The organism is Micromonospora sp. WMMA1976, assembly GCF_027497335.1.
Classification (GTDB): Bacteria; Actinomycetota; Actinomycetes; order Mycobacteriales; family Micromonosporaceae; genus Micromonospora; species Micromonospora aurantiaca.
Window position 1 is genome coordinate 6,056,854 of sequence record NZ_CP114912.1, and the last position, 112,805, is coordinate 6,169,658.

Annotated in this window: 109 protein-coding genes, 3 tRNA genes and 2 pseudogenes (2 of these 114 only partly in view); 70 read left to right on the top strand and 44 right to left on the bottom strand. The window is 72.3% G+C overall.

The genetic code is table 11. The features are described 5' to 3' along the window. The 6 genes from O7546_RS27965 to fxsT all read left to right on the top strand — a co-directional run. On the top strand, window positions 1–705 hold the 3' end of the coding sequence (locus O7546_RS27965) for a hypothetical protein (protein WP_281600222.1). Its footprint begins 1,557 nt before the window's first position; only the last 705 of its 2,262 coding nucleotides appear in the window; the start codon falls outside the window, past its left edge; the stop codon is at window positions 703–705. A gap of 273 nt (window positions 706–978) precedes the next feature. After that, window positions 979–1,152, top strand: a complete 174-nt coding sequence (locus tag O7546_RS27970; protein ID WP_194800416.1) for a hypothetical protein — start codon at window positions 979–981, stop codon at window positions 1,150–1,152. Window positions 1,153–1,158: 6 nt separating this feature from the next. Next, entirely contained in the window at window positions 1,159–3,465 is a 2,307-nt protein-coding gene (locus tag O7546_RS27975; protein ID WP_281600223.1) for an FxsB family cyclophane-forming radical SAM/SPASM peptide maturase, read from the top strand. Next, window positions 3,462–4,268, top strand: coding sequence for an AAC(3) family N-acetyltransferase (locus O7546_RS27980; RefSeq protein WP_194800414.1), 807 nt, complete (start codon window positions 3,462–3,464; stop codon window positions 4,266–4,268). Before O7546_RS27975 ends, O7546_RS27980 begins: the two co-directional genes overlap by 4 nt. A 129-nt stretch (window positions 4,269–4,397) precedes the next feature. Next, on the top strand, window positions 4,398–5,588 hold the full coding sequence (locus tag O7546_RS27985) for a TIR-like protein FxsC (protein ID WP_194800413.1): 1,191 nt from the start codon (window positions 4,398–4,400) through the stop codon (window positions 5,586–5,588). Further along, window positions 5,585–9,520 (top strand): FxSxx-COOH system tetratricopeptide repeat protein, encoded by a 3,936-nt coding sequence (fxsT, locus tag O7546_RS27990; protein ID WP_194800412.1) that lies wholly within the window; start codon window positions 5,585–5,587, stop codon window positions 9,518–9,520. Before O7546_RS27985 ends, fxsT begins: the two co-directional genes overlap by 4 nt. Here the strand turns inward: fxsT and O7546_RS27995 are convergent. Continuing rightward, window positions 9,498–10,418, bottom strand: a complete 921-nt coding sequence (locus O7546_RS27995) for an alpha/beta hydrolase (protein WP_194800411.1) — start codon at window positions 10,416–10,418, stop codon at window positions 9,498–9,500. The genes fxsT and O7546_RS27995 overlap by 23 nt on opposite strands. 34 nt (window positions 10,419–10,452) lie before the next feature. Beyond that, complete coding sequence (locus tag O7546_RS28000; protein WP_281600225.1) at window positions 10,453–13,866, bottom strand: AAA family ATPase; 3,414 nt, start codon at window positions 13,864–13,866, stop codon at window positions 10,453–10,455. 165 nt (window positions 13,867–14,031) lie between these two features. On the opposite strand from O7546_RS28000, the gene O7546_RS28005 reads away from it, so the two are divergent. The 5 genes from O7546_RS28005 to O7546_RS28025 all read left to right on the top strand — a co-directional run bounded on the left by O7546_RS28005 (window position 14,032) and on the right by O7546_RS28025 (window position 17,532). Then, a complete protein-coding gene (locus O7546_RS28005; RefSeq protein WP_281600226.1) occupies window positions 14,032–14,640 on the top strand; it encodes a class I SAM-dependent methyltransferase in 609 nt (202 codons plus the stop codon). Between the two features lie 72 nt (window positions 14,641–14,712). Beyond that, complete coding sequence (locus tag O7546_RS28010; protein WP_194800408.1) at window positions 14,713–15,243, top strand: hypothetical protein; 531 nt, start codon at window positions 14,713–14,715, stop codon at window positions 15,241–15,243. A gap of 48 nt (window positions 15,244–15,291) precedes the next feature. Next, entirely contained in the window at window positions 15,292–15,633 is a 342-nt protein-coding gene (locus O7546_RS28015; RefSeq protein ID WP_194800407.1) for a DUF1330 domain-containing protein, read from the top strand. 80 nt (window positions 15,634–15,713) lie between these two features. Then, on the top strand, window positions 15,714–16,673 hold the full coding sequence (locus O7546_RS28020; RefSeq protein WP_281600227.1) for a P1 family peptidase: 960 nt from the start codon (window positions 15,714–15,716) through the stop codon (window positions 16,671–16,673). A gap of 175 nt (window positions 16,674–16,848) precedes the next feature. Continuing rightward, the gene (locus O7546_RS28025; RefSeq protein ID WP_281600228.1) at window positions 16,849–17,532 is read left to right on the top strand and encodes an excalibur calcium-binding domain-containing protein; all 684 of its coding nucleotides are present in this window, start codon (window positions 16,849–16,851) and stop codon (window positions 17,530–17,532) included. A gap of 41 nt (window positions 17,533–17,573) precedes the next feature. Here the strand turns inward: O7546_RS28025 and O7546_RS28030 are convergent, their stop codons facing one another. Beyond that, window positions 17,574–17,951: a helix-turn-helix domain-containing protein gene (locus O7546_RS28030; protein WP_281600229.1), complete on the bottom strand. Its 378-nt coding sequence runs from the start codon at window positions 17,949–17,951 to the stop codon at window positions 17,574–17,576. 78 nt (window positions 17,952–18,029) lie between these two features. Here O7546_RS28030 and O7546_RS28035 point away from each other — a divergent pair, with 78 nt between their 5' ends. The 3 genes from O7546_RS28035 to O7546_RS28045 all read left to right on the top strand — a co-directional run bounded on the left by O7546_RS28035 (window position 18,030) and on the right by O7546_RS28045 (window position 20,490). Further along, a complete protein-coding gene (locus O7546_RS28035; protein WP_194800405.1) occupies window positions 18,030–18,440 on the top strand; it encodes a RidA family protein in 411 nt (136 codons plus the stop codon). A gap of 388 nt (window positions 18,441–18,828) precedes the next feature. Next, window positions 18,829–19,365, top strand: a complete 537-nt coding sequence (locus tag O7546_RS28040; protein WP_281600230.1) for a hypothetical protein — start codon at window positions 18,829–18,831, stop codon at window positions 19,363–19,365. Between the two features lie 96 nt (window positions 19,366–19,461). Next, window positions 19,462–20,490, top strand: a complete 1,029-nt coding sequence (locus O7546_RS28045; protein ID WP_194800403.1) for a WD40 repeat domain-containing protein — start codon at window positions 19,462–19,464, stop codon at window positions 20,488–20,490. Between the two features lie 168 nt (window positions 20,491–20,658). Here the strand turns inward: O7546_RS28045 and O7546_RS28050 are convergent, their stop codons facing one another. The 4 genes from O7546_RS28050 to O7546_RS28065 all read right to left on the bottom strand — a co-directional run bounded on the left by O7546_RS28050 (window position 20,659) and on the right by O7546_RS28065 (window position 23,984). Further along, window positions 20,659–21,729 carry a polysaccharide deacetylase family protein gene (locus tag O7546_RS28050; RefSeq protein ID WP_194800402.1) on the bottom strand — a complete coding sequence of 357 codons (1,071 nt, stop codon included), beginning with the start codon at window positions 21,727–21,729 and terminating at the stop codon, window positions 20,659–20,661. A gap of 449 nt (window positions 21,730–22,178) precedes the next feature. Further along, on the bottom strand, window positions 22,179–22,613 hold the full coding sequence (locus tag O7546_RS28055; RefSeq protein ID WP_194800401.1) for a DUF6228 family protein: 435 nt from the start codon (window positions 22,611–22,613) through the stop codon (window positions 22,179–22,181). Between the two features lie 164 nt (window positions 22,614–22,777). Next, window positions 22,778–23,002: a hypothetical protein gene (locus O7546_RS28060; RefSeq protein WP_194800400.1), complete on the bottom strand. Its 225-nt coding sequence runs from the start codon at window positions 23,000–23,002 to the stop codon at window positions 22,778–22,780. Window positions 23,003–23,426: 424 nt separating this feature from the next. Continuing rightward, entirely contained in the window at window positions 23,427–23,984 is a 558-nt protein-coding gene (locus O7546_RS28065) for a MarR family transcriptional regulator (protein ID WP_281600231.1), read from the bottom strand. Window positions 23,985–24,117: 133 nt separating this feature from the next. Here O7546_RS28065 and O7546_RS28070 point away from each other — a divergent pair, with 133 nt between their 5' ends. Both O7546_RS28070 and O7546_RS28075 read left to right on the top strand, forming a co-directional pair. Further along, window positions 24,118–25,050, top strand: a complete 933-nt coding sequence (locus O7546_RS28070; RefSeq protein ID WP_281600232.1) for an NADP-dependent oxidoreductase — start codon at window positions 24,118–24,120, stop codon at window positions 25,048–25,050. A gap of 63 nt (window positions 25,051–25,113) precedes the next feature. After that, a complete protein-coding gene (locus tag O7546_RS28075) occupies window positions 25,114–26,202 on the top strand; it encodes an alkene reductase (protein ID WP_281600233.1) in 1,089 nt (362 codons plus the stop codon). Window positions 26,203–26,272: 70 nt separating this feature from the next. On the opposite strand, the gene O7546_RS28080 is transcribed toward O7546_RS28075, so the two are convergent. The 4 genes and pseudogenes from O7546_RS28080 to O7546_RS28095 all read right to left on the bottom strand — a co-directional run bounded on the left by O7546_RS28080 (window position 26,273) and on the right by O7546_RS28095 (window position 27,992). Then, entirely contained in the window at window positions 26,273–27,109 is an 837-nt protein-coding gene (locus O7546_RS28080; protein ID WP_269697827.1) for an LLM class flavin-dependent oxidoreductase, read from the bottom strand. A gap of 63 nt (window positions 27,110–27,172) precedes the next feature. Beyond that, a pseudogene (locus tag O7546_RS28085) lies at window positions 27,173–27,564 on the bottom strand (response regulator transcription factor); the annotation flags it as partial. 228 nt (window positions 27,565–27,792) lie between these two features. After that, window positions 27,793–27,865, bottom strand: a tRNA-Arg gene (locus O7546_RS28090). Between the two features lie 36 nt (window positions 27,866–27,901). Beyond that, window positions 27,902–27,992 (bottom strand) — tRNA-Ser (locus O7546_RS28095). Window positions 27,993–28,637: 645 nt separating this feature from the next. Here O7546_RS28095 and O7546_RS28100 point away from each other — a divergent pair. After that, on the top strand, window positions 28,638–29,459 hold the full coding sequence (locus tag O7546_RS28100) for a hypothetical protein (RefSeq protein ID WP_269697828.1): 822 nt from the start codon (window positions 28,638–28,640) through the stop codon (window positions 29,457–29,459). A gap of 100 nt (window positions 29,460–29,559) precedes the next feature. Here the strand turns inward: O7546_RS28100 and O7546_RS28105 are convergent, their stop codons facing one another. Beyond that, window positions 29,560–30,333 carry a CPBP family intramembrane glutamic endopeptidase gene (locus tag O7546_RS28105; protein ID WP_281600234.1) on the bottom strand — a complete coding sequence of 258 codons (774 nt, stop codon included), beginning with the start codon at window positions 30,331–30,333 and terminating at the stop codon, window positions 29,560–29,562. A gap of 122 nt (window positions 30,334–30,455) precedes the next feature. On the opposite strand from O7546_RS28105, the gene O7546_RS28110 reads away from it, so the two are divergent. Beyond that, the gene (locus O7546_RS28110) at window positions 30,456–31,577 is read left to right on the top strand and encodes a globin domain-containing protein (protein WP_281600235.1); all 1,122 of its coding nucleotides are present in this window, start codon (window positions 30,456–30,458) and stop codon (window positions 31,575–31,577) included. 68 nt (window positions 31,578–31,645) lie between these two features. On the opposite strand, the gene O7546_RS28115 is transcribed toward O7546_RS28110, so the two are convergent. Beyond that, window positions 31,646–33,178, bottom strand: a complete 1,533-nt coding sequence (locus O7546_RS28115) for a peptide deformylase (RefSeq protein ID WP_194800393.1) — start codon at window positions 33,176–33,178, stop codon at window positions 31,646–31,648. 321 nt (window positions 33,179–33,499) lie between these two features. On the opposite strand from O7546_RS28115, the gene O7546_RS28120 reads away from it, so the two are divergent. Then, window positions 33,500–34,282, top strand: coding sequence for a hypothetical protein (locus O7546_RS28120; protein WP_281601191.1), 783 nt, complete (start codon window positions 33,500–33,502; stop codon window positions 34,280–34,282). A gap of 4 nt (window positions 34,283–34,286) precedes the next feature. On the opposite strand, the gene O7546_RS28125 is transcribed toward O7546_RS28120, so the two are convergent. Beyond that, window positions 34,287–36,065, bottom strand: coding sequence for a hypothetical protein (locus tag O7546_RS28125; protein WP_281600236.1), 1,779 nt, complete (start codon window positions 36,063–36,065; stop codon window positions 34,287–34,289). A 208-nt stretch (window positions 36,066–36,273) separates the two neighbouring features. Between O7546_RS28125 and O7546_RS28130 the strand changes: the two genes are divergently transcribed. After that, the gene (locus O7546_RS28130; RefSeq protein WP_194800391.1) at window positions 36,274–36,984 is read left to right on the top strand and encodes a class I SAM-dependent methyltransferase; all 711 of its coding nucleotides are present in this window, start codon (window positions 36,274–36,276) and stop codon (window positions 36,982–36,984) included. Window positions 36,985–37,016: 32 nt separating this feature from the next. Here the strand turns inward: O7546_RS28130 and O7546_RS28135 are convergent, their stop codons facing one another. The 3 genes from O7546_RS28135 to O7546_RS28145 all read right to left on the bottom strand — a co-directional run bounded on the left by O7546_RS28135 (window position 37,017) and on the right by O7546_RS28145 (window position 38,807). After that, a complete protein-coding gene (locus tag O7546_RS28135) occupies window positions 37,017–37,550 on the bottom strand; it encodes a YbhB/YbcL family Raf kinase inhibitor-like protein (RefSeq protein WP_194800390.1) in 534 nt (177 codons plus the stop codon). Window positions 37,551–37,590: 40 nt separating this feature from the next. Next, entirely contained in the window at window positions 37,591–38,280 is a 690-nt protein-coding gene (locus tag O7546_RS28140; protein WP_194800389.1) for a DNA alkylation repair protein, read from the bottom strand. 437 nt (window positions 38,281–38,717) lie between these two features. Further along, a tRNA-Ser gene (locus O7546_RS28145) sits at window positions 38,718–38,807 on the bottom strand. A 183-nt stretch (window positions 38,808–38,990) separates the two neighbouring features. Here O7546_RS28145 and O7546_RS28150 point away from each other — a divergent pair. Beyond that, complete coding sequence (locus O7546_RS28150) at window positions 38,991–39,965, top strand: NAD(P)H-quinone oxidoreductase (RefSeq protein WP_194800388.1); 975 nt, start codon at window positions 38,991–38,993, stop codon at window positions 39,963–39,965. Window positions 39,966–39,967: 2 nt separating this feature from the next. Here O7546_RS28150 and soxR read toward each other — a convergent pair whose 3' ends face one another. Further along, complete coding sequence (gene soxR / locus O7546_RS28155; RefSeq protein ID WP_194800387.1) at window positions 39,968–40,420, bottom strand: redox-sensitive transcriptional activator SoxR; 453 nt, start codon at window positions 40,418–40,420, stop codon at window positions 39,968–39,970. Between the two features lie 46 nt (window positions 40,421–40,466). Here soxR and O7546_RS28160 point away from each other — a divergent pair, with 46 nt between their 5' ends. Continuing rightward, window positions 40,467–41,150, top strand: coding sequence for a transketolase (locus O7546_RS28160; protein WP_194800386.1), 684 nt, complete (start codon window positions 40,467–40,469; stop codon window positions 41,148–41,150). Between the two features lie 14 nt (window positions 41,151–41,164). Further along, window positions 41,165–42,040 carry a transketolase gene (locus O7546_RS28165; RefSeq protein WP_281601192.1) on the top strand — a complete coding sequence of 292 codons (876 nt, stop codon included), beginning with the start codon at window positions 41,165–41,167 and terminating at the stop codon, window positions 42,038–42,040. Window positions 42,041–42,107: 67 nt separating this feature from the next. Here the strand turns inward: O7546_RS28165 and O7546_RS28170 are convergent, their stop codons facing one another. The 6 genes from O7546_RS28170 to O7546_RS28195 form a co-directional block, all read right to left on the bottom strand. Continuing rightward, complete coding sequence (locus O7546_RS28170) at window positions 42,108–42,818, bottom strand: glycosyltransferase family 2 protein (protein WP_135242490.1); 711 nt, start codon at window positions 42,816–42,818, stop codon at window positions 42,108–42,110. A 79-nt stretch (window positions 42,819–42,897) separates the two neighbouring features. Then, a complete protein-coding gene (locus O7546_RS28175; protein WP_269697831.1) occupies window positions 42,898–43,485 on the bottom strand; it encodes a hypothetical protein in 588 nt (195 codons plus the stop codon). A 57-nt stretch (window positions 43,486–43,542) separates the two neighbouring features. Next, window positions 43,543–44,925, bottom strand: coding sequence for a HAMP domain-containing sensor histidine kinase (locus O7546_RS28180; RefSeq protein WP_348651247.1), 1,383 nt, complete (start codon window positions 44,923–44,925; stop codon window positions 43,543–43,545). Between the two features lie 16 nt (window positions 44,926–44,941). Further along, window positions 44,942–45,625 (bottom strand): response regulator transcription factor, encoded by a 684-nt coding sequence (locus tag O7546_RS28185; RefSeq protein WP_194800383.1) that lies wholly within the window; start codon window positions 45,623–45,625, stop codon window positions 44,942–44,944. 68 nt (window positions 45,626–45,693) lie between these two features. Next, on the bottom strand, window positions 45,694–46,206 hold the full coding sequence (locus tag O7546_RS28190; RefSeq protein WP_281600237.1) for a hypothetical protein: 513 nt from the start codon (window positions 46,204–46,206) through the stop codon (window positions 45,694–45,696). A gap of 108 nt (window positions 46,207–46,314) precedes the next feature. Continuing rightward, complete coding sequence (locus tag O7546_RS28195; RefSeq protein WP_013289257.1) at window positions 46,315–47,487, bottom strand: acetyl-CoA C-acyltransferase; 1,173 nt, start codon at window positions 47,485–47,487, stop codon at window positions 46,315–46,317. Window positions 47,488–47,586: 99 nt separating this feature from the next. Here O7546_RS28195 and O7546_RS28200 point away from each other — a divergent pair, with 99 nt between their 5' ends. Beyond that, window positions 47,587–48,018 (top strand): PH domain-containing protein, encoded by a 432-nt coding sequence (locus tag O7546_RS28200; RefSeq protein WP_194800380.1) that lies wholly within the window; start codon window positions 47,587–47,589, stop codon window positions 48,016–48,018. A gap of 3 nt (window positions 48,019–48,021) precedes the next feature. Here the strand turns inward: O7546_RS28200 and O7546_RS28205 are convergent, their stop codons facing one another. Further along, window positions 48,022–48,963 carry a rhomboid family intramembrane serine protease gene (locus O7546_RS28205; RefSeq protein ID WP_181726503.1) on the bottom strand — a complete coding sequence of 314 codons (942 nt, stop codon included), beginning with the start codon at window positions 48,961–48,963 and terminating at the stop codon, window positions 48,022–48,024. A gap of 25 nt (window positions 48,964–48,988) precedes the next feature. Then, window positions 48,989–49,519 (bottom strand): peptidylprolyl isomerase, encoded by a 531-nt coding sequence (locus O7546_RS28210; RefSeq protein ID WP_194800379.1) that lies wholly within the window; start codon window positions 49,517–49,519, stop codon window positions 48,989–48,991. A gap of 84 nt (window positions 49,520–49,603) precedes the next feature. On the opposite strand from O7546_RS28210, the gene O7546_RS28215 reads away from it, so the two are divergent. Beyond that, window positions 49,604–50,425, top strand: coding sequence for a hypothetical protein (locus O7546_RS28215; protein ID WP_269697832.1), 822 nt, complete (start codon window positions 49,604–49,606; stop codon window positions 50,423–50,425). A 97-nt stretch (window positions 50,426–50,522) separates the two neighbouring features. Here O7546_RS28215 and corA read toward each other — a convergent pair whose 3' ends face one another. Next, entirely contained in the window at window positions 50,523–51,671 is a 1,149-nt protein-coding gene (corA, locus tag O7546_RS28220; protein ID WP_281600238.1) for a magnesium/cobalt transporter CorA, read from the bottom strand. A 344-nt stretch (window positions 51,672–52,015) separates the two neighbouring features. Further along, complete coding sequence (locus tag O7546_RS28225; RefSeq protein WP_194800376.1) at window positions 52,016–53,110, bottom strand: PLP-dependent aminotransferase family protein; 1,095 nt, start codon at window positions 53,108–53,110, stop codon at window positions 52,016–52,018. Between the two features lie 198 nt (window positions 53,111–53,308). Here O7546_RS28225 and O7546_RS28230 point away from each other — a divergent pair, with 198 nt between their 5' ends. Both O7546_RS28230 and O7546_RS28235 read left to right on the top strand, forming a co-directional pair. Then, complete coding sequence (locus tag O7546_RS28230; RefSeq protein WP_194800375.1) at window positions 53,309–54,187, top strand: 3'(2'),5'-bisphosphate nucleotidase CysQ; 879 nt, start codon at window positions 53,309–53,311, stop codon at window positions 54,185–54,187. A 101-nt stretch (window positions 54,188–54,288) separates the two neighbouring features. Continuing rightward, window positions 54,289–55,845 (top strand): hypothetical protein, encoded by a 1,557-nt coding sequence (locus tag O7546_RS28235; protein WP_194800374.1) that lies wholly within the window; start codon window positions 54,289–54,291, stop codon window positions 55,843–55,845. Between the two features lie 58 nt (window positions 55,846–55,903). Here the strand turns inward: O7546_RS28235 and O7546_RS28240 are convergent, their stop codons facing one another. From O7546_RS28240 to O7546_RS28255, 4 genes are read right to left on the bottom strand one after another with little or no spacing between them, the layout of a single operon-like run. Next, window positions 55,904–56,818, bottom strand: coding sequence for a glycosyltransferase family 2 protein (locus O7546_RS28240; RefSeq protein WP_013289266.1), 915 nt, complete (start codon window positions 56,816–56,818; stop codon window positions 55,904–55,906). After that, window positions 56,815–57,816: a sulfotransferase gene (locus O7546_RS28245; RefSeq protein ID WP_194800373.1), complete on the bottom strand. Its 1,002-nt coding sequence runs from the start codon at window positions 57,814–57,816 to the stop codon at window positions 56,815–56,817. The genes O7546_RS28240 and O7546_RS28245 overlap by 4 nt, the downstream gene beginning before the upstream one ends. After that, the gene (locus O7546_RS28250) at window positions 57,813–58,388 is read right to left on the bottom strand and encodes a glycosyltransferase (protein WP_194800372.1); all 576 of its coding nucleotides are present in this window, start codon (window positions 58,386–58,388) and stop codon (window positions 57,813–57,815) included. Before O7546_RS28250 ends, O7546_RS28245 begins: the two co-directional genes overlap by 4 nt. Then, window positions 58,385–58,861, bottom strand: a complete 477-nt coding sequence (locus O7546_RS28255; RefSeq protein WP_013289269.1) for a polysaccharide biosynthesis protein — start codon at window positions 58,859–58,861, stop codon at window positions 58,385–58,387. Before O7546_RS28255 ends, O7546_RS28250 begins: the two co-directional genes overlap by 4 nt. Before the next feature lie 499 nt (window positions 58,862–59,360). Between O7546_RS28255 and O7546_RS28260 the strand changes: the two genes are divergently transcribed. The 9 genes from O7546_RS28260 (at window position 59,361) to O7546_RS28300 (ending at window position 72,764) form a co-directional block, all read left to right on the top strand. After that, window positions 59,361–61,193, top strand: coding sequence for a Wzz/FepE/Etk N-terminal domain-containing protein (locus O7546_RS28260; RefSeq protein ID WP_269697833.1), 1,833 nt, complete (start codon window positions 59,361–59,363; stop codon window positions 61,191–61,193). Further along, window positions 61,190–62,197, top strand: coding sequence for a DUF3048 domain-containing protein (locus O7546_RS28265; RefSeq protein ID WP_194800370.1), 1,008 nt, complete (start codon window positions 61,190–61,192; stop codon window positions 62,195–62,197). The genes O7546_RS28260 and O7546_RS28265 overlap by 4 nt, the downstream gene beginning before the upstream one ends. Next, a complete protein-coding gene (locus O7546_RS28270) occupies window positions 62,194–63,678 on the top strand; it encodes an O-antigen ligase family protein (protein WP_194800369.1) in 1,485 nt (494 codons plus the stop codon). The genes O7546_RS28265 and O7546_RS28270 overlap by 4 nt, the downstream gene beginning before the upstream one ends. Then, window positions 63,678–64,883 (top strand): hypothetical protein, encoded by a 1,206-nt coding sequence (locus O7546_RS28275; protein WP_194800368.1) that lies wholly within the window; start codon window positions 63,678–63,680, stop codon window positions 64,881–64,883. Before O7546_RS28270 ends, O7546_RS28275 begins: the two co-directional genes overlap by 1 nt. Before the next feature lie 16 nt (window positions 64,884–64,899). Then, the gene (locus O7546_RS28280; protein ID WP_013477472.1) at window positions 64,900–65,763 is read left to right on the top strand and encodes a sulfotransferase; all 864 of its coding nucleotides are present in this window, start codon (window positions 64,900–64,902) and stop codon (window positions 65,761–65,763) included. Further along, the gene (locus O7546_RS28285) at window positions 65,730–67,343 is read left to right on the top strand and encodes an oligosaccharide flippase family protein (RefSeq protein WP_194800366.1); all 1,614 of its coding nucleotides are present in this window, start codon (window positions 65,730–65,732) and stop codon (window positions 67,341–67,343) included. Before O7546_RS28280 ends, O7546_RS28285 begins: the two co-directional genes overlap by 34 nt. A 28-nt stretch (window positions 67,344–67,371) precedes the next feature. Continuing rightward, on the top strand, window positions 67,372–68,301 hold the full coding sequence (locus O7546_RS28290; protein WP_194800365.1) for a sulfotransferase: 930 nt from the start codon (window positions 67,372–67,374) through the stop codon (window positions 68,299–68,301). Window positions 68,302–68,445: 144 nt separating this feature from the next. Then, a complete protein-coding gene (locus O7546_RS28295; RefSeq protein WP_194800364.1) occupies window positions 68,446–69,489 on the top strand; it encodes a glycosyl hydrolase in 1,044 nt (347 codons plus the stop codon). A 218-nt stretch (window positions 69,490–69,707) separates the two neighbouring features. Next, window positions 69,708–72,764, top strand: coding sequence for a malectin domain-containing carbohydrate-binding protein (locus tag O7546_RS28300; protein WP_281600239.1), 3,057 nt, complete (start codon window positions 69,708–69,710; stop codon window positions 72,762–72,764). 98 nt (window positions 72,765–72,862) lie between these two features. On the opposite strand, the gene O7546_RS28305 is transcribed toward O7546_RS28300, so the two are convergent. Next, window positions 72,863–73,255: a CBS domain-containing protein gene (locus O7546_RS28305; protein WP_135242510.1), complete on the bottom strand. Its 393-nt coding sequence runs from the start codon at window positions 73,253–73,255 to the stop codon at window positions 72,863–72,865. A 112-nt stretch (window positions 73,256–73,367) separates the two neighbouring features. Here O7546_RS28305 and O7546_RS28310 point away from each other — a divergent pair, with 112 nt between their 5' ends. The 4 genes from O7546_RS28310 to O7546_RS28325 all read left to right on the top strand — a co-directional run bounded on the left by O7546_RS28310 (window position 73,368) and on the right by O7546_RS28325 (window position 76,377). Then, entirely contained in the window at window positions 73,368–73,823 is a 456-nt protein-coding gene (locus O7546_RS28310) for an NUDIX domain-containing protein (RefSeq protein WP_281600240.1), read from the top strand. 70 nt (window positions 73,824–73,893) lie between these two features. Further along, on the top strand, window positions 73,894–74,625 hold the full coding sequence (locus O7546_RS28315; protein ID WP_269698176.1) for a phosphocholine cytidylyltransferase family protein: 732 nt from the start codon (window positions 73,894–73,896) through the stop codon (window positions 74,623–74,625). Continuing rightward, window positions 74,613–75,680, top strand: coding sequence for an iron-containing alcohol dehydrogenase family protein (locus tag O7546_RS28320; protein WP_281600241.1), 1,068 nt, complete (start codon window positions 74,613–74,615; stop codon window positions 75,678–75,680). Before O7546_RS28315 ends, O7546_RS28320 begins: the two co-directional genes overlap by 13 nt. Further along, the gene (locus O7546_RS28325; RefSeq protein WP_194800360.1) at window positions 75,655–76,377 is read left to right on the top strand and encodes a CDP-alcohol phosphatidyltransferase family protein; all 723 of its coding nucleotides are present in this window, start codon (window positions 75,655–75,657) and stop codon (window positions 76,375–76,377) included. The genes O7546_RS28320 and O7546_RS28325 overlap by 26 nt, the downstream gene beginning before the upstream one ends. A gap of 12 nt (window positions 76,378–76,389) precedes the next feature. On the opposite strand, the gene O7546_RS28330 is transcribed toward O7546_RS28325, so the two are convergent. From O7546_RS28330 to O7546_RS28340, 3 genes are all read right to left on the bottom strand, one after another. Next, complete coding sequence (locus O7546_RS28330; protein WP_281600242.1) at window positions 76,390–76,782, bottom strand: type II toxin-antitoxin system VapC family toxin; 393 nt, start codon at window positions 76,780–76,782, stop codon at window positions 76,390–76,392. Beyond that, window positions 76,779–77,063 (bottom strand): type II toxin-antitoxin system Phd/YefM family antitoxin, encoded by a 285-nt coding sequence (locus O7546_RS28335; RefSeq protein WP_194800358.1) that lies wholly within the window; start codon window positions 77,061–77,063, stop codon window positions 76,779–76,781. The genes O7546_RS28330 and O7546_RS28335 overlap by 4 nt, the downstream gene beginning before the upstream one ends. A gap of 65 nt (window positions 77,064–77,128) precedes the next feature. Continuing rightward, complete coding sequence (locus O7546_RS28340) at window positions 77,129–78,379, bottom strand: glycosyltransferase family 4 protein (RefSeq protein WP_194800357.1); 1,251 nt, start codon at window positions 78,377–78,379, stop codon at window positions 77,129–77,131. A gap of 24 nt (window positions 78,380–78,403) precedes the next feature. Here O7546_RS28340 and O7546_RS28345 point away from each other — a divergent pair, with 24 nt between their 5' ends. From O7546_RS28345 to O7546_RS28375, 7 genes are all read left to right on the top strand, one after another. Further along, window positions 78,404–79,264 (top strand): DNA-formamidopyrimidine glycosylase family protein, encoded by an 861-nt coding sequence (locus tag O7546_RS28345; protein ID WP_281600243.1) that lies wholly within the window; start codon window positions 78,404–78,406, stop codon window positions 79,262–79,264. 324 nt (window positions 79,265–79,588) lie between these two features. After that, window positions 79,589–81,097, top strand: a complete 1,509-nt coding sequence (locus tag O7546_RS28350; RefSeq protein ID WP_194800355.1) for a sugar transferase — start codon at window positions 79,589–79,591, stop codon at window positions 81,095–81,097. Between the two features lie 33 nt (window positions 81,098–81,130). Continuing rightward, window positions 81,131–82,354 carry a histidine kinase gene (locus O7546_RS28355; RefSeq protein WP_194800354.1) on the top strand — a complete coding sequence of 408 codons (1,224 nt, stop codon included), beginning with the start codon at window positions 81,131–81,133 and terminating at the stop codon, window positions 82,352–82,354. Beyond that, on the top strand, window positions 82,351–83,118 hold the full coding sequence (locus O7546_RS28360) for a LytTR family DNA-binding domain-containing protein (RefSeq protein WP_013289288.1): 768 nt from the start codon (window positions 82,351–82,353) through the stop codon (window positions 83,116–83,118). Before O7546_RS28355 ends, O7546_RS28360 begins: the two co-directional genes overlap by 4 nt. Before the next feature lie 95 nt (window positions 83,119–83,213). Then, window positions 83,214–83,876, top strand: coding sequence for a DUF5701 family protein (locus O7546_RS28365; protein WP_281600244.1), 663 nt, complete (start codon window positions 83,214–83,216; stop codon window positions 83,874–83,876). A gap of 262 nt (window positions 83,877–84,138) precedes the next feature. After that, window positions 84,139–84,489, top strand: coding sequence for a DUF485 domain-containing protein (locus O7546_RS28370; RefSeq protein ID WP_194800436.1), 351 nt, complete (start codon window positions 84,139–84,141; stop codon window positions 84,487–84,489). Further along, entirely contained in the window at window positions 84,489–86,129 is a 1,641-nt protein-coding gene (locus tag O7546_RS28375) for a cation acetate symporter (RefSeq protein WP_281600245.1), read from the top strand. Before O7546_RS28370 ends, O7546_RS28375 begins: the two co-directional genes overlap by 1 nt. Before the next feature lie 44 nt (window positions 86,130–86,173). Here O7546_RS28375 and O7546_RS28380 read toward each other — a convergent pair whose 3' ends face one another. Beyond that, complete coding sequence (locus O7546_RS28380) at window positions 86,174–87,028, bottom strand: hypothetical protein (protein ID WP_281600246.1); 855 nt, start codon at window positions 87,026–87,028, stop codon at window positions 86,174–86,176. After that, the gene (locus O7546_RS28385; protein WP_269697842.1) at window positions 87,021–87,521 is read right to left on the bottom strand and encodes a SigE family RNA polymerase sigma factor; all 501 of its coding nucleotides are present in this window, start codon (window positions 87,519–87,521) and stop codon (window positions 87,021–87,023) included. Before O7546_RS28385 ends, O7546_RS28380 begins: the two co-directional genes overlap by 8 nt. Window positions 87,522–87,672: 151 nt before the next feature. Here O7546_RS28385 and O7546_RS28390 point away from each other — a divergent pair, with 151 nt between their 5' ends. From O7546_RS28390 to O7546_RS28400, 3 genes are read left to right on the top strand one after another with little or no spacing between them, the layout of a single operon-like run. Continuing rightward, window positions 87,673–88,437 carry an ABC transporter ATP-binding protein gene (locus O7546_RS28390; RefSeq protein ID WP_135242523.1) on the top strand — a complete coding sequence of 255 codons (765 nt, stop codon included), beginning with the start codon at window positions 87,673–87,675 and terminating at the stop codon, window positions 88,435–88,437. After that, complete coding sequence (locus O7546_RS28395; protein WP_281600247.1) at window positions 88,422–90,116, top strand: ABC transporter permease; 1,695 nt, start codon at window positions 88,422–88,424, stop codon at window positions 90,114–90,116. Before O7546_RS28390 ends, O7546_RS28395 begins: the two co-directional genes overlap by 16 nt. Then, entirely contained in the window at window positions 90,116–90,607 is a 492-nt protein-coding gene (locus O7546_RS28400) for an SRPBCC family protein (protein ID WP_194800349.1), read from the top strand. The genes O7546_RS28395 and O7546_RS28400 overlap by 1 nt, the downstream gene beginning before the upstream one ends. 21 nt (window positions 90,608–90,628) lie before the next feature. On the opposite strand, the gene O7546_RS28405 is transcribed toward O7546_RS28400, so the two are convergent. Then, on the bottom strand, window positions 90,629–90,886 hold the full coding sequence (locus O7546_RS28405; RefSeq protein WP_194800348.1) for a hypothetical protein: 258 nt from the start codon (window positions 90,884–90,886) through the stop codon (window positions 90,629–90,631). Window positions 90,887–90,932: 46 nt separating this feature from the next. Between O7546_RS28405 and O7546_RS28410 the strand changes: the two are divergent. The 12 genes and pseudogenes from O7546_RS28410 to O7546_RS28465 form a co-directional block, all read left to right on the top strand. Next, window positions 90,933–91,472, top strand: a pseudogene (locus O7546_RS28410) (flavin reductase family protein); the annotation flags it as partial. 240 nt (window positions 91,473–91,712) lie between these two features. Beyond that, on the top strand, window positions 91,713–92,081 hold the full coding sequence (locus O7546_RS28415; RefSeq protein ID WP_194800346.1) for a DUF485 domain-containing protein: 369 nt from the start codon (window positions 91,713–91,715) through the stop codon (window positions 92,079–92,081). Further along, the gene (locus tag O7546_RS28420) at window positions 92,059–93,732 is read left to right on the top strand and encodes a cation acetate symporter (RefSeq protein WP_120572582.1); all 1,674 of its coding nucleotides are present in this window, start codon (window positions 92,059–92,061) and stop codon (window positions 93,730–93,732) included. Before O7546_RS28415 ends, O7546_RS28420 begins: the two co-directional genes overlap by 23 nt. A gap of 67 nt (window positions 93,733–93,799) precedes the next feature. Beyond that, on the top strand, window positions 93,800–94,777 hold the full coding sequence (locus O7546_RS28425) for an NAD-dependent epimerase/dehydratase family protein (RefSeq protein WP_194800345.1): 978 nt from the start codon (window positions 93,800–93,802) through the stop codon (window positions 94,775–94,777). 74 nt (window positions 94,778–94,851) lie between these two features. Then, window positions 94,852–96,099 carry an LCP family protein gene (locus tag O7546_RS28430; RefSeq protein WP_281600249.1) on the top strand — a complete coding sequence of 416 codons (1,248 nt, stop codon included), beginning with the start codon at window positions 94,852–94,854 and terminating at the stop codon, window positions 96,097–96,099. Between the two features lie 203 nt (window positions 96,100–96,302). Further along, window positions 96,303–97,517, top strand: coding sequence for an LCP family protein (locus O7546_RS28435; RefSeq protein WP_194800343.1), 1,215 nt, complete (start codon window positions 96,303–96,305; stop codon window positions 97,515–97,517). Window positions 97,518–97,696: 179 nt separating this feature from the next. Beyond that, window positions 97,697–98,632, top strand: coding sequence for an LCP family protein (locus tag O7546_RS28440; protein ID WP_194800434.1), 936 nt, complete (start codon window positions 97,697–97,699; stop codon window positions 98,630–98,632). 28 nt (window positions 98,633–98,660) lie between these two features. Next, complete coding sequence (locus O7546_RS28445) at window positions 98,661–98,996, top strand: rhodanese-like domain-containing protein (protein WP_013289303.1); 336 nt, start codon at window positions 98,661–98,663, stop codon at window positions 98,994–98,996. A gap of 15 nt (window positions 98,997–99,011) precedes the next feature. Then, entirely contained in the window at window positions 99,012–99,803 is a 792-nt protein-coding gene (locus O7546_RS28450) for a glycerophosphodiester phosphodiesterase family protein (RefSeq protein WP_194800342.1), read from the top strand. Window positions 99,804–99,879: 76 nt separating this feature from the next. Continuing rightward, the gene (locus O7546_RS28455; protein WP_194800341.1) at window positions 99,880–101,334 is read left to right on the top strand and encodes an ATP-binding protein; all 1,455 of its coding nucleotides are present in this window, start codon (window positions 99,880–99,882) and stop codon (window positions 101,332–101,334) included. A 31-nt stretch (window positions 101,335–101,365) separates the two neighbouring features. After that, window positions 101,366–101,815, top strand: coding sequence for an ATP-binding protein (locus O7546_RS28460; protein ID WP_194800340.1), 450 nt, complete (start codon window positions 101,366–101,368; stop codon window positions 101,813–101,815). 86 nt (window positions 101,816–101,901) lie between these two features. Beyond that, on the top strand, window positions 101,902–102,786 hold the full coding sequence (locus O7546_RS28465) for a DUF5926 family protein (RefSeq protein WP_194800339.1): 885 nt from the start codon (window positions 101,902–101,904) through the stop codon (window positions 102,784–102,786). 10 nt (window positions 102,787–102,796) lie between these two features. On the opposite strand, the gene O7546_RS28470 is transcribed toward O7546_RS28465, so the two are convergent. Further along, a complete protein-coding gene (locus tag O7546_RS28470; RefSeq protein WP_194800338.1) occupies window positions 102,797–104,011 on the bottom strand; it encodes an arginine deiminase in 1,215 nt (404 codons plus the stop codon). Window positions 104,012–104,173: 162 nt separating this feature from the next. On the opposite strand from O7546_RS28470, the gene O7546_RS28475 reads away from it, so the two are divergent. The 4 genes from O7546_RS28475 to pheA all read left to right on the top strand — a co-directional run bounded on the left by O7546_RS28475 (window position 104,174) and on the right by pheA (window position 107,097). Continuing rightward, entirely contained in the window at window positions 104,174–104,911 is a 738-nt protein-coding gene (locus tag O7546_RS28475) for a hypothetical protein (RefSeq protein ID WP_194800337.1), read from the top strand. A gap of 144 nt (window positions 104,912–105,055) precedes the next feature. After that, a complete protein-coding gene (locus tag O7546_RS28480) occupies window positions 105,056–105,505 on the top strand; it encodes a hypothetical protein (protein WP_194800336.1) in 450 nt (149 codons plus the stop codon). A gap of 49 nt (window positions 105,506–105,554) precedes the next feature. Beyond that, window positions 105,555–106,130, top strand: coding sequence for a hypothetical protein (locus O7546_RS28485; protein WP_194800335.1), 576 nt, complete (start codon window positions 105,555–105,557; stop codon window positions 106,128–106,130). Between the two features lie 10 nt (window positions 106,131–106,140). Further along, complete coding sequence (gene pheA, locus O7546_RS28490) at window positions 106,141–107,097, top strand: prephenate dehydratase (protein WP_194800334.1); 957 nt, start codon at window positions 106,141–106,143, stop codon at window positions 107,095–107,097. 43 nt (window positions 107,098–107,140) lie between these two features. Here the strand turns inward: pheA and O7546_RS28495 are convergent, their stop codons facing one another. The 3 genes from O7546_RS28495 to O7546_RS28505 all read right to left on the bottom strand — a co-directional run bounded on the left by O7546_RS28495 (window position 107,141) and on the right by O7546_RS28505 (window position 108,818). Further along, on the bottom strand, window positions 107,141–107,860 hold the full coding sequence (locus O7546_RS28495; protein ID WP_064448083.1) for an AIM24 family protein: 720 nt from the start codon (window positions 107,858–107,860) through the stop codon (window positions 107,141–107,143). Between the two features lie 95 nt (window positions 107,861–107,955). Continuing rightward, complete coding sequence (locus O7546_RS28500) at window positions 107,956–108,300, bottom strand: metallopeptidase family protein (protein WP_194800433.1); 345 nt, start codon at window positions 108,298–108,300, stop codon at window positions 107,956–107,958. A gap of 89 nt (window positions 108,301–108,389) precedes the next feature. Then, the gene (locus tag O7546_RS28505) at window positions 108,390–108,818 is read right to left on the bottom strand and encodes an OsmC family protein (RefSeq protein WP_013289315.1); all 429 of its coding nucleotides are present in this window, start codon (window positions 108,816–108,818) and stop codon (window positions 108,390–108,392) included. A gap of 163 nt (window positions 108,819–108,981) precedes the next feature. On the opposite strand from O7546_RS28505, the gene O7546_RS28510 reads away from it, so the two are divergent. The 3 genes from O7546_RS28510 to O7546_RS28520 all read left to right on the top strand — a co-directional run bounded on the left by O7546_RS28510 (window position 108,982) and on the right by O7546_RS28520 (window position 111,472). After that, the gene (locus O7546_RS28510) at window positions 108,982–109,671 is read left to right on the top strand and encodes a hypothetical protein (RefSeq protein WP_228531856.1); all 690 of its coding nucleotides are present in this window, start codon (window positions 108,982–108,984) and stop codon (window positions 109,669–109,671) included. Between the two features lie 167 nt (window positions 109,672–109,838). Continuing rightward, window positions 109,839–110,660 (top strand): HAD family hydrolase, encoded by an 822-nt coding sequence (locus O7546_RS28515; protein WP_269697849.1) that lies wholly within the window; start codon window positions 109,839–109,841, stop codon window positions 110,658–110,660. After that, window positions 110,660–111,472, top strand: a complete 813-nt coding sequence (locus O7546_RS28520) for an HAD family hydrolase (protein ID WP_194800331.1) — start codon at window positions 110,660–110,662, stop codon at window positions 111,470–111,472. Before O7546_RS28515 ends, O7546_RS28520 begins: the two co-directional genes overlap by 1 nt. A gap of 36 nt (window positions 111,473–111,508) precedes the next feature. On the opposite strand, the gene O7546_RS28525 is transcribed toward O7546_RS28520, so the two are convergent. Beyond that, the gene (locus tag O7546_RS28525; protein ID WP_135242545.1) at window positions 111,509–112,099 is read right to left on the bottom strand and encodes a bacterial proteasome activator family protein; all 591 of its coding nucleotides are present in this window, start codon (window positions 112,097–112,099) and stop codon (window positions 111,509–111,511) included. A gap of 57 nt (window positions 112,100–112,156) precedes the next feature. Between O7546_RS28525 and O7546_RS28530 the strand changes: the two genes are divergently transcribed. Further along, a protein-coding gene (locus tag O7546_RS28530; RefSeq protein WP_281600250.1) for an alpha/beta hydrolase crosses the window boundary here: on the top strand, window positions 112,157–112,805 show its 5' portion. The gene runs 179 nt beyond the window's last position; the window shows 649 of its 828 coding nt (coding positions 1–649); the start codon lies at window positions 112,157–112,159; its stop codon lies off the right edge, out of view.

Consider the following 112,805-nt stretch of genomic DNA (forward strand, 5'->3'; position numbering starts at 1 on the left):
GCCGGGGACGAGTTCGAGGCGCGGCTGCGGGCCGGTTTCTCGCCGGTGAACGAGATGGTCTCGCAGATCGTGGAGACGCACTTCCCGGCCAGCGTGCGGGACGAGGCGTGGGAGATCGACTTCTGGCACCGCGTCTTCGACTGGGAGCGCGCGTCGTTCGTGGCGTACCCCGGCTGGTGGTCCGGCGGCGACGCCCGCGCCCCGGAGCGCGACCCCGGCGACTTCGTCAACGCCAGCTGGGCGAAGCTCTACCTGCCGGTACGGGCCGGGATGGAGCTGACCGCGCTGCGGTGGATCTTCGGCAAGGTGGTGGCGACGCGCCTGGCACCGGCGGTGGAGCGGGAGCTGGAGGCGTTCGTGGACGAGCTGACGACGTACCGGACCGGCCACCTCGGCTCCGGCGACGAGATGCCCGAGCTGACCACCGAGTGCCAGGACGTGCCCGAGCGGGTGTACTGCCTGGCGAAGTGGACCGAGCTGATGCCCACCGACGGCACCCACCTGGAGGTGGTGCAGGGCGTCACGACAGCGGCCGACGCGGTGACCGCCAAGGAGATCAGCGACGCGGAGGCGCTGCGGGCGGCGCTGCTCGACGGCGAGGTGCAGACCAACCGGCTCCGGACCAAGGCGTACGACCAGATGACCGAGCCGGCCGACGTCGACATCCGCCTCGGCACGCCGTCCGGGAGCGGCCCGGCCGTCTGAGCCGCTCGTCCACCCCGGTCCCTCGGCTGACCAGGGGATCGGGGTGGACGATTTCTGCAAAAGTCTGGACTTTTGATTCGTAGCCTAGATCGGTAAAAAGGCGCATAATTGATCCCTTACGGTCGCTCCCCCGGGCGACGACGACGCCGGCCGGCGAACCGTCCAGAGATTCACCTTCGCGCCGATGGGTCCATTGTGCTGGATCCCCCGGAGCTAATAGTGTGCCGTCGCTGCTGTGCTCGACGGGCGCATACACGAACCTAAGGAAAAGTCATGACAACCGTCCCCATGCGCCAGGAAGAGCCCCCGGTGTCGCTGGGCAGGGTCCGCGCGGAGCCCCTCGACCGGCTCTCCGCAGCGGACATATCCCCGATAGTGCGCCGGGTGATGGCGGCTCATCTCGACAAGACCCGGGTCCCCGCGGCGAAGTTCGGCTCGTTCATCTGATCTGCGATGTCCCCCGGGCCGGCCCGCGCGGCGCTCACCGAGTTCGTCCTGAAGGTGCACGCCAGGTGTGACCTGGCGTGCGACCACTGCTACGTCTACGAACACGCCGACCAGAGCTGGCGCCGCCGCCCGGTGCGGATGACGCCGGACGTGCTCCGGGCCGCGGCCGGACGGATCGCCGAGCATGCCGCCGCCCACCGGCTGCCGGACGTCACTGTCGTCCTGCACGGCGGTGAGCCGCTGCTCCTCGGCCCCGAACGACTGGGTCAGGTGCTCGCCGACCTGCGGCGTGTCATCGGCCCGGTCACCCGGCTGCGGATCGGCATGCAGACGAACGGCGTACTGCTCTCCGAACGGTTCTGCGACCTGCTCGCCGACCACGACGTCGCGGTCGGCGTGTCGCTCGACGGCGACCGGGCCGCCAACGACCGGCACCGGCGCTTCCGGTCCGGCGCCGGCAGCTACGACCAGGTGCTGCGCGCGCTCGCGCTGCTGCGCCGCCCGGCGTACCGGGGGATCTACGCCGGCCTGCTGTGCACGGTGGACGTGCGCAACGACCCGATAGCGGTCTACGAATCGTTGCTCGCCCAGGAACCACCACGAATCGACTTCCTGCTCCCGCACGCCACCTGGGACGACCCACCGTGGCGGCCGGCCGGCGGCGGCACCGCGTACGCGGGGTGGTTGCGCACCGTCTACGACCGCTGGCGGGCGGACGGCCGGCCGGTCGCCGTCCGCCTCTTCGACTCGCTGCTGTCCACCGCCGTGGGCGGACCCAGCGGCACCGAGTGGCTCGGTCTCGATCCGGTCGACCTGGCGGTGATCGAGACGGACGGCGAGTGGGAGCAGGCGGACTCGCTCAAGACCGCGTACGACGGCGCGCCGGCCACCGGTATGACCGTCTTCTCGCACGCGGCCGACGACGTGGCGGCCAGCCCGCTCCTGGCCCGCCGCCGCTCCGGCCGGGCCGGTCTCAGCGACGAGTGCCGGCGGTGTCCGGTGGTCGACCAGTGCGGCGGCGGACTGTTCGCCCACCGGTACGGCGCCGGGCACTTCGACCATCCGAGTGTCTACTGCGCCGATCTGAAAGAGCTGATCGTGCACGTGAACGAGAACCCACCGGCACCCGTCCGGCTCGACGCCGGCCTGCCCGACGACTTCCTCGACCGCCTCGCGGCGCCGACCGGCGACCGGGTCGCCATCGCCTGGCTCGTGGAGGCACAGATCGCCATCGTCCGCGCGCTGCTCGCCGAGGTGGCCGACCGGCTGCCGGCCGGCGGGGCCGGAGCCGACGGCTGGGCGGCGCTGGCCGCGCTCGACCGTGGTGCGCCGGATTCCGTGGCCCGGATCGCGGCCCACCCGTACGTGCGGGCGTGGGCTGTCGACTGCCTCGCCGGCACCGGCACCGGCGCCCGGCAGGGGCCGGACTACCTGAGCGCGCTCGCGGCCGCCGCCGCGCTCGACGCCGGCACCCCGGTACGTCTCGACGTGCCGGTGCGGCACGGCCGCCTGCACCTGCCGACGGTGGGCACCGTCCTGCTGCCCGAGGTGGGCGACGGCACCGCGCGGGTCGAGACCGGCCCGGGCTCGCTGCGGGTGACCGCCGGAGACGTGAACGTGGCGATCCGCACCGGTACGCCCGGGGACGCGCCCCGGTGGTGGCCCACCCGCGTGCTCGCCGCCGCGGACGTGAGCGTCCTGCTGGAGGACGGCGATCCGCACCGCGACTGCCACCGGCTGCCCGCCGGCGACCGGCTCGACGACGCGGGCGCCGCGCGCTGGGCCGAGACGTTCGCGGCGGCGTGGCAGGTGATCCGGGACGAGGTGCCGGGCCACGCCGAGGAGCTACGTACCGGGCTGCGGGCCGTGGTCCCGTTGCGGCGCAGCGGCGCGGGTGTCAGCGAGGCGTCGACCGCGCGGCAGGCGTTCGGCGGCGTCGCGGCCACGGAGACCGACGCGGGCTCGCTCGCGGTGCTGCTCGTGCACGAGTTCCAGCACAGCAAGATGAACGCGCTGCTGGACGTCTGCGACCTGGTCGACGGCACCCGCCCGATCGACATCACAGTGGGCTGGCGGCCCGACCCGCGGCCCGCCGAGGCCGTCCTGCACGGCATCTACGCGCACGTGGCGGTGGCCGACATCTGGCGGATCCGGGCCGACCGTCAGGTCGACGGCGCGCAGGCGGTCTACCGCCGGTACCGCGACTGGACGGCCGAGGCGATCGGCGCGCTGCAACGGGCGGACGCGCTCACCCCGGCCGGTTCGCGGCTGGTCCGGCAGGTCGCCCGCTCGATGTCCGGGTGGCCGTCGTGACCACCGCCGTCCCGCCCGCGTACCGGGTCGACACGCTCACCGCCGACCTGCGCGCGCTCGGGCTCGGCCCCGGCGACGTGGTGCTCGTGCACTGCTCCCTGCGCGCGCTCGGACCGGTCGACGGCGGGCCGGCCACGCTGGCCGGCGCCCTGCGGGCCGCCGTCGGCCCGTCCGGCACCGTCGTGGTCCCGGCGCAGACCCCTGACAACTCGGTGAGCAGCCCGGCGTACCACGCCGCGACCGCCGGGCTCACCGACGAGGAACGTCTGGCGTACGAGGAACGGATGCCCGGCTTCGACCCGGCCGTCACGCCGTCGTTCGGGGTCGGCGCGTTCGCCGAGCACGTACGCCGGCTGCCCGGCGCGGTCCGCAGCCGGCACCCGCAGACGTCGTTCAGCGCGTGGGGGCCGCGGGCGGCGGAGCTGATGCGCGTCCACGACCTCGACTCCCATCTCGGGGAGCGGTCCCCGCTCGCCGCCCTGGAGGCGGCCGGCGCCCGGACGCTGCTGCTCGGTGTCGGTTATGCGACATGCACCGCGCTGCACCTCGCCGAGTACCGGCTGCGGCGCCCGCCGCCGCGTCGTCCGTACCGCTGCTACGTGCTGCGCGACGGCCGCCGGGAACGGCTCGACTTCGAGGCTCCGCACCTGGATGCGGCCCCTTTTCCGGCGATCGGCGCGGAACTCGACCGGGCGGCGTTCACCCGGCGCGGGACGGTCGGTGACGCACCGGCCCGGCTGCTGCCGATATCCGACGCGGTCGGCGCCGCCGTCACGTGGATGGACGCCCACATCGGACGGTGAGGGCCTGGTAACCCGGGCGCAACCTCTCTACCCTGATCGATAGACGCCGCATCGTGTCGACTGGGGAGCAGCGCGTGATCATTACCGGTTGGGGGTCAGACACTCGTCCCGTGGAACGGTCGTGTCGTCGTGACCTCTGAGCGGCCCACGCTGCCGGGCCCGCCCTATTTCTTCCTCAGCTATGTCCCCCCGCCGACACACAACGACCGCACCCCGGGCGACCACTGGGTCCGCCGCTTCTACCACGATCTCAACCTGGCGATCGACGGCCGGCCCGGCGACCGGGTACGCCGGCAGGGCTTCGCCGACTTCATGGTGCGGCCGCCGGAGGCCCGGACGGAACGAAAACGCACCGCGCTGGCCGAGGCGGAGGTGTTCGTCCCGCTGTACTCGCCGGACTACCTCAACCGGGACGACTCGCGCCGGGAACGGGAGTGGTTCCGGCAACGGCTGATCCGGGCCGGTCGCCCGCCGGACGGCGACAACATCCTGCCGGTCCTGTGGATCCCGTCGCCCGCCGCGCTCCACGCGCCGGACCAGGCCCGGGCCGTGGCGATGGCCGCCGACGTGGACGTGTACGCCGCGAACGGCATGAGCGCGCTCTGCCGGCTCCAGAAGTTCCAGGACGCCTACAAGGAGGTGCTGGGCCGCCTGGCGCAGCACATCGTCGACACCGCCGAGCAGACGCCGCTGCAACCGGCCGAGCCGCCGACCGGTCCGACCGACCTGCCGTCGTCCCCGACCAGCGAGGTGCCGTTCCGGGCGGTGGTGATCGCACCCGACCAGCCGGCCGACCCGGGGCGGCTCAACGGCCGGTCCGACACCCACGCCGGCCGGTGGCGCCCGTTCCGCGGCCGGCCACCGGTGATCGAGGACGTGACCGACGCGGTGCAGCGACTGCGGATGCCGATCGACGTCCGCGACTTCGTCCCCGACGCCGGACTGTTCCGGTCCTGTCCGGGCGTACTCATGATCGATCCTCTGGTGGTCGAGACGCCGGACGGCGCGGAGGCCGTCCAGGCGGCCGTCGACTGCCTGCACGGCTGGGTGGGGGTCGTGCTGATCAGCGAGGACGCCCACCACGCCCACCGCTCGCACGCGGCCGGGTTGCTCGACCGGGCGGTGAGCATGCTCTCCGCCACCACACGCCCGCTGAAGATAACCACGTGGGACGACTGGCGGACCGAGATCCACGATCTGGTCCGCCGGATGCGACGCCGCTACCTGGAGGCGGGACCGACCTACCCGCCACCGGGACCGCCCATCAACAAGCCCCGGCTCTGGGAGAACCCGCCGTCCGACGAGGGAGTGGACACATGACCCGACGTGAGGGACAGGTCGTCACCTTCTACTCCTACAAGGGCGGCACCGGCCGGACGATGGCGCTGGCGAACGTCGCCTGGATCCTCGCCGCCAACGGCAAGCGGGTGCTCGCCGTCGACTGGGACCTGGAGTCCCCCGGCCTGTCGCGCTTCTTCGCGCCGTTCATCGACCGGGACGCGCTGGAGAGCACCGGCGGGGTGATCGACCTGATCCGGGAGTACGAGTGGGCGACCACCACCAAGCAGGACAAGGGCGACGACCGCTGGCACGAGCAGTACGCCCGGGTGCACAAGTACTCGTTCTCGCTGAACTGGTCCAACTTCCCCGGTGACGGGACGCTTGACTTCCTCGGCGCGGGCCAGCAGAACAACGACTACGCGGGCGCGCTCGCCGGGATGAACTGGGACGAGTTCTACGAGCGGCAGGGCGGCGGCTACTTCTTCGACGCGCTGCGCGCCGACATGAAGCGCAACTACGACTACGTGCTGATCGACAGCCGCACCGGGTTCTCCGACGTCGCCGACATCTGCACCATCCAGTTGCCGGACGTGCTTGTCACCTGCTTCACCCTCAGCGAGCAGGGCATCACCGGCGCGGCGAAGGTCGCGCGGCTGGTCGAGCACCGGTACGGGTCGCGGCGGATCCGGGTGCTGCCGGTGCCGATGCGCATCGACCCGGCGGAGAAGGTGAAGGCGGACACCGGGCGGGCGGTGGCGCGGCAGCGCTTCAGCGGTCTGCCCAGCGCCATGAGCGAGGCCGAACGGGACCGGTACTGGGCCCGAATGCAGGTGCCCTACCAGGCGTTCTACGCGTACGAGGAACTGCTCGCCACGTTCGCCGACCAACCAGGCGTCAACGGGTCGCTGCTGTCCGCGTACGAGCTGCTGGCCCGGGAGATCACCCGGGGTGAGGTGGAGTCGCTGCCGCCGATGAGCAGCGCGATCCGCGAGCGGGTCAACGCGCGGTTCACCCGTACCTCCAACTCGGTGGAGAACGAGATCATGCTCCGGCACGCCCCGTACGACCGGGTGTGGGCGGAGTGGATCGGGCACCTGCTGGTCTCGGCGGACGTCCGGGTGACCGACCCGTGGTTCACCGACGACGAGGCGCCCCGGACGGCCCGGGAGCTGATCATCGTCTCCGAGGCGAACGCCAACGAGGAGGCGGTGCTCGCCGCGCCGGACCGTTCGCCCGACCAGGTGCCGCTCGTCGTCTACGTGGCGGACGTGCGGCGCCTGGCGAACGTGCCGGCCGCGCACACCGTCTCGGTCGCCGGGTTGGAGGCGCGGACCGCCGCCGCGCGGATCCTGCGCCTGGTCGGCCGCGAGGGTGTGCCCGCGGACCTGGAACTGCCTACCGGTCCCCGGTTCCCCGGCCGGGACAACACGGTGTTCGAGGTGCCGGGCCGCAACAAGCGCTTCACCGGCCGCGAGGCGGACCTGCGCGAGCTGAGGACGCTGCTGCGCAGCAGCCCGAAGGTGGTGCTCTCCGGCACCGGGCCGGTGGCGTTGCAGGGCATGGGCGGCATCGGCAAGAGCCAGCTCGCGCTGGAGTACGCCCACCGCTACCGGGCCGCGTACGACATGGTGTGGTGGATCGACGCCGACCAGGTGCCGTTCATCGAGTCCGCCATCGGTGACCTCGCACCCTACCTGGGCGTGCCGTCGTCGGAATCGAACCGGGAGAACGCCCGGCTGGTGCTCCAGGCGCTGCGCCGCACCGACCTCCGGTGGCTGCTGATCATGGACAACGCCGACGAGGTCGACGGCGTCCTGCCGTACGTGCCGGACGGCAAGGGCCACGTCGTCATCACGTCCCGGAACCTGCAGTGGGTCGAGCGGGCCACCACGATCCCGGTCGACGTGTTCAAGCGCGCGGAGAGCATCCAGCACCTCACCGAGCGGGTGCCGACGATGCGCGTCGACCAGGCCGACCGGATCGCCGCCCTGCTGGGCGACCTGCCCATCGCGGTGACCGCCGCCGCGGCGTGGCTGGCCGACACCGGCCACTCGGTCGACAGCTACCTCACCGAGATCGCCAAGTTCGGGCCGGGCGCGGTGATGGAACCGAACAGCAACGTCTCGGTGGAGGCCACCTGGGAGCTGTCGCTCAACCACCTGCGGACCCGGAACCCGGCGGCCTACCGGGTGCTGCAACTGTGCTCGGTGTTCGCGCCGGAGATCTCCGCCGACCTGGTCTACAGCGACGAGTTCGCCGAGGCGCTGGTGCCGTTCCACCCGCAGGCGAAGGAACGGCTGGTCCGCCAGCAACTGGTGCAGCAGGCCAACCGGCTCGCCCTGGTCCGGGTCGACCTGCGGGCCGAGAGCCCGTCCGGCGGCGAGCGGGGCCGGGGCGGCCTGGTGCTCATGCACCGCCTGCTCCAGCACGCCGTCCGGTCCCGGATGACCGAGGAGGAACTCGACGAGGCGCGCCGCCAGGTCCACCTCGTGCTCGCCGCCGCCCGTCCCGAGGGCGAGGTGGACGACCCCGACGGCTGGCCCCGGTTCCGGGTCATCTGGCCGCACCTGGAGGCGTCGAAGGCGCCGCTTAGCCACCGGGTGGAGGTGCGGGCGCTGATGATCGACCGGGTCCGCTACCTCCAGTTGCGCGGCGACCTGGAGACCGGCCGGCGGCTCGGTGAGGAGGTCGCGCAGACCTGGGAGCAGATGCTCGCCGAGGAGACCGACGCACGGGCGCGCGACGACCTGCGCCGGCAGTTGCTGCACCTGCAGTTCAACCTCGCCAACATCCTCGCCTTCCTCGGGCAGTTCACCGAGTCCCGGGCGCTGGACGAGGAGGTCCTCGCGGCCCAGCGGGAACTGCTCGGCGAGGACCACCCGCACACCCTGATGACCGCCGGCGGGCTCGCACGCGACCTGCGCGGCATGGGCAAGTACAACGAGGCGCTGCGCCTGGACGAGATCACGTTCAACGCGTGGAAGCGGAACTTCACCGAGGAGCACCCGCGCACCCTCGTCGCGCTGAACAACCTCGCCACCACCCAGCGCCTGATGGGCGACTTCCGGGAGGCCCGCAAGAACGACGAGATGGTGCTGGCCGGGCGCCGCGCGATCCTCGGCGAGGACCACCCGGACACGCTCGCCTCGTCCGCGTACGTGGGCATCGACATGCGCGACGCCGGCGACTACGAGCAGTCCATCGCCCGGCTCCGCGGCGTCCACCGGGACCTGCTGCGCACGGCCGGTGCCGAGCACCTGATGACCCTGCGCGCGCAGACCAACCTGGCGGTGTCGCTGCGCTCGGCGGGGCACGCGGTCGAGGCGGGCAAGCTCCTCGAAGCGGCGTACGAGCTGCTGAACGAGCGGTTCGGGCCGGACAACCCGGAGACGCTGACCTGTCGGCTGAGCCTGTCCGTCAACCTGCTCACCGTCGACCTGTTCCAGCGGGCCAGCCGGGAACTGACCGAAGTGCACCGCGTCTACCAGAACAACCTCGGCCCGGGGCACCCGCTGACGCTCGTCTGCTTGGTCAACCTCGCCATGGTGGCCCGCCGCGCCCGGGACTTCGCCGAGGCCCGGCAGCTCGCCGGCCAGTCCGCCGACGCGCTCGCCGACGTGCTGGGCGACGAACACCCGTACCCCCTCTCGGGGTGGATGAACCAGGCCATCTGCATCGCCGAGCAGCCCGACCCGCCGGAAGGCCGGGAGGCGGCGGACCTGGAGGCGCTGGCGCTGTTGCGACGTGCCCACGACGGCCTGGACCGGATGCTCGGCCGCGACCACCCGAACACACTGCGCTGCCGGGCGAACCTCCTGGTGATGCAGGAGCGGGTGGAGGGCGGTCGGCGGGCGGAGCTGGAGGCGGTCACCCGCGAACTGACCTACCGGCTGGGCGAGAGCCACCCGGCGGTCGAAACCCTCCGGGAGAACCGGTTGCAGCGGCGCATCATCGACCCGCATCCGATCTGACGGTGGCCCGCTCCACCGGATCGGCCAGCCAGGCGAGGATCTCCGGCAGCACCTCCACCGCGCCGAAGTGCGCGCTGCGCGGCTGCACGTGCAACTGCGCGCCGGGGATCTGTTCGGCCAGCCAGCGGGTGTGGCTGGCCGGGGCGAAGTTGTCGTCCGCGCCGTGCCAGAGACGTACCGGCATCCGGATGTCCGGGAGCGTGACGCCCCAGTCGGCGCGCAATGCCAGCACGTCGTCGATCCAGCCGTGCGGCCCCTGGCGCAGCGCCTCGGCATAGGCGTCGGTGAGCTGCCGGCGGATCGGCACCCCGGCCACCACCCGGCGGTCGGCCTCGGTCATCTGCCCGACCAGCAGCGCCAGCAGCGAGCCCGGGTCGTCCATCGTGCGCTCGGCCCGCAGCCGCAACTGCTCGGCGAGCATCGGCACGTCGTGCTCGGCGGCGCCGTAGTCGCGCACGTTGGCGTCGGTCATGCCGCCGAACCAGTCCAGCCCGGTCGCGCCGGCCGGGGCGAGGCCGACCAGGACCGCGGTCCGCCGTACCCGGTCCGGCAGCAGCGCGGCGCAGGCCAGGGCGTGCGGACCGCCGCCGGAGCGCCCCACCACCGAGAACCCGTCCAGGCCCAGGTCGTCGGCGATGGCCGCGACGTCCGCCGCGGCGTCCGCGACGCGGCGGCCGGGCAGCCGGCTGGAGCCGCCGTAACCCGGCCGGTCGTACGAGATGAGCCGTACACCGAGCCGGTACAGCACGATGGACCGTGGTCGTGGACCGTTGCGGCTGCCGGGTGTGCCGTGCATGAGGAACACGGGCCAGCCGCGTTCCGCCCCGGCGATGTCGACCGCCAGGTTCCTCCTTCCCGTCCGGACGATGTGCTCTCGGTGCCTGGGCGAGTGTGCCAATCGGGGCCTCCGGACGGGTGGTGGCGGTACGGGGTCACACCGCGGCGCGCAGCGTGTCGAGGGCTGACGCCAGCGAGACCTCGGCGGGCACCCGGTCGTGGGCCCGCAGGTAGTCCACGAGCAGCCGGCACAGGCTCGCCTCGTCGAGGAACTCGTCCGGCAGCCGGTGCGCGAGCAGGGCGTGCATCGTCTTCGGCGGGATCTTCGGCCAGGCCAGGTCGGCGTACTCGTCCAACGCCATCAGCAGCCACAGCGCGGTGCGGTTGTCGACCCGCGCGGCGGCGAACTGCTCGGCCATCTCGGCCGACACCACGCCGTCCTCCAGCGGCAGCTCCGCGAGCCGGTCCTCGATGTCGGCGAGCACCCGCCGGACCCGGGGCACGTACCGCTGCGGCAGCCGGTGCAGCCCGTGCCGCAGGATGAGGGCGTGCAGCACCGCGTGGTCGTCGGTCGTGCCGAGCGAGTCGACCAGCTCCGGGAACTCGTCGATCAGGTACGGGCACGAGATGATCAGCTCGGGTGGCGCGGTGGGCGAGTCGGGCAGCCGGCTCAGCGCCACCCGGGTCAGTCCGCACACCACCTCGCGGGGCAACTGCGCGCCGTCCTCGGCGAGGCATTCCAGCAGGACCGTGGCGCTCGTGCTGGACACCGCCTCCGGTGACTCGACGGCACGCGCCCACAGCCGCCGGTAGCTGCGCTCGTCGTACAGGATGAGCTGGTGCAGCGACGGCACCGGCCAGCGGCGGGTGGCGAGCGACACCAGGTCGGCGTGGAACCGGCCGGCCTCGAAACTGTCCGGCTGCTGGCCGCGCCACGTCCGCGCGCCCGCCTGCAACTGGCCGTAGGTGGTGATGTCGCCGAGCAGCCGCGCCTCCTCGGCGGCCACGTTCACCGTCTCCCCCCGGCGTTCGCGCCGCCGCTCGGCGATGATCCGGCCGTCGGCGTCCCGGTTCAGCCAACTGATCATCGCGAGCTGGCCCTTCTCGTCCAGCCCCGCCCGCCACAGCCGGACCGTGGACACCCAGGTCGCCTCGTCCATCAGGTCGGTGTGGCGTACGCCGTCGGGTGACACCAGCGCGGCGAGCGCGACCAGGTTCGCGGTGTACGCGGCGAGCAGCCGCACCGGGTCGTACGGCGCCGGCCGGTAGCCGTCCACGCCGGCCAGGTCGGTCCGCTGCCGGGCCTCGGCCAGCAGGCCGGCGATGGTCTCCACGATCGCGTCCCGCTCCTGCGGATGGCGGGAGCTGAGATCCCGCGCGAACTCGACCAGCGCCTCCCGCTTGACCAGCGGCTGGTGGGAGAGCAGCGCCCGGAACTGACCGGTGTCCAGCTGATAGCCGAAGCCGGCCGGGCTGCGGGTGTGCCGGCGCAGCTCGGCCAGGCTCCGCAGCGCCCCTACGACGTACTCGGCGATCAGGAAGTCCCCGATCGTGGTGTGCAGGAACTCGTACGTGCGCCGGGCGTCCTCACCCTGCACGTCGTCCGGGCCGTACACCACGAAGAACGCGGCGGTGACAAGCTGCTCCGGGCCGAGCACGTCGCCGAGTTCGAACCGGGAGCCGTCACCGCTGCGGGAGCCGAAGCAGTCCAGGTCGAGGCGGAGCGCGGCCCGGTTCACCAGTTCCCGGTTGCGGTTGAACATGGCGAACGCGGTGATCGCCAGGTCGCGCCGGAGCTGGTGCTCGCGGGCCTCCCGCTCGTGGTGCGCGAGCGCGGTCGGCGCCTTCTCGCTGACCTGCCGCCTGATGAACGCGGTCAGCAGGCCGGTGAACAGGTCGGACCGGGAGATGGCGGCGCCGGGACGACGGTCGGCCCAGTGCTCGTTGTAGTAGATCGCGAGCAGCGTGAGCAGCAGCGGCTGGCGGGCCAGCTCGCCGTGCGACAGCAGTTCCCGGGCGGACAGCCGGCGGTAGCCGGGCCGGTCCTCGTTCGCCGCGTTGACGGCGGCCAGCCAGGCGGTCACCTGGGCGTCGGTCAGGTCTTCCAGCCGGACCAGCACGGTGCCCTGCGGCACGCTGGCGCGGTCCATCACCAGGATCCGGGACGTGATGATCGGAATGATCGAGTAGCCCAGGTCCCACTGGGCCTCCTGGAACTCGGCCACCCGGTCGATGTACTGCGAGTGGGCGGTGCCGGTGACCTGGACGAGTTCGTCGAACCCGTCGAAGATCACCACGACGGTGGTGTGCTGGGTGGCCCGGCGCAGGTCCGCCCAGCGGATGCGCTCGTCCATCACCTGCTCGATCGCGGCCTCGATCTGCTCGGTCGGCGACGTGTCCCCGGACATCCGGCGCAGCGGCACCACTATCGCGGTGAACCGGCTCGCCGGCAGCCGGGCCGCGATCACCCGGGTCAGCAGCGTCTTGCCGGCGCCCGGCTGGCCTAGGAGCAGCAGCGGACGGTGCAGGCTCGCCGGGTCGGTCAGGTACCGGGAGAGGAACCCGACGAGGTCACCCCGGCGCGGCTGGTCGTCCCACCATGCCTCCCGCTCGGGTGACGTGTGCTTGCCGTACTCGGCGGCCCGGAAGTCGGGGCTGATGAAGCCGCTGTCGACGTTCGGCAGCCGCAGGTGGAAGTCGACGTCCTTGATCCGCAGCAGCGGCTGCCGGAACACCGCCGCGAGCGAGCCGGTGAGCCGGTCGAGGGTCTCGCGGAGCAGGTCGGGCCGGTCGGCGGCGACCGGCCCGGACAGCTCGGCGAGGTTGCGGTAGAGCTCCGCCAGTGCGTCCAGCCGGGCCGAGACCTCGGTGGTAAGCGTGCGGTTGTCGATCAGGTTGTGCTCGATCGCCTGGCGCATCATGCGGAACCCGAACTCGGGGAGGTCCGTGGCGAGCCGGTCGAAGCGGTCCTGGTAGTGCGACATGGCCCGGGTCACCACGCGGGAACGCAGCGACGTGAGGTCGAGCCCGCGCCGCACCGACGGCCAGGCGGCCAGGCCCTCGCAGAACGCGATGGTGGCGTCGTAGAGCCGGACGTACGCGACCTCGACGTCCCGGCGGGTGTCGTCCATGCCGTACACCGAGGAGGGCAACGGGAAGTAGCCGCCGTCGATCTCCTGCGGAAGCGTGTGGTGCCGCCGCTCGGCCGACACCATGCCGACCTTTTCCTCGTCGGTCAGTTCCAGCCTGTCGAAACCCGGCCCGACCTCGTCCCGGAAACCGTCGAAGAACGCGGAGAGCGCCAGCACGGTGTGGCTGGCCTCCAGCAGCTCGTAATACGATTTTCCGCCGGTTGTCCGGATGCGGCCGGCCTGGTTTCCGGTGGCGTCCCGGACGAGCTGCACGAGTGCGTTCTTCGGGCCGAGCAACGCGAGCGCCGTACCGTGGGAGAGGGCCCCAGCGCCCAGGATCCCCGCGCTGACGACCTTGTCGGTCTCGGTGATGCGCGTGCTGCCCGGGGCCAGCAGTCGTAACGCATCTCGATAGCTGAGGCTCGAACGGCGCGGCATGCCGCCCCTTCCGCTGCTGGCGATCGGATTCTTCAAGGATAGAAACTTCAGTGACGGAAAGCTATCGATTCCTCACCGGGCGGCGGCTTTACGACGACTTTTCCATTCATTCATCTCATTCATCCGGTAAATGCGGCGAAGGCGTCCGACCTCTATGGTCGACGGGTGGACCACGCACGGGTGCGGCAGGCGTACGGGGCGGTCGCGACGCTCTACATCGAACTGTTCGGCACCACCGGCAAGGTGCACGCGGACGACCTCGCCCTCATCGGCCGGCACCTGACCGTCCGGACCGGTCCGGTGTTCGACCTCGGATGCGGACCCGGTCACCTCACCGACCATCTCCGTTCGCTCGGCGTCGACGCCACCGGGATCGACATGGTTCCCGAGTTCGTCGCGCACGCGCGGGCGACACATCCGGACGGCGCGTACCGGCTCGGGTCGCTGGACGACCTCGCCGTCCCCGACCACTCCGTCGCCGGCATCCTCGCCTGGTACTCGCTGATCCACCTCCCGCCACCGGAACTCGACGGCGTGCTGGCGGAGTTCCGCCGCGCGATCGTGCCGGGTGGACGGCTCGTGGCCGGCATCTTCGTCGGCGACGAGGTGGGCACCTTCGACCACAAGGTCGCCACCGCGTACCGCTGGCCGGTGGAAGAGTTCTCCGCGCGCCTGCGGCGGGCGGGGTTCGCGGAGGTCGAGCGCCTGACGCGCCTCGACGACGAGGCCCACCGTCCGCACGCCGCCGTCGCGGCCGTGGCGTCCGGGGCCTGAGCGCGCACCATCGTCACCAGGCCGCAACCGAACGCGGATCGCGGAGTGACACGGCGCTGTCACCGTCGGAGCATGGCCGCGCCAAGGGGTACGAGGACACGCCGGGCCGTCGCGACACCGGCCGCCGCCCTGATCGTGCTGGCCGGGCTGAGCGCCTGCACACCGGAGGTGAAGGGCGTCACCGGCCTCACAGTGGACGCCCGTGGCCGGCCGCACGCGGCGCTCGCCTGGTGCGGGGACCGGCCGCCCGACCTCGTGGTGCTCACCTCCGTGGCGGAGTCCGCCTCGCCCGGTGCGCCCACGCCGGAGCGGTCGTACCGGCCGAGACGGAAGTACGACGTGCCGCGCGACGCGACCGCGCCCGCCCTCGTACCCCTTGCGGGTTTCCCGCCCGGGCCGGTGGTCGACGCGCAGGCGGCGTTCCGGGTCTCCGGCGCCACCCACGACAACAGCTTCCGGACCGAGGGCGTGGACTTCCGGATCGCCGAACTGGCCGAGCTGCGGCCGGGGTCGGTCCTGGTCACCGATTTCGACGACGACGGGGAGGTGCTGCGGACGGTCCCGCTCGACGAGTTCACGGAAATGGGCGAGAACAACTGCTGACCGCCGTGTCAGGATCGGCGTTCGTAGTTCGACGGCCGGAAGGACACCATGCCCGCGTACGCCATCGCCCACCTCCAGGACGCCGCCCCGCACCCGGACATCGCCGAGTACGTCGAGCGTCTCCCCGGCACCCTCGCCCCGTACGGCGGCCGTTTCCTCGTGCACGCCACGCCGCACGAGGTGAAGGAGGGCACGTGGCCCGGTGCCGTCGTGATGCTCGGCTTCCCGGGCATCGCCGAGGCCCGGGCCTGGTGGGACTCGCCCGCCTACCAGGAGATCGCGCCGCTGCGCTCGCGGCACATCGAGGGCGACATCATCCTGGTCGAGGGCGTCCCCGACGACTACTCCCCGACCGGCATGGCGCAGGCGATCCGGTCGGCGGCGTCCTGAGTCGGTCCGGCCGGCGCGCCCGCGACCTGGGGATCGTCGTCGGGTCGCTGCCCACCGGGCCGGACAACGCGATCACCGACGTGCCCGGCGTCCTGGTCGGTCACACCACCGTCGACGACGGCGCCGACCTGCACACCGGCGTCACCGCGATCGTGCCGAGCGGGCTCGGCCCCGGACGGTGGACGCTGCCCGCCGCGGTGTACGCCGGCAACGGCCACGGGAAGCTCGTCGGCTCGACGCAGGTGGACGAACTCGGCGTACTGGAGTCCCCGGTCGTGCTGACCGCCACGCTTTCGGTGTTCCGGGCGGCGGACGCGCTGCTCGGGCACCTGATGGAGCGCCGGCCGGACGGGCTGTCGTTCAATCCGCTGGTCGGTGAGACGAACGACGGGCACCTGTCGGACATCCGCCGCCGCCCGATCACGAAGGCCCACGTCCTGGCGGCACTCGCCGGGGCGAGCGGTGGACTCCCCGCCGAAGGCTGCGTCGGCGCCGGTACCGGCACCACCGCCCTGGGCTACAAGGCGGGCATCGGCACCTCGTCCCGCACGGTCAAGACCGCCGGCCACACGCGGACGGTCGGGGCGCTGGTCCAGTCCAACTTCGGCGGCGTCCTCACCGCGCTCGGGGTGCCGCTACCGGTCGACGAGCTGGTCCCGGCCGCCGACCGGACCGAGCCGCCCGGCAACTCGTGCATGATCGTGGTGGCGACCGACGTACCAGTGGACGCGCGCCAGCTCCGCCGGCTCGCCCGCCGGGCCGTGTTCGCGATGGCCCGGGTGGGTGCGTCGTTCAGCAACACCAGCGGGGACTACGCGATCGCGTTCACCACCTCGGATCAGCAGCCGATCCCGGACGCCGCAATCGATCCCGTGTTCGCCGGCGTGCTGGACACGGTCGAGGAGGCGCTGCTCAATTCGCTGTTCACCGCCGTCACCACTACCGGTGTGGGCGGCCGTACCAGTCACGCGGTTCCCCATCGGGCCGCCGTCGAGCGGCTGGCGGCAGCGGGACGGCTCACGGCCCGGCCGTACGCCTGATCCACCGTGCCCCTCGCCGTCGGCCGTTCGGCGAGGGGCCGAGTCCGATCATCCGCCGCATCGATGCCGATGTTCCGGCCGATGCCGACCGTTTCGTCGCTTATCACGCCGGTAAGGTCCGGTCTGTCGGCTCAGTGACACTGCGGGCCGCAGGCGTCGCTCCACACTGCCCGCTGTGACCGAACTTCCTCCCCAGGATCCGCGGCGCGAACAGGCGCCGCTGCCCGACAAGCCCGGCATCCCGCTCTCGGCACCGCCACGGCCGTCGTGGTGGAGCCGCCGACCGGCTGCGATCAAGGTGTTCCTCGGCCTCGCCTGCAGCGGCGCGCTGCTGGGCATCGGCATGACCGGATGCGCCACTTCCGAGCCGAGCGGGTCGCCGGAGAAGGCGGCCCAGGGGGTGCCGACAGTGGCGGCGCCCACCACCACGGCCCCAGCGCCCGAGCTCAGCACCGTGTCGCCCGAGCCGTCGCCGTCACCCACCACGGCCGCGCCGGCCACCGCGAAGCCCGCGTCGAAGCCGAGCCCGCGCAAGACCACGAAGCCCGCCGTCTACTACAAGAACTGCGATGCCGTACGCGCAGCCGGCAAGGCGCCGCTGCTGCGCGGCCAGCCGGGGTACCGGACCGGGCTGGATCGCGACCTCGACGGCGAGGCGTGTGAGCCGAGTGGCGGCAACGGCGAGTCCGGCGGTGGCAGCACGGGCGGTGGCGGCAGTTCGGGTGGCGGCGGCAACGACCCGCGCTTCGGCACCTGCAAGGAGGCGAACGCCAACGGGTACGGGCCGTACCGGCAGGGCAAGGATCCGGAGTACTACTGGTACATCGACCGGGACAACGACGGCATGGTCTGCGAGTGACGTCCGGCACCGGGGCGGACCGGACGGTGCCGCCCCGGTGGTCACTCCAGCTCGTCGTCGAATGCCCTGCGGGCGCGCTCGATCTGCGCCATGTGGGCGTCGGCCCAGTCGAGCAGGACGTCGACCGGTGCACGCAGCGTCTTGCCCAGCGGGGTGATCCGATACTCGACAGCGACCGGGCGCGTCGCCACGACGTGCCGTTCCACGATGCCGTTGCGTTCGAGTCGCCGCAGGGTCGCCGTCAGGGACTTCTGCGTCACCGCCGGGATCGCGCGGCGCAGCTCGTTGAAGCGGCACGGACGCTCGCACAGCTCGTTCAGGACGCTCAGCGACCACTTGTCCAGCACCTGATCGAGCAGTTCGCGGTGCGGTGCGTCGATGCGCAGCTCGGCGGCACCGGCGGCGGCGGTATCGCTCATGAAACCAGGTCTCCTTGAAGTGTCCTCCGTCAACTAGGTATCAATGGTAAACCTCAGTTGCCCAGTGGAGGAGCACCGATGTCCGTCACCCGTCTCAGCCCTGCCGGTCTTCAGCCGAACACGCCGTACCACCACGTGGCAGTCGCCACCGGATCGCGCCACATCCACGTCAGCGGCCAGGTCGCACGACTGGGCGACGGCTCACCCGTCGCCACCGGGGACCTGGCCGGGCAGGTCGCGCAGGTGCTGCGCAACACCGGCCGCGCCCTCGCCGGCGCCGACGCCTCGTTCGAGGACGTGGTCCGGCTGACCTTCTACGTCACCGACTGGACGCCCGAGAAGATCGGGCCGTTCATGGCCGGGATCGAATCGGTCGCCGAGGAACTCGGACTGCCGCAGCCGCTTCCGCCGGCGTCGCTGATCGGCGTCGATCACCTCTTCGAGCCGGACGTGCTGGTGGAGTTGGAGGCGACAGCGATCGCACACTGAGCAGCTTTCTGCTCGACGTACATCACATCCATCGTCATTCGCGCATCCATGGAACGAGCCCTGCCCTCGGGTAGATCCACCACCACAGGACGTGCGCGGGTGGCCAGTAGGTCACGGCGGCGATGGCGAGATACCAGGGACGCCATCCGTCGAGCAACCCGCGGTAGCCGTGGGCGTCGGCCCAGCCGTGCACGGCCCAACTCCACAGCGCATAGCCGGCAAGGAGAGCGAGGGACCAACCGATCCGTGCGGACTTCCCGAGCCTCCGCCCACGTCGGCGGCCCGGTGCCTCTCGCGCACGCCACGCCACGCGTACATCATGATCCTGCCTTGCAAGGTCACCCGATCCGCGCGGGGCGGTCAGCCGACCTGATGGGAAGTTGAGGCCATGATCCGGCGGAATGACCCGCTCGCCCTGTTGGCGATCGCCATGGGCACGGCGGCCGGCGCCTTCGTCCTCGTGACGCCCTCCCGCGTCCCCCATACCCCACAGACGCTGCTGATGGGTCTCACGCTGCTCGGCACGCTCGTACTGTTCATGTACCTCGCGGGGCCGGCTGCCTTCGTGGCGGTGACCCACACGCACGTCGTCGTGGGTAACCCGCTCGTCGGATACCGCGTCCCCCGGTCACTGGTCGACGGAGTCCGGCTCGACGGGTTCGACATCGAGCTGCGGGTCTCGGGGCACGCGCCCATTCCGATTGCCGCCCTGATCCCGGCCCTGGGCGGCCACAACCGACTGCGTCCCGAGGATTACCAGACGCGCTTGAACAGGCTCGCGGCGCTCTTGAACCACACGCCGGCGACGCTCGTAGCCGGCACGATGGCGCGCCGGTACCGGTATGTGCACCTCGTTCTCTTGGCGGTGGACGTGCTGGCTCTGGTCAGGATGGTGCTCTCCATCAGCACCGACCCCCTGGCGTAGATGTACGGCGCCGGAAGCGTCGGCCCCACCGGCCCACGGTCACGTGGCGTCGTCTGGGAAGCTGGCCCGTCGATCTTCATGGATGATGGGAGCGGGATGTCGCAGGACTGGGAACTGGACGACAGGCAGGCATTGACCTCGGTGGCGGTGGACACCGGAGACAGCGGCTTCATAACCGCATTGGCCGCCGGTACCCGCAACGGTCAGCCGGTGTTCGCCTCCGGCTCCGAGGACGCGACGATCCGGCTGTGGGACGCGGCCACCGGCGGAATCATCGACTCCCTGGACGCCGGCGGCGCGGTCACCTCGGTGGCCTTCGGCGGGCCCGACCTGGACATCGTGGTGGGTGTCACCGACCAAGGGCTGGTGCAGCGCTGGGACGCCAACTCGGGCGCGAAACTGGGCGACCCGCTGCATCACGGCGACCATCCGATGTATGCGGCGGCCACTGTCGACATCGGCGGCCGCTGCCTGCTCGGCGTCAGCGGAGCGGACCAGACGCTGCGAATCTGGGACATCGTGACGGCCGAACCGCTGGCCCAGGTTCCGGTGGGCCAAACCGTCCGATCCCTGTCGATGGCCGCAGCCGGCGAGAGACTCCTGGCGATGGTGCACGGCGACATTGTCGGCGACGCGGATTGCCTGGCGGATTCCATGGCTGCGCTGTGGGACGTATGGGCCGCAGAGCGGGTCAGGCAGCCGCTACAGCTCAGCGACCGCGCCGACGTCGCCGTGCTCGGCGTGCTGAACGGCCGGGCGGTGCTCGTCCAGGGCCTGGACGTCGGCGCCGACGACTTCGACTTCGACCCGGCGGGCATGGACGATCTGCAGTTGCGGGACGCCGTGACCGGCGAACTCCTCCGCGAGTTCGACGATCACGGGAACGGCCGTTGCAGCACGGTGGAGCTGATCACCGCCGCCGGACGGACCTGGGTCGTCTCAGGCCACGAGGGTGGTGTCGTGCTGCTCGACGACGGACTCCGGCCGGTCGGCGACGCCTACGACGGGCACGACGGCGAGGCCGTCGACCTGGTTGCCGGGACGGAGGCGGGCGGTGACCTGGTGATCGCCTCCGTCGGCGACGCGAACAGCGTGCAGATCAGGCGGGCCACGCTCCCGGGCTGAGCCGGCCCGCCCCGGGCCTCCGGCACGGGGTGTGGTGGCAGACGGTGACGACGGCGACATCGCCCCATCGTGAACGCCGCGATGGGGCGATGCCCGAACGTCAAGTCCGCCGCTTTCGACCGAGCCCAGCCCTGAGCCGTTTCCAGTGGCCTGGGCAGGTTACCGGGGTCAGCCCGCGGTGCAGGAACGGATCTGGGGCCTGGCGCTGCTGTTGCCGTTCATCATCGTGGTGAAGCCGAAGGTGTTGCCGCTGCCGTTGGACCGCATCGTCATCACGTAACCGGTGCTGTCCCAACTGGGGGAGCCGTTCCAGGTGGTGGAGACCCGCTGCGGCGGGGTCAGAGCCACGACCACGGTCCAGTTGCCGGCCCCCTGAACCGTCACCGAGGTGTTGTACCGGTCACCCCAGACGTTGGGGGTCGTCGCCGTCGCTGTGCACCCGCCGCCGCTGGGAGGCGGAGTGGTCGGCGGCGGAGTGGTCGGCGTGCCGGTCGGCGCCGGAGTGGTCGGCGGCGGAGTGCCGTCCGGGGCCACCGCTCGGCCGGTGCTCGGTGAGATCATGCCCGGGCAGAGGTTGCGGCTGGTCAGGTTGGCCATGATCTGCGGAATCGCGTCGCGGGTGTTCTGAATGCCGTCGTGCATCAGGATCACCTGGCCGGCCTGGAGGCGGCTGGCGTTGGAGACGATCTGGCTGACGCTGGCGCCGTTCCAGTCCTGGGAGTCGACGTCCCAGATCACCTGGCGCAGGCCGAGCGACGAGGCGACCGACTGGAGGGTCGAGTTGGTCTCCCCGTAGGGCGGGCGGAACAACTGCGGCCGGACGCCGGTCGCCGCCTGGATCGCCGAGTTGGTCTGGGAGAGGTCCGACTGCATCTGACTCTGACTCATCGAGGTCATGTGCGCGTGGTTCCAACTGTGGTTGGCCACCCACATGCCCGCGTCGACCTGGGCCCGCGCGGCGGACTGGTTGCTCTGCACGTTCTGCCCGACGTTGAACATGGTCGCCCGTACGTTGTTCGCGCGCAGCACGGACAACAGGGCGCTGGTGCTGCCGGTCGGCCCGTCGTCGAAGGTGATGCCGACGTACCCGTTGCAGGTGGCGGCGCTGGACGGAGTGGCGGCGACCGCGAGACCGGCGGCACTCAGCGCCACAGTGGAGGCGAGCACTGCCAACCGGACGGTGAGACGCGATGTTCGAGGTGCGGACGGGCGGCGGGAGCCGCGGATGCTGGCGTACATGCGCAGGTCCTCCTTGGGACGGGTGATACCTGACGACGCATGGCGTCAATCGAAAGAGATTGATGTTGCCGGCGCTCGGAGTATTGCAGCGGCGTTTCGAGCACGTCAATGATTTTCCGGAATTTTTCCGGAAGTACGTGCCTGGGTGACGTGCCGGATTCCCTGGACAATGCCCATGAACTGGCCATTCACCGTCTCACCTAACCGGTAGCGCAGCGAACAGCGGCGGCAAGGAACCGCCCTGCACATGCTGCGAGAACCAGAAGGCCACGTGATCCCCAAGTGCATGTCCAGGCCGTCCGGGGGTCGCCTGGTCCGGGTCCTCAAGCACTCGGCAACTCGATCGCCCGTTCCGGGGCTCGGCGGGCTGGTCGCTCCGGTCCTACGTGGTCTGCCCCACCGGTCTGCCCTCACCAGTGGCACGCAGAGACATGTCGTCGCCGTGGCGGCTACGTACGGAGGAGGTGCGTGAGGTCAGCGGCGAAGCGGGTCATCTCCTCCCCCGCTTCGAGCACGAAGACCGCCCTGGCGGACCAGGCTTTGTCCTCCACATCGAGGCCAGGAGCCCGGAGAGTCACGCCCAGCGACACGTAGCCACGTCCGTCGTGCCGGGCATCGATAGCGAGTTCGCGCTCCACGGACGTCCAGGTACGAGTCCCGTTCCAACCACGCCAGTCCGCTGCGAGCCGCTCAACGAACGCCGGCAGCGTCGTCGCCAGGTCGGCATAGCGGCCGTCGATCTTGGCGACCGTCGAAGCGGTCATACCCTCTTCGTGCAACGCAGTCGCGATCGTGAAGACGTAGCCGTCACCGTACGGATCCTGCGGCGGATGGACGACCCATCGCGCGCCGCCGTAGGGCTGCAGAACGAACGGCTCAGTCATGGTGGCTCGCAGTATGCAGGGTCACTGACGCCCTCGCCTCTGCGAGGGGGCCAATGGCTCCCACAACCACACCGAGCCCGCCGAGGACGGATACGAGAAAGCCCTCCGGGTGGCTCCGTCCGTACCCCGTGGTCCGAGTTGTTGCTGTCAACAGCTGCTGTCAGTCATTGCGCCCGGTCCCGGCACCCGCAGCGGTTCATGACGCCGCGGTACGCGTCCACTCGCCCATCGAGCCGCTCCACCAAGAGGTGGTCGTCTTCGCGCCAGATCGTTTCGCCGGGATGCACGACGACCGGTTGGTCCAGTACGAAGTGGCGCCAGCGATCAATCAGCGTGAGGCGGTCTGCCCGCTCGCGCAACGATGGGCTCTTCCTCCTGGCCGTGCTCATGCTCGACAGCATCGATCAGGCGGCGGACGGGCTGCAACAGCTAGCCGAGAAGTCCTGACCGTAACCGCAGTGACCTACGAATTACGAGATGATCAAGTTGCTGACCACGGTCTACCTGCACCAATGTGGCTGGCCTGCGGAAACCGTCGCGGCATCTCTCGGCGCCAGCCGCCGGGGCTCGACCTCTTGAGGACTGTAGCGGGCGGACGTCGCCGCCACCATCGACGACGCCGAGGCGCGGATCCGGCGGGCGCTGCCCATCGCCACCGCGATCTACCTCGAACTCGACATCGACCGGCAGCCCGCCCGCACCAGCGCCACCTGACCCGGAGGTCCGGGTCGCGGTGCCCGGGTCGCCGACGTCGGCGTAGTGCCGAGGAAAGCGGCGGGGACTGCCGTCCGGGCGGGCTGACGGCGGAGCGCGTCAGTCGGCCTGGGCCGGGGTGTCCGGCGTGGACCTGGGGCGGCGCTTGCGTGGTGCGGCCGAGCGGGGCGGCAGCGCGCGCATGTGGTCGCGTACCCGGGTCATGATGTCGCCGAGGTGACGTACGTCGTCGTCGGAGAGCGGGTTGAACAGCAGCAGCCGCGACACCTCGATGTGGCCGGGCAGGATCCGGCGGAACAGGGCAGCACCCGCGTCGGTCAGGGCGACGAGGGTGGCCCGTTCGTCACCGGGAAAGCTGCTGCGAGTGATCAGGCCGGCCTTCTCCAGCAGTCCGGCCTGATAGGTCAGCCCACTGCGGCTGTAGACGACGCCGTCAGCGAGCTGGGTCATGGTCAGCGGCGTCTCGGACCGCGCGAGGTTGGCCAGCAGTTGGAACTGCACGTAGCTGATGCCGCCCTCGGTGCGTAGCTGCTGCTCGACGTGGTGTTGCAGCAGGCTGACGGCCTCCAGGAGCGCGAAGTAGGTCTGCAGCTGTTCGGGGTGCAGCGGCGGCACCCCGTCGTCGCTGTCGTCCCCCGCCGTGCGGGTGGATGTCATGTGCGCACCTTACCTGCTTCGAACTCGCAGCATTGTGAGTGGTGTCACGCCTCGCGTGGCTTTGCTTCGAACTCGAAGCGACCTAGCGTCGAGTCATGCTTCGAGTTCGAAGCGATTATCCGAGGAGGACACCATGAAGGCAGTGCGCTACCACTCCCACGGCGGCAGCGACGTGCTCACCTATGAGGACACCGAACGGCCGGTGGCGGGAGCCGGAGAGGTCGTCGTCCAGGTGGCCGGCACCTCGTTCAACCCGGTGGACGTGGCGATCCGCGCCGGCTACCTGCGGGACGTCTTCCCGCTGACCTTCCCCCACACGCCGAACTTCGACGTCGCCGGAACCATCACCGAGGTGGGCGAGGGCGCCGGCAACTGGAACGTCGGTGACGCGGTCCTGGCGTTTACGCCGATGGCCGCGCCGGGAGCGGCCGCCGAGTACGCGGTCGTCCCCGCCGAAGCGCTTGCCGCCGCGCCGCGTACCGGCGAACTCGCCGACGCCGCGGCCCTGCCCTCCGCCGGCCTGACGGCCTGGCAGTCGCTGTTCGAGCACGCCGGCCTGACCAGCGGGCAGCGCATCGTCGTCAACGGTGCGGGTGGCGCGGTCGGCGGATACGCCGTCCAGTTGGCCAAGCAGGCCGGTGCCGAGGTGACCGCAACCGCCAGTGCGCGCAGCCGCGACCGGCTGCTCTCCTACGGTGCCGACCGGATCGTCGACCACACCACCACCGCGCTCACCGACGCCGTGGCGGGCGAACGGTTCGACGTGGTGCTGAACCTGGCGCCCATCACTCCCGAACAGGGCGTCGAGCTCGTGGACCTGGTCGCCGACGGCGGCGCCTTCGTGAGCACCACCGCTCCGGGCCCGGAGCAGCCCGGACGCGGCATCCGCACGGTACGGGTGTTCGCCCGCAGCGACGCCGCCCAACTCGCCCAGCTGGTGGCCCGCGTCGACGCCGGTGACCTGCGCATCGACGTCGGCCAGCGGCGGGCCCTGCGCGAGTTGGCCGCCGTGCACGACGAGTCCGAGGCCGGCCGGCTGGCCGGCAAGACCGTCCTCATTCCCTGAGTCACCCGCCCCCTTCGCGGGGCGTCTGCCACGACCCACCCCCTGCACGGAGGACAGATCACGATGACGACCGCATTCGAACCCGTCAGCCTCGCCGGCACCAAGCTGAGCAACCGGATCGCGATGGCGCCGATGACCCGCAGCCGCGCCCACGGCCCGGGCGCCGCGCCGACCGCCGACACAGCCACCTACTACGCCCAGCGCGCCTCCGCCGGTCTGATCGTCACCGAGGGCATCCAGCCCTCGGTGATCGGCCAGGGCTACCCGAGTACGCCGGGTCTGCACCGCGCCGAACAGGTCGCGGCGTGGCGTCAGGTCACCGACGCCGTCCACGCCCAGGGCGGGGTCATCTTCGCCCAGCTCATGCACACCGGCCGGATCGGTCACCCCAGCCTGCTGCCCGAGGGCCTCGTCCCGGTCGGTGCGTCACCGGTCGCCGCCGCCGGAAAGGTGTTCACCGCGCAGGGCCCACAGGACTTCGTCACGCCCCGAGAGCTGACCGACGCGGAGATCCTCACGACCATCGGCGATTTCGCCGCCGCTGCCCGCAACGCCGTTGCCGCCGGGTTCGACGGCGTGGAGGTGCACGGCGCCAACGGCTACCTGCTGCACCAGTTCCTCTCCACCAATGCCAACCAGCGCGGCGACCGCTGGGGCGGCACGGTCGCCGGCCGTATCCGGCTGACCGTCGACGTCGTCCGCGCGGTCGCCGACGCGATCGGCCCCCACCGGACCGGACTGAGGATCTCTCCCGCCAACCCGTTCAACGACATCACCGAGGACGCACACCAGCACACCTACTCCGCGCTGGCCGACACTCTCAACCCGCTCGGCCTGGCCTACCTGCACATCGCCGAGGCCGACGACCGCGACCTCACCCGTGAGCTGCGCCGCCGGTGGGACGGCCCGCTGATCCTCAACCCGTTCACGCCCGGAACGGTCACCGGCCCCGAGCAGCTCGCGCTGATCGAGGACGGCACCGCCGACCTGATCAGCTTCGGCGGCCTGTTCCTCGCCAACCCCGACCTGCCCGCCCGGCTCGCCGCTGGCGGGCCCTACAACACACCCGATCCGGCCACCTTCTACGGCGGCGACGCCCGCGGCTACATCGACTACCCCACGCTCGACGGCAGTCCGAGCGCGGTGAGCTGACCACCGCCGCGCGCAAGGCCTGCCCCACCGGACGCCGCGGGCAGGCCTTGCGCGGAGCGACATCGGCCGCCTACCGCACCAGTGGACCGACCTGCTGTGCGGTGAACCGGACGAAGCCCTCGAGGTCGGGTTCGTCAGCGGTGGGCTGCAGGATCACGGCGTCGGCTCCGGCGTCCCGGTAGCGGTTCACGACAGCGGCAATGGCGGCTGCGTCGCCGGCCGCTGCGGCGTCCCAGCCGTCCGACTCGTTCCACGACTCCAGCTCGCGTGCCATGCGTGCCTCGGCGTCGGGGCCGGTCGCCGCATGGACGTACACGGTGACGGCCTTGGCCGTCGCACTGACGGCGGCCACCTCCTGCGGAGGCGTGCCGGCGGTCAGCAGGATCCCGTCGGCGGCCTCGCAGACGAGAGCACGCGTCTTCGGCCCGGTCGCGCCGGCGTAGATCCGGGCCGTGCCCACCGGCGGGTAGTCCAGCTTGACCTTGTCGAGCTTGACGTACCGACCCGACGTCGTGACCGTCTCGCCGGCCAGCAGCGCCTTCAGCGCCTCGACGTGCTCGCGCAGCAGCGTCAGCGGCGAGCCCACCCGCGCTCCGACCTGCTCCATCCAGTCCTGGACGCCGTGGCCCACGGTGAGCAGCACCCGGTCGGGGAAGAGCCGGTGCAGCGTGGCGGCCTCCATGGCGAGTGCCGCGACGTTGCGGAACGGCACCGGCAGCAGCCCGACGCCCACCGCCAGCCGGTCGGTCCAGGCCAGGGCCGCGGCGGCGGTGGCGATGCCGCTTTCGAGGAAGCAGTCCTCCCAGAGCCACAACTGGTCGAGGCCGGCCTCGTCAGCGGCGCGTGCGACGGAGCGGAGGCGTTCGGGTGGATTCTGGGGCCGGAACACCACGCCGAGGGTCGTCATGACGGCCAAGCCTAGCCGCGGAGGGGCCCCGCCATCCATGCACTTTCCGGGAGGACGACCCGCTCAGCGTGGGCCGCCCGGCCCGACCAGGCCGGTTTCGTAGGCGACGATGACCAGTTGAGCCCGGTCCCGTACCGCCAGCTTGGTCAGCAGCCGCCCGACGTGCGTCTTCACGGCGGCCAGGCTGATACCGAGGTGCCCGGCCAACTCCGCGTTGGACAGGCCCCGGCCGATCAGCGTGAGGACCTCCCGTTCCCGCTCGGTCACCCGAGCCGTCGTGGCAGCGGCCGGGCCGGTTCGGGCCGACGGGCGAACTCGTCGATGAGCCGCCGGGTCACCGTCGGCGCGAGCAGTCCTTCTCCGGCGGCCACCACCCGGATGCCGGCCAGTAGTTCCGCCGGCGGGGTGTCCTTGAGCAGGAACCCGCTGGCTCCGGCCCGCAGTGCCCCGTAGACACCGGCGATGCCGGGCCGGTGGGGCAGGGCCTGGTCGGGGCCCAGCTCCGCTCGGGCGAAGGAGAACCGGGCCAGCGCGGCGCACGCCAGGTAGCCGACCGGCGCGAGCAGCGCGATCCCGGCGTCGCCGTGCGTCGCCGGCGGGGAACAGGTGCCACCGTCCACCCAGGCCAGACAGCACAAAGGGCCTGACCCGCGTTTCCACAGGTCAGACCCTTCACGATCTTGTGCGCCCGAAGGGACTCGAACCCCTAACCTTCTGATCCGTAGTCAGATGCTCTATCCGTTGAGCTACGGGCGCCTGGTGCTCGGCCAGTCTACACAACCGGCTTTCGCGCGGAGACTCCGGGATTCGAACCCGGGAGGGGCTTTAAGACCCCAACCGCATTAGCAGTGCGGCGCCATAGACCAGACTAGGCGAAGTCTCCCTGGTGACCCACGAGGTCACCGCGCCCGAGGATACAGGCCCGCACCCGCCCGGGGCAAAGCGGATACCGGGACCGGCCCTCGCCACCGCGTTTCCGTCGTGTGCCGGATCACGTCCACGGCTACGCTCCATCGATATGCAGGAGCAGCCGCCGAGCGATCCGCCCCGTCGCGAGCCCGCCCCCAAGGCCCGGCGGAGCCGCTCCCCACGACCGACGTTCAACCCACCGACACCGGATCCCGCCGCGGAGAACGCGACGAGCGACACACCGCCGCCCCGGCGTCCGCGCCGGTCCGCGCCCACTGTCGTCTTCCAGCCGCCGACGCCGGCCACCGCCGCACCGCCGGCACCGCGCCCGCGTCCGGCCGCCGATCCCTCACCAGCCGATCCGGGTACGCCCGCCGAGCAGGCCACACCGGAGGCTTCCACGGCTCCTTCGGGTACGACTGCCGCACAACCTCCGCCGAGCGCCGGGGAGGGCACGGCCCCGACCGATGAGAGGCCAGTCACGGCGGAACAGGATCAAGCCGTCGAGCCTCCGACAGCACCAGGGTCGCCACCGGTCTGGGCAGAGGCGCCGAAACGGACGCGTCGCGCTCCCGCCGCCAAGAAGGCCGCCCCGGTCGCGAAGAAGGCGACCCCGGCGGTGAAGAAGGCCGCCCGGAAGGCGTCGCCCCCGAGGCGGGAGACGGCGATCACTACCCCGGAGCCCACAGAACACGAAGCGCCACAGATCGAGGTCACCGCCGCCGACACCACGGCATCCCACGCGGGGCAGTCCGCCGAGACGACGCACGGCACGGTCGTCGCGCGGGCACCCGGACAACCCGACGTCACGCGTACCCCGGAAACGGGCTGGCGGGCGGTGGGGCCGCAGCTGCGCGACCACCCCGGGTTCGCGCCGGAGCTGCTGGCCCTGGCGGCGGTCGACGCGCTCGGGCCGCGGGCCTCGGCCTGGGCGGAGCAGGTCCGTCGGGCCTACCCGGAGGCGGACGCCGACGGGGTGGCCCGGCTGGCGACGCGGCGGTTCGTCCGGATGGCCGGTACGGGTGGGGCGCTGGCGGCGGGCGCCGGGTTGTTCGCGCCGGTCGCGGAGCTGGCGTCGGTGCTGTGGACGCAGGCGAACCTGGTGCTGCATCTGGCGGCTGCGTACGGGCGGGATCCGGCGCACCCGGATCGGGCGGCCGAGCTGCTGGTGCTCACGCTGGTGCACCCGGATGACGGCACCGCGCGGGCGGCGCTGGCGGCGGCCCGTGCTGCCGACGCGCCGGCGGACGGGCCGTGGGGGCGGGTGGCGGAGGCGGCCTGGCGGCTGGCCACGCCGGTGGCCGCGCAGGCGGGTGGCTGGCTCGGGCTGCGGTTGGCCGCCCGGTTGCTGCCCGGTGCGGCGGCGCTGGCGGCCGCGACCGGCGGTACGGCAGCCGCGGAGCGCCTCGCCGCGCGGGCGGTCGCCCGGTATCGGGTGTGATCGACACCGGTTCGGCGAGCTGGCGTGGTCAGGCGGGGCCCGATGCCGCCACTTCCCCGACCTGGCGGCGGACGGAACGCGTGCCGGGCCGGCAGCCGGATCAGAGCCAGTCGAACCAGGACTTCGGCAGCATCGCGTAGCCGACGAACGCGAAGATGTCGAGCAGCGTGTGCGCGACGATCAGCGGGGCGACCCGGCGGGTGCGCAGGTAGAACAGCCCGAAGATCACGCCCATCACGGCGTTGCCGACGAACGCGCCGAAGCCCTGGTAGAGGTGGTAGGAGCCGCGCAGCAGCGCGCTCGTGGCGAGCACCGCACCGACCCGCCAGTTGAGCTGCCGTAGCCGGGTGATCAGGTAGCCGACCACGATCACCTCCTCCAGCACGGCGTTCTGCACGGCGGCGAGGATCAGCACCGGCACCGTCCACCAGAGGTCCGGCAGCGCGGCCGGGACCAGCGTGGCGTTCAGGCCGAGCTGTGCCGCCGCCCAGAACAGCGCCAGCCCGGGCAGGCCGATGAGCGCGGTCAGGCCCGCGCCCCGGGCCAGGTCCGAGCCGGGCCGGCGGAAGTCGACACCGAGCGTCCGTGCCGGGTCGCCGGGGTCGCGCGCCAGCAGGTGTACGGCGAGCAGCACCGGCAGCAGCGCGAAGACGATCCCGAGCAGCTGGTACGTGAGGTCGAGGTACGGCCGGGCCGACGCGGAGGTGTTCAGGGCCGCGGTCTGCTTGGACAGTCCGCCGGTCGCGGTGAGCTTCGCGATCAGGGACACCAGGGCGTACACGGCCGACTGGCCGAGGGACAGACCGAGCACGAGCAGCGTCTCGGTGCCCAGCATCCGGCGGGAGACCGGACGGGCCAGCTCGTCAACCGTCACCGGACCATGAAAGCACTTCGGTGACCGGGCCGGACGGTCGCACAGCCTGTGCGACCGGCGTACACGCTCCGTGGACATTCTATGCGGGCCGATCCGCCCGTACGGAGAAGGAGCGTGCCCCTGTGGAGAACTTCGCGCGGCTGCTGAAGGAGAGCTGGACCCTGGTCGAGGAGCACCGGGAGCGGCTCAGCGGTCACTTCTACGCCCGGCTGTTCCTCCTCGATCCGGAGCTGCGCAAGCTCTTCCCGGTGCAGATGAACGGCCAGGGGGACCGCATCCTGGAGGCCATCGTCACCGCCACCCAGACGGTGGGCGACCCGGAGAGCTTCGACGAGTACCTCCGCGCGCTGGGCCGGGACCACCGCAAGTACCACGTGTCGGCCGAGCACTACGCGACGATGGGCGTCGCGCTGCTCGACGCGCTGCGCAGCACCGCCGGGGACGGCTGGAACCTGGAGTACGACCAGGCGTGGCGGGAGGCGTACGCGGGCATCAGCGAGCGGATGCTGGCCGGCGCGGAGGCGGACGAGAACCCGCCGTACTGGCACGCCGAGGTGCTGACGCACGAGCGGCACGGCCCGGACACCGCGGTGCTGACAGTGCGCGCGCTCCAGGATCCGCTGCCCTGGCGGGCCGGGCAGTACGTGAGCGTGGAGGTGCCGCGCTACCACCCGCGGGTGTGGCGGACGTACTCGGTGGCGAACGCGCCGAACGAGGAGAACGTGCTGGAGTTCCACGTGCGGACCCCACCGGGTGCGGCCGGGTGGGTGTCCGGCGCGCTGGTACGCCGTACCAAGCCGGGTGACCTGCTGCGGGTGGCCGCGCCGATGGGCTCGATGACGCTTGATCCGGGGTCCACCCGGGACGTGCTCTGCGTGGCCGGCGGTGTCGGCCTGGCGCCGATCAAGGCGCTGGTGGAGGAGCTGACCCGGGTCAACCGCACGCGCTGGGTGCACGTCTTCTACGGCGCGCGCCGCTCGGACGAGCTGTACGGGCTGCCCGGCCTGGAGGACCTCGTCGCGTCCCACCCGTGGTTGTCGGTGACGCCGGCGTGCAGCGAGGACCCGGACTTCGGCGGCGAACTCGGTGACGTCTCCGAGGTGGTCACCCGGTACGGCCCGTGGACCACGCACGACTGCTACGTCTCCGGCTCGGCCGCGATGGTCCGGGCCACCCTGCGGGCGCTCGCCGCCGACGACGTCCCGCCGGACCACATCCGGTACGACACGTTCGGCAACCTCTGAACCTTGCTCCCCCCGAGCCGGGTCGCGTGCCCCCGCCCCCTGGGGCACGCGACCCGGCCCCCCGTTTATCAGTAACGCCAGGGGGTGCCGGTCTCGCGGTACTCCTCCACCGGCACCAGCGGCACGCCGGGCGCCATGCGGTCGACGTAGAGCCGCCCCTCCAGGTGGTCGATCTCGTGCGCGACCAGCCGCGCCATCGCGTACTCGAAGGACGTGATCACCCGGCTGCCGTCCCACAGGGCGTGTTCCACGTCGATCCGCAGCGGCCGGGGCACCAGGCCGCGGTGGTCGAAGAAGGACAGGCAACCCTCGTACTGCTCGTCGGTCTCGGCGGCGGCGTCGACCACCCGGGGGTTGAGCAGCACCACCGGATCGGCCGCCCGGTCGGCCGGGCGCACGAGCGCCGCCGACCAGCCGATGCCGAGCTGGGGCGCGGCGAGGCCGACGCCCTTGCTGAACGGGTGCAGCTCGTCCAGCCGGACCAGCATCGCGGCGAGCCGGTCCATCACCTGCCGGGCGTGCGCCTCGTCGGCCGGCAGGTCGAACTGGCGGGCCCGCTGCCGCAGCAGGTCGTCGCCGCGCTGCACGATGCCCACCGCGCGCATCCGGTCGCTGGCCCGCACCCGGGCGCCGCCGGTGGGCGCGCTGTCCGGTTCGGCGTCCGGCTCGGGGCTGCGGAACCGCCACTGCATCCGGTAGCGGGCGTTCAGCGGCGGGTCGTCGGTCCCCCAGTCGAAGACCACCCGGCCGCCGTCCACCGAACGCTGGATCGGGGTACGCAGCGGCCCCTCCTCCGCCGACAGCGAGGTCTCCGCGCCCCACACCTTGGGGTCGAGGTCCGCGGGCAGGTCGAGCCGCACCGCCAGGTGCCGGGTGGGCAGGCGTACGGCCCGCTGGAACCAGGGGCCCCACTTGTCCCGGCCGACGCGGTACGCGTACTCGATGGTGACCCGGTCGCCGGGGTAGAGCGGGAAGCGTCCCTCGTCGTTCTCGAACAGCAGCCAGATCTCCTTGAACGCGTCCCGGTCGTGTTTGGCCCGCCAGTGCATCGGCTCGCGTCCGTTGCCGTCGTCCCGGTACGCGGTGAGTTGCAGCTCGGCGAAGGTGAGCGGGTGTTCCCGGTGGTGCCGGTTGGAGCGGCCGGGGTCGTTGGGGTAGCGGTCGACGGCGACCCGGACCAGGTAGCGGGTGACCGGTTCGGTGCCCGCGTTGTACAGCTCCCGCCGGATCGCGCAGTGGTAGCCGTCACCGGTGTGGGTGAGCGTCGCGACCTCCCGTTCCACCACGAGGCCGGTCCCCGGGGGCAGCCACTGGCCGGGGACGGGCGGGTCGCGGTGGGCCACGCCGGTGCGGCCGTGCCGCAGCTCGTCGTACTCCCGGAAGCGCTGCCAGATCGCGCCGCTGGCCTCCAGGACGGCCTCGGCCCGGCGGGCGAAGTCCTCGGTGGGCCGGTGCCGGCGGCCTTCGACGTGGCTGACGTAGGACGGGTCGAAGCCCATCATCGTGGCCAGTTGCTTCTTGGACAGCCCTCGGCCGGTCCGGTGCCGGGCGAGTTCGGCCGCGAACGAGTCGGCGGCACGCTCGATCGGTGAGGTCGTCATCAGCTTCCTCGTACGCGGGAAGACCATTTTCACGTTGAGTGGCCGAACGTGTACGGAAACTGCCTCGTATTCGACACTCACCTTGACTTTTCAGCGGCACACATCGATCCTTATGCCGTCTGCCGCCGGTTCTCCGGCGGCGTTTTCCGTCTCCGAGGCCGGGTAGTACCCGACGGCCGTGGAGTGACGGGGGCCTCCCCTCGATACCGCGGCATCTCTTCCCCTCCCGCCGGGAGGGTGGTTAGGCTAGCCTTAGCTTGGGTCGACGGCACGCGCCGACCGCAGGGCGACAGGACAGGGGACGGCCAGGTGACTGCGGTGATGGCGGGGCGCGACGCCGCCACCCCGCTCGCCCCGGTGACAGCGACCCTGCGCGCCATGTTCGGCACCGACGATCTGCCCGGGCTCGCGCCCGGCCTGCTTGTGCACGACGAGCTGGACCGCTGGTCCCCCGCCACCCGCCTGATCGACGGCGCGCTGCTGTCCGAGTTCCTGACCCGCGCCGGGCGCCGCTGGGGCGGCACCCCGCACGCGTGTGCCGCGCTGGCCTGGAAGTCCTACAGCTACTGGACCGCGCTCCCCGCCGTGCTCGGCTGGGCGTCCGCCCGCCGGGTGCCGCTGCTCGACCCGGCCGACGTGCTCGTGCACTTCGAGGACCACCACCAGCTCCTCACGCTGGGGCTGCGCGCCTCCACCCCGGTGGCGGTGCTGCCGAGCGACCCGCTGGCTCTCGCCGGAGCTCCGGGCGTACTTGTGGTCCCGGACGAGGCGGCGCTGCTCGGCGCGCTGCGCGCGTCCCTGCTCGACGCCCACTTCGCGCCGCTGATCGGCGCCATCCAGGGCGAGGTCCGGATCGGCACCCGTACGCTGCTCGGCTCGGTGGCCTCCGGCATCGCGCACGGCGTCCTGCGCGCGTCGGACGCCCTGCCCGGCTCGGCCACCGCGGCCGTCGGCACGCTGCTCACCGCGCTCGACCTGAGCGACCTGGTCGAGCTGGTGCCCGGCCCGGCCGGCGAGCCGACGGTGCAGCGGCGCACCTGCTGCCTGGCGTTCACGCTGCCCCGGCCCAAGGTGTGCCAGGGTTGCTGCGTCCGCCAGGGCTGACCGCTCAGCCGGCCAGCGGCCGGACGTCCCACAACCACACCCCGCCGGTACGCGTCGGCGTGATCCCGCTCAGCTCCGTCATCGCCCGGCGCAGCGCCTCGGCCTGCGGCAGCCGGGGGTCGAGGATCACCGCGCCGGCCCGCCAGTAGCGCAGGTCGTCCACGGCGGCCACCCGGTCCTGCGGCGTGATCGGCGGAACCGCGTCGGTGCGCCGTACCGTCTCGAAGAACGTGCTGGTGGGACGCGGCGGCGCGGTGAAGAGGGCGATCCGGTCCCCGCCGGGGCGGGTGTCCGGATACAGGAAGTAGCCGCGGGCCAGCGGCATGTCCAGCCGGGTCTCGGCGGACCAGCGCAGCGGGACCGCGTACGTGGTGTCGGGTAGCGGCAGCGTGACGATGCTCCGCCCGTCGGCGACGTAGGGGCGCCAGGCGCCGGAGGTGACGAACGCCGGGGTCGGGTCGAGGCGCTTCGCGGGCAGCGGGGTGGGCAGGATCGGCACCAGCGCCATGGCGAGCACGGTGACGGTGGCGAACCGGATCTGGCCGCGCGCGTCCGGGTGTCGTACGGCCAACTCCCGGACCCGCTCGGCGCCGAGCGCGAGCAGCACGCCGATGATCGGGGTGAGCGCGAGCGACCAGCGGGTGGGCACCACGGAGTGCAGGACCGGCAGGTTCTCCAGCGCCGCCCACGGGCCGGGGATGCCGGTGTCCTCTCCGTCGTAGCGGATCTCCCGGCCGAGCGAGAAGAGCACGAACACGAGCCCGACCGCAGCCAGCCCGAGCACCACCGCGTTGCGGCGCATCCACCAGACCAGCGCGACCACCAGGACCACCAGCGGCCAGCCGAAGAACGCGTTCTCCTCGGTGGCGTTCTTGACCAGCGGTTCGCTGCCCCGGGCATCGCCCGCCACCGACTCCCGGGACCAGGCCACGTACGCGGCGAGGTCGGTGGAGTAGCCGCGGATCAGCGTGGAGAGCCCGCTGTACGCGCCGGGGCCGAAGAACTGGACCCAGAGCGGGTACGCGAGCAGCGCCCCGGCGACCACCGCGGCCACAGCGAGCCCGGCGGCGAACGGGCGGACCGCCGAGCGCAGCGCGGGACGGCCGAGGGCGAACGCGAGCACCACCACGCCGAGCCCGATCGCGGTCATCAGCAGGATCTCCAGGTTGAGGAACGCCTGCCAGACGATCACCAGGCCGAGCAGGACGCCGTTGCGCAGCCACCGGCCGGGTTCGGCCAGGCGCAGCGTCCGCCAGATGATCAGCGGCACCACGAACTGGCTGACGATGTTGGGGTGCGAGTTGGCGTGCGAGATCATCGCCGGCGCGAACGCGCAGAAGGCGGCACCCAGCGACGCCGGACCGCGGGACTTCACGACAACTCGGGAGAGCAGGAAATACCAGGACACGCCGGTGGCGGCGAGCCCGAGAGTGAGGAAAATCAGAAAGGACCAGCGCGGACCTGCCCAGAGCGTTATCGGGGTCAGCGGCAATGAAACGGATAATACGGACGTATTAGCCATGAGATTGACGACATCCGGCACATTCATCCGGTCCGAGGTGAACGGATAGGCGAAATCAGTGACGACGCGAGCACCATGCGCCATCATCCATTCGAATTGCGCCTGATCTGTCCGATTGTCCCGAATGCCATTGCGCGGATCGACCCATAGTCGAGCGGTCACCCAGAACGCGAGCAGCACGAAGCTGAGCACGGCGAGCGCGTCGATCCGCCTACCCTGCCCCGATTTCGGCGTACTCGCGCCGCTTTCCGGAGTAGTCATGACATTTCAGAGCGTAGTCAGGGTATGGCGGGCACGTGCAATGTTCCGGGGAATCACGTACTATGTGCCGAGTTCGCCGAACGCCGAACAGGCACCCCTCCGGATCACAATTCGGCCCCCCTCCGTCCCCCGATTTCCCCCTCAGCCATCCAGATGGTTGACTCTGACGGTCCAGGCGCGGGTCAGTCATATCGTGAGGAATCGACGCATGGCAGAAATCACTGGGGATCAGCGCGTCCAGTCCGAGGTGCTCGAAGGCCTGGCAACGGCTGTCAACCACCGGCAGTGGTTCGTCGAACTGGCGGTGCCCTACCTCGGTGACAACCCGATCGAGATCGGCAGTGGCCTCGGCGACTACGCCTCCGCCTGGGCGGCGTACGCACCCCGGATCACCGCCACCGAGGCCGACCCGGACCGGCTGATCCAGCTCAAGGAGCGGCTGTCCGACCACCCCGGCGTCGAGGTCCGGCAGATGCTGCTCCCGCACCACGAGCGCGGTGACTACAGCGCGGCCGTGTCCTACAACGTGCTGGAGCACATCGACGACCACGTGGGCGCGCTGCGCAGCATGCGGGATCTGGTCCGCCCCGGCGGCGCCGTGGTCATCATCGTGCCGGCGTTCCAGTTCGCCATGAGCCCCGCCGACATCGCCACCGGCCACGTCCGCCGCTACACGAAGAAGACGCTCGCCGCGGCGATGACCGAGGCGGGCCTCACCGTCGAGCGGATCCACTACGCCAACGCGCTCGGCCTGATCGGCTACTTCATGGCCACCAAGGTCTTCCGGCTGATGCCGAAGGAGGGCCCGATGGTCAAGGTGTACGACACGCTCGTGCTGCCGGTCACCAAGGCCGCCGAGCAGCGCGTCCGGCCGCCGTTCGGCCAGTCCGTCTTCGCTGTCGCCCGCGTACCGGCCTGAGGCCGGGGGCCGCGACGGCCCCCGGCCGCCGGTCACTCCTTGATCTGGTACGTGGGGCGGATGACCGCCCGAGCCAGGGTGTGGAACGCCAGGTTGAAGCCGACGAAGGCCGGGCTGGCCCCGGCGGGGATGTCGAGGCGGTCCACGTCCACCGCGTGCACCGCGAACACGTACCGGTGCGGACGGTCCCCGGCCGGCGGCGCCGCGCCCCCGTAGCCGGTGTCGCCGTAGTCGTTGCGGACGCTGAACGCGCCGTCCAGGTCGGCCTCACGCACGCCGGTGGGCAGCTCGGTGACGGACACGGGCAGGTTCACCAGCACCCAGTGCCAGAAGCCGCTGCCGGTCGGGGCGTCCGGGTCGAAGCACGTGACCACGAAGCTCTTGGTCTCGGCCGGGAAGCCCGACCAGGACAGCTGCGGTGAGACGTTCTCGCCGCCGGTGCTGCCGTGCGCGTACCGCGCGTCCATCGGCTCGCCGTTGTGCACGTCGTCGCTGGTGAGGTCGAACGACGGCACCGTCGGCAGCAGCTCGTACGGGTCCGGGGCGATCGGTCGTTCCAGGGTCATCGAAACGGTCCTTCCGGGTACGCGAATGTCCTGCGCCCCTTCATACCCCGTTGTCCGCGCCACCGTGCTGCCGGCGCACCATCTCGTTGATCCAGACCGGCGCGTACGGCGACGTGCACCCGGGCGGCGTCGGATAGTCCTTCAGCACCCCGAGCCGCTCACCGATGCCGATCGCGCGGTCCCGGTACGCGGCGTGCTCGATCCCGATCTGCGCCAGGCAGTGGTTCATCGCCCACTGGAGGCGCTCCGGCGCATCCGCCATCTCCGCCTCGATCACGTCGAGCAGACCGGCCAGGTCCAGCCCGTCCGGGTTCCGCGCCACCCGCTCGGTGGTCAGCGCCCAGCCGGCGCTCGCCACGACCGGATCGGGATCGGCCGACCAGGCCAGGCGCAGCGGCTCGGCGTGCGGGCTCTTCTTCACCACGTAGTTCACGAGCCAGTCGTGCACCTTCGGCGTCCGCGCCTCGCGCAGCATCGCGTCCAGCTCGTCCCGCCCGTACGCCTTCGGCCGGCAGATCAGCATCGCCAGCAGCCGCGCCGCGCTGTCGCCGGTCGCCCACAGCTCGCGGGCCAGCTCCTGCTGCGTCTTCAGCCGCTTGGCGACCGCCCGCAGCTTGCCCAGGTTGACCCCGTGGTCGTCGCCGTGCCGCTCGTTGATCGCACGGATCTTCGGGTCGTCGAGCGAGGCCAGCTCGGCCGTCACCCCGGCCATCGTCGTCGTCTCCGCCAATCCGGCCTCCCACCGTCGCCGCGACCCGCAGCCTACGACCGGCGCGACGCTCCCGCTGTTTCTCCCCTCCGCCGCCCTGCCGTGTCGTGCCGTCGCCACATCACGGCATCCCATATCCGTCGCGCTGGTCGTGATGCCGGGCTGACCGACGGATGCGCGCTTGCCCTCAACGACCCAGTAACGGGTGATCGGGGAGTGGGGGATCGGAGAGGCGGCTGGCAGTCGCGGTTGCAGCATCGACGTCTGATGCTCGGCGCCCCGGGAGAAAGAACATCTCTCGTTAAGGCTTATGCCTCTCGGTCATATTTATGCCTGAGAGGCATAAGCCGTAGAGGTCATGACTTCTCTCCAGCCGACACGCCCGGCGGGGCCGCCCACCAGCCGACTACTTCCGCCCCTGGAGCATGGGCTGAGCTGTGTGAAAGGCGATCAACTACTGGCGGAGGGTGTGGGATTCGAACCCACGAAGACATCGCTGCCTTACCGGTTTTCAAGACCAGCGCCATCGGCCACTAGGCGAACCCTCCCGGCACGCCCCCGAGGGGTGCGCGACCGGGGACCAGTCTGCCACGAACGCCGTACCGGGCAAGCCGCCGTCCCACCTCCGAATCATGGCCGCCGGCAGGTCCACAGTGGCCGAAGGGCCGGCGAGGCGGCTGCCCCGGGCGGTGCACCTGCGCGGCGACGGGCGGATCGGGTAAGACTGAGTCATGCGCGCGATCACGATCACGGAACCCGGCGGACCCGAGGCGCTCGTCTGGACCCATGTGCCGGACCCGGAGCCCGGTCCCGGCGAGGTGATCGTGGAGGTGCGGGCGAGCGCGGTGAACCGGGCCGACCTGTTGCAGCGGCAGGGGCACTACCCGCCGCCGCCGGGCGCGTCCGCGTACCCCGGTCTGGAGTGCTCGGGGACGGTGCGTGCCCTCGGTCCCGGCGTGACCGGCTGGTCGGTGGGCCAGGAGGTGTGCGCGCTGCTCGCCGGCGGCGGCTACGCCGAGCAGGTCGCGGTGCCGGCCGGGCAGTTGCTGCCGGTGCCGGCCGGGGTGGATCTGGTCGACGCGGCGGCGCTGCCGGAGGTGGCCTGCACGGTCTGGTCGAACGTGGTGGACCTGGCCCGGCTGGCCGAGGGCGACACGCTGCTGGTGCACGGCGGCGGCAGCGGGATCGGCACGTTCGCGATCCAGCTCGGCGTGGCGCTCGGCGCGACGGTGGTGGTGACCGCCCGCTCGGCGAAGCACGACCGGCTGCGGGAGCTGGGCGCCGCGCACACGATCGACTACCGCGAGCAGGACTTCGTCGACGAGGTACGCCGGATCACCGACGGCCGGGGCGCGGACGTGATCCTGGACATCATGGGCGCCTCCTACCTGCCCCGGAACGTGGCCGCGCTGGCGACCGGCGGGCGGCTCGTGGTGATCGGCATGCAGGGCGGCCGCAAGGGCGAACTCGACCTGGGGATGCTGCTGGCGAAGCGCGCAGCGGTGCACGCGACCGCGCTGCGGTCCCGCCCGGTCGAGCAGAAGGCGGCTATTGCCCGGGGCGTACGGGAGCAGGTGTGGCCCCTGGTGGAGGCGGGCCGGATCCGGCCGGTGGTGCACGCCCGGGTGGACATGGCCGACGCCGCCGCCGCGCACCGCCTGGTGGAGACGAACGACCACCTGGGCAAGGTGCTGCTGGTCCGGTGAGGTCAGCCCTGGCCGGGGCGCGGGAGCATGAGGCGCGGGCCGGGGCCCTCGGCGGCGAGTGAGTCACCGGGGTTGTAGAGCGTGCAGCGCTGCAACGACAGGCAGCCGCAGCCGATACAGCCGTCCAGGTCGTCGCGGAGCTTGCCTAGCAGCCGGATCCGCTCGTCCAGCCGGTCCCGCCAGGCGCGGGACAGCGCGGCCCAGTCGTCGGGGGTGGGGGTACGCCCCGCCGGCAGCGAGTCGAGCGCCGCCCGGATCTCCTCCAGCGAGACGCCGACCTGCTGGGAGATCCGGATGAACGCGACCCGGCGCAGCTCGGTGCGGGCGTAGCGGCGCTGGTTCCCGCCGGTGCGGGCGGCGTGGATCAGGCCGAGCCGCTCGTAGTAGCGCAGCGCCGAGGCGGCGACGCCGCTGCGGTCGGCGAGCTGTCCGATGGTCAGTGTTGCTTCGTGCATCACACGGCCTTGAGTTGAAGTTCGCTTCAAGTCCGAGGCTATCGGTATGACGACGACCACCGCCACCGACCTGGGCGCGTTCCTGGATCGGGTGCGCGCCGGCCGCGAGTTCGGCGCCAACGTGTACTCGACGCTCGACGTGCTCCAGGTGCTCTACGACCGGGTGCTCCGGATCACCCCGGCCACCCTGGACGACCCGGACCGGGACCGCTTCCTGCTCTCCAAGGGCCACGCGGTCGCCGGGTACTACGCGCTGCTCGCCGCCCGCGGCTTCCTGCCGGCCGAGTGGCTCGACGACCAGGGCGGCCCGGCGAGCCGGCTCGGCGACCACCCGGACCGCACACTCGTGCCGGGTGTGGAGATCGGTTCCGGTTCGCTGGGCCACGGGCTCGGGCTGGGCGTGGGCACCGCGCTCGGGCTCCGGGCCCGGGGCCGCACCGGACCCCGGGTGTACGTACTGCTCGGCGACGCCGAACTGGACGAGGGCTCCAACCACGAGGCGATCGCGTACGCGGGCGCGACCGGGCTGGACAACCTCACCGCGATCGTGGTGGACAACCGCTCGGCCACGTACGGCTGGCCGGGCGGCGCGGCGAGCCGGTTCACGGTGAACGGGTGGAGCGCCGCAACAGTCGACGGGCGCGACCACGACGCCCTGCACGCCGCCCTCACCGGGCACGACGGTCACCGGCCGCACGTCGTCGTCGCGGTCGTCACGGACGGGGAGTGAGAATGAGCAGCACCATGCGGGACTCGTTCGTCACCAGCACCGAGGAGGTGCTCGCCGATCCGCGGACGACAGTAGTGCTCGCCGACATCTCCGCCGCCGCGTTCGAGCCGGCCGCCGCCCGCTACCCGGACCGGGTCGTCAACGTGGGCATCCGCGAGCAGCTGATGATCGGGGTCGCGGGTGGGCTGGCGCTGACCGGCCAGCGGCCGATCGTGCACAGCTACGCCCCGTTCCTGGTCGAGCGGGCGTACGAGCAGATCAAGCTGGACCTCGACCACCAGGACGTCGGCGCGGTGCTCGTCGGCATCGGCGGCTCGTACGATCGCGCGGCGGCGGGACGCACCCACCTCGGGCCGGCGGACGTGGCGTTGCTGGACACGCTCGACGGCTGGACGGTGCACGTGCCGGGGCACCCGGACGAGGTCCGGCCACTGCTGCGCGACGTCGTGTGCGGGCAGGACTCGGCGTACCTGCGGCTGTCCATCCAGGCCAACGCGCAGGCGTACCCGCAGGCGGGTGACCTGCATGTGGTGCGCGACGCCGGGCCGGGCGCGCCGCTGCTGGTGGCCGTCGGTCCGGTGCTCGACGCGGCGGTGGCTGCGACGGCCGACCGCCCGGTCACCGTGGCGTACACCCACCGGCCCCGGCCGTTCGACACCGCCGGGCTGCGGGCGCTCGCCGCGACCGAGGTGATAGTGGTCGAGCCGTACCTGGCGGGCACCTCGACGCGGGTGGTGTCGGAGGCGCTCGCCGACCGGCCGCACCGGCTGCTGGCGCTCGGCGTGGGCCGTAAGGACCTGCGCCGCTACGGCAGCGCCGAGGACCACGAACGCTGGCACGGCCTGGACGCCGCCGGGCTGCGCCGCTCGGTCGACGCGTTCCTCACCTGAGCGGCCCGGACACGACGGAACCCCGCGACCTCGGCTCGTGCCGGGCTCGCGGAGTTCCGTCGACGGCTCAGTGCGCGGCGGCGGGACCGGCCGGGCGGCGGCGGGCGCGCTCGCGGGCCAGGATCCAGATCGCCTCGACGCCGTCCTTCCAGGTGATCTTCTTGCCCTCCTCGCGGCCCCGGGCGCGGTAGCTGATCGGCACCTCGTACGGGCGGATGCGGCGGCGCAGCAGCTTGCCGGTGACCTCCGCCTCCATGCCGAAGCCGCGGGAGCGGACCTGCAGCGAGCGGTACAGCTCCAGCGGCATCAGCTTGAAGCAGGTCTCCAGGTCGCCGATGTAGGAGTTGTAGAGCACGTTCGCGGCGAGCGTGACGCCCTTGTTGCCCATCACGTACCAGAAGCTGTACGAGCTGTGGCTGCCGAAGGTCCGATTGCCGTAGACGACGGTCGCCCGGCCGTCGAGCACCGGCTCCAGCAGGCGCGGGATGTCCTGCGGGTCGTACTCCAGGTCGGCGTCGAGGATGACCATGTACTCACCCTCGGCGCTGTCGACGGCGGTCTTGATGGCCGCGCCCTTGCCGGCGTTGCGCTGATGGGTGATCACCCGCAGGCGGGCGTCGTCCACGCGGCCGAGAACCTCGCCGGTGCCGTCCCGGCTGCCGTCGTCCACGACGACGAGCTCGATCTCGCAGGGGTAGTCCACCGCCAATGCCTGCTTGAGGGCATCCGCGATACGTTCTTCCTCGTTGTAGACCGGCATGAGGATCGAGAGCTTCACGGAATCTCCACGGAGGCGATGGCAGGTCGGGGCATAGCGTAGCCTGGCACATTGCTCAGGTCACGACAGCCCGGGCACCCTATTCCTGGCGAAGTGGTACGACCACGAGCCGGGCCACGCTCCGGTCGCCCTCCTTGGCGCCGGCCACCCCGACCGTCGTACCGATCTTGATGTCGCTCGATCGGATCGTGGTCCGGCGCTCGACCACCCGCAGCTTCTCGCCGAACGTCCACGTCACTGTGAAGCCGTCGGTGGACTTGACGGTCATCGACCTGTCGTCGATCGCCGTCACCTCGCCGCGCTGGACCGTGACGGTCTTCGTGCCGCCGTCCCTGGTCCGCACCACCGCCTCGCCGTGCAGCGTGTTGCGCCGCAGCAGCACCCGCGCCCGGTGCCGCTGGTGTCCCTGCTTCGCCCGCTCGCCCTCGCCGCCCGGCCCGGCCTTCGGGCTGCCGGAGGGCGCCGGCGCGGCCAGCGGATCCACGTCCAGTTCTCCGGCGTCGACGCCGAGCGCGGCGAGCGCCTGACCCTCCGTACCCAGGGCCGCGCTCACCTCGACCGCGTCGTCCGGTGCCGCGCCGGGCCGGGCCGCGCCGCACCCGGCGAGCCCGAGCGCGGCCGCGGCGAGCAGTGCGGTGGCGCCGGTGACGATTCGCTGACGTGCCATCAGTGGTCCTCTCTCGCGGTGACGACCCGAGCGTTCCGCACCGATGCGAGGAGACGGTCAAGCCGATGTTCGAGCCGCGTAAGGATCCGGCGGCACCCGGACGGTGAACGCGGCCCCGCCCTCCGGGGCGTGCCCGGCGGCGATGTCCCCGCCGAGCCGGCGGACCAGCCCGGCGGCGAGCGCCAGGCCGAGTCCGCTGCCCACCTTGCGCACGCCCCGGTACCGCTCGTGCAGCGCACCGCGCTCGAACGCCACCCGCAGGTCGTCGTCGGTGAAGCCGGGCCCGCCGTCCCGGACCTCCAGCACCCCGCCGCCCGCCGGGCCGTCGGCGCGGACCGCGAGCACCACCGGCGCCCCCGGCGGTACGACCCGCAGCGCGTTCTCCAGCAGCCCGTCCACCACCTGCCGGATCCGGCCCGGATCGGTGTACGCCGGCACCGGCACACCCGGCGTCTCCAGCCGGAACGGCACCCCGAGCGCCGCGTACCGGCCGGACCAGGCGCGCTCCGCGTCGGCGGCGAGCCCGGCCAGGTCGACCGGCACCGGTTCCAGGGGGAAGTCGACCGCCTCCAGCCGGGCCAGCGCCAGCAGGTCGCGGACCAGCCGGTCCAGGTGTTCGGCCTCGGCGAGCACGGTCCGGCCGGTCGCCGGCACCGCGTCGGCCTCGATCACGCCGTCGGCCAGCGCCTCGGCGTAGCCGCGGATGGCGGTGAGCGGGGTCCGCAACTCGTGCGAGACGGAGAGCAGGAACTCGCGCTGCCGCCCCTCGCTCGTGGCGAGCGCGGCGGCGAGGCCGTTCAGCGCGTACGCCAGGTCGGCCACCTCGTCGGGCGGCTCGACCGGTACGCGGACCGCCCGGTCCCCGGCACGCAGCCGCGCGGCGGCGGTGGCCGCGGTACGGATCGGCCGGGCCAGCCGGCGGGCGAGCAGCAGTCCGGCGGCGGCCCCGGCGGCGAGCCCGGCGAGCAGCGGCAACCAGAGTCCCCGCAGCACCTGCCGCCAGGGCGCGGCGCTGCGGGCCCGGGTCAGCACCACACCGTCCCCGCCGGGCAGCGCCCGCGCCTCGACCAGCCGGCGTTCCCCGTCGACGAGCCGCCGGCCGGAGACGTTCTCGCCGCCGGCGACCCGCGTCACGAGCGGTCGGGGCAGGCCCGGCCGGTCGGCCCGGCCGTCCCGGATCACGTACACCTCGATCTGCTGCTGGCGTAGTTGCCGGATGAGCCGGTCCCCGGCGCCGTCGCGCTGGCGTGCCGGCCGTACCCGGAGCACGTCGGCGGCGAGCCGGGCCTGGGCGGCGAGCGCCTCCTGGTCCCGGCGTTCCGCGCCGCGTACCGCGAGGGGCACCGCGACGAGCGCGGTGACGAGCACCGACACCAGCGCCACCGCGCAGGTGGCGAGCACGGCGCGGGCGGTGAGCGTCCGCCCGGGTCGGCGCGGCATCGGTCGGGTCGGCTGGTCAGGCATCGGCGGCGTACCCGACGCCCCGGTGGGTGCGGATCACGCTGTCCGGGCCGAGCTTGGCCCGCACCTGCGCCACGTGCACGTCGACGGTCCGGGTGCCGGCGTGCGCCGCGTACCCCCACACGCCCGCCAGCAGCTCCTCCCTGGTGAACACCCGGCCGGGCCGCGCCATCAGGTGGGCCAGCAGGTCGAACTCGGTGGAGGTGAGCTGCACCGGCGTACCGGCGGCGGTCACCGTGCGGCGGGCCGGGTCGAGCGTGACGGCGCCGAGCGTGCGGGGCTGCTCGGCGGGCACGCCCGCGGTGCGGCGCAGCACCGCCCGCAGCCGGGCGAGCAGTTCGCGCGGGCTGAACGGCTTGGTGACGTAGTCGTCGGCGCCCAGTTCCAGCCCGACGACACGGTCCACCTCGTCGTCGCGGGCGGTGAGGAAGATGACCGGCGTCCAGTCGCCGGCCGCGCGCAGCCGGCGGCAGATCTCGGTGCCGGCCAGGCCGGGCAACGCGATGTCGAGCACGCAGGCCACCGGGCGCAGGCGCCGCGCGGCGGCCAGCCCGGCCTCGCCGTCACGTTCCAGGTGTACGCCGAACCCGTCCCGGGTCAGGTAGAGCCGGACCAGGTCGGCGATGGCCGGCTCGTCCTCCACCACGAGGACGAGCCCGGGCGGGGCGGCGGTGGTCACCGGCTCATGATGACCGACCGGCGACCGGCGGGCCGGTCAGGAAATGTTCGGATCAGGTAAGGAGAAGGTCAGCGGGCCGGGGCGGGCCGCAGCACCGTCGGGCGGGCGCCCGCCGCCGGCTCACCGATGGTCGCCACCACCCGCTCGGCCGGCGTACGCAGGCGGGTGCGGAAGGCGTGGTTGAGCAGCGCGTCGAGCTGCCACACCTGCTTCGGGTGGTGGGCACGCAGGACGAAGCGCTCGCGCACCCCGTCGATCGCGGTGGCCGCCAGCTCCACGCTGTGCGCGCGGGCGTCGGGGCTCCACGTCACGTTGCTCAGCTCGCGCAGTTCGGTGTTGAGGTGCAGGCGCAGCCGGTGCAGCACCCGGGTCTGCCGGGTGACCACCAGCCGCCGGTGGGTGAGGAGCATCAGGTAGTCGCCGCCCACCGGGTCGTCCGGGCGGCTGCACCGGGTGACCAGGATGGTCGCGTCGCCGGAGCCGACGCACCGGCGGAACACCGGCATGTGCCGGGTGACGGTCTGGGTCGCCAGGCCGGTCTCGGCGGCGGCCGGGAGGAACGTTCGCGAGAACACGTCCATGCCCGGTCCAACGAGCCGATGACCAGGGGTGATATGGGTCACGCCCGATTTCTGGAACTTCCACACGTGCAAGTCGCACCCGCGGTGCGACACCGGCGGCCCGTCGGATCAGAGCAGCTCGACGATCGTGGCGTTGGCCATGCCGCCGCCCTCGCACATGGTCTGCAGGCCGTAGCGGATGCCGTTGTCCCGCATGTGCTGGAGCATCGTGGTCATGATCCGCGCGCCGGACCCGCCGAGCGGGTGACCGAGCGCGATCGCCCCGCCCCGGGGGTTGAGCCGCTCCGGGTCCGCCTCGGTCTCGGCCAGCCACGCCAGCGGCACCGGGGCGAACGCCTCGTTCACCTCGTACACCCCGATCTCCTCGATGCCCAGCCCCGCGCGGCGCAGCGCCTTCGCGGTGGCCGGGATCGGCGCGGTGAGCATGGTGACCGGGTCGTCGGCGGCGACCACGGCGGTGTGCACCCGGGCCAGCGGGCGCAGGCCGTGCCGGCTGGCCCACTCGGCGGTGGTGACCGCGAGCGCGGCGGCGCCGTCGGAGATCTGCGACGCGGACCCGGCGGTGACCACGCCGTCGGCGCGGAACGGGGTGGCCAGCTCGCCCAGCTTGGCCAGCGAGGTGTCGCGGCGGATGCCCTCGTCGGCGGAGAACTTGCCGCCGTCGGCGAGCGCCACCGGGGCGAGTTCGGCCTCGAACGCGCCCGCGTCCTGCGCGGCGGCCGCCTTCTCGTGGCTGGCCAGCGCGAACTCGTCGAGCTGGGTACGCGAGAAGCGCCACCGCTGCGCGATCAGCTCGGCCCCGACGCCCTGGTTGAACGGCAGTGGCGAATCCTCCGCGACGCCCTCGACGCCGCGGTAGCGCTCCAGGATCGCCGCGCTGAACGGCATGCCACCGGCGACGCTGGAACCCATCGGCACCCGGGTCATCGACTCGACGCCACCGGCGACGACCAGGTCGGCCTGGCCGGAGAGGACCGTCGCGGCGGCGAAGTGCAGCGCCTGCTGGCTGGACCCGCACTGGCGGTCGAGCGTGGTGCCGGGGACCGACTCCGGCCAGCCGGCCGCGAGCACCGCGTTGCGGGCCACGTTCCAGGACTGCTCGCCGACCTGCGACACGCAGCCCCACACGACGTCGTCGACCTGGCCCGGGTCGATGCCGGTGCGCTCGGCGAGCGCGCGCAGCACGTGCGCCGAGAGGTCGACCGGGTGCACTCCGGCGAGGCTGCCCTTGCGCCGCCCGACCGGGGTCCGTACCGCGCCGACGATGACCGCGTCACTCATGTCTACTCCCCGGTAACCTCGCTTGCCCCGATCCTACGTGCTGATCCGACCGGTCGTCCTCCCCCGGTGTGCGGCAGGTGCGGCTGGCATGCTGAGCGGATGGATCCACAGTCGCCGCCGATCAGGCAGTGGCGGGTACCGCGCGAGGTGCCGGTGCTCAAGGCGGTGGGCGCGCTCGCGCTCGTGGCCCTGGGGCTGGTCTTCGCCGGCGGTGACCCCGTCCGGCCGGCGCTCGCCGGCCTGGCCGCCGCCGGTCTGCTCGCCTGGGCGCTGCGCGACGTGGTCGCCCCGGTCCGCCTCGCCGTCGACAGGGACGGGCTCACCGTGCTGCGGGGGTTCGCCGGGCGGCGCCGGCTGCCGTGGGACGCCGTGGAGGCGATCCGTCTGGACCGGCGCAGCCGGCGCGGGATCACCGCCGAGACGCTGGAGATCGACGCCGGAGAGTCGCTGCACCTGTTCGGCCGCCGCGACCTGGACGCCCCGCTGGACGAGGTGGCCGCGGCGCTGGACGAGGCCCGCCCCGCGCGCTGAGGCTCAGCCGAGCAGGGCGGCGGTGCGGACGAGCGTCAGGCCGATCAGTGCGACCAGCACGATCGCGCAGCCCGCCACCTGGAACACGGTGCGCCGTGACCGTGGCGCGTACGCCAGGACCAGCGCCACCAGCGCGCCGGCCACCAGACCGCCGAGGTGCCCGGCCACCGAGATGCTCGGCACGGTGAACGTGAAGATCAGGTTGATCACCAGGATCGGCACGATCGCCGAGGTGTCCCGGCCGAGCCGCCGCATGATCACGAAGACGGCGGCGAACAGGCCGAACACGGCGGTCGAGGCGCCGGCCGTGAACCGGTTCGGCTCGGTGAAGACGTACGCGGCGACGTTGCCGCCGAGCCCGGCGAGCAGGTAGAGCGCCAGGAAACGCAGCGGCCCGAGCACCGCCTCCAGCGTCCGGCCGAGCACCCAGAGCGCCCACATGTTCAGCAGCAGGTGCAGCACGCCGTAGTGCAGGAACATGGCGGTGACCAGCCGGTACCACTCGCCGTCGGCCACCCCGCCGACGTGCCCGTCAGGGAAGCGCGCCAGGCCGAGCACCGCACCCCACTCGGTGAGCGGCGTCCCGTTGCCCATCAGGCCGCCCAGGCCACCGCCGGCCACCGCGGTCCCGCTGCGGGCCGAGAGGATGGACAGCAGCATCATCACCACGTTCAGCGCGATCAGCGCCTTCGTGACGTTGCCCTGGCGGCCGGCGGCACCGCCACCGAAGGCGGTACGCGCCGGCCGCACGCTGCGGCGGCCCTCGGCGACGCACTCCGGGCACTGGTGGCCGACGGACGCGTCGCGCATGCACTCGGTGCAGATCGGCCGGTCGCACCGGGTGCACCGGATGTACGTCTCCCGGCCGGGGTGCCGGTAGCAGACCGGAGTGGTCGGCACCGGACCCCCGGTGGCGTCGCCTGGCTGGCCGGAGCGCTCAGTCATGCGAGCAAAGGTACCCGCGTGCCGCTCAGGACTGCTTGTGCTCGATCTCGACCCGCTCGATCACCACGTCCTGCAGCGGCCGGTCGCTCGGGCCGGTCGGGGTGTTGGCGATCGAGTCGACCACCTTCGCGGACTGCTCGTCGGCCACCTGGCCGAAGATGGTGTGCCGGTTGTTCAGGTGTGGCGTGGGCGACACCGTGATGAAGAACTGCGAGCCGTTGGTGCCCGGCCCGGCGTTCGCCATCGCCAGCAGGTACGGCCGGTCGAAGCGCAGCTCGGGGTGGAACTCGTCGGCGAACTTGTAGCCCGGACCACCGCGGCCGGTGCCGGTCGGGTCGCCCATCTGAATCATGAAACCGCTGATCACGCGGTGCGAGACGGTGCCGTCGTAGTACGGCCCGCTGCCCGGCTGACCGGTACGCGGGTCGATGTACTCCCGGGTGCCCTCGGCCAGCTCCACGAAGTTGCGGACGGTCTTCGGCGCGTGGTTCGGGAAGAGCTCCAGCCGGATCGGGCCGGCGTTGGTGTGCAAGGTGGCGTAGACAGCCTCGGCCACGGGTACTCCTCACTCGTAGTTCAGTTCCTTGCGGATCCTCCCATGTGCCCGATCTGGCCATGCGGAGGCATTCGAAGGTGGAGGATGACGAAGGAACAACTCCCAGGAGGTGGGACCGTGTTTGGAATCGGGCGGCGAAAGACCCAGGGCCAGCTCGCGAAGGTCGAGTTGAACCAGGGCATCGGTCACCTGAGGCAGGCCGCCACGCACGCGGCGAAGGGTGCCGGCGCCACTGTCGGCCCGCGGGTCCAGGCAGCCCGGGTCGCCGTCGCGCCGACCGCGGTCCTGGTCCGGGACCGCGCCTCCAGCGGGTTCGCGTCGACCGCCGCGGCGCTCGCGCCGGTTCTGCTGGCCGTGCGCAACGCCCGGGTCGAGGCCGCCGGCAAGGCGTCGGACGGCCGCAAGGTGATGGCCAAGAAGCAGGCCGCGATGACCAAGAAGGCGAAGAACATGAAGGCCGGAAAGAAGAAGCAGCGCAGGTCGCGGGGCATGACCGCGGGCCTGATGGTGGCCGGCACCGTCGCCGGCCTGGCCGGTGCGATGGCCATGCGCCGCCGCCGCGAGCAGCAGGAGTGGGCCGAGTACGACCCGACCGGCACGCTCGGCGCGAGCGGTCGGGACAAGCTGGAGCCGATGCGGGAGGACGTGGACACGATCGTGGTGGAGACCCCGGACGCGAGCGCGAAGGTGACGCAGGCCGGCCCGACCGGCGCCGGCTCCTCGGCGGTGGCCAAGGGCAGCAGCGCGTCGACCGCCACCTCCGGCAGCCAGCCGGTGATCCACCCGACCGACCAGGTCCCCTCCGTCGCCGAGGGCGCCCGGGACGTCTCCGGCCGCCCGGCCGACGACATCACCAAGGCCGTCCAGGCCGGCAAGAACGCCGCGAAGGCCGGCGGCCGCCGCTGACCTCGTACCGTCGGATCAGCGCCGGCACGCGGGGCGACCCGCGTGGCCGGCGCTTCCGCGTGTACGGGCGGCGCGGCGGCCCGCCGTGACGCTGCGGTTACAGCCAGCCGTTGCGGCGGAACAGACGGTAGAGCGTGAAGGACGCCACGAGCATCAGCGCCCAGACGCCCGGATAGCCGTACGTCCATTTCAGCTCGGGCACGTTGTCGAAGTTCATGCCGTAGATGCCGGCGATCGCCGTCCACACCGCACCGATCGCGGCCCACGCGGCGATCTTGCGCATGTCGTTGTTCTGGTCGACGGTGACCTGGGCCAGCCGGGCCTGGAGGATCGAGTTGAGCAGGTCGTCGTAGGAGTTCACCTGCTCGACGGTGCGGCTGAGGTGGTCCTGCACGTCGCGGAAGTAACGCCGTACCTCCTGCGGCACCGCACGGTTGACCTGCGAGGTGAGCGTGATCAGCGGGCGCTGCAACGGCACCACCGCCCGCTTGAACTCGACCAGCTCCCGCTTCATCTGGTAGATCCGCTGGATCCGGCCGCTGCTCTGCCTGTCGAAGACGTCCGCCTCCAGCACGTCGAGGTCGTCCTCCAGCCGGTCGGCCACCTCCAGGTAGAGGTCCACCACGCGGTCGGTGATCGCGTACGCGACCGCCCACGGGCCGTGCCGCAGCAGGTCCCGCTTCGCCTCCAGGTCGGCGCGAACCGGCGCCAGCCGGCAGGCGTCGCCGTGCCGCACGCTGATCACGAAGTGCGGCCCGATGAAGAGCATCACCTGGCCGGTCTCCACCACCTCGGAGTTCTCGGTCAGCTCGGCGTGCTCGCAGTAGCGGGCGGTACGCAGCACCAGGAAGACGATCTCGCCGAAGTGTTCCAGCTTCGGGCGCTGCTGGGCCTTGACCGCGTCCTCCACCGCCAGCTCGTGCAGGCCGAAGGTGGCGGCGATCTCGGTCATCTCGGTCAGGTCCGGCTCGTGCAGGCCGAGCCAGACGAAGCCGTCGCGTTCCTGCCGGGCGGCGGCCAGGGCCTCGGCGTACCCGGGGCGGCCGGGGCGGCGCTCGCCGTCGACGTACAGCCCGCAGTCGACGATGCCGCTGCGTTCCGGGCCGGCCGGCCGGGGCGTACGCGGGGAGCCGTCCGCGTTGAGGATGCGGGACATCGCGCGTACCGGGGCCGACCAGGCGCGGGGGCGCAGGGCCCGGCTGCCGTCGGTGCCGGCGGTTCGGTCGCGTGCCACCCGGTCCGTCATCTCTCGCCCCCTTCCCCTGAAGCTGCGGCTTGCAGGTTACGCCGACCGGCGGGAAGCGCAGCGCGGCCGCGGGTGCGGGGGACTGGTGGTTGCGACGGGCGTCACGCGGCGGCGCCGGGCGGGCCGGGCCGCGTCAGGGGGGTGAGGGGCGACACGGCCCACCCGGCACCCCTTGGGGGCGGGAGTGATGCTGGGCGTGCCGCCGGCCCGGCCGGTCGTCCGGCGTGCGGGCTGGTCACCGGCAGAAGGTGAGCGGCACTCGCAGCATTGTGGGGGTGCCGGCCGGTCCGGCGGGAGTGCCGAACCGGCCAGCGGGGCCTTTTTGTCAGAAACCCGACAGAAAATCAGCCGCGAACGGCGGCCATCGCCTCGGCGAGACGCCGCACACCCTCGTCGATCCGGTCCGCCGTCACCGCCGAGTACGCCAGGCGCAGCGCGTGCCGGCCGCCGTCGACCATGAAGTCGCTGCCCTTCACCACCGCCACGCCGCGTTCGGCGGCCGCCGGGGCGAGCCGGTCGACGTCGACGTCCTCGGGCAGTTCCACCCAGAGGAAGTAGCCGCCGTCCGGCTCCACGAACCGGGCCTCCGGGATGTGCCGGCGCAACGACTCGGCCAGCACCGCCGACCGCTCGCCGAGCGCCGAACGGACCGTCCGGATCGACTCGTCGATCGCGCCCGAGACGCAGAACTGGTGCACGATCGCCTGCGCCACCATGCCGGGCGAGATGTAGAGGTTTGTGGCCCGCTTGGCGATCGCCGCGATCAGCTCGGCCGGGCCGACCAGGTAGCCGACCCGGACGCCCGGGCAGACCGTCTTGGTGAAGCTGGAGGCGTGCACCACCACGCCCCGGGTGTCCATCGACAGCATCGAGGGCAGCGGCTCGCCCCGGAACCGGATGTCCGCGTACGGGTCGTCCTCGAAGATCGTGAACTCGTACTCGGCGGCCAGGTCCAGCAGCTCACGGCGCTTCTCCAGGGAGAGCGTCACGCCGGCCGGGTTCTGGTAGTTGGGGATCACGTGGGCCAGCCGCGGCCGTACCCCGGACTCCAGCAGCTTGCGCAGCTCGGCGGTGTCCAGACCGTCCGGCTGGATCGTCACGCCGTGCACCTCGCCGCCCATCTGCTTGAGGTTGAGCAGCGTGCGGTCGTACGTCGGGCGCTCGACCACCACCGCGTCGCCACGGCGGACCAGGTGGTCGAAGAGGAACGCGTCGGCCTGCAACGAACCGTTGGTGATCAGCACCTGGTCGGCCTCGACACCGTGCTTCTCGGCGATCCACTTCCGCAGGGGCGGGTAGCCGACGGAGGTGCCGTACGCGGTGACCCCGGCGGGGTCGGCGTCGAAGGCGCGGACGGCGGCGGCCTTGAGCCCTTCGACATCGACGATGTCCAGCGAAGGCGCGCCACGGGCGAACGAGATCAGCTGCTCGGCGGTCATGCGCAGAGCCTAGGGCCTGGCCCGGCGGGTCCGACCGCGATACACGCGAAGTTCAACATGCGGGCGGCCGGCCAGGTCACCGGTGCGTCCGGGGGATCCGAGACCGCCTCGCGACTGTCTACGATCCGACGGACGCTGGCGCCGGTCCGACCGGACGCCGAAGGATGACGGGTCGCGGCAGACCCGGGAGAACAAGGGATGAGGCTCGTGACCGAGGACGAGGCGGGACGGCTCGACGACCAGCGGTTCGCGCAGTGGCTGGCGACCGAGGCCGGCAAGGCGCTCACCGCGCTGCGGGACCGGCAGGGCTTCGCCGACCCGAAGGCGCTCAAGGACGCCGGCGACCGCGCGTCGCACGAGCTGATGACGGCGGCGCTGGCCCGGCTGCGGCCGGCCGACGCGGTGCTCTCCGAGGAGGAGGCCGACTCGCGCCGCGCGTGGGCGGACGGCGAGTGCGCGCCCCGGCACGAGGCGGACCGGGTCTGGATCATCGACCCGCTGGACGGCACGCGCGAGTTCTCCGAGGAGGGACGCGACGACTGGGCGGTGCACGTGGCGCTCTGGCAGCGCTCCGCCGCCCCGGACGGCGCCCTGGTCGCCGGCGCGGTCGGCATGCCGGCCCGGACCACGGTGGACGGTGCGCCGCTCGTGCTCGGCACCACCTGCCCGCAGCCGAAGGCGTCCGACGGGCCGATCCGGATCGCGGTGAGCCGCAGCCGCCCGCCGGCGTTCGTGGGCGAGCTGGTCGAGATGCTCGGCGCCACCGCCGTGCCGATGGGCTCGGCCGGTGTGAAGGTCTGCGCGGTGGTGACCGGCGAGGTCGACGCGTACGTCCACGCGGGCGGTCAGTACGAGTGGGACAGTGCCGCACCGGTCGCCGTGGCGCTGGGCGCGGGCATGCACGCGTCCCGGATCGACGGTTCGCCGCTGCGCTACAACCGGGCCGACCCGCGGCTGCCCGATCTGCTGGTCTGCCGGCCCGAACTGGCCGACCAGTTGCTCGACGCGATCGCCCGGACCGGGGTCGAGATGCCCGCTTCGACCGTCACCGGTGACCAGGGTGAGGCGTTCGGCTGAGTGTCACGGTACGTACGGCCAGGTGGATGAGGGTTATCGTCGGGCAGGTATGCGTGGCGATCTGAGCCCCGACCACGGGCCGCCGACAGCCAGGGAGGGTCATGCCGGCCGACCGAGAGCCGCACAATGCCTTCGGGCAGCCGACCGGCCTGTGGCCGGGTCAGGACATTCCACGCCAGGTGGGCGGCCCGTCGCTGCCCTGGCCGGAGGCCGAGAGCGCGCCACCGCCACCACCGGCCCGGCTGGGCGGTGACCTGCCCTGGCCCGAGCGCGACCGGCCCGACGCCGGTCACCACGACGGGCCCGGGCACGACCCGGCCGGCTGGGACGCCGCTGCCGGCACGACGAACGGCTGGGCGCCGCAGCACGGGCCGGCGGGCCACGGCGGTGACGCCTGGCCCCCGGGTGAGCCGCACGACGACGCCTGGGCCACTCAGGCCGGTCCGGCGGGTGAGGCGGGCTGGGGGGCGAGCACCACGGCGACCGCCACGCTGACCGGACCGCCCCCGGTGGACGCTCCGCACGGACCGGCCACCGGCGGTCCGGGCGACCCGCCCGCGCCGCCGCTCGCCCCGGCCCCCGTGCCGTCGTCCGGCGGCTCCCGTCGTCGCTGGCGGGTCGCCCTCGCGGCGGCACTGGTCCTGGCCGTGGCCGGCAGCGGGGTCGCGGTGGCCACGCTGCGACCCGACGCTGCGGAACGGCAGGCCGGCGGGACGCCCGGCTCGGTCGGGCCGGCCACCTCGATGGGCCCGGGCGCGCCCGCCACCCCGGGCGCGTCCCCGACCGCCGACCAGGGTCTCGGGGGCAAGCCCTCGACGCGCCCGTCGCCCTCCGCCGCCGCCGGGCCGGCCTTCAGCGGTACGCGACTGACGCTGCCCGGCGCCTCGATCGGTGTGCAGAGCGGGGAGACGTTCGGTCAGGCGCTGGCCCGGTCCGACCGGACCTTCGGCAAGCTGCGGATGGCCCGGATCTTCTTCCCCGGCCTGCCGCCGGCCTGGTCCGGCAGCCGTGCCGACGTGGTGGACCGGACCGTCGTGGTGTCGTTCAAGGCGTCGCCGCAGGAGGTGAACACCGGCAAGTTCGACTCCCGCCTGACCTCCTGGTTCTCCTCGATCCCGCGCGAGCACAACGTCTACTGGTCGTACTTCCACGAGCCGGAGGACGACGTCGAGCGCGGCGCGTTCAGCACGACGGCGTACCGGACGGCGTGGAAGCGGATCGCCGGCCTGGCCGACCGGACCGGCAACCCGAAGCTGATCAACACGCTGATCCTGATGTGCTGGACGCTCGACCCGAAGTCCGGCCGCAGCTTCGACGCGTTCTACCCCGGCGGCGACGTGATCGAGGCGCTCGGCTGGGACTGCTACAACTGGGGCAAGAAGTGGAAGCGGTACGCCTCGCCGCAGGAGATCTACGGCCCCATGATCAGCAAGTCGAAGGCGCTCGGTAAGCCGTGGGGCGTCGCCGAGACCGGCAGTGACCTGGTGCCCGGTGACGCGGGCACCGGACGGGCGGCCTGGATCCGGTCGATGACCGGCTTCCTCAACGGCCAGCGGCCGGAGTTCGTGGCGTACTACAACCAGACGGTCAGCCAGGGCGACTTCCGGCTGCTCGACCAGCCGAGCATCCAGGCGTGGAAGTCCTTCTGCACGGCCTGATCGCAGCGGAACGAGAACGGGCGGGCGACCGAGGTCGCCCGCCCGTCTCGCGTACGGCTCAGATGCCCCGGCCGCGCTTGTGCAGCGTGCGCAGCACCCGGTCGGCCTGCACGGCCCGGCTCGCCACCGCCAGCGCCAGGTAGGCGCGCGGCTCCTTCGGGTTGCGGGCCAGCGTGCGCCGGGCCCAGCGGACCGCGTCGCGCCGGTTGCCCATCGCGGCCTGCGCGAAGGCGATCTGCCCGGCCACCCGCGCCTCGCCGTGCGGCACGGTGGCGAACTCCGGGTAGCGGCGCAGCAGCCACTGCAACGCGGTCGAGATGGTCTCCCAGCGCTGCGCGAAGTAGGACCGCTTGTGCCAGCGGACCAGCACGTACGGGCTCTCCACGTTCACCAGCGGGGCGTACCGGGCGGCGCGGAGCAGGAACTCGTAGTCCTCCGCGTAGCTGCCCGGGATCTGCTCGTCCACCAGGCCGATCGCGTCGAGCAGCGCGGCGCGGCGGATCAGGAACGTGGACGGGTGCAGCTCGGTGAGCCGGTCGCGCAGCAGCGCCTCCAGCGAGATCCGGGCCCGGTCCAGCGAACGGTCCACCGTACGGTCGTCGTAGCTGACCCGGATGCCGCAGCTCACCAGCGCGCCGTCCGGGTGCGCGTCGAGCGCTCCGAACTGGGCGGCCAGCTTGCCGGGCAGCCATTCGTCGTCGTCGTCGCAGAACGCCACCCAGTCGCCGGTGGCCGCCTCGATGCCGGTGTTGCGCGCGCCGGCCAGCCCCGCGGTACGGGTATTCGTGATCACCCGGATCCGCCGGTCACCCCGGTCGGTCTCCAGCGACCGGTCCGGCTCGGACTGGTCGTAGACGACGATCGCCTCGATCAGGCCCGGGTGGGCCTGGCTGAGGATCGCGTCGAGCGCCGCACGCAGCAGCTCCGGACGGTCCCGCGTCGGTACGACGACCGAGATGCTCGGCCCACTCATGCTCTCTCCACGGACTCGTCGGATCCCCGCTGGCCCAGGTAGCCGTAGCGGACCCGCAGGGGAAGCGTGGCCAGGCTGACCACGGCACGGCTGCGGCGCGGCAGGCGGTCCCGCCACGCCTCGTCCCGGCGCACCGTCAACGGCCCGCCGCTGAACCGCAGCGGGTTGCCGGCGACGCTGTGCGCCCGGAACGGCGCGGCCGGCTCGGGCGCCGCGCCGGTGTCGTCGGCCCCGGCCAGGATGCGCAGCGCCGCCGGGTCGTCCGGCAGGCCGGCGAAGTCCCGCACCCGGCGTACGGTGCCGGCCGGGTCGGCGGTGAAGTCCTCGTAGCGCAGCCGCAGCACCTTCGCCCGGGACGCGAGCAGGTGGAACGCGGCGTTCTGCGCGGTCCACAGTTTGCTCACCTCGAACGGCGAGAAGGTCGGCATGTAGTCCTCGCCGTCGACCACCTCGGGGCGGCGCACCTGCTTGCCCCACGAGTACGCCACCGCCCGGCTGTCCCGGACCAGGTGCAGCACCCGCAGGTCGAGCCCTTCGGCCCAGCGCAGCGCGAAGGCGAGCGAGGCGTGCTTGCTGGAGTCCACCACCACCCGGGCGCCGGTCGCCGACAGCGCGGCCCGGTAGATCCGGGTGTACAGGTCGGCGTAGCGGCGCACGTCGGCCAGCTGCTCCGGCGGGAGCGCGTCCTTCGCGAGCCGGGGGATGTGCCGGGTCCGGTCGACGCGGTCCTTCAGTGCCAGCACGTCGTCCCGGTCGACAGCGGCCCAGCCGCCGAACGCCTGGTCGCCGACCTGGCGCCAGAACGGGCAGGCGGTGAACCGCTCGCCGCAGCCGCACCGCTCGTCGGCGCCGAGTGCCCGCTCCCACAGGTGCACCACCTCGCCGACGGCGCACACGTCGGCGCTCTGCGCCAGCAGCAGCTCCAGCAACGTGGAGCCGCTGCGCCCGAGGCCGCCGACGAAGAGGACCCGCGGCGGCGCCGGATCCGGGGCGCTCATCCGCGACGCCCGACGGCTCGTCGCCGTACCCGGCGGGCCACCAGCTCGTCGATCACCGCGCCGACCCGGGCGACCGCCTCGGCGCGCGGGTCCGGGCGGTTCGGGTCGGCGGCCAGCACGAACCGGTTCGGGTCGGCCAGGCCCTCGTCCAGCGCGGCGAGCAACTCGGCCTCGGACTCGCACAGCCGCACCATGCCGGCCGCGCCGAGACGGCGGGAGAACAGCTGCTGGTGGTTGTCGACGTGCTCGTCGTGCGACGGGTCGCGGGGCACCACGATCGGCAGGTGGCCGTTGCGCCGCGCCTCGGTGATGGTGGCCGGGCCGCCGTGGCTGACCACGAGCGTCGACTCCGCCATCGCCCGCTGGAGTTCCTCGTGGCCGAGGAACGGGGTGGCCTCGGGCAACGCCGGGGTGCGGCTGTGGCCGTACTGGAGGACCAGCCGGACCTCGGGCCGCGACGCGTGCCAGCGCTCCAGCCAGCCGACCAGCCGGTCGAAGCGGTGCACGTCGGTGCCGACGACGACAAGCACGTACGGCGCCGCGGAGCGCCGGTCCCGCTGCCGGGGGATCACAGGAGGTTCCCCACGACGGTCGCCTCCGGGTACATCCGGCGCTGCTCGTCCCACTGCACGAGCATCGCGGAGAGGAAGGGACGGCAGAGCCGGGCGGTGAGCGTCGCGCTGTCGATCCGGTCGTACACCTCGATGTAGACCGTCGGGATCTTGCGCATCCGGGCCGCCACCACGAACGGCAGGGCGACCCCGGCGCCGGTGGTGACCACCGCGTCGACCTGACGCCGGCGGATCACCTTAAGCGCGAGGAACGCGTTGCGTACCAGGTTCTTGACGTTGCGTGTGGTGGGGTGGTGCGCCCAGACCACGTCCTCACCGGCGAGCAGCGAGCGCGCGTCGGGGGTGTCGAACGTTACCCATGCGCGGCGCCGATCCCGGTACCACGGTTCCAGGGCCAGGAGCTGGGCCAGGTGCCCGCCACTGGAACCCACCAGCAGGACCTGCCCCGAGTCCTCGGTTGACCCGCTCACCACAGAGTTCCTCCCGTACGCGGATGACGCGTCCGGATTTTGTGAAAGCCCCTCGGACGCGTCCTGACAACCTACTGGCGCGCCCCTGGGCAACTGAAGGGGCCATTGGACGGATCCTGGCGCGCCGGTCGGCTCACCTCTCGATTCCCGTCGCTGGGATGCCCACCCGCCGGTCACCGTCCAGGTCAGCCCGGTTCGCCCCGCGCCGCCGGGGCGGGCCACCGGAAGAAAGTGAGATGTGTCAGGATTCCGTCACCGCTCCGCACGAGAGCCGTCGGCGACGCCGGCTTATCCGGGGACAGGTCGGGCCCGACACCGGGAAACCCGCCGAATGGTCAGCGCCGATCGGCCATTTCTACGCGGGCTGCCCACACCCGGGCAGGCTTACCGGAACGTGAGCAGACTTTCCCTCGTCGTTCGGATCGGGGACACTCAAGGCCACGGTCAGGTCCAGCTGTGCCGTGGACTGCCCGGCTCGGTCGAAAGGGAGCGACAGACTCTGATGCCCTCACCCCATTTGGCCGAGAGCGACGCCGACGGTCTTGCCCTGATGGCCTACCTGGGCTGGCTGCGCCGCCGCTGGTGGATCCTGCTGCTCGCCGCGGTCCTCGGGCTGGGCGGTGGGCTCGTGCTGAACCAGATCCAGGAGGCGCGCTACACCTCGACCACGTCGCTGCTGGTGCGCCCGCTCGGCTCGGGCGCGGAGAGCAACCCCAACACCAAGGTCAACCTCGACACCGAGGCCCAGGTGGTCCGTTCCCTGGTCGTGGCCGAGCGGGCCAAGGCGCTGATGAAGGTCGACACCGGGGCCGACCAGCTCGTCAAGTCGGTGACCGTCAAGGTGCCGCCGAACAGCCAGATCCTCCAGGTGGTCTACGAGACGAACAGCCCCGAGGGCGCCCAGTCGGGCTCGCACGCGTTCGCCCAGGCGTACCTGGACCTGCGCAAGGCCACCGCGCAGAAGACGCTGGAGAACGAGACGAACGCGCTCAAGCAGCAGATCGCCGAACTGAACAAGCAGCTCAGCGCGGTCGCCGGGCGGATCGCGGCGGCGCCGTCGAACTCGCCCGAGCGGGAGCGGGCCGAGGCCGAGCGGAGCGTCCTGACCAACCAGATCACCGGCCTGAACAACCGTCTCAGCCCGCTGGTGTCGGCCGGCTCCGACCCGGGCGAGATCATCTCCGACGCCCGGCTGCCCGACTCGCCCAGCTCGCCGAACCGCACGCTCAACCTCGCCAGCGGCATGGGCGCGGGCCTGCTGCTCGGCATCGTGCTGGCGCTGGTGCTGGACCGGCTCGACACCCGGATCCGGCGCGGTCGTGACATCTCCGACCGGGTCGGCCTGCCGCTGCTCGTGGAGCTGCCGTCGCGGACGCCGTCGCTGGCCGTCCTGCCGGCCACCCACCGGGTCTCCCGCGAGCTGGGCCGGCTGCGGAACGTGCTGCTGTCCGCCGTGCCCGAGCCGGCACAGGGCGGACGCGGCCGCCAGCTGCTGCTCTGCGACGCCTCGGCCGGCTCCGCCGCCGGGTTCGTCGCCGCCAACCTCGCCGCCGCGTACGCCCGTACCGGCCAGCAGGTCGCGCTGATCACCACCAAGCCCGACTCGACGGTGGGCGCCATCACCGGCGTGGCCGAGGGCCGGCACAACCTGGCGTCCGTGCTGCGCCGCGACGTACCCCCGCTCAAGGCGCTCGCGCCGGTCCCGGGGCTGGGCCAGCTCCGGGTGCTGGTGCCGGGCGACCTGGACGCGGAGGTCGAGCTGCCGGTCGCCGGTCTGCTGGAGATCCTGCACGAGCTGTCCGCGCGCTTCGACCACGTGATCATCGAGACCGCGCAGCCCACCTTCGCCGTGGAGGCCCAGGCCCTGGGCCGGTACGTCGACGCCGTGATCATGGTGGCCGAGGCGGGCAAGACCCGCAGCGGCGAGATCACCGCCGCTCTGCAGCAGTTCGAGCAGGTGAACGCACCGGTGATCGGTGCCGTGCTGGCCCCGCGCCTGGCCGCCCAGCCGGCCGGCGCCGCCCGGCCGGCGTCCTCGGGCGGTTCGGGCACGCCGAGCACGCCGAGCACCCCGGTGGCACCGGCCAACCGGCCCAAGCCCCGGCCGAGCCCCGGCCCGTCCGCCGAGTCGACGATGGTGCTGCCGCGCATGCAGTCGTCCCGCCCCGCCCCGGCGAAGCCGGCACCGGGCAAGGCCACCCCGCCGCCGAGCCCCGGCAACCAGGGCATGCCGGGCAAGCCGGTGCCGCTCAACGGCACCGGCGGCACGTACCGCTCCCGGGGTGACGGCGACGGCCGCAGCTACGCCCTCGACTCCGGCGAGGACCTGGGGTGAACCGCCGGCAGATGCTCCGCGCCGCCATCGCCCCCGCCGTCGTCCTCGGCGTCGGTACCGGGTGCAGCGAGCCCGAGCCCAAGCCGGGCAAGGTCCAGGTGGTGGACCCCGGCGACGTCACCGCCTCGCCTTCTGCGGCCAGTGCCTCGCCGACCCTGCCCACCGGCCCGCTCACCGGCGCGCCGGTGAGCACCCCGGCCGCTGCCACCCGCCAGGCGGTCGCCGTGCCGCTGCGGGTGAGCCCCGCGACCACCCCGGCCGGCCTGGACGCCGCCGACCTGGTCTACGCCGAGTTCGCCGAGTCCGACACGCTGCACCTGACCGCCGTGTTCCACTCCAAGGACGCCACCAAGATCGGCCCGGTCACCGAGATCCGGCCGGTCGACATCCGGTCGCTCGCCGTGCTGCGCCCGTTCGTCGGCTACGACGGCGGCCCCACCGGCTTCCTCACCCAGTTCGAGAACTCCGACCTCGACGGCGTGACGCCCGACGACGACAGCAAGGTCTTCTCCGGCGACTACACGTCGACCGCCGCGCTGCTCAAGGCCGCCCCGAAGGGCGGCCAGCCGCCCACCCCGCCGATCGACCACGCCGGCGAGGGCGACGCGCTCGCCGTCCGCGACCTCGCACCGGCCACCGAACTCACCGTCACCGTCTCCGGCGGCCCGCCGATGGTCTGGCGGTACGACCAGGCCAAGTCCGTCTGGGTCGGCAAGGTCGGCAAGGTCACCGTGACCGCCGCCTCCGTCATCGTGCTGACGATGGAGTACCGCACGCTGGAGGTGCGTAAGCCGTCGGCCCGCTCACTGCCGTCGGCGAACGTCTTCGGTGAGGGTGCCGTGGTCGCGGTGTCCGGGCCGAACAGCGCGAAGGGCCGGTGGCGCAAGCCCGGCCTGAGCATGGTCTGCACGCTCGCCGACACCGGCGGCGACCTCCTGCACCCCCGGCCCGGCAACGCGTGGGTGATCTACGCGCCGACCACCGCCAAGGTCACCGTGAAATGAGCACCGCCACCCCGCCCCGCACCGCGCGCGGGACGGTTCCGGTCGGGGCGGTGTCGCCTCCGGACGGGAACCGCCTGCGGACGGTGACGGTACGGCCGGAGAGCTGGTCGTGGCGGCTGCCGACGGCATGGCCGCTGATCTCGGTCTTCCTGCTGTACCCGCTGTGGTGGGTGCTCGGCGTGTCGAGCTTCGTCTTCGTCATCTTCGCGGTGCCGATGGTGGTGCAGATGCGCAAGCGGGGCCCGATCCGGGTGCCGCCCGGCTTCGGGATCTGGATGGTCCTGCTGCTCTGGGTGTTCCTGTCCGTGCTCACCCTCGACCTCACCGCGCCGAACACGCTGCCCCCGGGCGGCAGCGGCAAGTACATCGGCTGGGGCATCCGGCTCGCCAACTACGTCGCCATGACGGTGACCATGCTCTACGTCTACAACCTGCGGGAGCGGGAGCTGTCCCAGCGCCGGATGGTCCGCCTGTTCGGGTTCATGGGCGTGGTCGTGGTGCTGGGCGGCTGGATCGGCTCGCTGTACCCGAACCTCACGTTCGTCGCGCCGCTGCGTTTCGTCCTGCCCCAGTCGATCGCCGGCCACCCGTACGTCACCTCGCTCATGGAGATCAAGTTCGCCCAGGTGCAGCAGGTGATCGAGGGGGAGGCCAGTTCGCCCCGCCCGTCCGCGCCGTTCACCTACACGAACTCGTGGGGCCAGAACACCGCCATCCTGCTGGTCTGGCTGATCGTCGGCTGGGTCGTGCTGGGCAAGCCGATGCGCCGTACCGCGGGCGTGGCGATCGCCCTGGCGGCGATCTTTCCGATCGTCTACTCGCTGAACCGGGGCCTCTGGATCGGTCTCGGCATCGCCGCCGCGTACGTCGCGCTGCGGCTCGCGCTGCGCGGCCGGATGGTGGTGCTCGGCGGGCTCGCCCTGGCGGTCGGGCTGATCGGGGTGCTGATCGTCGCCACACCGCTCGGCCGCACCTTCGACGAACGCCTCCAGAACGGCCACAGCGACGACATCCGGACCACGCTGTCCCAGGGCGCGGTCACCGCGGCAAACCATTCGCCGATCCTCGGGTACGGCGGCAACCGGGCGCTGATCGGCAGCAACCGGTCCATCGCCATCGGCAAGTCCGAGGACTGCAAGCAGTGCGGCAACCGGGAACTCGGCAGCAACGGCCAGGTCTGGGCGCTGCTCGTCGGGCAGGGCTGGGTCGGGGCGATCTGCTACAACGCCTTCTTCATCTACTGCATCTGGCGCTACCGCCGCGACCACAGCGCGGTCGGCATCGCCGGCACGCTGGTGCTCATCCTCATGCTCTTCTTCCAGTTCACCTACGGTGCGATGGAAGCGACACTCGCCTACGCCCTGATCACTGTCGCCCTGCTGGCCCGCAACGACCGGATACGCCGGTCGCTCGCGCCGGCGCCACCCCAGGGCACGATCGCCGGGCTACGGGCCCGACTGGAAAAGACCGGTGACAGCTGATGGTGTTCCGCGTACCCCCGGACGGCGACGGCCGTGCCGCGTACCTCGGTGAACTGGCCGGGCTGATCTGGCCCGCGCCGGCCGAGCCCAGCCTGCGCCGCGGCGGCGCCGGCTGGGTGGTGGTGCCCTCGGCGTCCCGCCCCCGGCTGCTCGTGCCGACCGGCTCGGGCCGGGCGGCGGCGAGCGCGGTCCGGCACTCCACCGAGGCGGTCGGCCGCAAGGCCAAGCTGGTCCGGCAAGGGCTGTCCACCGCGTTCCGGCTCGGGCTGGGCCCACTGGTGTTCCGCGACCGGCTGGTGGTCGACGGCGGCGGGCTGGACGCGTACCTGACCGAGGTGCTCGGCGAGCCGGCGCTGGTGAGCCTGCACATCGGGCCGGCCCGGGCGAACCGCAAGCCGGTGCTGCAACTGCTCGCCCCGGACGGACGGGCCCTCGGGTACGCCAAGCTCGGCGTCGACCCGCTGACCCGCGCGCTGGTGCACGCCGAGGCGGACGCGCTGCGCCGCCTCGCCGAGGTGCCGCTCGGCCCGGTGGTGCTGGCCGGGGTACGCCACCACGGCGACTGGCACGGCCACGCGCTGCTGGTGCAGGAGGCGCTGCCGGTGCGGCTGCCCCGGGCCGCTCCGGCCGCCGCGGAGGCGGCCGAACGCGACGCGATGGTGGCGGTCGCGGGCTGTCTCGGGGTACGCCGGCAGTCGTGGGCGGCAAGCGGGCACGCGGCCCGGCTCACCGCCGCGGTGGACGCGCTCGGGCCCCGGCCGGAGGCCGGGCGGCTGCGCGCGGCGCTGAAGTCTGTCGCGGACGCCGACCCGGTGGTGGCCTTCGGCGCCTGGCACGGGGACTGGAACGGCGGCAACAGCGCGGTGCTGGCCGACGGCCGGGTGCTGGTCTGGGACTGGGAACGGTTCGAGGCGGACGTGCCGGCCGGGTACGACGCGCTGCACCTGGCGGTGCAGGGCGCGATGAGCCACGACGGGGTGGAACCGGTCGAGGCAGCCCGCGCACTGATCGCCGGCGCCGGGGCCACCCTGGCGCCGTTCGACCAGACCGGTGGGGGCGCCGATCTGGTCGCCGTGCTCTACCTGGTGGAGCTGGCGGCGCGCTACCTGCGGGACCGGCAGGCGGAGGCGGGTGCGCGACTGGGGCACGTCGACACCTGGCTGCTGCCCGCCGTCGAGGAACACCTGGCCCGCCGGGCCGGCTGAGTTGAGGAGTGGGGACGTGACGCTGGCCAAGGAGCAGGCGCTCCGCGCGGTGAAGTCGGTGAGCCGGACGGTCGGCCGGCTGACCGCCGGTTCGCGGATGGTGCCGGGATTCCTGATCGTGGGGGCGCAGCGCTGCGGCACCACCTCGCTGTTCAAGACGCTGTCGCAGCATCCCGGTGTGCTGCCGCCCGCGTACCACAAGGGCGTGCACTACTTCGACATGGACTACCACCGGGGGATGAGCTGGTACCTCGGGCACTTCCCCACCACCGGCAAGGCCGAGGCGGTGAAGGCACAGATCGGGGTACGCGGGATCACCGGCGAGTCCAGCCCGTACTACATGTTCCACCCGCTGGCCGGGCAGCGCATCGCCCGGGACCTGCCCTCGGTGAAGCTGCTGGTGCTGCTGCGTGACCCGGTGGAGCGCGCCTACTCCGCGCACTCGCACGAGCTGGCCCGGGGTTACGAGACCGAGGCGGACTTCGAGCGAGCGCTCGCGCTGGAGGAGTCCCGTACGGCGGGCGAGCGGGAGCGGATGATCAGCTCCGCGTCGTACGCCAGCGAGCACCTCCAGCACAACGCGTACCTGGCCCGGGGCCGCTACATCGAGCAGCTGGAGCGCCTGGAGGCGCTGGTCGGCCGGGACCGCATGCACGTCATCGACAGCGACGACTTCTTCGCCGACCCGCGTCCCTCCTTCGACGCGGTGTGCGACTTCCTCGGGCTGCCCCGCTGGGCGGACATCGCGTTCGGCAAGCACAACTCCCGGTCCCGTTCGCCCATGTCGGCGGAGCTGCGGACCCGGCTGGAGGACCACTTCGCGCCGTACGACGAGCGGCTGGCGACGTGGTGGGGACGCGTGCCGTCGTGGCGGCGGTGACGCGGGCGGACGCCGGCGGCACCCCGACGCTCACCGCACCACCCCCCGGGCCGGGCGCGGGGCTGGGCGGCGCGGCCCGGCAGGGCTTCGCCAACCTGGTCGGGGTCGGGCTTGCCGCGGTTGCCGGCTTCGGCCTGAACATCGTCATCGCCCGCGGCTGGTCGGTCCGCGAGGCGGGCATGTTCTTCGCCGCCACCAGCGCGTTCATGATCGCCGCGTCGGCGGCGCGGCTCGGCACCGACGTCGGCACCGTCTACTTCGTCAGCCGCCAGCGCACCCTCGACCGGCGCGACCAGATCCGGGGCACCATCCTGGTCGGGTTGCTGCCGGTGCTCGTGGTCGGCACGCTGCTCGGGCTGGCCGGCTGGCTGGCCGCGCCGGCCCTGGCCCGGGCCACCATGCCGGAGGCCGGGCCGGAGGCGGTGACCGCGCTGCGCATCCTGCTGGCGTTCGTGCCGCTGGCCGCGCTCAACGACTACGCGCTCGCCGCCTGCCGCGGCTTCGGCCAGATGCGCCCGCTGCTGACCGTGGAGCGGCTCGGCCGCACGCTGGTGCAGTTCCTGGCCGTCGCGGTGGCCGCCTGGCTCGGGCTGTCCGCCACCGTCGCGCTGCCGCTGGCCTGGGTGGTGCCGTACCTGATCGCCGCGGTGGTCGCGCTGTTCTGGCTGAGCCGGCTGGTCGGCCGGGCCGGGCGGCAGGTGACCCGGCCGGTGCCGGCGCGTGAGCTGGCCGGACCGTTCTGGCGCTTCACCGGGCCCCGTGCGGTCAGCAGCCTGGCCGCGATCGTGGTGCAGCGGCTCGACATCGTGCTGCTCAGCGCGTTGCGCGGCCCGGCCGACGCGGCGATCTACACGGCCGCGACCCGGTTCCTGGCGCTGGGTCAGCTCTCCAGCGTCGCGCTGTCCAGCTCGGTGCAGCACCGGCTGGCCGCCGCGTTCGCCCGTAACGACCGGGCCGAGGCAGGTCAGCTCTACCAGGTCGCCACCGGCTGGCTCGTGATCCTCTCCTGGCCCGCGTACCTGATCTTCGCGGCGTTCGCCACGCCGATGCTGGCGCTGTTCGGATCCGGGTACGGCGACGGCCGCCGGGTCGTGGTGCTGCTGGCGCTGACCATGCTGCTGGCCACCGGGTGCGGCATGGTCGACATGGTGCTCAACATGGCCGGGCGCACCGCGTGGACGTTCTACAACGCGATGACCGGCACCGTCCTCAACGTGGTCGGCAACGTGGTGCTCATCCCGCGTTACGGCATCCTCGGCGCGGCCCTGGCCTGGACCGTCTCCATCCTGGTCACCAACCTGGTGCCGCTGACCCAGCTCTGGTGGTCGATGCGGCTGCACCCGTTCGGCGCCGGTACCCGGGCCGCGATGGCGCTCGCCGTCGTGACGCTGGGCCTGCCGCTCGGCGTGGCGACGCTGCTCGGTGCCGGTTCGCTCGTGCTCGCACTGGTGACGGTCGCCGGGCTGGTCGCGTACGCGGCGGGGGTCTGGCGCTGGCGGCGCACCCTGAACCTCGACGCGCTGCGGTCCCTGCGCCGTGGCCGTAACCGGGCCGGGGCGGACCCGGCCGCCCAGTCCTGACCGATCCTGCGCACCGATGGGACCTTCGATGACAAGCGACTCCCCCGCCCCGCACTCCGGCCTGTCCACCGTGAAGGCCGCGAAGCTCGCCGCGGTCGGTCTGCTGGCGGACCGCAAGGAACGCCGCGAGCTGGAACGGCCGGTCGAGGGGGGCGGCCGCCGGCTCACCCTGAAGGTGGAGCGTCCGATCTTCATCCTGGGCGCCCCGCGCTCCGGCACCACGTTCCTCGGCAGTTGCGTCGGCGCGCTGCCGGACGTGTCGTACCACTTCGAGCCGCGCCTGACGAAGGCCGTCGCGCGCTGTGTCTACGAGGGAAGCTGGACGCCGCAGCGGGCGGCCCGCTACTTCCGCGGCTACTACGGCGCGCTGCTCGCCGCGTCCGGGCACGGCGGACTGCGGTTCGCCGAGAAGGACCCGGAGAACTGCTTCATCGTGCCGTTCCTGACCGAGGTCTTCCCGGACGCGGTCTTCCTGCACGTCTACCGGGACGGGCGGGACGTAGCGGTGTCGCACGCCGAGCAGCCCTGGCTGAACGCCGCGTCCACCGGTACCGGCCGCAGCGGCCGGGGCGGTACGCCGTGGGGCGCCGCGCCCCGGTTCTGGGTGGAGCCGGAGCGGCGCGAGGAGTTCACGCAGGTCTCCGACCTGGGCCGGTCGGCCTGGATGTGGCGGCGGTTCACCAGCAGCGCGCTGACCCAGCTCGCCGAGCTGCCCGCCGAGCGGGTGCGGCACCTGCGGTACGAGGACGTCGTCACCCGCCCGGCCGAGGCGGCCGAGGTCGTGGCCGACTTCCTGGAGGTCGGTGACCCGGCCGGACGGGAGGCGCTGCACGCCCGCTTCGCCAAGGCGCGGCCGGGTTCGGTGGGCCGCTGGCGGCAGCGACTGACCGAAAAGGATCTGGCCGACGTGATGACTCAGGCCGGGCCGCTGCTGACGCGACTCGGCTACCCCGCCTGAGCGCCGCGTCACAGGTAGAGTGCCAGGGGTCGCCCGCCCGGCCCGGCGTGCCTCTCCGCCCACGCGGATCCGTCAGGGCCCCCATACCGTGGCCGGCGACCGTCCTGGGGAGAGGTTGCGGTGGTACGACGGTTACGACTGACGATGGCTGCCGTGTTGGGCCTGGCCTTCCTGGCCCCGGCCGTGGCGGCCTGTGACATCGGCTCGGAGCGATCCGACGAGACGGCGACGGCGGTGCCGCCCCCGCCGACTGTGACACCGCGGACCGCTCCGGTCCGCACCACCGGATGGGGGCCGGAGCCGCCGGAGAAGGGGGCCTGGCTCGGCACCTGGGTCAAGCCGCAGTACCACAACGCCAGCGGGCGGGCCGCGGCGTTCGACGCGTTCAACCAGGCGGCCGGCGGCAATCTCACCATCGCGCACATGTTCCACGAGTGGAACGAGCCGTTCCCGAGCGCCACCGAGAAGTTGTTCCAGTCCCGGGGCAAGCTCCAGATGATCTCGTGGCAGGGCACCGACACCCGGTCCACAGTCAGCGGCGTCTACGACGCGCTGATCCGGGAACGCGCGAAGGACGTCAAGGAGTTCGGCGTTCCGGTGCTGCTGCGCTACCGGTGGGAGATGGACCGGCCGAACCTGGCCGCGAGCATGCACTCGCCGGAGGACTACGTCGCCGCCTGGAAGCACGTCCGCGGCATCTTCGCCGAGATGGGCGTCACCAACGCGGGCTGGGTGTGGTGCCCGCACGCGGACGGGTTCGCCGAGCCGCAGCGCCGGGCCGCCGCCTACTACCCGGGCGACGACCAGGTCGACTGGCTCTGCGCGGACGTCTATCCCAGTCCGGAGTGGAACAGCTTCTCCAACCGGATGGACCACTTCATGGCGTTCGCCAAGAAGCACCCGCGACCGGTCATCATCGGCGAGTACGGCCTGACCCAGGAGGGGCGGCCGGGCCAGCGGGCCGAATGGATGCGCGAGGTCGGGCCGTACCTGAAGAAGCACCCGCAGATCAAGGCGGCGGTCTACTTCGCGGCCCGGCAGACGGAGAAGCCCATCTACGACAGCACGTTCGGCAACGACCCGGAGAGCGAGCAGGTCTTCCGGGAGATGGCGACCGATCCGTACTTCCAGCCACCGATGCCCGACCTGAGCGTTTCCTCAGGAACACCCTCCGTGTCCGGGGACTGATAGTCGCTCGTCTTTTCGTGTGACCCGGGCCCTTTCCTCGGCCAAAAAGGCCGAACCCGGGTGGACGGGCGACGGCCGAATGCGAGAAGGTATTGCTCTCACGTCTGCGGTCGGTCGAGTGACGCCCCGCCTCATGTCGGCACCGACCACGATCGCAGCGCCTCCGACGTTTCCCCCCGGAGTAGCCTGTGGCTTCCTCGATCCTGAGACACCGCTCGGTGTCCGCATTCGGCGCTGCCGTGCTCGGCATCGCCACCTTGTTCACACCGGTGCCGGCGCTGGCCGCACCGGCGGCGGCGCCCGCGCCCGACCACAGCACGTTGGTCGGCGAGGTGCCCTCGGACAAGACGCCGAACATCAACGACGGCAACGTCGTGGCCATCCACGACGCCGGCAGCAAGGTGATCGTCGGCGGCTCGTTCACAAACGCGCAGAACCGGGGCTCCTCACCCACCCCGGTCGACCGCCGCGGACTGCTCGCCTTCGACAAGGCGACCGGCAAGATCGACAACGCGTTCGCGCCGGTGCTGGACAACGACGTCACCGCGATCATCGCCGGACCGACCCCCGGCACGGTGTACGTCGCCGGCAAGTTCAACAAGGTCGGCGACAAGAACTTCCGCAAGCTGGTGCTGCTGAACGTCGCCGACGGCACCCCCGTCGAGGGGTTCAAGGGCCCGGCGTTCAACGGCACGGTGAACGACATCGCGCTCGTCGACGGTCACCTGCTGGTCGGCGGCATCTTCACCACGGCGACCGCGACGATCAACCGCAACGGGCTGGCCTCGCTGAACCCGACCACCGGCGCGGTGGACGAATACCTCACCGTGGCGCTGACCGAGAACCACAACTGGACCCCGACCAACAACGGCGCCTCGGCCGGTGTCGGCGTGGAGAAGCTCTCCGTCTCCCCCGACGGCAAGCACCTCGTGGTGATCGGCAACTTCAAGAAGGCCGACGGCGTCGTGCACGACCAGATCGTGCGGATCAACCTCGGTGAGAGCTCCGCGACCGTCGCCGACTGGAACACCGACGGCTACTCCGCGGCCTGCAAGTACACCGCGTTCGACTCGTGGGTGCGCGACGTCCAGTTCTCCCCGGACAGCAAGTACTTCGTGGTGGTCACCACCGGCGCGTCGTACCCGGGCACGCTCTGCGACTCCGCCGCCCGCTGGGAGACCTCCGCCACCGGCGCCGGCCAGAAGCCGACCTGGACGAACTTCAGCGGTGGCGACACCTTCCTCTCGGTCGGCATCAGCGAGAAGGCCATCTACGTCGGCGGCCACTTCCGCTGGTCGAACAACCCGCTCGCCCGCGACAAGGCCGGACCGGGCGCGGTGCCGCGGGCCAGCATCGCCGCGCTCGACCCGGTGAGCGGCCTGCCGCTGTCCTGGAACCCGGGCCGCCACCCGCGCGGCTACGGCGTCACCGAGATGCTGGTGACCCAGGAGGGCCTCTGGCTCGGCAGCGACCAGGAGTACATCGGCAACTTCGACTACCAGCGCAAGCGGATCGCCTTCTTCCCGCTGGACGGGGGCAGCACCCCGCACTCGACCAGCACGAAGGGTCTGCCGGGCAACGTCTACCAGGCCGGCCGCGCGGCGCAGACCGAGGTGCTCTACCGGGTCAACGCCGGCGGTCCGGCCATCCCGGCGACCGACGGCGGACCGGACTGGGCCGCCGACAGCGCCACCGAGCCCAGCCCGTACCACAACACGGGCAACCAGGTCACCAGCTACACCACGAACGCGACGTTCGACCCCACCGTGCCGGCGAGCACGCCGGCCACGCTGTTCAACACCGAGCGGTGGGACGAGGCGACCGCGCCGGACATGCAGTGGGACATCCCGGTCGCCGCAGGCACCCGGGTCGACGTCCGGATCTACATGGCCAACCGCTGGTCCGGCACGAGCAAGCCGGGTGCCCGCAAGTTCGACGTCAGCATCGACGGCATCCTCAAGCTGAACGACTTCGACCCGGTCGTCGCCGCGGGCGGAACCGACCGCGGCACCATGCAGTCCATCTCGGTGGTCAGCGACGGCGTCGTCGACATCGACTTCGGCCGGGTGCTGCAGAACCCGCTGCTGCACGGCATCGAGATCGTGAAGACCGCGCCCACGCCGGACGCCTCCGACGTGCTCTACCGGGTCAACGCGGGCGGCGACCAGCTGGCCGCGCCGAGCGGACCGGCCTGGGCCGCCGACACCGTCGCCGCGCCGAGCACGTACCACAACGCCGGCAACCAGGTGACCAGCTACACCACCAACGCCACGCTCGACGGGACGGTGCCGTCGGGTACGCCGGTGGAGCTGTTCAACGCGGAGCGGTGGGACGAGTCGCCCGCGCCGGACATGCAGTGGGACTTCCCGGTCCCGGCCGGCACGCCGGTGCAGGTGCGTCTCTACCTGGCGAACCGCTGGTCCGGCACCGCCACCGCCGGCAAGCGCAAGTTCAACGTGTCGATCGACGGTGTGGTCAAGCTGAGCAACTTCGACCCGATCGCCGCGATCGGCGCCACCAACCGGGGCACCATGCGGGCGTTCCCGATCACCAGTGACGGCAACATCGACATCGACTTCGGTCGCGTCCTGGAGAACCCGCTGGTGCAGGGCATCGAGATCGTCAAGCTGCCCCCGGTGCCGCCGGCCACCACCGTCGACAGCATCACCAAGCGGACGTACGACGGCGCGACCTCGGTCGGCAACGCGATGTCGGTGCCGAACGGCGACAACACCGGCTGGTCGAACATCAAGGGCGCGTTCTGGGTCGGCGGTGACCTGTTCTACGGCGTCGGCGGCGACCTCTACAAGCGCTCGTTCGACGGCAGTGAGTTCGGCACCCCGAAGAAGCTGGACCCGTACCACGACGCCAAGTGGGACCTGGTCGTCACCGGCTCCGCGCCGGAGGGCTCCACCTACGCCGGCATGACCGGCAACTTCTCCGCGGAGCTGCCGAACGTGACCGCGATGTTCTACTCCAGCGGCCGGATCTACTACTCGCTGGCCGGTCAGAGCACGCTGTTCTGGCGCGGCTTCACGCCGGACACCGGCACCGTCGGCGCCGAGCGCAACACGGTCACCGGCACCACCGCCTTCGCCGACGCGGGCGGCCTGTTCCTGGACGGCGACACGCTCTACGTCGTCTCCCGGAGCACCGGCAACCTGTCCACGATGGCGTGGTCCGACGGCGTGCCGACCGGCTCCGCCACGGTGCGCAGCGGTCCGAGCGTGGACGACGTGGACTGGCGCGGCACCTCGGTCTTCGTCGGCCCCTGACGGGCGGGCACGACCGAAACGGAACAGATACGACGATGGCCCGGCCGATATCGGCCGGGCCATCGCCCTTTCTCCGGCGCCGCTCGCGCCGGACCACATCAGGTACGGGTCGGCGCGTGCTCACCCGCCCAGACCCGCATCAGGTCCCGTACCGAGATCACTCCCGCCACCTCCCGGCCGTCGAGCACGACCAGGTGACGGAACCCGCCGCGGGCCATCGCCGCGGCTGCCTCCTCGATCGTCCAGTCCGGGCCGGCGTAGACGACGTCCCAGGTCAGGTGCGCCCCGGTGCGCTCGACATCCGGGTCGAGCCCGGCGCCGATCGCCTTCAGCACATCGCGTTCGGTCATGATCCCCACTCCCTCGGAGTCCGGGTCGATCACGACCGCCGACCCGACACCGCGGGCCGACATCATCCGGGCCGCCTGCCGGAGCGTGTGCTCCGGCCCGACCACCAGTACCTCGCTGGACATCGCTTCCCGTACCTGCATCACACATCACCCCTGTGGGACGGCGACTGAGTACGGACATGGTGGGCCATCGATGCGTACCGGGACAAGAACGGGCATCGCCGGAGACGGCCCGGATGGCTACTGTCGGAGGGTGCCCACCGAGCCCCTCCGCTGCGCCGGCGCGCTGATCGTCGACGACGACGGCCGCATCTTCATCCAACGCCGATCCCCCGACCGACGCCTCTTCCCGAACTGCTGGGACATCGTCGGCGGCCACCTCGAACCGGGCGAGGAGATCGACGACGCGCTGCGCCGGGAGGTCACCGAGGAGACCGGCTGGGCCGTGTCGCACGTGCTCGGCCTGGTCGGGGAATACCGCTACACCGCCGACGACGGGCTGACCCGGGTGGAGACCGACTTCCTGATCCGGGTGGACGGCGACCTCAGCCGGCCCCGGCTGGAGGTCGGCAAGCACACCGAGTTCCGCTGGCTGGCGGAGTCGGAGATCGCGCTGCTCGACGAGCACCGGGACGTCAACGACGGGCTGATCCGGCGGATCGCTGAGGACGGCTTCGCCGCGCTGCGCTCGATCGGTCTGACGGGCTGAACCACTGCCGCTCCGCGCCCGGCGATATCCTCGCCGGGTGGAATCGGGTCGAGAAGAGGAGCGTGTCGGCATGATCGGGATGGTGCTCGCCGCGGGAGCGGGGCGCCGGCTGCGGCCGTACACCGACACCCTGCCCAAGGCCCTGGTGCCGGTCGACGGGGAGACCACCATCCTCGACATCGCGCTGCGCAACCTCGCCGAGGTGGGGCTGAACGAGGTCGTGATCGTGGTCGGCTACGCGGCCGACGCGGTGCGGCAGCGCCAGGCCGCCCTGGAGGAGAAGTACGGCGTCACGATCACGCTGGTCCACAACGACAAGGCCGAGGAGTGGAACAACGCGTACTCGCTCTGGCTGGCGCGGGAGCACTTCTCCCGTGGTGTGCTGCTCGTAAACGGCGACACCGTGCACCCGGTGAGCGTGGAGAAGACGCTGCTGGCCGAGCGCGGCCCAAGCATCCTGCTCGCCGTGGACACGCTCAAGCCGCTGGCCGAGGAGGAGATGAAGACCACCTTCGACGCCGCCGGCCAGCTCACCCGCATCACCAAGCTGATGGACCCGGGCGAGGCGTACGGCGAGTACATCGGCGCGACGCTGATCGAGCCGCAGGTGGCGGTGCCGCTCGCGGACGCGCTGGAGGCGACCTGGCGGCGCGACCCGAACCTCTACTACGAGGACGGCTACCAGGAGTTCGCGGAGCGCGGCGGCGAGGTGCGGGCGGCCCCGATCGGTGACGTCTCCTGGGTCGAGGTCGACAACCACGCCGATCTGGCCCGGGCCCGGGAGATCGCGTGCCGCTACTAGCCCGCAGCGTCCTCACCCCACTGCACATCGACGTGCGGCGGGGCGCGGTGGCCGACCTGGCGGCGATCCTCTCCGACGGGCGGATCTCCGCCGGCGGCGACGTCGCCGTGGTGGTCGGGCCGGGGCAGGGCGAGCGGATCGCCGAGCTGATCCGGCCGTCGCTGCGCTCGGCCGACGTGTTCACGGTCGCCGGGGGCACGCTCGACGCCGCCGACGACCTGGGGGCGAAGCTGCGCACCCGGTCGTACGACGCGGTCGTCGGCATCGGCGGCGGCAAGACGATCGACGTGGCCAAGTACGCCGCGACCCGGCGCGGTCTGCCGATGGTCTCGGTGGCGACCGCGCTGGCGAACGACGGCATCGCCTCCCCGGTGGCGAGCCTGATCACCGAGGGCCTGAAGGGCTCCTACGGCGTGCACATCCCGATCGCGGTGATCGTGGATCTGGACTTCGTGGAGGCCGGGCCGGAACGGCACAACCGGGCCGGCATCGGCGACGTGGTGAGCAACATCAGCGCCCTGGCGGACTGGGATCTCGCCCGCCAGGTACGCGGCGAGCGCGTCGACGGGCTGGCCGCCTCGCTGTCGCGCGCAGGTGCCGAGGCGGTGCTCAACCACCCGGGTGACATGAACGACGACGGCTTCGTCACCGTGCTCGCCGACGCGCTGATCTCCAGTGGCCTGGCGATGGCGATCGAGGGCACCAGCCGGCCGTGCAGCGGCGGCTGCCACGAGATCATGCACGCGATCGACGCGCTCTTCCCCGGCACCGCCTCGCACGGCGAACTGGCCGGGCTCGGTGCGCTGTTCTGCACGTACCTGCGCGGCGACGAGCGCCGGTTCGCCGAGATGGCGGCCTGCCTGACCCGGCACGGGCTGCCCCGGCTGCCCGCCGAGGTCGAGCTGACCGACGACCAGTTCGTCGAGGCGGTGCAGTTCGCGCCGGCCACCCGGCCGGACCGCTACACCATCCTCGAACACCTCACGATGTCGTCTACCGAGACGCGGGAGCGGCTGGCAGACTACGCCGGTGCCCTCCGCGACCACATTGGCTGAGCCCCGCCCCACCGTCGCCGACTTCCACCGGGTCAACCGGGGAGGCGGCCTGTTCAGCGAGTCGATCAGCCAGTGGATCGGGGCGGCCTTCGCGCTTGCCGCCCAGCGCCTGGGGTTGCGCCCGACCGCGTTGACGCTGACCAACCTGGTGCTGGGGCTGGCCGCCTCGGTCACCGTGGTGGCGCTCGCCGACGACGTGGCCGCCGGCACCGTACCGGCCTGGACAGTGGGGCTGTTCGCGCTGGTCGCGTGGCAGATCGCGTACGCGCTGGACTGCGCCGACGGGCAGCTCGCCCGGGTGACCGGTCAGGGCAGCGCGGCCGGTGCCCGGATCGACGTACTCTGCGACGTGGCCGCCCAGATCGCGCTGGTGGCTGCCATCGGCGCGACAGCCGTGGCGCAGCGCCCGTCCACGCCGGTGTGGCTGGTGGCGGTGTTCGCGGGCACCTGGATGGTCAACCTGGTGACCTCGGTGATGCAGTCGGGGCCGAACGCGGCCAGCATGGTCACCTCGACCTCGTTCCCGGTACGCCTCGTGAAGCTGGTCCGCGACTACGGCGCGGTGATCTTCGTGGCCGGTCTGGTGCTGGCCTTCGCGCCCGCGCTGGCGTTCTGGGTGATGGTGGCGTTCACCGTCGTCAACGGCGGCTTCCTGCTGGCGAGCATCGCCTTCTCCGCCCGCGCCTCCCTGCGCTGAGGTGCGGGAGACCTAGTCGGTGCCGGGAGCCGCGACCGGTAAGCCCACCGAGACTGCGACGTCCGACATCCGCTTGTCGTATGTGACCAGCGTGTCGAGCGCATCTCCGAGGGCCTGGGCACTCGCCACGTGTAGCGCGTCCAGCGTCCGGATGCCGGCGGGCAGGGCAGCCGCCGAATCACGGACCTCCTCGGTCACCAGGATCTCGGTGAAGTTCCGTACCAGCATCTGCATGGCGTCCGGGTAGTCGCCGATCCGGTCGAGGGTGCGTACCGTCTCGACGAATCCGACTGAGCTGGTTCCCATCGGCATGCCCGCCCGGCTCGCCAGGAACTCCTGAAGTTCCATCACGTAGGTACGGCCGGCGATCAGAGTGATCAGGGCGGACGAGTCCAGATAGATCACCGCTCGTCGTCCTCGCGGTCGGCCAACAGCAGCTCGAGGGGCGACACGTCGGGCGGCACGTCGTAGCGGGCCAGCCGGTCGATGTCGCTCGTGGTGGTCGCCTTGAGGCGGATCACCCCTTTCGCCACCAGGGACGCGTACCTGCCCAGCGTCCCCGAACCCGGCAGCAGCACGGCGATCACGCTGCCGTGCCGCGTGACCTCGATCGTCTCGCCCTGTTCCACCCGGGCGAACATCGCGCTGGGGTTGTAGGAGAACTCGCGCACGGACACGGTGCTCACCACGCACCTCCCTTGTGCCGACAACAGCGCGATTGTACCTACAAGCCGGCCGCACCGACCGACGCTCAGGTGAGCGAGGCGTAGATGTCGATCAGGCGCTTGGTGATCACGTCGGGGTGGAAGGTGCGCTCGTAGCGGGACCGGGCCGGACCGGCGAGCATTCCCGCCTCGGCGGCGGCCAGCGGCAACGCTGCGGCCAGCGCGTCCACCTCCGGCGCCACCACCCAGCCGGCTTCGCCGCGCTGCACCCCGGCCGGCAACGCGACCCGCCCGTCGCCCGGCGCCGCGGTGGCCACCTCGGCCGGGCCGGTGCCGGCGGGCTCGCGCGGGCCGTCCGCGCCCACCAGGTACGGGATGCCGCCGAGTGCGGTGCCGAGCACCGGCCGCCCGGACGCCAGCGCCTCGATGATCACCGTGGGCAGCACGTCGTGCCAGGTGGAGGTGGCCAGCACCACGGAGCTGTCGGCCAGCACCGCGCGTACCCCGGAGCGGTCGAGCTGGCCCAGGTAGTGCACGTCGGGCCGTTCGGCGGCGGCCGCCTCGGCGAGCGGACGCAGCTCGCCGTCACCGGCGATGCGCAGCGGGCCGAGCGCGCCCACCGGGTGCCGCCGCCACGCCGAGAGCAGCAGGTCCAGGCCCTTCTCCGGGCTGAGCCGCCCCATGAAGAGGAAACCGTTCCCGGCCGGCGCCGGGGTGCCCGGGTCGGGCACCGCGTTCGGCTTGACCACGATCCGAGCGTCCGGGATGCCGTAGTCGCGCAGATGATCAGCGACCGCCGTGGTGAGCGCGATGTACCGGTCCACCGACTTCCAGGTCGGGCGGTGCACGGCGAGCGTGGTGGCCATCAGCGCGCTCTGCGCCCGGGAGTTGCGGTAGCAGCGGTGCACGATCGCCGGCACACCCAGCGCCCGGCCCCGGCAGTCCTGGCAGATCACGCCGTCGCGGAAGTACAGGCCCGAGGAACAGACCTGCCGGTAGTTGTGCACCGTCTGCACCACCGGCACCCCGCGCCTGTGCGCGGTCCGCACCACCCAGGGCGAGAGCAGAGGGTACGGGTTGTGCAGGTGCAACGCGTCCGGCCGATGCTCGGTCAGCAGGCGGTCGAGGTCGTGCTGGGCCTTCGGCGCCCAGATCGGCGAGATCGGCAGCAGCGCCTTGGCCGGCTTGGACATCGACGGGATCTCGTCCGAGCTGCGCAGGAACGGCAGCACCTCCACGCCGGCGGCGGTGAGCTGGGCGATCTCCGCGTCGACGATGGTGTTCTCGCCGGAGGGCTGGGCTTCCCGGTACCGGTTGTGCGCCACCACGATTCTCACGGGAAAGAAGGCTACCGTTGTACCGTGCCCGAACTACCGGAGGTGGAAGCGCTCGCCGGTTACCTGCGCGAGCGTGCGGTGGGCCGCCGCGTCGAGCGGTTCGAGGTCGCCGCGATCAACGCGCTGAAGACGTACGACCCGCCGCCGAGCGCGGTCGCCGGCCGCGCCGTGACCGGCGCCGGCCGGTACGGCAAGTTCCTGGACGTCCGGTTCGACGAGGGCCTGCACCTGGTGGTCCACCTGGCCCGGGCGGGCTGGCTGCACTACCGGGAGGCGTTCCCGTCGGCGACTCCGCTGCGGCCCGGCAAGGGCCCGATCGCGGTGCGGTTACGCCTCGACGACGGCTCCGGCTTCGACCTGACCGAGGCCGGCACCCAGAAGAAGCTGGCCGCCTACCTGGTCACCGATCCGGCGACGGTGCCGGGCGTGGCGAAGCTCGGGCCGGACGCGCTGGAGGCGGACCTGCCGACCTTCGCCGAGCGGCTGCGCAGCCGCCGGGGCCAGGTGAAGGGCGTGCTGACCGACCAGTCGGTGCTGGCCGGCGTCGGGAACGCGTACTCCGACGAGATCCTGCACGCGGCGCGGCTCTCGCCGTTCGCGATCACCGACCGGCTCACCGACGACCAGCTCGCCGGTCTGCACGCGGCCACGCGGACGGTGCTCGGCGACGCGGTACGCCGGTCCATGGGGCAACGGGCCGCGGAGCTGAAGGGCGAGAAGCGCTCGGGCCTGAAGGTGCACGCCCGCAAAGGGCTGCCGTGTCCGGTCTGCGGCGACACCGTGCGGGAGGTCTCGTTCGCCGATTCGAGCCTCCAGTACTGCCCCACCTGTCAGACCGGCGGCAAGCCGCTGGCTGACCGAAGGTTGTCCCGGCTCGTACGGTGAGTAACCGGATTAGCCGGTTACCGAGCGGAATCGACCGGCGATCGCCGAAGGTCCGGTCCGCCCCTCTACCCGAGCCGTCATCCATCGGTATAGTGGCTCGGTCCCCGGCTTCACAACTGATTCGGAGCCGGCCAGATCTCACCGAGCACCAGCGGAACGGCTTCCTCGCGGGGGCCGGTCCGGGCCGGGCCCGCGTGGGAGACTGGGACGGTGAGCGACCCGGGCCCTCACGCCGAGTGAGGACGCGGGTCATGCGGGAGGACATGGGTTGAGGTGACGACAAGCCTCCAGCGCCCGGTAACCGACAGAGGCCGGAGCAAGAGCGTGCGGCACGTCGACAGCTTTGAGATCCAGCCGCCGACTCCGCCGTCACACAACGGCGTACCGCGGTCGGCGTGGGCCCGCGCCCGCCGGCGGGTGTCCCGGTGGCACCGGCCCTACATCGCCCTCCTGCTGCTGCTCGACTTCGGTGCGGCGGCCCTGGCCAGCTTCCTGGCCGTACAGATCTTCGAGCAGGCCGCCTCCGGCTTCCGGGACGCGCCCGAAGCGTGGTTCTACACCGTGGCGTTTGTGCTCCTGCCGCTCGGCTGGCTGCTCTTTCTCTGGGGTAACCGGGCCTACGACCGGCGCTACCTGGGCCTCGGCCCGGACGAGTTCAAGCGGGTGATCCGGGCCGGCGTCGCGGTCGCGGCGGCGGTCTCGTTCATCGCCTTCGCCACGAAGACCTACTCCCTGTCCCGGTGGACGGTCGGCTTCGCGCTGCTCGGCGCGATGTTGCTGATCGTGCTCGGCCGCATGATCGCCCGGGCCTGCCTGCACGCGCTGCGCCGCCGCGCCGGCCACGCCGGGCACCGGATGGTGCTCGTCGGCACGCTTCCGGAGTGCCTGGAGGTCTACACCACGGTCACCCGGAACCCGTCCGTCGGCCTGGTGCCGGTGGCCATCCACCTCACCGACGGGTACGCCGCCGCGCGCGGCCTGGAGACCCCGGTCCCGGTGTACGCGGGCCGCGACGTCCTGGCCCTGGTGCGTGAGGTCGGCGGCGACACGATCGCGGTCTGCGGCTCGGCCAGCGCCGAGCCGGGAGAGCTGCGCCGGCTGGCCTGGCAGCTCGAGGGCTCCGGCGTCGACCTGGTGGTCGCGCCCCAGCTCACCGACATCGCCGGTCCCCGGGTGCACATCCGCCCGATCGAGGGCCTGCCGCTGCTGCACGTCGAGGAGCCGACCCTGTCCGGGCCGGCGCTGCTGGCCAAGAACCTGATGGACCGGGTCGCCGCCGGGCTGGGCCTGCTGCTGCTGGTCCCGCTCTTCCTCGCCGTCGCCGTGGCCATCCGGATCTCCGACCCCGGGCCGGTCTTCTTCCGCCAGCCCCGGGTGGGGCACGAGGGGCGGACGTTCCGGGTCTGGAAGTTCCGGACCATGTACGTCGACGCCGAGGAGCGGCTGGCCGGCCTGGTCGACCGCAACGAGACCGACGGCATGCTGTTCAAGATGAAGCAGGACCCCCGGGTCTTCCCGGTGGGCCGCTTCCTGCGCGCCACGTCGCTGGACGAACTGCCCCAGCTGATCAACGTGCTCTGGGGCGAGATGTCGCTCGTCGGCCCGCGCCCGCTGCCCGCCGACGACGGCGACTTCCTGGGCGACGTCCGCCGCCGGCTGCTGGTCCGGCCGGGCATGACCGGTCTGTGGCAGGTCTCCGGCCGTTCCGACCTGTCCTGGGACGAGGCGGTCCGGCTCGACCTCTACTACGTCGACAACTGGTCGCTGGCGTACGACCTGAGCATCCTGTGGCGGACCGTGGGCGTGGTGCTGGCCCGCAAGGGCGCGTACTAGCGCTACCGGGCCGGCACCCGGCAGGATCGCTGCGTGGGTGGCAACCTCTCCGCCGTCTTCGCCGTCGTCTCGCTGGTCACCGCGTTGGCCGCGGCGCTCTGGGCGGTGCTGCGGCTGCGCGGCCGGCGGGGCATCGCCACCGCCACGCAGCGGGCCACGTACGAGGTGCTGCACACCGCGGGGCTCGCCGCCGAGCCGCTGCGCGCCGGCCTGACCGAGGCGGACGCGGCGAAGGCCGTACGCCATCTGCGGGCCCTCGTCGGCGCGGCCGGGCTGGCGCTGACGGACCGGGACGCGTTGCTCGCGATCGACGGGCAGGGCGCGCACCACGGTGACCAGCTGGTCGCGGCGGCCCGGCGGGCGGCCGAGGGCGGGCGCTCGACCGTGCTGGGCGAGTCGGAGCTGCGCTGCGACCTGGTCGACTGTCCGGTACGCGGCGCGGTGGTGGCGCCGCTGCGCGCGGACGGGCGGGTGGTCGGGGCGCTGGTGGCGGTGGCCGACGAGCGCCCGGCCCCGGGTCTGGTGCAGGCGACGCTGGAGACCGCGCACTGGGCCGGTGACCAGCTCGCGCTGGCCGAGCTGGAGTCGTCGCGGGAGCGGCTGGCGCGGGCCGAGGTACGCGCGTTGCGCGCCCAGATCAGCCCGCACTTCATCTACAACGCGCTGACCGCGATCGGCTCGTTCGTGCGCACCGACCCGGAGCGGGCGCGGGAACTGATCCTGGAGTTCGCCGAGTTCACCCGTTACTCGTTCCGGGCGCACGGCGAGTTCACCACGCTCGCCGAGGAGCTGCGCTCGATCGACCGCTACCTGACCATCGAGCGGGCGCGTTTCGGCGAGCGGCTCCAGGTTCGCCTCCAGATCGCGCCGGAAGTGCTTCCGGTGACGTTGCCGTTCCTCTGCCTCCAGCCGCTCGTGGAGAACGCGGTCCGCCACGGGTTGTCCCGCAAGCCGGGCACCGGCATGGTGAGCATCGAGGCCCGGGACGCGGGCGCGGAGTGTCACATCACGGTGGAGGACGACGGGGTGGGGATGGATCCGACGACGCTTACCGCCGGCATCGCCGAGGTGTCGGGCGCGACCGGCGACCCGGCCGACGACCCGGGGCAGCACGTCGGCCTCTCGAACGTCGACGAACGGCTCCGGTCGGTCTTCGGGGACGGGTTCGGCCTGGTCGTGGAGACCGGCCTGGGTTCGGGTACGAAGGTCAGCATGCGCGTACCGAAGTTCCACCCCGGCGTCCGGGCGTCGTCGTGACAGTCACCGGCACCGGATTCCTCCGGGTGCTGGCGGTGGACGACGAGCCGCCCGCGCTCGACGAGCTGGCGTACCACCTGCGCGCCGACCCCCGGGTGGCTCGGCTGCACACGGCCGGGGACGCGACCGAGGCGTTGCGTGTGCTGCGCGACGACGACGTGGACGTGGTGTTCCTCGACATCCGGATGCCGGGGCTGGACGGCATGGAGCTGGCCCGGGTGCTGCGCCGGTTCGCCCGTCCGCCGGCGATCGTGTTCGTCACCGCGTACGACGACGGCGCGGTGGACGCGTTCGACCTGGGCGCCACCGACTACGTGCGCAAGCCGGTACGCGCCGAGCGGCTGGCCGAGTCGCTGCGCCGGGTGATCGGCTCCCGGGTGGTGCCGTCGCATCCGGCCGCGCTGGCCCGGGCCGAGGAGGATCCGACCATCCCGATCGAGCTGGCCGGTACCACCCGGATGCTGCCCCGCTCGGCGGTGCGGTGGGTGGAGGCGCAGGGCGACTACGCTCGGCTGCACACGGCGGAGGGGTCGCACCTGGTCCGGGTCTCGCTGGCGACGCTGGCCGAGCGCTGGGCCGACGCCGGGTTCGTCCGGATCCACCGCTCCTACCTGGTGCAGCTGCGGCTCATCGCCGAGTTGCGGCTGGTCAACTCCGGCTACGTGGTGGTGATCGACGGATCCGAGCTGCCGGTGAGCCGCCGGCACACCCGGGAGCTGAAGGACAAGCTGGTGCGTGCCGCGAAGCAGGACTGGAGTCGCTGAGGGCCGGGCCGCCGTCGGCGCGCGGTCGTCGGCTTGTCGCTGCCGCGCGCTGGCGTACAATGTACGGCAGACCGTACGACAGGGTGGGGGACCGCATGTCCGACGACCGCTTCGACGCCGCTACCGAATTCGACAGCCAACTCGACCGCCTCGTGCAGCTCGGCTACCCGGCACTGGCCGGGCAGACCGAGGAGGAGTTCCGGACGCTGCTCACCCCGCTGCGGGACGCGGCGGTCACCGGTGCCGCCGGCCTGGCCGGGCCCACCGACGCGCGGGTGCCGTTCCTGCTGGTGACCACGCGGGAACTGGTGCCGGTGCCGGAGCGCATCGCGCTCACCACGCTGGCCGGCAAGCGCAAGACCGGCGTCCTCGACCGCAACTTCCCCGCCGACGACCTGCCCACCTTCCACCCGATAAAGGAGCTCGAGGTGCCCGCCGGGCCCGCGTACCTGCTGTTCGACGTGGACCGGGGCGAGGAGTACCGCAACGTGCCGCCGTCTGCCGCGCTGGAGGACATGACCGCGAAGGACCGGCTGCCGATCACCATCGACGAAGGGCTGGCGTTCGTCACGCTGCACCCGCAGGCACTGGCGAGCAACAGGTGCTTCTCGCTCGTGGGGTCGCGCTGCGGCGACCGCCGGGTGCCCGCGCTGTGGATCAGCCAGGGCGCGCCGAAGCTCGGCTGGTGCTGGTTCGGCAACCCGCACACCTGGCTCGGCTCGGCGACCGCCAACCCGGTACGGATGGCCCTGGGCTGAGGCCGTCCACAACGTCTCCGCGTCATCCACTGGGTTATCCACAACAGTGAAGCGTTATCCACAGGTTGTGCACAGGGCTCGGAACCGTGCTCTTGACATTCCCGCTGAGCGGGCGAGACTGCCGGAGGTGACCGGAGCCGAGGAACAGCATCTGACGGGGCGGCCCACCGAGGCCGCCCCGGTTCCCGGTCCGCGCGCGTCCCCACCTACCGCCGAGCCGGGAAGCGCGCCGGCGCCGGCCGCCGCGCCGAAGCGGACCCGGATCGTGCTGGCCGAGGTCTCCCGGGTCGGCAATCCGGCCGACCGCACCCGCTCCGAGCTGACCCAGCAGACTCCGGTCGGTGAGACGCTGGTGCAGGGGCTGATGCGCGCCCAGCTCTCCCTCGCGCTGCGGCTCAGCCTGCTGGTGCTGGTCGCGCTCGGCGGCCTGCCGTGGCTGTTCGCCATCGCACCCACCGTAGGCCGGGTCACCGTGCTCGGGGTCAACCTGCCGTGGCTGCTGCTCGGCGTCGTGTCCTTCCCGTTCCTGATCGTGGTCGGCTGGGCGTACGTGCGCCTGGCCGAACGAAACGAGCAGGACTTCGTCGACCTGATTCGACGGCCGGAACGCTGATGTCAAACGGCTACGTGGTCCCGGCGATCGTCGCCGTCACCCTGGTCACCGTCGGCATCGGCTTCTACGGGCTGCGGCTGGCCCGCACCACCTCGGACTTCCTGGTCGCGTCCCGGGCGGTCAGCCCGACCTGGAACGCCGCCGCGATCGGCGGGGAGTACCTGTCGGCGGCGAGCTTCCTCGGCGTCGCCGGGCTGATCCTCAAGTACGGCGTGGACGTGCTCTGGTACCCGGTCGGCTTCGCGGCCGGATACCTCGCGCTGCTGCTGTTCGTGGCCGCGCCGCTGCGCCGCTCCGGCGCGTTCACGCTGCCCGACTTCTGCGAGGTGCGGCTCGGTTCCCGCCGGCTGCGCACGCTCGCCACCGTCTTCGTGATCTTCATCGGCTGGCTCTACCTGGTGCCGCAGTTGCAGGGCGCCGGGCTGACGCTGGCCACGCTCACCGGCTCGCCGTATCCGCTCGGGGCGCTGCTGGTCGCCGTGGTGGTGACGGCGAACGTGGCGCTGGGCGGCATGCGGGCGATCACGTTCGTGCAGGCGTTCCAGTACTGGCTGAAGCTCACCGCGCTCGCCGTACCCGCGATCTTCCTGGCATTGCAGTGGCAGGCCGACGCCCGCCCCGCGGTGACCCCACCCGACGGGCCGACGTTCCGGACCGCGACCACAGTCGTGGTCGAGCACCGCGCGACGCTCACCCTGCCCGACGGTGACATCCGGGAGGTACGCCCCGGCGACCGCCTCGAGTTCGCCGCCGGTGACCCGGTGCCGGAGGTGTCCGGCGCGGCGACCGGCGTCACCGAATGGCTGCTGCCGGACACCGCGGGCGAGGACGACAGGGGACTGTTCGCCACGTACTCCCTGATCCTGGCCACGTTCCTCGGCACGATGGGCCTGCCGCACGTGCTGGTCCGCTTCTACACCAACCCCGACGGCGCCGCCGCCCGCCGGACCACGCTCGTGGTGCTGGCGCTGGTCGGCGTCTTCTATCTGCTGCCGACGGTCTACGGCGTGCTTGGCCGCATCTACACCCCGCAACTGCTGGTGAGCGGCCAGACCGACGCGGTGGTGGTGCTGCTGCCCGGTGCGGCGCTCGGCGACGGCACGACCGGTCGGCTGCTCGCCGCGCTGGTCGCGGCCGGCGCGTTCGCGGCGTTCCTGTCCACCTCGTCCGGCCTGCTCACCAGCGTCGCCGGGGTGATCTCGACGGACGTGCTGGGCCGCGGCTCGGTACGCGGGTTCCGGCTCGCCACGGTGATCGCCGGTGGGGTGCCGGCGGTGCTCTCCCTGAACGTCTCCGGGCTGGACGTGTCGCAGGTGGTGGGGCTGGCGTTCGCGGTGGCCGCGTCCAGTTTCTGCCCGCTGCTGGTGCTCGGCATCTGGTGGCGCGGCCTGACCGACCTGGGCGCCGCCGCCGGGGTGCTGGTCGGCGGCGGCGCGGCGGTCGGTGCGGTCCTGCTCACCGTGCTGGGCCCGCCGTTGACCGGCTGGCCGGCGACGCTGACCACCCAGCCGGCGGCGTGGACGGTGCCGCTGGCGTTCACCGTCATGGTGGTCGTGTCGATGGCGAGCCGGCGGCGGCTGCCCCGCGACGTCCGCGCGACCATGCTCCGCCTGCACACCCCGGAGTCCCTGCGCCTGTGAGGCGGGGCCGCTCGCACCGGCCACGCCGCACACCCGAGCACCGGTCAGCAGGTGTCCGTGCCGGCGCAGAGGCGGTTGACCACCCACCCGACCACTCGCCTGGCCTCGCTCGGCGTGGTCTGATGATCGACTCGCAGTTGGGCGACCAGGTCGCCCTGCCGCACCACCACCCAGCGGGCAGGCGTCCCCATGTCGCCGCCCACGAGCACCGCGTCGTCGCCGCCGAGCGACTCCGCCATGATGGACAACGAGTCCTCCGGGCGCGTCGGCCGGCAGCCCGTGACCAACTGGCGGACCCGCTTCATGACAGTGTCGGCCGAGGTGCCCGAGTGCCGCGTCACCCGCTCGACGATCCAGTCGCTGGGTGAGTCGAACTGCACCGACCTGCTGGCCACCTGACCGGCGTTCAGCGCCGGCGACTCGTTCTCGCAGTAGATGGTCACGGACTCCAGGGACCAGTCCCCCTCCACCTTTGTCGTCATCGTGAAGCCCGTCGGCAGGTCGGCGAGCTGAAGCATCGCCGCCGCCGGAATCGTCCTGGTCGGCGCGCGGCCGGTCTCGCCGCCGGTCGTGCCGGGTGGCCGTCCGGTGGTGCGGCTCGGCGTCGGCGACCCGCTCTCGGACGGCTCGGCCGACGGCGTGGAACTCGGCGTGGGCGCCTGCGTCGGTTTCGGCGGGGTGGGAACGACGGTGGCCGGCGGCACGGGTGGCGGTGCGGCGTCGGGACGGGCCAGCGCCACACCTGACGCGACGACGCCCACCGCTACCGCGGCGGCCAGACCGGCGGCGAGCTGGATACGCCGCGCCCGCTGCCGGCCTCGACGCCGCACCTGCTCGGTGGGTGGCCAGACGAGGTGCTCGGTGTCCCGGTAGAGGTCCGAGAAGATCGGATCAGGCATTGCGGATCTCCTCCGGCAGGGTCATGTCGAGCAGGGCGGCGAGGGCCTTGCGGCCCCGGGAGAGGCGAGCCTTGACCGTCCCGCTGGGTACGCCGGTCTGCGCGGCGATCTCCGCGACCGAGAGGTCGGCCAGGTGATAGAGGACCACTGCCTGCCGCTGGTCCGCGGAGAGCTGCCGCAGTGCGGCGACCAGCGCCACGGTGTTCTCCGAGGGTGGCCGCACCGGCGGTGGTGGACCGTGCCGCCGGTAGGCGACGACGCTGTTGCGCACCTTGCGCCACCGGTTGACCAGCAGGCGGTGGCCCACGGTACGGACCCATGCCTCCGGGTCGTCGTACTCGCTGACCTGCGACCAGCGTTGCCAGGCCCGCGCGTACGCCTCCTGGGCGGCGTCCTGCGCCTCGGCCCGGTCACCGCCGAGCGCGTACAGCACCGTCACCACGCGTTGTCTGCTGCTCCGGTAGAACTCCTCGAACGCACTGTCCGGATCCATGTCTCTCCCCGCTGCCGTCCCTGGGACTGACACCCACCGCCCGGGTCGCCGGTTGCAGGCCGTCGGCAATGCGACTCGTACCTCTCAGGGATGATGCGAGATCATCCTGCCGCCCGAGCGGCCGCTGGCCGGAGCCCGATACGGTCGGACCATGACCGATCAGCACCCGGCACTGTCCCTTCGTGGTCTGGCCAAGCGCTTCGACACCAAGGTCGCGGTGGCGGGCGTCGACCTCGCGGTGCCGACCGGCTCGTTCTACGGCCTGCTCGGCCCGAACGGCGCGGGCAAGACCACGACCCTCTCCATGGCCGTCGGCCTGCTGCGGCCCGACGCCGGTGAGGCGCGGGTCCTCGGGTACGACGTCTGGGCCGACCCGGTACGCGCCAAGAGCCTGCTCGGCGTGATGCCGGACGGCGTACGCCTCTTCGACCGGCTGAGCGGGGCGGAGCTGCTGGCGTACCACGGTCTGCTGCGCGGCATGGACCCGGCGGTGGTCGACCAGCGGGCGGCGGAGCTGCTCGACGTGCTGGCGCTCTCCGACGCCGGCCGCACGCTCGTGGTCGACTACTCGGCCGGCATGAAGAAGAAGATCGGGCTGGCCTGCGCGCTGCTGCACGGTCCGCGCCTGCTGGTGCTGGACGAGCCGTTCGAGGCGGTCGACCCGGTCTCGGCGGCGCTGATCCGCGACATCCTGCACCGGTACGTCGGCGGCGGCGGGACGGTGATCTTCTCCAGCCACGTGATGGAGGTGGTCGAGCGGCTCTGCTCCCACGTGGCGATCCTGGCCGAGGGCCGGATCAAGCGGGTGGGCACGCTCACCGAGGTGCGCGGCGACCGGTCGCTGGAGGACGTCTTCGTGGAGGTGGTCGGCGGCCGGACCGCCACCGGCGAGGAGCTGTCGTGGCTGTCCCGGTGACCGTGCCCGAGCGCCCGGCCCGGCGGGTGTCGCCCTGGCACTTCGTCCGGCTCAAGCTGCGGGTGCTCGGCAACAACTTCCGGGGCCAGACGTGGCGGGTCGCGTTGTTCGTCCTCGGCCTGCTGTTCGGGCTCTGGTTCGCCGCCGTCGGGTTCTTCCTGCTGGCCGCTCCGGGCCTGGCCGGTGAGTCCCGGTACGCGTTGATGATCGCCGCCTTCGGCGGTGGCCTGCTCACGCTCGGCTGGCTGCTCCTGCCGCTCGTCTTCTTCGGCGTGGACGAGACGCTCGACCCGGCCCGGTTCGCGCTGCTGCCGCTGTCCCGCCGCACCCTGGTCACCGGCCTGCTCGCCGCCGCGCTGGTGAGCGTGCCGGCGCTGGCGACGGCGATCACGGCGGCCGGGCTGGTGGTCACCGCCGGCGCGCTCGGTGGGTGGGCGGCCGCACTGGTCGGCGTGCTCGGCGTGGTCGTCGGGCTGCTCGTCTGCCTGGCCGGTGCCCGGGCGCTGACCAGTGCGTTCGCGACGATGCTGCGCTCCCGCCGGGTCCGCGACCTGGCCGCCGTGCTGCTCGCGGTGCTGGCCGCGCTGCTCGGGCCGTTGCAGTTGCTGGTGCTCGCCGCGGTACGGCAGACCGACTGGGACCGGCTGGACGGAGTGGCAGGGGTGGTCGGCTGGACGCCGTTCGGCGCACCGTGGACCGCCGGTCTGGACGTGGCCCAGGGCCGGGCCGGCGCGGCGGTGGTGAAGCTGCTGATCGCGCTCGCGACGCTCGGCGTACTCCTGTTCTGGTGGTCCCGGTCGCTGGAGACGGCGATGGTGGGCGCGGCGAGCAGCGGCCCCGCGCGGACGCCGCGCGCTGTGGCCGGCGGCGCGGTCTCGCAGCTCTTCCCCCGCGCGGTGGGCTGGGCCCGGCGGGACCGGTTCGGCGCGATCGTCGCCCGGGAGTGCCGCTACTGGTGGCGGGACGCCCGCCGCCGGGCCAACCTGATCACCATCGCCGTGGTCGGCGTGTTCGTGCCGCTGATGGTCAACCTGGGCGGCCCCGCGTTCCTGTCCGAGGGCGGCGCCGCGTTCGACCAGGCCACAGCCGATTCCTCACCGGCGATGGTCAGCCTCACCATGATCTTCGTGGGGGCGCTCGCGTCGTTGACGCTCGCCAACCAGTTCGGCTTCGACGGCAGCTCGTACGCGGCGAACGTGGTCGCCGGTGTGCCGGGGCGGGTGGAGCTGCGGGCGCGGATGGCCGCGTTCTCGATCTACGTGGTGCCGATGCTCGTGGTGATCGCGGTGGCGCTGGCGATCGTCCTCGGCCGGCCCGAATGGCTCGGCGTGATGGGTGGCGCGTTGTTCGCGGCGTACGGCTGCGGGCTGGCGATCAACGCATTCGTCTCCGTGCTCGGCGCGTACTCGCTGCCCGAGTCGAGCAACCCGTTCGCCCTGAACAGCGGCGCGGGCTTCACCAAGGGTCTGCTCACGCTGGTCTCCATGATCGGCTCGGCGGTGGTGGCGGTGCCGTTCGTGGTGGCCGCCGCGCTGCTCGGCGACGTGTGGCTCTGGCTGGCGCTGCCGCTCGGCCTGGCGTACGGCGGGGGCGCGGCACTGCTCGGCGCGTACATGGCCGGGGACACGCTCGACCACCGGCAGCCGGAGCTGCTCGCCAACGTCACCCCGAGGCGCTGATGCCGGTCGTCGAGGCGGTCACCACCGTCCCCGTTCCCCCGGAGCTGGCGTTCGCCGTCTCCCAGACCACCGCCCCGGTGCGGTACCGCTGGGACCCGTTCGTCCGGGAACAGCACTTCGTCGACGGTGCGACGCGGCCCGGCCGGGGCGTGCGCACGTACACCCGCTCCCGGCACGGCCTGGTCATGGTCAGCGAGTACGTCTCCTGGTCGCCGCCGACGAACGTCGGCATGAAGATGGTGCGCGGACCGTGGTTCTTCGAACGGTTCGGCGGCGGCTGGCGGTTCGCGCCCGGCCCCGATCCCGGCACCACTGTCGCGACGTGGCGGTACAACTTCCGCTGCCGCCCGGCGTTCCTGCGCCCGGTCGCCGAGCGGATCGGGGAGTGGTTGCTCGGGCGCGACATCCGGCGCCGGATCGCCGGGTACGCGGACGGCTGCGCCGACCCGGAGGTGCTGGCCGCCGCCCGCCGGTTGCTCGCCGACGATTGATCCGCGCGTCTCGGCCCGCCGTCAGGCGGTGCGGCGCATCGCCGCGTAGACGTGGTGGCCGTCGCCGACGCTGGTCATGGTGACCAGCTCCCAGCCGTAGTTGGACAGGTGCTCGACCGCTTCCATCAGCGGCTGGAACGCCCGGCGACCCCAGGTGTTGTTCGCCCGGAGCAGCAGGTGCCGGTGCGGATAGGCGCGCAGGTCGACCTGGCCGCCGAGGACGGCGTCGGCGGCGACCACCCGTTCCTGGGCGAGCTGCTGCGGGGGGATGAGATTCATGCCCGGCAGGGTAGGGCGTTCCGTCGAACCTCGCCCGCCGGCGGGCGGCACAATGTTTCACGTGAATCCAGAGCCGGGCGCGCAGATCCACTCCACCGACCCGTTCGCGGCACCGACCGCGCAACGCTCGCCGGTACGCCGGCTGCGCGGCCGGCTGGCCGCCCCGGTGACGCTCTGGACCACGCCCGGCCCGGCCGGGCTGACCGTCTCCTCCACGCTGGTCGCCGAGGGCGAGCCGGACCGGCTGCTCGGTCTGGTCGACGCGGAGTCGGACCTGTGGGCGGCGATCGAGGAGGCGGGACGGTTCGCGGTGGCCCCGCTGGGCCCGCAGCACCGGCAGCTCGCCGACCGTTTCGCCGGACTGTTCCCGTCGCCCGGTGGCCTGTTCGCGCTGGACGCCTGGACCGAGACGCCGTACGGGCCGGTGCCCGCGGACGCCGGCGGGTGGGCGGGCTGCCGCCTGGACACCGCCCGCGAGTACGGCTGGGCCCTGCTGGTGGAGGCGACGATCGAATCGGTGGACCTGCCCCGTGACACACCCCCGCTGCTGCACTACCGGGGCCGCTACCGCGACCTCCCCGGCTGACCCCTCCGCTCCGTCGATCATGAGGTTGGCCGCGTTCCGCGTTCGATTTGTCGCCGTCAACCTCATGATCGACGGGGTGGGGGTGACCGGTTAGCGGAGTGACGTGGGTCACTGGGCGCAGTGGGGGTGCCGTTCGGCGCAAGCGTCGACCGGCCCTCGGCGGAGCCTTCCCGGGCCGGGAGCGCGCTCTCTACCGTGCGCGAAACTCCCCCCACGCCTTGCGAAGGTGGTGATCCACAGATGTCCACGGACACACCCGCGTCCGCACCCGCCGAGTCGGCGGCGGAACGGTACCTCGCCGTCCAGCGGTCGGACGAGTTCGCCGGGTTGCGGCGCACGCTGCGCGGCTTCGTCTTCCCGATGACCGTCGCGTTCTTCCTGTGGTACGCGCTCTACGTCATCCTCTCCGCGTACGCGCGGGGATTCATGGGCACGAAGCTGATCGGCAACATCAACGTCGCCCTGGTCTTCGGCCTGCTCCAGTTCGTCTCCACGTTCCTCATCGCCTGGTTCTACTCGCGGTTCGCCAGCCGCCGGATCGATCCGGTCGCCGACCGGCTCCGCGACGAGATGGGGGAGGTGACCCATGAACACGGTCCTCGCGGCTGAGGCGGGCAGCACCACCGCCCGGAACCTCACCATCACGCTGTTCCTGGTCTTCGTGGCGATCACGCTGGCGATCACCGTCTGGGCCAGCCGGCAGACCAAGACCGCCACCGACTTCTACGCCGGCGGCCGGTCCTTCTCCGGCTTCCAGAACGGCATGGCGATCGGCGGCGACTACATGTCGGCGGCGTCCTTCCTGGGTATCGCCGGCATCATCGCGCTCTACGGCTACGACGGCTTCCTCTACTCGATCGGCTTCCTGGTCGCCTGGCTGGTGGCGCTGCTGCTCGTGGCCGAACTGCTGCGCAACTCCGGCCGGTACACGATGGCGGACGTCCTGGCGTTCCGGATGCGGCAGCGGCCGGTCCGGACCGCGGCGGCGGTCTCCACCATCACGGTGTCGATCTTCTACCTGCTGGCCCAGATGGTCGGCGCCGGCGCGCTCGTCGCCCTGCTGCTCGGCATCAAGCCGGGCACCACGTTCCTCGGCATGGACGCCGACACCGCGAAGGTCGCCACCATCATCATGGTCGGCGCCCTGATGATCATCTACGTGACCGTCGGCGGCATGAAGGGCACCACGTACGTCCAGATCGTCAAGGCGTTCCTGCTGATGGGCGGCGCGCTGGCGATGACGCTGCTGGTGCTCGCCAAGTACAAGTTCAACCTGTCCTCGCTGCTCGGCGACGCGGCCAGCGCCTCGGGCAAGGGAGCGGCGTTCCTCGAACCCGGGCTGCGCTACGGCGTGGAGACACCCGGCGACGCACTGAAGACCTTCTACAGCAAGATGGACCTGCTCTCGCTGGGCATCGCACTGGTCCTCGGCACGGCTGGCCTGCCGCACATCCTGATCCGCTTCTACACCGTGCCGACCGCACGGGCGGCCCGTAAGAGCGTGCTCTGGGCGATCGGCATCATCGGCACGTTCTACCTGCTCACCCTGGCGCTGGGCTTCGGCGCGGCGGCGATCGTCGGCGGGCAGGCGATCACCGAGCAGGACAAGGCGGGCAACACGGCGGCGCCACAGCTCGCCGAGGCACTGGGTGTGGACTTCCTCGGCGGGAACCTGGGCGGCGCCACACTGCTGGCGATCATCGCGGCGGTCGCGTTCGCCACGATCCTCGCGGTGGTCGCCGGACTCACCCTGGCGTCGTCGTCCAGCCTGGCGCACGACTTCTACGCCAACGTGATGAAGAACGGGCAGGCGTCGGAGCGGCAGGAGGTGAACGTCGCCCGGATCTCCGCGCTGGTGATCGGCGCGGTGTCGATCGTCCTGTCGATCTACGCGCAGAACCTGAACGTGGCGTTCCTGGTCGCACTGGCGTTCGCGGTGGCCGCGTCGGGCAACCTGCCGGCAATCCTCTACAGCCTGTTCTGGAAGCGGTTCAACACCTCGGGCGCGGTCTGGGCCATCTACGGCGGCCTGCTCGCCGCCGTGGTGCTCGTCTTCTTCTCGCCGGTCGTCTCCGGCGCGCCGACGGCGATGTTCCCCGACCACGACTGGCAGTGGTTCCCGCTGTCGAACCCGGGCATCATCTCGATCCCGTTCGGCTTCCTGTGCGGCTGGCTCGGCACGATCCTGTCCAAGGAGAGCGACGAGGAGAAGTACGCGGAGCTGGAGGTGCGCTCGCTCACCGGAGCCGGCGCCCACTGAGCACCACGGTCGAGCGGGGCCCCTGCCTTACGCGGGGGCCCCGCCTCGCGTGTATAGGCTGACCGCCATGAAGGTCGCTCCCCGCTTCGGTACCGGACACCGCATCCTCGTCACCGGCGGCGCCGGTTTCGTCCCGTCCCACCTCGTCGACCGGCTCGTCGAGCGCGGCTGCACCGTCGTGGTGCTGGACAACTTCGTGACCGGGTCCAAGGACAACGTGGCCCACCTGCTGGACCAGCCGACCTTCACGCTCGTCGAGGCGGACATCTCCGACGGCCTGCCGCAGCACCCGGCGATGGCCGAGCGGTTCGACGCGATCCTGCACATGGCGTCCCCGGCCAGCCCCACCGACTTCGAGAAGCTGCCGGTGGAGATCCTCCGGGTCGGCTCGGTGGCCACGCTGGCGCTGCTGGAGCGGGCCACCGACGACGGCGCGCGGTTCCTGATGGCCTCCACCTCCGAGGCGTACGGCGACCCCAAGGAGCACCCGCAGCGCGAGACGTACTGGGGCAACGTCAACCCGATCGGCATCCGGAGCGTCTACGACGAGGCGAAGCGCTTCTCCGAGGCGGCCACCATGGCGTACCACCGCAGCCGGGGCACCGACACCGCGATCGTGCGGATCTTCAACACGTACGGCCCGCGGATGCGCCCGGACGACGGCCGCGCCATCCCGACGTTCATCTCCCAGGCGCTGCGCGGCGAGCCGATCACCGTGCACGGCACCGGCGACCAGACCCGCTCGATCTGCTACGTCGACGACCTGGTGCGCGGCATCCTGCTGCTGCTCGACTCGACCCAGACCGGGCCGATCAACTGCGGCACCGAGCACGAGATGTCGATGCGGCAACTGGCCGAGACGATCGTGTCACTCACCGGAAGCACATCCGAGGTGAGCTACATCACTCGTGCCTCCGATGACCCGGAGATGCGCCGCCCGGACCTGACCCTCGCCCGCGAACTGCTGGGATACGAGCCGAGCGTCACGCCCGAAGACGGCCTCCGACGCACGATCGAGTACTTCCGCGGGCGTCTCGGGTACTGAACCCGCCGGGGACGCGGCTGACATCGGCGCGCGTACGAGGGCGTCGGTGGCCCGGCCGACCTACCCTCGGTTACATGTCAGCGACCTCGTCTGCCGGCGCCCCGATCCCCCGACACCTCAGCCGGGGCGCGGGCCGCGCCTCGGTTCCCGGCTCCGGCCGGGCCGCCACCGGGCGCGCCCGGCCCTCCGACACCAGGTGGTACCCCGCACACGACGAGGCGCCCCGCTCGGGCGGTCCCGGCGGCCCGGCCGGACCGGCCGGGCCCGGTGGTCCGGGCGGTGACGGTCCAGGCGGGTCCGGGCGGCGTGGCCCCCGGCCGCGCTGGGGGCGCATCGGCCTGGTGGCGGGTGTCGCGGTGCTGGTGCTGGCGCTGCTCGGCGGCCTCGGCGCGTGGTTCTACGCCCGCAATCTGGACGACGACCTGGCGCGCACCGACCCGTTCGCCGGGATCACCGGCGGCCGGCCGGCCAAGCAGGTCGAGGGCGCGTTCAACATCCTGCTCGTGGGCAGCGACTCGCGGGATCCGGACGCCCCTGTCGACGGTTCCGGCAAGTGGCGCGCGGACACCGTGATCGTCATGCACATCCCGGCCGACCACAAGAGCGCCTACCTGGTCTCGGTGCCGCGTGACCTGTACGTGCCGATCCCGGAGAGCGCCGGCGCGTCCTGCGACTCGGGCTCGCGCAACAAGATCAACGCCGCGTTCGCGTTCGGCGGCCTGCCGCTCGCGGTGAAGACCGTGGAGTGCTTCACCGACGTACGGATCGACCACGTCATGGCCATCGACTTCGGCGGTTTCAAGGAGGTCACCGACGCCCTGGGCGGGGTCGACCTCAAGGTGGAGCGGACCATCACCTCGATCCACAAGCCGTACCGGACGTTCACCAAGGGCGTGAACCACATGAACGGCGCCGAGGCGCTGGACTGGGTCCGGCAGCGCAAGCAGTTCCCGGACGGCGACTTCGCCCGGATGCGGCACCAGCAGGAGTTCCTGAAGGCGCTGATGGACAAGGCGGCCAGCACCGGGACGCTCACCAACCCGAAGAAGCTGAACGACTTCCTCAAGGCGGTGACCGCCGCCGTCACGGTCGACCAGGGATTCTCGTTGACCGACATGGCAGTGCAGTTCCGCAGCCTGCGGGGCGAGAACCTGACCTTCGTCACCAGCCCGCACCTGGGCGGCCAGACCATCGACGGCCAGTCGGTGGTGGCCTCCGACCGGGAGAAGGCGCTGGCGATGTACAAGGCGATCGCCGCGGACCGGATGGCCGAGTGGATGCAGGCCAACAAGAAGGGTTCGGGCGACAACGCGGGCGGCTGACGTCGGCACGACATGACCGGCAACGAGCGCTAGAGCCTCGCCACCACGGAGGCCAACCGCCGACCGGCTCCTTACCCCTGCCCGTTCGGCCACAACCCGAGGATGTAGGCCGGTATTGACGGGAATTGCGGGCCTACGAGGTCGCGAATACGGGAACAGATACGTAAAGTGGTCCCGCCCCCGATCACCGAGCTGGAGCACGCATGTCGGTCCAGACCAGCCGTCGCCCGCAGTCACCGGCACCCGGATCATCCGGGCGGGTCCCTCCGGTCATCCCCACACAGCCCGGCTCCGGCGGTCGCGGTCCCGGCGGTGGCAAGAAGAAGCGCACCAAGCGCAAGGACCCGCTCTGGGCGAAGCTCACGCTGGTGCTCGGCGCCGTGCTGATGGTGACCAGTGGCGTCGCGATCGTCGGCAGCAAGGCGGTGATCGGCCAGGCCACCGACAACATCGCCCAGCGCAACCTGCTCGGCGGAGCGGGCAAGAGCGAGGCCGAGGGCGGTAACAGCCTCGAAGGCCCGATCGACATGCTGCTGCTCGGTGTGGACGCCCGCGAGCGCTGGGCCGCCGATGACGTACGGTCGGACACGATCATCATCCTGCACATCCCGGCCAGCCACGACCAGGCGTACCTGATCTCGATCCCCCGGGACACCGAGGCGCGTATCCCGGCGTTCGAGAAGAGCGGCTACAGGGGCGGCACCGACAAGATCAACGCGGCCTTCTTCCACGGCGCCCAGAACGGCGGCGGCTGGGAGGGCGGCGCTCAGCTGATGGCCAAGACGATCAAGTCGATGACCGGGATCGGCTTCGACGGCGCCGCGATCATCAACTTCGGCGGCTTCAAGAGCGTGATCGACGCGCTCGGCTCGGTGCGGATCTGCGTGAGCCACGAGGTCAAGTCGCACCACATGTCGTACGTCGACGGCAAGCCGATGTGGAACGCCGACGCGAAGAAGACCGGCAAGCCGTACAAGGCAGTGGTGCACAAGAAGGGCTGCCGGGAGATGGAGGGCTGGGAGGCGCTCGACTACTCCCGCCAGCGCTACGGCCTGCCGAACAGCGACTACGACAGACAGCAGAACCAGCAGCAGCTGATCAAGGCGATGGCCAAGAAGGCCACCGAGGGCGGCATGCTGACCAACCCGCTGAAGCTGAACTCGCTGATGAAGGCCGCGGGCAAGGCGTTCGTCCTGGACACCGGCGGCGTGCCGATCGCCGACTTCATCTTCACGCTCAAGAACCTCAACGGGAACGACCTGGTCACCCTGCGGACCAACGGTGGCACCTTCGCCGGCAACGACAACGGCCGGGAGACGTTCAACGAGACGACGATGGACATGTTCCAGGCGGTCAAGAACGACAAGCTGGCCGACTTCGTGGTGAACAACCCGGACGTCCTCTCCACCCGGAAATGACCCGCTGACCTGCGCGAAAGCGATACCGGTCAGCCGATCCCCCCGTAGCCTGACGTGAGCGGGTCTCATGTCGCGGCTACGGGGGGATCGTCACGTCCAGGCCAGCACGGAACCGACGCGGGCGGGGTGGACCCGCCCGCTGGGCCCGGTTCCTGCTCGGCACCGGCCTCGTCCTGGTCCTGCTCGCCACGCTCGGCGTCGCCGGGCTGCACTGGCTCACCTCGCGCTACGACCGCACCGTCGCCAAGGAACAACTGCTCGACCCGGCCGCCCGCAAGAAGCGGACGGACTTGGACGGCGCACTCAACTACCTGCTGATCGGCTCGGACCACCGGCCCGGCGCGAACCCGGAGGACCAGCGCTCCGACAGCATCCTGATCGTGCACGTGCCGGCCGGGATGCGGCAGGCGTACCTGATCTCCGTGCCGCGCGACCTGCTGGTGGCGCTCCCCCCGGCACCGGGCTTCCCCGGCGGCCAGGACAAGGTCAACGCCGCGTACGAGCACGGCGGCGGCGGTGAGGGCGGCGCACGCCTGCTCAGCACCACCCTGAACCGGCTCACCGGGATCCGCTTCGACGGCGCGGCACTCGTCGACTTCTCCGGCTTCAAGGAGGTGATCGACCAGCTCGGCGGCATCCGGATGTGTGTGGACACGCCGGTCCGCTCGATCCACACCCGGTACCAGTTCGAGGCCGGCTGCCAGCAGATGGACGGCGCGCGGACGCTCGACTACGTGCGGCAGCGCTACGACCTGCCCGGTGGCGACTTCGACAGGCAGCGGCACCAGCAGCAGATGCTGCGGGCGGTGCTCGACCGGGCGGGCGAGACGCGGCTGCGCAGCGACCCGGTCAAGCTGGACCGGGTGCTGCGCGCCGCCGGCGGGGCGCTGACCGTGGACACCAACGGCGTACCCCTGGACGAGCTGTTGTTCGCGTTGCGCGGCCTGCCCGCGGACGCCGTGCGCGGGGTTCAGGTGCCCTCCTACCCGCAGACCATCGACGGCGTCTCGTACGTGGTGCTGGACGACGGCGGCGCCGGGCTGTTCGGCGCGCTGCGCGACACGCGCGTGCCGGAGTGGGCCGGCGCCAACCCGCGCTGGGTCAACCGGCTGTGAGCGCCACGGGCGACTAGGCTTGGTTACCGTGTTCGGAGCCTCACTACCCAGCGTGCCCGCGTCGGCCGTGCCCGACGACGTCTACCTGCTCGACGTCCGCGAGGACGACGAGTGGGCCGCCGGCCACGCGCCGGCCGCCCACCACCTGCCGATGACCGAGTTGCCCGCCCGGATCGCCGAGATCCCGCAGGACCGCGACGTGGCGGTGATCTGCCGTTCCGGCGGCCGGTCCGCCCAGGTGGTCGGCTACCTCATGCGCAACGGCTGGGACCAGGTCCGCAACGTCGACGGCGGGATGGGCGACTGGGCCGCCGCGGGCCGTCCGGTGGTCACCGACGACGGGCAGCCGGGCCGGGTCGCCTGAGCCGGTGACACGGCCATGACCGTCCCCCTGGTCTTCGCCCATCGCGGCGCCTCGTACGACCTGCCGGAGCACACTCTCGCCGCCTATCTGCGCGCCCTGGACGAGGGCGCGGACGGGCTGGAGTGCGACGTCCGGCTGACCCGCGACGGGCACCTGGTCTGCGTGCACGACCGCCGGCTGGACCGCACCAGCAACGGCCACGGTCTGGTCAGCGCGCGGACTCTCGCCGAGCTGGAGTCGCTTGACTTCGGTTCCTGGCACCGGGCCGCGACGCTCGCCGAGGACGACGTGCCGCTCGACGAGTCGCACACCCGGCTGCTCACGCTCGAGCGGCTGCTCGACGCGGTGCTGGCCGCCGGGCGGCCGGTCCGGCTGCTGATCGAGACCAAGCACCCGTCCCGCTACCGGGGCGAGGTCGAGCGCCGCCTGGTCGAGATGCTGCGCCGGTACGGGCTGGCCGAACCACGGCCGGACCATCCGGTCCAGGTGACGGTGATGTCGTTCTCGCCGCTCGCCGTACGCCGGGTCCGGGAACTCGCACCGGCGCTGCCCACCGTGCTGCTGCTGGAGGTGCTGCCGCGCCTGCTGCCGCTGGGCCGGCTGCCGTTCGGCGCCCGGATCGCCGGCCCCGGCGTGGACCTGGTCCGGGCCCGCCCCCGCCTGGTCCCCTCACTGCGCGCCGCCGGCAACTCGGTGTACGTCTGGACCGTCAACGAGCCGGAGGACCTGGAACTCGTGCTGGAAGCGGGCGTGGACGGGGTGATCACCGACCGGCCGGCCCACGCGCTGGCCCGGTTGGGCCGGTGAGCCCCGTCGATCGGTACCGGAGACGGTCGACCGGCCGGGGGTGTCCCGGACGCGGACGGCGCGGCACACTCGGGACATGCCGGAGCGAACCGACTACCCCGCCCTCATCGCCGGCCACACCGCAGTGATCAACATGATCAACTCGGGCGAGTCCGGCCTCGCCGTCCTCACCCGCCTGCTCCGCGAGGTCGAACCCGCGGTCGGCGCGGCCGGCCTGGTCTTCGTGGAGTTCACCCCGGCCGGCGGACGGGTCGTCGCCGCGACCGGCAGCGCCGAGTTCGTCCTCGGCCGCCCGCTGCCCGCCACCGACCCGGCCACCGTCTGCCTGCTCGCCGGCCCGCCGGTACGGGAGGTCCGGGTCGACGCGATCCCCGGTGCGCTCGCCGACGAGGTCGCCGGCCGGGGCCTCTGCCGGATGATCGTGGCGCGCGCCGAGATCGGCGGGCTCACCATCGGCAGCCTGCACGCGCTCTACCCGCTGGGCGAACCGCTGCAACCCTCGCAACGCGCCGTCATCGGCTACATCGCCGCCTGCATCGCCCACATGTACGGCGACCAGACCGGCCTGCCCGTACACGGGGACGGCCCGGTCGTGGCGGCGCTCGCCGACGGCCTCGCGGTGGTGGACCGGGACGGCCGGGTCCGGCTCTGGAACCCGGCCGCGGTCGAGGTGACCGGGCGGCCGGCGGACGAGGCGCTGAGCCGGCCGCTGCCGTTCCCGCTGCCGCCGCCCGGTCAGGTGCTCGACCACCGGCTCCCGGACGGCCGCTGGCTGCGAATCACGTCCGGCGAACTGCCCGGCCCGAACGCGCTGCGCGTGGTCAGCTTCCGCGACACCACCGACCAGCAGCGGCGCGACCACGACCGGGACCTGTTCGTCGCGGTGACCAGCCACGAACTGCGGACCCCGGTCACCGTCATCAAGGGGTACGCGGACACGCTCACCGACCACTGGGACTCGCTGAGCGACGGCGACCGCAGGCAGGCCGCCCGGATCATCGGCCAGCGCGCCAACGAACTGGCCCGCCTGGTGGACCGGCTGCTGACCACCGCCACCGAGAACCGTCCCGGTGGCGAGCCGGCCGCGCCGTTCGACCTGGTCGACGCGCTGCGCGCGGCGGTGGTGGACCTGCCGGCGGACGTCCGGCACCGGGTCGTGCTCGATCTGCCCGCCGACCTGCCCAAGGCGCTCGGCGACCGGCACAGCCTCGCCACGGTCCTCACCGAACTGGGTACGAACGCCGGGAAGTACTCGCTGCCGGACACACCGATCGAGATCACCGCCGAGGCCAACGAGCGGACCGTCTCGTTCCGGGTCGCCGACCGGGGCATCGGCATCCGGCCGGAACACGTGGAGCGGGCCTTCGACCGGTTCTGGCAGGGGGAGTCCGGCGACCGCCGCCGGTATCCCGGTGCCGGGCTCGGTCTCTATCTCGTCCGCCAGATCGTTGAACAGCAGAATGGATGGGTATCCCTCCGGCCCAGAGCCGGTGGCGGTACGGTCGCAGAGGTGCGGCTGCCCCGGGGTTGACCGGGGCGCTCACGGGCGGGGAAGGAACGACGTGTCGACTGGTCCGGCCGAACGGTCGTGGTGCGTGGTGGTGCCCCACGACGCCACCGGCGCGCGCCTGGCCCGGCATCGGCTCGCCGACGAGCTGACCGGTGTCGTACCCCCGGTCCTGGTGGCCGACCTGGTCGCGGTTCTCGCCGAGCTGGTCGGCAACGCGGTCCGGCACGCCGACTCCCTGCCCGGCGGGGTGGTGCGGGTCGCCTGGCGGCTGCGCCCGACCGAGCAGGGGCCGAGCGTCGAGCTGCGGGTCACCGACGGCGGTTCCGGTGCCGGCCCGTGCATGCGTACCGCCTCGCCGGACGCGGCCGACGGCCGCGGGCTGCACATCGTCGCCGGGCTCGCCAGCGGCTGGGGCGTGGAGCGCGACGGCCTGGGCCAGAGCGTGTGGGCGCGGTTCGACCCGGTCCCGGCGCAGCGGACCGACCTGGTCGCCGCCGGCTGACCGACGCGGCGGACGGGTCCGGCCCCCGCCGCCGAGACCCGGCATCTAGGCTGTCTCGCCATGACCGAGCGGAGCGGAGCGGGCGCATGAGCAAGCGTCGGAAGAACCAGCGGGCCGGCGAGGCCACCCCGAAGCGGGAGAAGGTGCGCGACGTCTTCGTGCCCCGGCCGTTCGAGGGCCTGGCGGACGAGCCGGAGTGGATCGCCCTGCGCGAGTTGGTCCCGGCGGCGTCCGCGCCGCTGCGGCTGACCCCGGAACTGATCGAGGAGTACGGCGACCGGCCGGTCACGCTGGCGACAGTGCTGCCGATGGCCGCACCGGCGATGACCAAGCCGGACGGGCGCGTCTTCATCGGCCTGCAGCGGCACCAGCAGTCCGGCGACGTCTCCCGCGACCTGGCCGACGCGCTGATCTCCGCGCTGCGCACCGAGCCGGGCGGCCAGGTGAGCGTGCCGCCGCTGCCCGGGCCGGGCCCCCGCCTCCAGGACATCCTGGTGGACGGCCCGCTGGAGATCACCATGCACGACGGTTTCGACTTCTGGCTCGACCCGGGCGCCGCCGACGACCCGAACGTCCAGGCGTCCCTGGAGCGGGCCAACTCGGCCATCTACCCGACCGTCAAGCTGGCCGCCGCGCCGGCCGCGTACTGGTGCCAGGTGCCGGAGAAGGCCCACGTGCGCCTGGTCCTGCCGGAGGACGAGGACACCGCGCTCGACGCGCTGTCCCGGCTCGCCGCGGCGGGCGCGCTGACGCTCGGTGACGACACGAAGTTCGCGGGCATGTTCCGGGCGCACGGGCGCCTCGCGCCGGTCTGGGACCTGCCGGAGGACACCCCGGCCGCCGAGTGGGAGGCGCCGGTGGCGGAGTTCGCCAAGCGCTACGCCGAGGCGGTCGCGGAGCGGGAGCCGCTCGACGCGGCCGGCCGCCGGGCCCGCCAGGGTCTGCTCGGCCGCCAGCTGACGCTGCGCTGACGTCTCCGGGTCAGGCGGCCCCGCCCTTCTCCCGCACCAGCGGGCAGGACATGCAGCGCGGGCCGCCCCGCCCGGAGCCCAGTTCGGACCCGGCGATGGCGATCACCTCGATGCCGGCGCGTTCCAGTTGCGCGTTGGTCTCCACGTTGCGCTCGTAGCCGACGCACAGCCGGGGCGCGAGCGCGAGCGTGTTGTTGCCGTCGTCCCACTGCTCGCGTTCGGCGGTGACCGGGTCCAGACCGGTGTCGATCACCCGGAGCTGGTCCAGGTCCATCGCGTCGGCGGCGGCCCGCAGGAACGGCGCCGGGCCGTCGACCCGCAGGTCGTCGCCGTCCGCGCCGGCGATGACCGTGTACGCGGACAGCTCGTGGGCGACGTTGGGGTACATCAGCACGGCGTCCACGTCGACCATCGTGCAGATGGTGTCCAGGTGCATGGTGGCGCGTTCCTGCGCGATCGGCACCACCAGGATGGTGTGCGCCAGGCCGGCCGCGAACACCTGCCGGGCCAGCCGTTCCGCGCCGGCCGGGGTGGTGCGTTCACCGACGCCGACGGCGAGCACCCCCGGCGCGAGCAGCAGCACGTCGCCGCCCTCCAGGTGCTCCATCCGGGGGTGGTAGACGAACTCGGTGCCGACGAAGCGCGGGTGGTAGCGGTAGATCGCGTCGGTGAGCGTGGTCTCCCGCCGCCGGGCCGGCATGGCCAGGCTCGTCACGCCGACCCGGTCGCCGATCCAGACCGACGAGTCGCGGGTGAACAGCAGGTTGGGCAGCGGGTCGATGACGAAGTCGTGCCGGTCCATGAGCGTCCAGACCAGACCGCCGGGGCGGTCGGCGCCGAGCCGCAGTTCCTCGTGGGCGAGCCCGGCGGTGAGCACGTCGGCCAGCCCGGCCGGATCGAGGAACGCCAGATGGTCGGCGACGCGGCGCCGCAGGGTGTGGCCGAGCCGGCGGGACCGCAGCACCTGCTCGGTCAGTTCGGCCCGGGCGTCGGGCACGGCGAGCGTCTCGGCCAGCAGGTCGGCCAGGTAGAGCACCTCGACCCCGCGCGACCGCAACGCCGCCGCGAACGCGTCGTGCTCCTCCTGCGCGCGTCCCACCCACGGGATAGCGTCGAACAGGAGGCTGTCGTTGTTGCGTGGGGTGAGGCGGGCCAGTTCCGGCCCCGGGCGGTGCAGCAGCACCGTCCCGAGCCGGGCGACTTCGCTGTCCACATAGTGGGTCACCCCCGCAGCCTAGGGCAGGCTTACGCACCATCCGGAAAAGAAGTGTGAATGAATATGGCATTCATCCGCACTCACTCCGGCGGTCCAACTTGCCGAGCCCCCGGGGGCGCAACGTAGGGTAGTGGAGACATAACTTCGAGAGACCTTTTGCCGGAGGTCGCGATGACTGTCTTTCCCGCTCGTCAGGCTGTACCGAGCAGGGCACTGCCGCCCCGCACGGTGCCGCACTCCCGGGTCGAGCCCACCTCGGTGCTCGAGCCGGCCCGACCGACTCCATTGGAGTGGGCCCGGCGTCGCCGGGCGGAGCGGGGGGCCCGCCGGTTGGAAGCGGCAGGGGCTCGCGCCCTCGGCCAACTCGACCACCTCGGTCCCGCCTGGCACGTCATCGAGTGGCCCCGGACGGACCCGGCCGACATGCTGCTCGACCGCGGCCGCGACGACCGGGCCGGGTTCCTGGCCATCGGCCCGAGCGGTCTGTTCGCGGTCACCATCGCCGACCACGGCCGGGCCCGCGTGCTGGTGGCCGGCGACGTGGTCCAGATCAACGGCAAGCGCCCGCCGTACGTGCAGGAGGCCCGCCGGGACGCCAAGCGCGCCAGCAAGGCCCTCTCCGACGCGGTCGGCCTGCCGATCCCGGTGACGCCGGTGCTGACGTTCGTCGGCTCCGGGGTGATCAGCGTCTACGGCCTGCCGAAGGACTGCCTCATGGCCACCCACCGCGAGCTGGACCGCCTGCTCGTGGCCGGTGGGAACCGGATCAGTCCGGCCACCGCCGAGAAGCTCTCCCGCGTCGCGCAGGCGCCGGCCACGTGGTTCAACGGCACGTACCGTCCAACCGCCGACTACCGGTGGTATGACGAGGGCCGAACGGCCGCTGACAAGCGGGCCGCCCGCCGGTAACGTCTCCGGCGACGCCACGCGGCCCACGGCACCGCCCCCGACTGGTTCCGTCGGTCCGCGCCGTCGCCGGCCGCCCGGCAGCCGATGCTTCCGCCGCACCGACCGGCTAGCGTGGACAGACCGTCGGTGTACATAGGAGGCGCGGTGGCCCACGTCGAACTCTCACTCTCGGAAGTGTTCGCGCCCGCGGCATCCACCGAGCAGGAGTCCGACAACTTCGGGCACTGGTCCGGCATGGTCTCCCGGGCCGCCGAACCGTGCCTGCTGATCGACGCCGGCACCACTGTCGTGGCGATCTCCTCGTCCGGCTGCGACCTGCTCTGCCTGGGCGCCCCGGAGGACGTGATCGGCCTGCCGCTGCTGGAGGGCGGCCTGCGCCTCGTCGACTTCACGGCGAGCCCGAGCGAGCTGACCGAGCAGGAGACCGACAAGATCCCGCCGTTGCTGGCGCTGCACTCCGGGCGGCTCGCCCGCGGCCTGCTGCGGGTGCAGGGGCCCGGCTCCGACGCCGGCCGGACCGTCGACGCCATCTCCACGCCGGTGCTGACCGACGGCACGGTGGCCGGCTCGCTCACCTTCCTCTCCGCCGTCTGATCCGCGACCAGACCCGGCGCGCTTCACGCCGGCCGGTCCTGCTCCTACGATGGCCTCGGCCCCACCACACGACGACACCCCTCGATGCCCCGAGGACGCCCCCGTGCCCCGCACCCCACACCCCCGGCGCCGCCACCGCCCGCTGGCGCTGCTGACGCTGCTCGCCCTCACCGCCTGCGGCGCCCCGCCCGAGCTGCGCGCGCCGTCCGCCGCCGCCACGCCACTCCCGGTCCCGTCGGTGTCCGCCACGCCCACGCCGAGCGCGAACTCGGCCGCACCCGTGCCACCGCCGGCACCGACGCTCTCGCCGGCCGTGCCGGTGTCGGCGGCGCCCTGCCGGGGACGGCCGTCCGGCGACCGGATCGTCGCGCTGCTGCGCGGATCCGCCGGCGTCCTGCCCCGCGACGTCCGGGTCACCGTGGCGACCGGTCCGCTCTGCGCCGAGGGCTGGCAGTACACCGTGCTGACGGTCACCGGGCACGAGGAGTTGCAGGTGGTCACGCGCGGCGAGACCGGCACGCCGCAGCTGGTCACCGCCGGCACGGACGTGTGCGGCGTCGAGGTGCGGACCCTGGCGCCGGTCGGCATCCGTACCCTGGCCTGCGACGGCACGCCGGGTGCGTAGGCTGGTCGACATGCCGGGAACACCGCCGACCCGCTTCGTCTACCTGGGCCCCGAGGGCACCTTCGCCGAGCAGGCCCTGCGTACGGTGCCCGCCGCCGAGCGCGGGGACCGCACACCGGCCCGCAGCGTCGGTGAGGCGCTCGACGCGGTACGCGCCGGAGAGGCGGACGCGGCGCTGGTGCCACTGGAGAACTCCATCGGCGGCGCGGTCGGGGTGACGCTCGACGAGCTGGTCGAGGGCGACCCGCTGGTGATCACCCGCGAGGTGGTCCTCCCAGTGGAGTTCGTGCTGGCCGCCCGCGCCGGCACCACGCTGTCCGGCGTCCGTTCCGTCGCGGCCCACCCGCAGGCGTCCACCCAGTGCCGGGGCTGGCTGCGGGAACATCTGCCGGACGCCACAGTGGTCGACGTGCTCTCCAACGGCGCCGCCGCGGCCGGGGCGGCGAGCGGCGAGTACGACGCCGCCATCTGCGCCCCGATCGGCGCGAGCCGGCACCGCCTGGCGGTGCTGGCCGACAAGATCGCCGACCACCCCGACGCGGTGACCCGGTTCGCGCTGGTGTCCCGCCCCGGGCCGCCCCCGCCGCCCACCGGAGACGACCTGACCTCGCTCGCGGTGTGCCTCGCACACGACCGGGTGGGCGCGCTGCTGGCGGTGCTGATGGAGCTGGCCGTACGCGGCGTGAACATGACCCGGATCGAGTCCCGCCCGACCGGCGAGGCGCTCGGCCGCTACGTGTTCTTCCTTGACTGCGCCGGGCACGTCGCCGACGTACGCCTCGGCGAGGCGTTGCAGGGGCTGCGCCGGGTCTGCGCCGACGTGCGGTTCCTGGGGTCGTACCCCCGGCACCGCTGGAGCACGGCGGCGGGCGACCAGCAGACGCCGGTGCCGCCGGGGCTCACCGACGCCGACTACGCCGACGCGGCGGCCTGGGTGGCCCGGCTGCGGTCCGGTGAGCTGAGCTGACCGGCCCGGGGCGACCTCGGCGGACGCCCCGGGCACCGGACGGTCACTGCAACAGGCCGCCGAGCACGCCGCCCTGCTGCTGGGAGCCGCTGCCGGCCACCGGAGGCTCCTCCGAGGGCTGGACCACGACGAAGCCCTGACCGGCGAAGCTCATCGTGAACGCCTCACCGGTGCTGCGGCCGAGCAGCGTGCCCAGGCCGAGCTGCTCCGCGCGGTGGTAGCCGGTCTGGAGGTTCGCCGACCAGCACACTGCCGCCTGCGGGTCCACGTACGTCGGGGCGTCCACGTTCAGCACCACCGGGGTGCCCTTTGTGGTGATGGCGATCCGGCCGTGGCCGGTGAAGACGCAGTTGAACAGGCCGGACGAGGACGCGAAACCGGCACCGCCGACCATCTTGATGTCGTACTGGAGCGTCGAGTCGAACGCCAGCACGCTGGAGCCGTTGATGGACAGCGCGTCGCCCGGCTCCAGGTCGATGACGTGCACGTCCTTGGCGAAGTCGGCGAGGAAGACGTCGCCGCGCCCGGAGACCTTCATCAGCGGCACGCCCTCACCGGTGAGCCGCTGCTTGATGAACTTGCCGATGCCGCCGGAGCCGAGCGCCTGGAACTGCACCTGCCCCTGGTAGGCGACCATCGACCCGACCCGGGCCATCGCCTCGCCGTTCAGCTCGATCTTCAGCATCTTGGAGTTCTGCAACCGCATGCCCGGCTGCTGGGACTCCTTCTCAAGGTTCTCCGCGGAGAACAGCGCGCTGCGCATGGGTTTTCCTCCTGCATCAGGATCTGCCTGACCCGCAGGTTAGGGGACCGGCGCAACCGCCGGAATCAGCCGGGCGGGGACGCGCCGGAGGCCGGTCAGCCCCAGCCCAGGGCGTGCAGACGATCGTCGTCGATGCCGAAGTGGTGGGCGATCTCGTGCACCACTGTGATCGCGACCTCGTCGACGACGTCGTCGTCGGTGTCGCAGATCGCCAGGATCGGGTTGCGGTAGATCAGGATGCGGTCGGGCAGCACACCGGAGTAGTCCCAGCCGCGAGAGGTGAGCGCGTGCCCCTCGTACAGGCCGAGCAGGTCCTCACCCGGCGGCGGGTCGTCCTCCACCAGGATGACCACGTTGCTCATCAACCCGAGCAGTTCCTCGGGCACCTCGTCGAGCGCCTCGCCGACCAGTTCCTCGAACCGGTCCCGGCTCATCTCCACGGCCACGCGGCCCGGTCACTCCCTCCGGATCGGGCACACCGCACGGCGAGGGCGTCCCGCAGGACACCCCCGCCGTGCCGTACGCGATGTCAGGCCAGACGGGCGTTCAGCGTGATCTGCGCGCCCGGCGACAGCAGCCGGGAGATCGGGCAGTTCTCCTTGGCCGCCTCGGCGAGCTTGGTGAACTCGGCCTGGTCGATGCCGGGAACCTGGCCCACGGTCTCCAGGTCGATGCGGGTCACTGTCATGCCGGCGTCGGTCTTGTCGAAGTGCACCTTGGCGGTGGTCTCCACCGCGGTCTCCTGGGCGCCGGCGTCGGCGAGCTGCTTGGAGAGGGCCATCGAGAAGCAACCGGCGTGCGCGGCGCCGATCAGCTCCTCGGGGTTGGTGCCCTCGCCCTCCTCGAAGCGCGACTTGAAGGAGTAGTTGCCGGACAGGCCGCCCTTGCCGGTGCGGACGGTGCCGGACCCCTCGGTGAGGTTGCCCTGCCAGCGAGCGGATGCGGTACGGATAGGCATGGCACCGACGCTAACCGAAAGCGAGCCGCCCCGCACCGGACCCCGGGGTCGCGATCCGGGCCGGCGGGAGCGGGCTGTGCCATGATTCGACGCAGGCCCGCGTACGGGAAGGGTGGCCATGTCGCAGGATCTCCCCGTTCCCCGGCAGGACAAGCGAATCCCCATGCAGGACACCAGGTCCGACGACACCACGATCGTCGAGTGGGGCGACACCGAGCCGGAGTCGTCCGGCCGGGCCGCGCGCTCGCTCGCCGCGCTGGGCCGGGACCGCCGCCTGCCGCCCGTGCTCACCGGGCTCGGCGCGGTAGCCGCGCTCGCCTCGCTGATCGGCGAGTGGCTGGCGATCACGGTGCCGGCCGAGACCCGGGGCGAGGACGCACCGGCCCGGCTGACCAGCGGCATCTCCGAGATCGGCGGGCTCGGTACGGCGTACCTGGTGGGCCTGCTCGGGCTGTCGGTGGCGGTGGGGCTGGCGCTGCGCGGTGCCCCGGCGGTGCGGCAGCATGCCCGGCTGGCCGGGCTGGGTCTCGCGGCGGCCGTGCTCGGAGTGCTGGTCGCGACCGCCGCCTCCCTCGAACAGTTGGCCCGGCGCATCCTGTTCTTCGTCAGCGAGCAGAGCCTTCAGGTCGAGCACGGACGCGGCCTGGTCAGCGCGTTCGTCGCCGTCGCACTGCTGGCGGCCGCGCTGCATCTGGCCGGCCGGGCAGCCGGCGGGACGCCCACCGACGGGGAGCCGGACGAGGACCGGCCCGAGCGCCGCCGCCGGGCGGACGAGGACGACGTGCCGCCGGGCCCGGCGGACCTGACGGTGCAGCCCACGGTGCCGTTCGCAGGCCCCGAACGGGCGTACTGAACCAGCTCCGGCAGCGCGTCCGGCGGCCACCGGAGCTTCGCCGCCGATTCGCCGGAAAGCCGTGGTTGCCGCCCGTTCCGCGAGATACGGTTGCTGCCCGCCGTCCCATGGTCGCGGCACCGAGGACCTGGTCGGCCGGCGTGACGGCGGCGGGCGAAGGAGGAACCATGACCCGCCCGGGACTGCCCAAGCTGATCGCCACCGACCTGGACGGCACGCTCGTCCGCAGCGACGAGACCGTCTCCGCGTACACCCATCGGGTGCTGGACCGGGTGCGGTCCGCCGGGATCCCGGTGGTCGGCGCGACCGGCCGTGGACCGCGCCTCACCGAGCTCACCCGTAACGACATCCGGGCCGCCGACTTCCTGGTGATGGCCGGCGGCGGCCGGGTGGTGGACCAGAGCGACCCGGAGGGGCCCCTGGTGCTGCGGGACGAGCGGCTGCCCGGCGAGGTGCTGGCCCGGATCCTCACCGACCTGGAGGCGGCCGTCGGCCCGCTGACGGTCATGGTGGAGGCGTCGGACGAACACGACGCGCCGCTCTGGGGCGACTACCACCCGAGCTGGCCCTACCCGGACCGGTTCGAGGCCCGCAGCCGGGTCGAGTGCCTCTCCTGCGACGTGATCAAGGCGTTCGCCCGTACCGCCGACCACCACGTGGACGAGCTGCTGGCCGCGGCGCGGACGATCGTGCCGCCGGACGTGGCGACGCTCACCCAGGCCGGGCTCGGCTTCATCGAGATCTGCCCGCCGCGTACCGACAAGGCCAGCGGGCTCAGCGTCATCGCCGAACGGCTCGGCGTGGACCCGGCCGACGTGCTGGTCTTCGGCGACCAGCCGAACGACCTGCCGATGTTCGGCTGGGCGGGATGGGCCCGGGTGGCGGTGGCGAACGCCCACCCGGAGGTACGCGCCGCGGCGGACGAGATCACCTTGCGCAACGACGACGACGGCGTCGCGGTCTACCTGGACCGGCTACTCTCCCGGTGATGGAAGATCCACCTCGGCTCGTCGCCTCCGACATCGACGGCACGCTGCTGCGCGACGACCGGACGCTCAGCCCGCGTACCGCCGCGGTGCTGGCCCGCATCGCCGCCGCCGGCACGCCGGTGGTCCTGGTCACCGGCCGTCCGATCCGCTGGCTCCAGATGGTGTACGAGCAGCTCGCCGAGCCGTTGCCGGCGATCTGCGCCAACGGCGCGGTGGTGTACGACCCGGCCACCGACCAGGTGCTGCGGGCCGACCCGCTCGCCCCGGAACTGCTGGCGGAGGTGGCCCGGCGGCTGCGCGCCGAGGTGCCCGGGGTGAGCTTCGCGGTGGAGATCGTGGACAGCCGGCAGATGCGGCACGAGGCGCACTACCCGCTGCGCTGGGACGCCGACCTCGACGCGATCCGGGCCGTCGAGTCGCCGGAGGAGCTGCTGGCCGCGCCCGCGGTGAAGCTGCTGGCCCGGGCCGGGGAGCAGGACCCGGACGTGTTCGTCCAGGTGGTGGCGGGCGCGCTGGAGGGGCTGGCCGAGGCGACCCACTCGTCGTACAGCGGGCTGATCGAGATCTCGGCCGCCGGCGTGACCAAGGCGGCCGGCCTGGCCTGGTACGCGGAGCGGCTCGGCGTCGACGAGCGGGACGTGGTGGCCTTCGGCGACATGCCCAACGACGTGCCGATGCTGGCCTGGGCCGGACGGGCGGTGGCCGTCGCCAACGCCCACCCGGCGGTACGGGAGATCGCCGACGAGGTCACCGGGCCGAACACCGAGGACGGCGTGGCCGCGTACCTGGAGAAGGTCTTCGAGCTGGACTGAGCGGCCGGGGCACCGTGCGGCGCCCCGGCCGACGGGTCACAGGTACTGGCCGGGCGCGTGGCCCTCGCCGGCGCCGGGCATCCCCGGCATGCCCGGCATCACGCCGCCCGGGCCGCTGGGCAGCGCCTGGCGGCCGGAACGCATCTGCTCGAGCTGGACGCGGGCGGCCATCTGCTGGGCCACCAGTGCGGCCTGGATGCCGTGGAACAGCCCCTCCAGCCAGCCCACCAGCTGGGCGTGCGCGATCCGCAGCTCACCCTCGCTCGGCGCCTGCTGCTCGGTGAACGGCAGCGAGATCCGCTCCAGCTCCTCGCGCAGTTCGGGGGCGAGGCCCTCCTTCAGCTCGACGATCGAGCGCTCGTGGATCTCCCGCATCCGGTGCCGGCTCGCGTCGTCGAGCGGCGCCGCCTTCACCTCCTCCAGCAGCTGCTTGATCATGCTGCCGATCCGCATCACCTTGGCCGGCTGCTCGACCAGACGGGTCGGGTCCTCGCCCTTGCCCTCGTCGGTCTGCACCGTGCCGACCGGGCGGCCGTCCGGCCCGACCACCACCACGGTGCCCGGGATGCCATCGTTGCCCTGTTCGTCGTCGTGTCCGGCGGAGTGCGCTTCGGTCATGGCACCCATCTTTACCCACGCCGACCATGTGCACGCGGCCGGTCCGGGGGACGCTACGGTCGCCGCATGCTCTCCGACCCACGCGAGGTGCTGACCCGCCCGTCCCCGCCCCCGGATGCCACCGTCTCCTACGGCGACCACCCGGACCAGTGCGCCGACCTGCGACTGCCGGCCGGCGACGGGCCGCCGCGGCCGCTCGTGGTCGTGGTGCACGGCGGTTTCTGGCGGGCGGAGTACGACCGGGCCCACACCGGCCCGATGGCGGCGGCGCTGGCCGCGCTCGGCCACCCGGTCGCGCAGATCGAGTACCGGCGGACCGGCCGACCGGGCGGTGGCTGGCCGCACACGCTCACCGACGTCCGCGCCGGGATCGCCGCGCTGCCGGCACTAGCCGCCGCCGCGCTGCCCGGCCGGGTGGCGCCCGTACCGCCGATCCTGGTCGGTCACTCCGCGGGCGGGCACCTGTCCCTGTACGCGGCCGCGCACGCCCCGGAGACGGTCGGCGGGGTGCTCGCGCTGGCGCCGGTGGCCGACCTCGCGCAGGCGTACCGGCTGGACCTGGACGAGGGTGCGGTGACCGCGCTTCTCGGCGGCGGCCCGGACGACGTGCCGGACCGGTACGCGGCAGCCGATCCATCCGCATTGGTACCCATCCGAACACGCACAGTAGTCATTCACGGTGATCAAGATATCCAGGTTCCGATCGCGATCAGCC

Coding starts and splice junctions, on each gene's coding strand:
- O7546_RS28405 (WP_194800348.1), bottom strand. CDS start 90,886: ATGAATCTCATCCCCCCGCAGCAGCTCGCCCAGGAACGGGTGGTCGCC.
- O7546_RS28070 (WP_281600232.1), top strand. CDS start 24,118: ATGAAGGCAGTGCGCTACCACTCCCACGGCGGCAGCGACGTGCTCACC.
- O7546_RS28305 (WP_135242510.1), bottom strand. CDS start 73,255: ATGCAGGTACGGGAAGCGATGTCCAGCGAGGTACTGGTGGTCGGGCCG.
- O7546_RS28520 (WP_194800331.1), top strand. CDS start 110,660: ATGGAAGATCCACCTCGGCTCGTCGCCTCCGACATCGACGGCACGCTG.
- O7546_RS28190 (WP_281600237.1), bottom strand. CDS start 46,206: ATGGACGTGTTCTCGCGAACGTTCCTCCCGGCCGCCGCCGAGACCGGC.
- O7546_RS28180 (WP_348651247.1), bottom strand. CDS start 44,925: ATGCCGCGCCGACCCGGGCGGACGCTCACCGCCCGCGCCGTGCTCGCC.
- O7546_RS28450 (WP_194800342.1), top strand. CDS start 99,012: ATGACCGTCCCCCTGGTCTTCGCCCATCGCGGCGCCTCGTACGACCTG.
- O7546_RS28245 (WP_194800373.1), bottom strand. CDS start 57,816: ATGAGCGCCCCGGATCCGGCGCCGCCGCGGGTCCTCTTCGTCGGCGGC.
- O7546_RS28400 (WP_194800349.1), top strand. CDS start 90,116: ATGCCGGTCGTCGAGGCGGTCACCACCGTCCCCGTTCCCCCGGAGCTG.
- O7546_RS28295 (WP_194800364.1), top strand. CDS start 68,446: ATGGCTGCCGTGTTGGGCCTGGCCTTCCTGGCCCCGGCCGTGGCGGCC.
- O7546_RS28315 (WP_269698176.1), top strand. CDS start 73,894: ATGATCGGGATGGTGCTCGCCGCGGGAGCGGGGCGCCGGCTGCGGCCG.
- O7546_RS28040 (WP_281600230.1), top strand. CDS start 18,829: ATGATCCGGCGGAATGACCCGCTCGCCCTGTTGGCGATCGCCATGGGC.
- O7546_RS28230 (WP_194800375.1), top strand. CDS start 53,309: ATGAGGCTCGTGACCGAGGACGAGGCGGGACGGCTCGACGACCAGCGG.
- O7546_RS28380 (WP_281600246.1), bottom strand. CDS start 87,028: ATGCCTGATCCGATCTTCTCGGACCTCTACCGGGACACCGAGCACCTC.
- O7546_RS28525 (WP_135242545.1), bottom strand. CDS start 112,099: ATGGGTGCCATGACCGAAGCGCACTCCGCCGGACACGACGACGAACAG.
- O7546_RS28195 (WP_013289257.1), bottom strand. CDS start 47,487: ATGAGTGACGCGGTCATCGTCGGCGCGGTACGGACCCCGGTCGGGCGG.
- O7546_RS28475 (WP_194800337.1), top strand. CDS start 104,174: ATGACTGTCTTTCCCGCTCGTCAGGCTGTACCGAGCAGGGCACTGCCG.
- O7546_RS28000 (WP_281600225.1), bottom strand. CDS start 13,866: ATGCCGCGCCGTTCGAGCCTCAGCTATCGAGATGCGTTACGACTGCTG.
- O7546_RS28420 (WP_120572582.1), top strand. CDS start 92,059: ATGAACACGGTCCTCGCGGCTGAGGCGGGCAGCACCACCGCCCGGAAC.
- O7546_RS28275 (WP_194800368.1), top strand. CDS start 63,678: ATGGTGTTCCGCGTACCCCCGGACGGCGACGGCCGTGCCGCGTACCTC.
- O7546_RS28205 (WP_181726503.1), bottom strand. CDS start 48,963: ATGACTGAGCGCTCCGGCCAGCCAGGCGACGCCACCGGGGGTCCGGTG.
- O7546_RS28270 (WP_194800369.1), top strand. CDS start 62,194: ATGAGCACCGCCACCCCGCCCCGCACCGCGCGCGGGACGGTTCCGGTC.
- O7546_RS28200 (WP_194800380.1), top strand. CDS start 47,587: ATGGATCCACAGTCGCCGCCGATCAGGCAGTGGCGGGTACCGCGCGAG.
- O7546_RS28115 (WP_194800393.1), bottom strand. CDS start 33,178: ATGACGACCTCACCGATCGAGCGTGCCGCCGACTCGTTCGCGGCCGAA.
- O7546_RS28515 (WP_269697849.1), top strand. CDS start 109,839: ATGACCCGCCCGGGACTGCCCAAGCTGATCGCCACCGACCTGGACGGC.
- O7546_RS28125 (WP_281600236.1), bottom strand. CDS start 36,065: ATGACTACTCCGGAAAGCGGCGCGAGTACGCCGAAATCGGGGCAGGGT.
- O7546_RS28130 (WP_194800391.1), top strand. CDS start 36,274: ATGGCAGAAATCACTGGGGATCAGCGCGTCCAGTCCGAGGTGCTCGAA.
- O7546_RS28430 (WP_281600249.1), top strand. CDS start 94,852: ATGTCAGCGACCTCGTCTGCCGGCGCCCCGATCCCCCGACACCTCAGC.
- O7546_RS28225 (WP_194800376.1), bottom strand. CDS start 53,110: ATGACCGCCGAGCAGCTGATCTCGTTCGCCCGTGGCGCGCCTTCGCTG.
- O7546_RS28290 (WP_194800365.1), top strand. CDS start 67,372: ATGACAAGCGACTCCCCCGCCCCGCACTCCGGCCTGTCCACCGTGAAG.
- corA (WP_281600238.1), bottom strand. CDS start 51,671: ATGACGGACCGGGTGGCACGCGACCGAACCGCCGGCACCGACGGCAGC.
- O7546_RS28485 (WP_194800335.1), top strand. CDS start 105,555: ATGGCCTCGGCCCCACCACACGACGACACCCCTCGATGCCCCGAGGAC.
- O7546_RS28060 (WP_194800400.1), bottom strand. CDS start 23,002: ATGAGCACGGCCAGGAGGAAGAGCCCATCGTTGCGCGAGCGGGCAGAC.
- O7546_RS28065 (WP_281600231.1), bottom strand. CDS start 23,984: ATGACATCCACCCGCACGGCGGGGGACGACAGCGACGACGGGGTGCCG.
- O7546_RS28165 (WP_281601192.1), top strand. CDS start 41,165: ATGCGGGACTCGTTCGTCACCAGCACCGAGGAGGTGCTCGCCGATCCG.
- O7546_RS28435 (WP_194800343.1), top strand. CDS start 96,303: ATGTCGGTCCAGACCAGCCGTCGCCCGCAGTCACCGGCACCCGGATCA.
- O7546_RS28135 (WP_194800390.1), bottom strand. CDS start 37,550: ATGACCCTGGAACGACCGATCGCCCCGGACCCGTACGAGCTGCTGCCG.
- O7546_RS28390 (WP_135242523.1), top strand. CDS start 87,673: ATGACCGATCAGCACCCGGCACTGTCCCTTCGTGGTCTGGCCAAGCGC.
- O7546_RS27975 (WP_281600223.1), top strand. CDS start 1,159: ATGTCCCCCGGGCCGGCCCGCGCGGCGCTCACCGAGTTCGTCCTGAAG.
- O7546_RS28465 (WP_194800339.1), top strand. CDS start 101,902: ATGAGCAAGCGTCGGAAGAACCAGCGGGCCGGCGAGGCCACCCCGAAG.
- O7546_RS28240 (WP_013289266.1), bottom strand. CDS start 56,818: ATGAGTGGGCCGAGCATCTCGGTCGTCGTACCGACGCGGGACCGTCCG.
- fxsT (WP_194800412.1), top strand. CDS start 5,585: ATGACCCGACGTGAGGGACAGGTCGTCACCTTCTACTCCTACAAGGGC.
- O7546_RS28375 (WP_281600245.1), top strand. CDS start 84,489: ATGTCAAACGGCTACGTGGTCCCGGCGATCGTCGCCGTCACCCTGGTC.
- O7546_RS28215 (WP_269697832.1), top strand. CDS start 49,604: ATGACGAAGGAACAACTCCCAGGAGGTGGGACCGTGTTTGGAATCGGG.
- O7546_RS28235 (WP_194800374.1), top strand. CDS start 54,289: ATGCCGGCCGACCGAGAGCCGCACAATGCCTTCGGGCAGCCGACCGGC.
- O7546_RS28150 (WP_194800388.1), top strand. CDS start 38,991: ATGCGCGCGATCACGATCACGGAACCCGGCGGACCCGAGGCGCTCGTC.
- O7546_RS28030 (WP_281600229.1), bottom strand. CDS start 17,951: ATGAGCGATACCGCCGCCGCCGGTGCCGCCGAGCTGCGCATCGACGCA.
- O7546_RS28075 (WP_281600233.1), top strand. CDS start 25,114: ATGACGACCGCATTCGAACCCGTCAGCCTCGCCGGCACCAAGCTGAGC.
- O7546_RS28055 (WP_194800401.1), bottom strand. CDS start 22,613: ATGACTGAGCCGTTCGTTCTGCAGCCCTACGGCGGCGCGCGATGGGTC.
- soxR (WP_194800387.1), bottom strand. CDS start 40,420: ATGCACGAAGCAACACTGACCATCGGACAGCTCGCCGACCGCAGCGGC.
- O7546_RS28080 (WP_269697827.1), bottom strand. CDS start 27,109: ATGACGACCCTCGGCGTGGTGTTCCGGCCCCAGAATCCACCCGAACGC.
- O7546_RS28050 (WP_194800402.1), bottom strand. CDS start 21,729: ATGTACGCCAGCATCCGCGGCTCCCGCCGCCCGTCCGCACCTCGAACA.
- O7546_RS28175 (WP_269697831.1), bottom strand. CDS start 43,485: ATGGCACGTCAGCGAATCGTCACCGGCGCCACCGCACTGCTCGCCGCG.
- O7546_RS28385 (WP_269697842.1), bottom strand. CDS start 87,521: ATGGATCCGGACAGTGCGTTCGAGGAGTTCTACCGGAGCAGCAGACAA.
- O7546_RS28010 (WP_194800408.1), top strand. CDS start 14,713: ATGGCCGCGCCAAGGGGTACGAGGACACGCCGGGCCGTCGCGACACCG.
- O7546_RS28455 (WP_194800341.1), top strand. CDS start 99,880: ATGCCGGAGCGAACCGACTACCCCGCCCTCATCGCCGGCCACACCGCA.
- O7546_RS28510 (WP_228531856.1), top strand. CDS start 108,982: ATGCAGGACACCAGGTCCGACGACACCACGATCGTCGAGTGGGGCGAC.
- O7546_RS28015 (WP_194800407.1), top strand. CDS start 15,292: ATGCCCGCGTACGCCATCGCCCACCTCCAGGACGCCGCCCCGCACCCG.
- O7546_RS28045 (WP_194800403.1), top strand. CDS start 19,462: ATGTCGCAGGACTGGGAACTGGACGACAGGCAGGCATTGACCTCGGTG.
- O7546_RS28425 (WP_194800345.1), top strand. CDS start 93,800: ATGAAGGTCGCTCCCCGCTTCGGTACCGGACACCGCATCCTCGTCACC.
- O7546_RS27970 (WP_194800416.1), top strand. CDS start 979: ATGACAACCGTCCCCATGCGCCAGGAAGAGCCCCCGGTGTCGCTGGGC.
- O7546_RS28035 (WP_194800405.1), top strand. CDS start 18,030: ATGTCCGTCACCCGTCTCAGCCCTGCCGGTCTTCAGCCGAACACGCCG.
- O7546_RS28505 (WP_013289315.1), bottom strand. CDS start 108,818: ATGCCTATCCGTACCGCATCCGCTCGCTGGCAGGGCAACCTCACCGAG.
- O7546_RS28495 (WP_064448083.1), bottom strand. CDS start 107,860: ATGCGCAGCGCGCTGTTCTCCGCGGAGAACCTTGAGAAGGAGTCCCAG.
- O7546_RS28260 (WP_269697833.1), top strand. CDS start 59,361: ATGCCCTCACCCCATTTGGCCGAGAGCGACGCCGACGGTCTTGCCCTG.
- O7546_RS28160 (WP_194800386.1), top strand. CDS start 40,467: ATGACGACGACCACCGCCACCGACCTGGGCGCGTTCCTGGATCGGGTG.
- O7546_RS28415 (WP_194800346.1), top strand. CDS start 91,713: ATGTCCACGGACACACCCGCGTCCGCACCCGCCGAGTCGGCGGCGGAA.
- O7546_RS28120 (WP_281601191.1), top strand. CDS start 33,500: ATGGCGGGGCGCGACGCCGCCACCCCGCTCGCCCCGGTGACAGCGACC.
- O7546_RS28365 (WP_281600244.1), top strand. CDS start 83,214: ATGTCCGACGACCGCTTCGACGCCGCTACCGAATTCGACAGCCAACTC.
- pheA (WP_194800334.1), top strand. CDS start 106,141: ATGCCGGGAACACCGCCGACCCGCTTCGTCTACCTGGGCCCCGAGGGC.